This is a genomic window from Fibrella aquatica, from assembly GCF_041321135.1.
Classification (GTDB): domain Bacteria; phylum Bacteroidota; class Bacteroidia; order Cytophagales; family Spirosomataceae; genus Fibrella; species Fibrella aquatica.
Genome location: NZ_JBGGWF010000008.1, coordinates 173,014 through 256,110 on the forward strand (window position 1 = coordinate 173,014; position 83,097 = coordinate 256,110).

An 83,097-nucleotide genomic window follows, 5' to 3' on the forward strand; every position below is an offset into this window, starting at 1 on the left:
ACTGAAAGCCAGCCCGGTACGTGATTAAATCACGGTAACGGGTCGAGTTCGGTTTAGGCGTATACTCAACGCCAACGGCCGTATGAATACCGTCGCGAAGGTTGCCGGGCTGATCGGTGATGGTTCTGAACTTACTCCATGACTGCATACCGGCCTCAACACCAATAGCCAACTGGTTATTTTTCTCGAGCGTAATACCAAACTGCACGTGCTGTGGAAGCGGAACCTGACCGGCCGAATTAGATCGGAGGGTATCGCTGCCCGATACTTCACGTCCGGCCAGTAATTGCTGATACACATCGGTTTCGCTACCACTCAAATTCGATTTCGGAGCAAACGTAGCGCCGATGTTCAGCACATAATCTTTGCCGAGAGAAGGCCGCCAGGCAGCGCCCAGATTCCAGATAATGTCGTTGTAGTTGATCCGGTTTAGCCGCGACACCGTAATATCGGTGGTGGAGTTGATCAATACCTGCGAGTTAGAACTTGTGGCTACGTTTCCAAAAACGAACGAGGCATCGGCCCCCAGGTAAATATTCTTGCCTAACCGAACGCCATTGCTGATCGATGCCCGGTTGAGGGCTCCTTTACCACTGTAATCAAACTGAGTTTCGTAGATGGTACCCTCAATACGACCGAATGTACGGGTCTGATAATCAACGTAGCTGTAGGGGCGAAGGCTAATGGACGTGTTCCAGCGCGACGACAACGGAAATGCCAGCGCCAGATAATTTAGGTTTCCGCCAAAATCTCGCTGCGTAACTGGTTGATTCTGTACTAATTGGCTGAGCGTTTTTTGCTGCCCCAATAAGCCAATCTCAAAAATCGTGAAGCGGCTGCGGCGAGCCAGCAACGCCGGGTTTTGGCTGTTGAGATAAAATGGACTGGCGTAGCTCACGCCGACTCCACCCATGCCAATGTTGGCCACGTTGGTGGCGGGTAGTACTTCGCCGATGCCCAGGGCCGAATAAGGCGAGTTGCCGAGGCCCTGTGCCTGTACAGTATAGGTAGCCAGCAGGCTGAGGCCAGTGGCCAGAAGAATTAACTTTTTCACAAAAAAACTGGTCAGATGCCGGTTGGTTTTGGTCAGATGAGTAATAAAGGCGGCATTACGGTTGCATATGAGTCAACAGAATGCGGTTCAGGCCCTGCAATACCAACTCCGGTACTGCAAATATACCCGGTTTCAGGTGGTTTATGAACAATGGACCGTCGCCTCCGCAAACGATGACCCGAACTTTGGGGTGATGGTTGGTATAATCGGCAATGATGCCGGCCAGTTCCAGCGCCATTCCGTTCAGCGCACCGCTCAACATCGCCTCCTGCGTACTGCGCGCCGTGAGGGGAGGCCAGTGATCGGCATCTGGTAGATCATCAATCAGAGGGAGGCGCGCGGTGAACTGGTGCATCGCTTGTAAGCGCATCCGTAAACCGGGCGAAATCAACCCGCCCCGAAACGCTCCGTCGGCCGAGACAAAATCGGCGGTGATGCAGGTGCCCAGATCAAAAATCAGGCAATCCTGATTTGGAAATAGTCCTGATGCGCCCACCGCCGCCGCCAGCCGGTCGGCGCCTAGGGTGTGTGGCGTTCCGTACTCGTTTTGGATAGGAATAGGTAAATCAGGGTTCATTATAAGCCAGTTAGCGCCCCCATCGAAGGTATCGAGTAGTTGCCGTAATTCGGTAGCTGGTCGGCTGGTCGACGAGGCAATAACGTACCTGGGTGGTGTTCGCTGAACGGCCTCACGCAAGTCGGCAGCCGAGGTATACCGGGCGGTTTCAACCAGTGTATCACCCTTGAACCAGCCCGCTTTAATGCGTGTATTTCCCCAGTCAATGACTAGATTCATTACGTGTTTGAGATGGGTAGTAATCCAATATGATCCGGTAAACAGACCGGCCGAAGCAAGCGGTTGTCTACAGGTTTAAACGACAAACTTCCATCAGGTCAACAGTAAAGCCAAAAGCTTTAACAAACTTTGTGAAAACGTATGCCGACACTTTATCTGATTCCAACGCCGCTGGCTCCCGATACAGCCTCGCAGGTGCTAACTCCACCCATCGCCGAAGCCATCGCTCGCCTCGATTGTTTTTTTGTGGAAGAACTGCGCACCGCCCGCCGGTTCATCAGCGGCTTACGCACAGGGCGAGTTATCGACGAAACCACTTTTTTCGACCTTCATAAAGATACGCCCGAGGCCGACACCAAACAGCAACTGACCAGCCTGCTGACTCAGAATCGCGATGCCGGAGTGCTTTCGGAAGCGGGTTGCCCCGGTGTGGCTGATCCCGGCGCGGTAGCGGTACGGTTGGCGCATGAGTTGGGCTTTCGGGTCGAACCGCTGGTTGGTCCCTCGTCTATTCTGTTGGCCTTGATGGCATCGGGGATGAGCGGGCAGTCGTTCGTTTTTCATGGGTACCTGCCCATTGATCGGGCCGAACGGAGCCGGACCTTGAAGCAACTGGAAACAGAGGCCCGTAAGCGGCAACAAACGCAGATATTTATGGAAACCCCGTACCGAAACAATGCGTTGCTTACTGATTTACTCGCAACAGCATTGCCGGATACCCGACTGTGCATTGCTGCCAACATTACGGCCTCCGACGCCCTGATTCGGACCAGGACCGTGCAGCAGTGGAAATCAAGTCTACCTGATCTACATAAAAAGCCTACCATTTTTTTGCTATTTTGAGTCGATTTTGCTCTTTCCTTCACTACTCATGTTTCTTCGACTTTTACTGGTAGTTGGTTTGCTGTTCATAACGGCGGCGCTTCAGGCTCAAACAACGCATCAGGATTCGCTACGTGTGGTTGCCATTACCCATGATTCTACCCGGGTTATGCAGTGGACCAAGCTGGGGCTGGATATAATTTACGGACGTACGGGTAGTTACCGAGAGGCACTAACGTACCTGGAAAGAGCCGAAGCTGAAGCAAAGGAGACAGGGTATCCCCTGTTAGTCACCCATGTCATTCAGCAACGGGGCGAACTGGAATGGGTAGCCGGGCACTGGCCCGAAGCGATGGCGTTATTTCAGCAGGCCGAACGTAGCTATGCTGAGTTAGTAGCCGAAAAAAAACGTGGTTCAGCATCGATCCGGTATTTCGTGTTGCTCACTAAGCTTCGCATTGGTCAGGTTCAAACCGATAACAAGGACTTTGGGCCGGCTCGTAAATCCTTGATGGACGCTTTGCATTATGCCCGTGACCAACGGCTTCTGGGCACGAAAGAGCAACGTCTGGTGGCTAGTATTTACAACAGCTTGTCTATTCTGGAAGGAAAACTGAAGAACCAGGAGAAATCACTGGCCTATGCCGATACGGCGGCGTTACGTTCGCGGGCTGCAGGCGATGAAGACACCTATTTTGTGTCGCTGCTGAATACGGCAATTACGCGCAAAAACATGAAGCAGTATGCCACTGCCATTGAGCAATATGAAGCCTGTGCTGATTACTTTGCCCGGCAGAAAGACAATTTTGGCCTTGCAATGGTGTATGCCAATATGCCCCGCGCCCTGTTGGGGCTTAAGCGCTACGACGAAGGCATTGCCTACGCTAAAAAAGCAATTGCCATGGCCAATCAAACGGCCGACCGGGTAGCCATTCAGTCTGACGTACATCAGGCCCTGTCGGAATTATACGAAGCCCAGGGAAATATTCAGTTAGCATTTGAGGCGTTCAAACTATCGAAAGCACAGCAAGATACGCTGTTTACTAAAGATAAAGAACGGCAAATGCAGGAGCTGGAAGCAAAGTACGAGGCCGAGAAAAAAGAAGCCCAAATCCAGGAACTGCAAGTGAAAAGTGAGCAACGTACCTGGCAGTTAGCTGGTTTGGGCGGTGGTGCCGTGGTATTATCGCTTTTGCTGGGGTTGAGTTTGTATCAATCAAAAAGGCTGCGGGAGGGAAGTAAACGAATTGTGCGGCAAAAACAGCAGCTACAGTTGCTGATGAAAGAGTTGCATCATCGGGCCAAAAATAACCTGGCTATTGTGTCGGGTCTGCTGGAGCTACAAGCCAACCGTACCGAAGATAAGCACACGAAACAGGCCTTTCGGGAAGGGCAACAACGAATCAACGCCATGGCGCTGATTCATCAACGCCTGTATCAGGCTAACGAAATAACGGCCATCGATCTGCGGGAGTATATTAGCAATCTGGTGCAGTCGCTGATGAAAACGTATGGGCAAACAGCTAGTTCGCTCGATCTGAATCTGTCGCTGCAAGCCGATGCCGTAGAGGCCGACGTGGCTGTTCCTCTGGGTCTGATCATCAACGAAGTGCTGACGAATGCTTTCAAATATGCATTCAAGCAGGTATCCAGACCCTTTCTGAGCGTAACACTGGAAATTCAGGAAAACAGGCTCCTGCTACAGATTGCCGATAATGGCCCTGGTGTAGACCTGGCAGACTGGAATTCGCCGAAGGGTTCATTTGGCAAGCAACTTATCCGAAGCCTAAGCGATCAGTTGGATGCCGAACTCACCGTTATGAACATAAAAGGCACTTACGTGCGGCTCGACGTACCTATAGCTGCGCCAGTGGGCGAACTCGTGCCACAGTGAACCTTGTCGGGCTTACACTTTCGGTGGGTCCCCTCGTTCTGTTCATTCATGATAGCGGGCAATTTTGTACTTTTGCGCTCTCATTATGGTAAAGTCATTCGTATTCTCTCCGTTTCAGGAAAACACGTACGTTATCGCCGACGATAAAACGCGTGAGGCTGTTGTTATTGATCCGGGTTGTTACGACCAGGCTGAAAAAGAACAGTTGGCCGCCTTTATTGCCGATCAAAAACTGACGGTTCGTTACTTGCTACTGACCCATGCCCACCTCGATCACGTGTTTGGCGCTGCGTACATAAAGCGTAAGTATGGTGTTGAGATGTACCTTAATGAACAGGATTTGCCAATTCTGAACGACGTACCTACCCGGTGTCAATTGTATGGGCTACGCGGCTACGAACACGCCGAACGCGATCATAATCTGGTCGAAGGCGACACCATCCGTTTTGGCAGTGTGGTATTGTCGGTCATTGAAACACCGGGCCACGCCCCCGGTCATGTAGCCTTTATAAACCACGCCGACAGGTACGTTATTGGTGGCGATGTGTTGTTTCAGAATAGCGTTGGCCGCACAGATTTACCTTTTGGAAATCACGCTGTTTTGCTGGAAAGCATTCGGAGTAAGTTCTACACGCTTCCCGACGACTATGTGGTGTACGCCGGTCACATGGATTCTACCACAATAGGGCAGGAAAAACGGTTTAATCCATACACGAAAGAAAGTAAGAATTAACGAGTTGGCATGTGGTTGATATCAGTCAACGAAACCGCATTCTTAACGTATGCTTTATGCTCAAACACCTTCCCAATGCCATGACCTGTGGCAACCTGCTCTGCGGCTGTATCGGTATTCTGATGGCTATGGAAGGGGATCTCATTACAGCGTCGTGGCTCATTATTCTGGCCGGCATACTTGACTTTGGCGATGGGTTGGTGGCCCGTATGGTGGGCGTTTCGGGGCCATTTGGCAAAGAACTCGATTCGTTGGCCGATGTGGTCACGTTTGGTGTTCTGCCATCATTCATTCTGCTATCGTTGCTCAGATCCGACGGTGATTTACAGCTCGAATCATACTCCGCCTTTGCCATTGCCATCTGCGGTGCCCTGCGTTTGGCCCGCTTCAACATTGATACCCGTCAGTCTGACCAGTTTTTGGGGGTACCCATACCCGCCAATGCCCTTGTGGTTGCCTCGTTGCCACTAATGGCCGCCTCGGGCGGTGTGGTAAGTAAACCATTGGCCGACTTTTTCCTGTCGGTCGGTTTTATTGCGTTTTATATCGTGGTTATGTCGCTCCTGATGGTGTCGGAACTGCCATTGATGGCGTTTAAATTCAAAAACTATGGTTGGCAGCAAAACAGGATCAAGTACAGTTTTCTGATCGCTTCTATTCTGTTGCTTACCCTGCTTCAGTTTGCCGCCATTCCGCTTATAATTCTGTTGTATATTCTTCTTTCCATTTTAACAAAAGAGCGCAAAAGCGAAAACGTGAAAGCGTAACTGACGCCGCTCAGCTTACACGAGGCTGAGTCGCTCCTTTACCCGGTCACTTCTTCACTTATTTGCTCAATACCTGTATGACGTATCTCGCCGAAATTGACATCATGCCCCAGAAGGAAATTCTGGATCCCCAGGGCAAAGCCGTGAAACTGGGCCTGCACAACCTGAACATGGATACCATCGACAATGTGCGGATTGGTAAACACATTCGTCTGGAAGTACAAGCCGACACCGAAGAGCAGGCTCGCGAAACCGTTGATGCCGCTTGTCGTCAACTGCTTGCCAACCTGATTATGGAAGAGTACAGCATTACACTGAAGACGGCTTAATGGAAGTCCAAAGTCCAGAGTTCAATGTCTAAAGTTGCTTCGCCAGCAACAATTCTTAAACTTGGCGAAGCGACTTTAGACTTTGGACATTGAACCTTAGACTATTTTCTCCTCATGACATCAACGTACTCGAAAATTACTGGATTGGGTTTCTATGTACCCGACAATATTGTCACTAACGACGATTTGAAACAGTACATGGAAACTTCCGATACTTGGATTCAGGAACGGACAGGCATCAAACAGCGTCGGTATTTCACCTACGGCAAAGACACCAATGCCAGCATGGGTACTGCCGCTTGTCGAATGGCGCTCGATCAGGCTGGCGTTAGCCCTGCCCAAGTCGACCTTATTGTATACGCTACCATTACGCCTGACTATTATTTTCCGGGATCGGCCTTTCTGATGCAGCGTGAGTTGGGTCTGGAGGGTATCGCAGTTATAGATATTAGACAGCAATGCTCGGGGTTCGTTTATGCGCTGTCTATTGCCGATCAGTTTATTAAAGGCGGTATGTACAAGACCGTGCTGGTAGTAGGGTCAGAGATTCAGTCATCACTACTTAACAAATCGACGGAGGGACGAAACGTAGCCGTGATCTTTGGCGACGGTGCCGGTGCCGCTGTTGTGCAGGCAACCAGTGATCCCGAACACCGGATCTTAAGCACGCACCTGCACGCCGATGGCCGGTATGCTGAAGACCTGATGGTGAAAGACCCCGGCAGCAGCCGAGACGGGCGTTGGCTTACCGAACAAACCCTGGCCGCTGGTGATTATAACGTGGCCATGAATGGCAACGCGGTGTACAAGCACGCCGTTGTGCGTTTCATGGAAGTGATAAACGAAGCCCTTGAAGTGAACGGATGCACAGCAGCAGATCTGGATTTGCTGGTGCCGCATCAGGCCAATATTCGAATCTCCGAGTATGTTCGTCAACAGATGGATTTGCCGGAAGAGAAAGTCTATAACAACATTCACAAATATGGTAATACAACCGCCGCGTCAATTCCCATTGCCCTGACAGAAGCCTTCAATGAAGGCCGTATTCAATCGGGCAATCTGGTTTGCCTGGCAGCATTTGGTAGCGGGTTTACCTGGGCCTCTGCCCTGATTCGGTGGTAGACTAAAAGAAAGTCGGCAGATTCAGCATTACCAAAATCTGCCGGCTTTCGCTAATAATTGCCGATTGATAGCATCACTAGCGTGCATGCCTCAATTGGTTCTATTCCTTCCTGCTTCAGCTGGCTGGCCAATTCTGGGTTTTCTGCGCCGGGATTGAAAATAACTCGTCTGGGCTTCAGCGATTTTAAATACTCAACGTACCCAGCCTGATTGCGGGCGCCCACATACATGGTCACCGTATCTATGTCGCTGAGCTCAGGTAACCCTGTTTGAATAGGTTGCCCCTGAATGTCACCTGCGCGCAGGCCAATCAACTCAACATCGTGCCCGTAACTAAGCAAGCTTCGCGCGGCTCTGTTAGCATAGCGGGTCGTATTTTCTGTAGCGCCAATCACTAAGGTTTTCATATTCTTCTTCATGCAATGGTTACCTCCTATGTACAATAGGGGCGAACGTGTTGTTCGTGAATACTATCTACGCGCTGAAATTGGTCATAAAAACCGGTCGAAAACAACAGAAATGCGCGTCCTTAGTCGGGACTAAAAAAGTTAAGTATTTTCCTTAGTGGCTATATTGATAACTTTAAATATATCATAACCCGGAAAACCTATTTATTAATTGTTTGTTTAACTTTAGTTCCACAACATGAGTCGCCATAAACCCATAGTTCCATAAATAGTACTAACATGACGAGTAAGCTGCCCACAACATTCTGGAATGAACATTGGGTGTCCATTGTGTTTAAAGATATGGAAAACCCGCCTACTTATCAGGTGTCAGATTATGGGCGTCTACGCAGTTTCCAATCGGGAGCTGAAGGCGTTATCATAAAAGGATCGGTCATTCAGGGCTACCGGTCGCTTAATATTCGTAAGAAAGGAAAAACGTTTAACCGGTATGTTCACAAACTGGTTGCTGAGTATTTTCTGAATCCCGGTGATCCCGACCAGACCTATGTTCTCCATCTCGACCACGATAAGCTGAACAACAGGGTGCAGAACCTGCGTTGGGCTACACAAGCAGAAATGATTGAACACAATCGGACTAATCCGAATGTGCTAAACCGGCCATTACCGAAACGGACAAGCAATTACAAACTCACCGAGAGTAAGGTGAAGATGATTAAAAAGTTGCTGCGGAATGATAAGAACCGTCTGAAAACAATTGCCCGGCAGTTTGGCATTACACACACCCAACTGAACAGAATTAGATCGGGTGAAAACTGGAAGCACGTTCAATTGGACGATGAGCAATTGAAGCGTTCACCGCTGATGAATTACGCCAGCCGGAGCAACGGATAAATCACCGCTATTTTCCAGACAGGGCCTGAACCAGATTGTCGCTCGAGCGTGCCGGAGTTGATAGCGGCAGAGCGATGAAAAACGACGTACCCACGTCGAGAGTGGTTTCATACCAGATACTACCCCCTGCATGTTCAATACCCCGCTTCGATATAGCCAGACCAATGCCTGTACCGCCCTGCTTGGTGCTGAAGTTAGGCAGAAACACCTTCGACCGGATTGATTCTGAAATTCCTTGCCCGTTATCGTGTATCTCGATATTAGCGTTCCCATCTGTGGTAAACAACCGAAGATCGATGATGGGGCGCTGATCGGGCGGCACTGACTGAATGCCGTTTATGATCAGGTTGGTCATGATTCGCATCAGTAACTGACGGTCACCCATGATCCAAACCGGACCTACTTCGATCTGTCGGCGAATAGACACACGTTTGTCATCGGCGTATAGGTCTGCTGCCTTGTGCACAACCGAGGTTAGTTCAACGAGTTCGTTTTGCGGCATCGGCATATTGGCAAAATCAGAGAATGAAGTTGCAATGTCGCTGATGTTATCAATCTGATCGAGCAGTGAATCGAGCGTACGGCTCACGGCCCGGTCAGTAACGGGGTTGGTGCCGGGTAGGGTACGTTGAAGCTGTTGCAGAGTTAGCTTCATGGGCGTCAGCGGATTCTTAATTTCGTGCGCCACCTGCTTGGCCATCTCCCGCCAGGCCGATTGCTTCTCGCTTTGTGCCAGCGAGAATTTACTTTCTTCCAGCTTAGTCAGCATGCGGTTGTATTCTTTCACCAAGACCCCGATCTCATCGTCAGAATTCCACTCAATCGTCTGATTTAGTCGATCCAGATTGGTACGCCTGATCTTCTGAGTCATGATCCTGAGCGGTTTGGTAATGCTGCTCGAAGCCAGGTAAGACAAAATCAGAAATAACAGAAACAGAGAGGTAAACACACTCAATGCCGACGAAATAACTTCCAGCAATTGCCGATCAAGTTCGGGGCGGGCGTCGAAGTAGGGAACGCTCAAAATTCCCATTAATCGACCATCGAACGATTTTATGCCGGCATACGCAGTGCTGAACTGTTTGGTCCCCAACGATTCGCTAACCAACACCTGATTTTCTTTGTCTTCTGCAATATGCACGAAGGCCATCGGATTGATGTAGGGCGACAGGTGGCCACTTTCATACATCAATTTACGGGTTGTGCTCTTAAGGAGACCATTGGTATCGAAGAGGTTAATGTCAATGCCTGCATCGCGGGCAATGGTTTCCAACTCCTCTTCCAAAGCTTCTTTGCTGCGCTTCTTCTGTACAAATTCATCCAGATAAGTCTGAATGTTTGCCGCAATATTCTTGGTGTTGCTGATGTAATTGGCTTCCTGATTGTTGACATAGTTGCCACTGATTACGCCAAGAATAATGACCACCACCATCAACAGCGGTAGAAAAAAAGCCAGGTTCAGCAAGATCTGAATACGGGTCGAATAATTGAGATTGAAGCGCGAAAAACCATGCTGTAGGGCATACAGCACAATCACCACAATGACCGATAGCACCAGAATCAGGTAGAGAAACGAAAAATTGGCAAATACATTGGTAAACGGATACTCGGGCGACGAAACAACTAGTATGCGCCCATTAGAGCCACGAAGACCAAGGTGCAACTGTCCCGCTATAAGGAGTCCTGTTTTGTACAGTGCCGGGTTAATTAATGCCGTGTATGGCATCTTCCGCTCGTAGTTATACGTACCCACCATGTGAGTTCGGCGTGGCACGAGGTGGCCAGGCATTTGTTTGTAGATCGCATGACTATACTGTTGCATCTTCGGCGACTGCACCATTTTGTCATTGACCAGCAACTCGGTGTACCCCGCATTGGGCAGGCTTTTCCGTAGCTTAAGATCAAGCACTACGTAGCCGATAACGCTACTATCCTGATCATAAATGTTGATAAAATTGATGTACTGCTTGATGTACTCATTGCCCACTTCAATATTGAAGAAGAGGTTGTTATACTTCGTCTTGTACTTTGGTCGCTGAAATTTATTAATGTAACTGCTCAACGAGGCAGGGTGCTCACTAGCATCAAGCGGAGTGCCGCCAACATCGAAGGACGAAATTTCGGGGTCATATTTATCGAAATATTTGTCGAGATGAAGGCTTTTGATCCGTTTCTGAATCCGTTCGCGGCGTAAGGGTAATGTATCGGATATAAAAGCCCGGCGAATGTCGGGATCGCTGTTGATAAACCCCTGTGCTTTATGAAGGAGTAACTCACCATACTCATCGTTTTCGGCCAACAGATTTTTCCCTACATCTAATTTGGTAAGCAGGTCTTCCCGAATTTGCTGCCGATACACTACACTCGATGCCGTGAAAGCGCAGATAAAGCTTCCCAGGAAAAAGTAGAGCGATGTTTTATACCGGAATGTATACAGAAAACGTGGTAATCGACTCAGGTACAGCGCCACAAAGTAGCCGCTGTTGAGTAGATACAAGGGCTCGAGCCGGTAATCGTCAGCGAGCATGCAGAAGACAAAAACGAGCAGCGAGCCAACCAGAAATAACCCAAGGCCGGGCAACAGGCGCTGATTGAACCGGATGAACAGGCTAACCAGAATGTGCTGAGCCAGGAAATAGATGATTGAAAGGGTAATGAAGAAAACCAGGCTGGCAATTTTCAGAGGTGAAAATTCAATGCTCAGCGCCAGGTCGAGCATGTACTGAGACTTTTCGTAGAGCGCGTTTAATTGGTTAAGACAGGCTATGTATATCGAATAACTCAGCACCACCAGCACAACCGATAAAGCCGATAAGAGCCACATCGATTGGTGAATAAGCCAGAAATAGGTACGGGAACGATAAAAGTTATTAACGATGTAAAAAGCCACCAGCATCAGGGCTACACTATTGAGCATCAGGTCGCCCAGTGAAGGAGCCAACTCTGATGAAGCATAGTACTTGGCGCTGAAAAGATCATTTTCGATAAAAAGGTAGGGTACTCCTGCATACAGCATAGCTCCCCTGAGCAATAACAAATAGCCGGTAAGCCAAAGTAATCCCATTTCATAATGACGTACCTGCGAGCACCACCGCAAACGACGGGCTACGTACAACCCCAGAAACAGAACCCCGAGAATAACCAGAATAACTGTGTTGACGGGTGTGCTTCGATTTCGGTAGGGGTCAACTTTGGGCGGGATTACCGAGAAGAGAAAAACCGGCGTAGAATCGTATATATTTTGGTAAGCCGCCCCTTTAGTAGTTTTCAGCGCCAGCGGGTCCAGCGAAAACAAGCCCGTATCATAGCCCGATTGTAGAAATGGATTGGTAGTGGTGTATTGCCGGTACACCATCACCATCGAAATAACGTCGAGGGTATCTTTAGAGCGAAAGACGCGTTTGTGACTAATAATAAATCGCCCTTGATCAAAGTCGAGCAATTTGGGATAACGTACCTGAGCAACTTGTTGATAGTCAGGTATAAATCGATTGTCTGACCAGTATGCCAGTCGTTTATTCCGATAAATGAAGTAAGGGTACTTGGTATACTGCTTGAGCGACCGGAACGAGTAGTCGGGAACGTTTGACAGGTGCTGTGCGATCCGTTGCAGTTCGTCGGCGCTTATTTTAGTTTCAACTTTGACGCGATCCTGAATCGAGGAAACGTACTGTTCATCAGTAGCCCCAGGCGCGTTACTTTCCAGAAACGTGTAGCATAGAACCGATGCAAAAAAGGCGACGATTGCTAAGAGAAAAAATATATGTCGTTCGATGAAAACCACGGTGAGAGAGAGAGTCAGGCAGGTATCTAATTACTGGGCGTAGAGTCCTAAAATCGTGCCACTATTTCGAATCGCCAACCCGATCAACAACAAACCCCCTTCCTTCGTCGGTCTGCTCAAACCCAATTGTAGCATCCAGGACGTACAATAAGTGCCTTTTGTCGATAATCACCCGCACGCCGTCTACCGCATACACTTCGTCGCCGGGGCCGGGCAGATCGAAGCCCAGTAGCCACGACGAACCACAACCACCTCCCTTCACACCGACTCGCAGCCCATACTCAGCCGGAATTTTTTGCGTTGTAAGCGTGTCAATAATTTGGGCACGCGCTTCGGGGCGAATGTGTACAGGTGCAAGCAGCATAACTAACAGATCGGCGAGTAAATGACTCAGCCAGTTTACTAATAACGACTAAACTACAAAAAAATGGCCGTCCTTAGCGACCTTATCAAACTTCTTGTCCCGGCAGCACTGGTTCTGTACGGTATGTATCTTACGGTAAAACTGCTTTTGGAGCGGGAAGCAGACCGGCATCGAAACGAAGTAAAACAGCAGTACAGCGCCAATGTAATCCCGATTCGGCTACAGGCCTATGAACGGATGGTGCTGTTTTTGGAACGCATTAGCCCCAACAATCTACTGTTACGCCTGGGCGGTTCGGCCGATTCGGCGCTTGAACTGCAACAACTGCTGCTCAGAGACATTCGCGACGAATACAACCATAACCTCTCGCAACAGGTATATATGAGCCAGAACGCCTGGGACCAGGTGCAGAACGCCATGAACGACGTAACCACACTGATCAATCAGGCCGGTGGCGAAATTCACCCCGATGCCCCAGCCATCAACCTATCGAAACAAATTTTTGAGCGCATCATTCAACGCGATCGTCAACCTACGGCCGATGCCCTGCGGGTAGTGAAAGAAGAAATTCAGACCATGTTTATGTAGGTGCTGCCTACATGATTTCGCGCGAAATAGCAATTGCTTCCGCAAAGGCGGCCCGATCAAGGCCAGTTTTAATGCCCATTTCGTCTAGCGTTGCCAAAATCGCTTCGGTGGGTAAATTGCCTGTCAGTGAATCAGCGGCCATTGGGCAACCGCCCAAACCGCCAATAGCTCCGTCGAGGCGGCGCACACCAGCCTGCACGGCTGCCCGCACTTTCGCCGGCGCTTCGCCGGGTAAGGCGTGCAGGTGCGCACCAAAAGCCTGAAACGGAAACGCATCAGAAAGTAACGTAAACAACGTGTCAATCGCTTTGGGTGTGGCTGAGCCAACCGTGTCTGACGGAACGATATGGCGAATGGCAAGGTCAACAAGCCGGTGGGTAAAATCGAGTACTAACTCAGGGCTGTATAAATCGCCGTAGGGATTGCCGAAACCCATCGACAGGTAAACGACCAGTTCTTTATCCGCTTCCTGACAAAGCCGTTGCATGGCTGCCACATCGACGAGCGCATCGTGAATTGATTTGTTGGTATTCCGCTGCTGAAACGTTTCGGACACAGACAAGGGAAAACCAACGTACCTGATGGCCTCGTGGCTAACGGCCTGCTCGGCACCCCGCTGATTGGCCACAATGGCCAGCAATTTGGTTGACGTATTAGTCAGGTCGAGACCAGCCAGCACGTTGGCCGTATCTGCCATCTGCGGTACTGCTCTAGGAGACACGAACGACCCAAAATCGAGCGTATCGAAACCAACCCGAAGCAGCGTATTGAGGTAGCGAATCTTGTCGGACGTCGGAATAAATCGCGTCAAACCCTGCATCGCATCGCGCGGACATTCAGTCAGGAGCATGATTTATAAATGAGTAAAAGAATGAATGAAAGAGTGGCTACAATACTAGACAAAGCGGTTAGCTGCATAGGCATCCCGTCACTCTTTCATTCATTCTTTCACTCTTTGTTATTGGTTGAAACTTTTCATGATCCAGCCGCCGCCTACAACGTCGTCGCCTTCATAGAAAACGGCGGCTTGCCCCGGTGCAATAGCTGATACGCCTTCGTCGAAAAGCACCTCGATCTGATCAACTCCGGTCTGCACCACGGTGGCCGACGTACCCGGATCTTTGTACCGCACTTTGGTTACGGTCTTCAGAGGCTCGCTGATGCTGGCATATTTTTGCAGGTTCAGCTTGCTCACCATCATGCCGTTGCGGTACAGGTCTTTGTCGAGGCCCAGAATTACTTCGTTAGTATCTTTCCGTATCTCGGTCACAAATACGGGATGCCCCAGGGCAATGCCCAGCCCTTTCCGTTGACCGATGGTATAAAACGGATAACCTTCGTGTTTGCCTACAACCTTCCCTGTACTCTCCATAACAAAATTTCCGCCTGCTACTTCAGCTTCCAGCGTGGGCACCCGGCGCTTCAAGAAACCCCGATAGTCATTGTCGGGTACAAAGCAGATTTCATACGACTCCGATTTAGTAACCAGTTCCATGAAACCCCGGTCGGTGGCCATCTGCCGAATCTCTGATTTTTTCAGATTACCCAGTGGCAGCTTGGTCCGTGCCAGACTTTCCTGCGACACGCCCCAGAGTACATACGACTGATCTTTCAGCGTATCCACGCCTTTCGAGATAACGTACCTGCCTTGTGCTGGTCCTTCGGCCTCAACTTGCCGAATGTGAGCGTAGTGGCCCGTTGCAATATGTTCGCAGTCGAGGCGGTCGGCGCGGCGGAGCAGGGCGTCCCACTTAATGTGCGTATTACAAAGTACACAGGGATTGGGAGTCCGGCCTTCCAGATATTCGCCCGTGAAGTGGTCGATCACGGCATCACCAAACTCGTTGCGGATGTCCAGGATGTAGTGGGGAAAGCCGAGGCTCACCGAAATATTGCGGGCGTCATTGATAGAGTCGAGGCTACAGCAGCCCGTCTCTTTTTTGGTTCCGCCCGACGAGGCGTAGTCCCAGGTTTTCATGGTCATACCAATGACCTCATACCCTTCTTCGTGCAGCATGACCGCCGCCAGTGAAGAATCGATTCCGCCGCTCATGGCGACCAGAATCCGTCCGTGTTTGCTCATAATATCTGACCGGATTCAAAGTCCGGCGATAGTGTTGGTTTGTCTGTTAGTTACCAGATCTGTGCTAACTGGTGTGAAATTAGCTAACGAACGCCAACGCGTGAATAGTTTCGATCAATCAGGTAATGAGTATGTCGACGTTGAGTGAGACCTTTGCCAATGAACTCATTCTAGTGCCTCATCACTTTTTAGCCATGAAAATTTACCGCATACCAAACGGAATTATACTCGAATCAGATGGTCAGATCAAGCAGATTAGCCAGACAAACTGGGATGAGTACATCAACCGTGATGGGCTATTCGAGGCTGCATCTGCTGATTTCAACAGTAGTCAGGCTATAGTACAAACGGCCGAATGGCTGGCAGAACAGTCTATTTTGCCGCCCATTCAAAGTCAGGAAGTGTGGGCGTCGGGGGTAACGTACCTGCGTAGCCGCAATGCCCGGATGGACGAATCGAAAGTGGCCGGTGGCGATACGTTTTATGATAAAGTGTACGACGCCGAGCGCCCCGAACTCTTCTTCAAAGCCTCGGCCCAACGAACGGTTGGGACCAATGATTCAGTACGAATTCGGCGCGATTCAACCTGGGACGTACCCGAGCCGGAACTGACGTTATTTATTACGGCAACTGGTAATATCGTGGGCTACACCGCCGGTAACGACATGAGTTCTCGAAGCATCGAAGGCGAAAATCCGCTGTATTTGCCGCAGGCCAAAAGCTACGATCGTTGTGCCAGCCTCGGTCCCTGCCTCTACGTACCCGGTCAACCCATCGCGCCCGAAACGCTGATCAGCCTGACTATTGAACGGGCGGGTGAGGTAGCTTTTGCGCAGCAAATTCAAATCAACCAGATGAAACGTACCCACACCGAACTGGTGTCGTTTCTATTCAGGGAGTGCAGTTTCCCTGAGGGCGTTTTTCTAATGACCGGCACCGGCATTGTTCCGCCTAATACCTTTACGCTTCAATCGGCTGATCGGATCACCATTACCATCGAGGGAATTGGTTCGTTGGTGAATTGGGTTGAATAAAAAGAAACGTTACTACGCTTTGCTGTCATTGTTTGTCATTCATTGTCATTTACGGTTGAAAGCAACTAATGACAAAGAATGACAAATAATGACTATAAATGACTTTAAAACATATGCAACTTACTGGAAAACAATTGATTGGTGGCGATTGGTCACGCGAGGGGAACGAGTTTTTCCACGGCTATACGCCTCAAAATAATCAGCCTACCGAGACTGCGTTTTATGAAGCAACCGGGGCCGAGATAGATCAGGCGGTTAAACTGGCCGACGAAGCGTTCTGGACATACCGAAAAACAACGGGCCAACAGCGGGCGGCTTTTCTGGAAGCCATTGCCGACGAAATACTGGCCCTGGGTACGCAACTGATCGAGTCGGCGGCACAAGAGTCAGCTTTGCCCATGGCGCGTATCGAAGGTGAGCGGGGGCGTACGGTAGGTCAACTGCGTCTTTTTGCTGATTTCGTTCGTAACGATACCTGGATCAATGTAATCAGTAGTCCGTTACAGGCTGTAAAACAGGCAAATGGGGAATCGGCTTTGTTGCATCAGATGCAGATTGCGCTGGGGCCGGTGGCCGTATTCGGAGCCAGCAACTTTCCGTTGGCGTTCTCGGTAGCGGGTGGCGATACGGTTTCGGCGTTGGCGGCGGGCTGTCCGGTCGTGTTCAAAGCTCACCCGGCTCATCCCGCCACCTGCGAACTGGTGGGTAAAGCCATTAGTCTGGCCCTCGAGAAAACAGGTTTGCCTGCGGGTGTTTTTTCGCTGTTGCAGGGCGCCACACACCGCGTTGGCGAAGCGCTGGTTCAGCATCCGCTCATCAAAGCAGTTGGTTTTACGGGTTCTTTCCGGGGCGGTAAAGCGCTGTATGATCTGGCCGTACGTCGTCCTGAGCCCATTCCTGTTTATGCCGAAATGGGCAGTACAAATCCCGTTTTTTTCCTGCCCGGTGCGCTTGAACAGAATAAAACGGCATTGGCTACCGGTTTTGCGGCCTCCGTTACGCAGGGTGTAGGGCAGTTTTGTACCAATCCCGGCCTTTTTGTGGTCGGTAACGGACATACCGATTTTACGGATGAACTCGATCGTCAGCTGGCGGCTATTTCGTGCGGGGCAATGCTCACCGAAGGAATCAAAGAAGCTTATCAGCAGGGGATTGGCCGGTTACGGGCCATTGCCGATACCCAATCGTCGACCAACTGGACGGGCGAAGGTGTACAGGCTCACCTGCTGATGACCACCGCCCAAAATGCACTGGCTTATCCAGAACTGGCAGAAGAGGTGTTTGGTCCGTCGACAGTAGGTGTGGTTGCCGAGTCGAAAGAAGAAATGATGGCATTTGCCCGAAATTTGCATGGGCATCTCACCGCTACCATTCACGGTACCGAAGCCGATTTGGTCGAGTATGCTGACCTGATCGAGGTGCTAAGCACTAAGGTGGGTCGGTTAGTATTCAACGGCTTCCCAACCGGCGTTGAAGTAAACCATGCCATGGTGCACGGTGGACCGTTCCCGGCCACGACCGATAGCCGTAGCTCGTCGGTAGGTACGTCGGCCATTTATCGCTTTACACGCCCCGTTTGTTTTCAGGCTTTCCCGACCTCAGCCCTGCCAGGTACGTTGCAAAACGTGATTGGTCAATAGTTTGGTAGTTAGTCTGTTTTGCGTTTGGTTGCACTTATTTCTGCCCTACTGCTATGCGTATACCCGTTCTCTTCGTTCTTTCGTTGCTGACTTCAGTTGTCTATGCGCAACAGCCTGTTCATCTCATTCCACAACCTGTTTCCGTAGAGGTGCAGGCTGGTCATTTTGTGCTGAACAAAGCCACGGTTATTACGTATAGCAAGCCGGCATCGGCTACGGTGGCAGCTATGCTGAGTCAAGATCTGGCAAAGCAGACCAGTTTCACCCTGGTTGACAAAGCGGCTACTGTTGCGCCCGCCAATGCCATTGCCCTGGTGTTGACAACAACGCCCGATACCAGACTGGGCAATGAAGGCTACCGGCTCACCAGTGAGCCAAAAGGCGTTGTTATCACAGCCAACAAACCGGCGGGCCTGTTCTATGGCGCTCAAACGCTCCTGCAATTGCTTCCAGTTGAACGCACCGGCCAAACGGCGATGAACGTACCTGCGGTAAAGATTACGGATTATCCTCGTTTTGGCTGGCGCGGTGTCATGCTCGACGTGAGCCGGTCGTTCTTTCCGAAGGCAGACGTGATGCGCTACATCGATGAACTGGCTCACCTTAAGATTAACACCCTACACTGGCACCTGACCGATGATAATGGCTGGCGTATTGAAATAAAATCATTGCCCCGCCTCACCAGTGTTGGGGCCTGGCGCGTACCACGCGATGGTCACTTTGGCGAAAGGCCTGACCCCAAGCCGGGCGAAGCAGCTACCTACGGTGGCTTTTATACGCAGGATGATGTACGTGAGATTGTGCGATATGCACAGGCGCGCAACATAACTATTGTGCCCGAGATAGACATACCTGGTCACAGCATGGCCATTCTGGCGGCCTACCCCGAACTGTCGTGTACCAAAGACACATCGGTGCGGGTAAATCCGGGTACGCAATTTGCCGAATGGTTTGGTGACGGTACGTTTAAAATGCTGATCGATAATACCTTGAACCCTTCCGACGAAGCTGTTTATTCGTTTCTCGATAAGGTATTCACCGAAGTGGCCGCCTTGTTTCCGGGTCAGTATATTCATGCTGGTGGCGATGAATGCTACCACGGATACTGGGCAAAAGATCCCGGTTGTCAGGCGCTGATGAAGAAAGAAGGCATGCAAAAAGTAGAAGAACTGCAGGGCTATTTCATGAAACGGGTTGAAAAGATCATCAACGCCAAGGGTAAAAAATTCATGGGCTGGGACGAAATTCTGGAAGGTGGTGTATCGCCCAGCGCAACGGTGATGAGCTGGCGTGGTATGAAGGGAGGTATTGAGGCGGCCAAAAACGGGCACGATGTGGTGATGACACCCAGTACGTTTGCTTACATCGACTACATGCAGAGCGACCCCACGCTGGAACCCCGGATTTACGCCAGCCTCCGCCTGAAAACCTGCTACAATTTTGAGCCCGTCCCCGCTGGTGTTGACTCAGCCCGGATTCTGGGCGGGCAGGGTAACCTCTGGACCGAGCAGATTCCCACCATGAGCCATGCCGAATACATGTCGTTCCCACGGGTTTGGGCGTTGTCTGAAGTATTCTGGACACCCCGAAACCGCCGCGATTGGGCAGGATTTACGCCCCGGCTCGAAGCCCAAATGGAGCGCGCCGAACGAGCCAATATTAACTACTCCCGGGCTGTATACGATCCAATTGTGACCACTACTCTGGCCGACAACAAGTTGACCGTCATGCTCGATACAGAGTTACCCGACACTGAAATTTATTATTCGATTGACGACACGATGCCGGGTCGATACAGCCTGCGCTATACACAGCCACTACCTATTCCCGACGGCAATGTGACATTGCGCGTGATTACGTATCGCGGAGGTAAACCGGCTGGTCGGCAACTGACGCTCAAACGGGATGAACTGGTGAAACGGGCGGCTAAGTGAGGGGTGAATTGGAGAAGAGTGAAGGGTGAATTGGAGAGGGGTGGAAGGTGGGCCCAGCTTTATTATTTTTTTGGGCTAAACTGTGTTTGCTCGGCCATCGTGATGTCCTGAACTACTTTGGGCCGTAAGATGGCCCAGTGAAACCGGAGCTGGTCATTTTGGGCGGGTGTGCCTCCTTTCTGTTCGCTGAGGTGAACCAGCGGCATATCATTGTAAATAGGCCGGGTAATCGTAATCACTTCGTCCCAGTATCGTAGGGCTGCTTTCAAATGCTTAACAGATTGCTGTTTCATCGTCGCGTTGCCAGTGGTGCGATACGTTTGCAGTGCAACGGCCCCACGCAACTTTTCGGCGAGGTGTAAGCCCAGATTCGCCCAGGCTTTCACATCAGCTACTTCGTAGTGCAACGACCGATTGGCCGACGTGTTAATGGGTTTAACCAGTAAAAGAGCCTTGCGACAGTCTGTTTCGAGCAGGGTTGCCAATTTGAGAGGCGTGATTTTGGTTGGGCTGATGGGGCTGCCTGTTGTAGTTAACCGTACATAATCACTCACCGATACGTAGTTGGAATCGAGGGTGGGCTGCGTAATCTGCTGACTGACGGAAATGTACGACACGTTTTTCTCGGCGTCGTGGGCCATCATGCCTTCACTGTAAAGCGAAAAGTCCCAGGTAAAATCGAAGGCCGAAGCCAGCCGTAGGGGTGTAGCCGATGCCAGGGTGTAGGCTTCGAGCAGGTGGTTGGCCGATGGTCCGTACCGGCGTACAAATTCGTTTTGAAACACCACGTCCGACGTACCTGGATTGTAGAGCAGCCGGCCCCAAATCTTGTAAAACAGCCATTGCCGCTCAAACGCATACCGCCAGTCGACTGGGCCACCGGGCGTGGTGAAGTAATCTTTAGCCGGAATGTAGGTTTCAGACCCTAAAAAATAGCCGCCCACGTAAGCCTGACTATTGGCGGCAATGTGCGCTCTGACAAAACTGGGTACGCCCCACCGCAGGCAGAAAAAATCTTCGTTTCGGGCGGTCCAGGTGATTTTGTACGACGTTGGCGTAGGGTTAAAATAGGTGTCGTATAGCTTGCCTCCGTGTACTTTTACGAGTGTTGGTGTTGAGTGGGCGTGCGACCAGTTATATTTCAAATCTGCCCAGACCGGACCTTCAATAAACGGTAAATCGCCTTCGCGCTCCACCGATTTTCGGGTTAGTTTTTCCGTGTCGACACTGGTAACGCCGAGCGAACCGGTAGTGCTCGAAAAAGGAATCCGATGAACCAACTTCGTTTTTCGATTTGCCAGCCGCATGCCTTCTATGATCGTGGCGGTCATCCAGTCTTCGCGTTGTTGCGGCGTCATTCCTCCCATGCCTTCACCCAGGGTCAGCCCAAAGCCCGTGAGGTCGGGGTATTCGTTCAGCACCTGCGTGACGCATTCCCGCGTGTAACGCTTGACAATGGCGGAGGTATCGCCATCCACGAAATGCTTGTGGTCCAGGTTGTTCAGGGCTGGGTTGGGGTTATAGGCTTTCGAGAATTCGGGACTGGTGAAGATGTTGAATGGAATCAGGTACGTGTCGATGGAACGTTCTTTGGCCATTCGGAACAGGCTTTTGAATAGCGTTTGCCATTCCGCCAGTTGCTGGTTGTTGAAGGGTGTGGCCGCCGGAAAATTCGTTGGCCTGATCATGAAGGTGTACGGGTGTAAATTCCACAAGCTTAGGGCATTGAACCGGTTTTTGACCATCATGTCCAGAAAAGCCTCCCAGTAAAGCGTATCCCGGCAGGTATCATAATGGAGGTCCAGGGCATAACTGTGGCGATAGGTATCCCATGGAAGGTCGAATTTGATGGCGCGTAGTGCATTGTGTGGGCGTTCGTTTCGAGCCTTTACCTGCTGAAGTGGAATCTTGTTTTGCAGGTCTTCAACCACCGAAAGGCATCCATATAGCAAGCCACGTGCATCACCACCTGTAATGACAATCTGATTGTTTTGTCGTGTCAGCGTGAATGCTTCTGCCCCAAGCGTAGCCACCACAGGAGCCAATCGAACGATAAAATCGCTTTTTCCGGCAGGCCCGACAATGGTGTACCGTTGGCTGTTAAGTGCCTTCGTCAGTTCGTTGATGGCGTACTTATGCTGTAGGGATTGATCGGCTTTCTCAATCAGTACACGTTGCGCCATACCGGGAAGGCAGCAACAAAAAAGGAGGAAGAGTAAGCTCAGGCGTGTTATGGACATGAATAGGAGGGGTGGAACTGGTTGGCTGTGATTTTCCAGCTAAATTGAAAAGGCACTGGATTGGTAGGTCTCCTGTATCTTTCCCGCCAAATAGTCCGCAGCTGACCATATCCTGTTTACCAGACACAAAATGGTTAGTAGCTTGTTGTTTGTATTGGCAATCTCCTCATTCTTATGCTCGAGTTACTCATTATAACCTCCGTGGTTGGCTATATCGTCTATTTACGCTACTATGCTGATCAGAAAAATAGCGCCGAGAAGCAAATGGAGCAACTCCATGAAGGAATTGAGCTTTACAAAAAAGATCAGTTTGCCGCGTCGCTGAGCTATTTTAACAAAGCGTTGAAAGAGCAGCCTAATCTGAGCGTCGCGTACCTGTATCGCGGCCGCATTTACTGTGCGCTCGACGATAAAGAAGCCGCGCTGAAAAGTCTGGAAGAAGGTAAAAGTTATGATAATACGATTGCCGATATTCATCTGGAAATTGGTCAGATACGCTACGACTATGGCGATTATCAAACGGCTTTTCAGGATTTCGATCAGGCCGTTTTTCATGGATCATCAGCCGAGGCGTATCATTGGCGGGGGGTAGCCCGGCAACAGATTAATCAGCCCGACGAAGCCGCCCTGGATTTTGCCAAAGCCGATGCTGTGCTAAAGGCACAAACAGAGCGGGGCAGACAAAAACCTGTTGTCGAAACGGCTTTTGTTAACCTAACGCTCCTGATCAATGGTGCATTTACGATAGCTAATGCGCTGTTGTTACTGTTTTTTATCAAGCAGGTGTCGGGCATTCACGGGCCTTTTTTGCAGGCGGCCTTTTCGGCAGGAGCGATTGGCTTCGCTGAGCCCCGTAAGGGCTGGATATTAGCGATTCTACAATCGGTCATACTGCTCGTAGGTTATTATGTGGTAGTTGGTCCGGCTGAGTCGAGTGTCGATCGTGAGATGGAAACATTTGGTATTTACGGTGCTGTGGCGCTCACGTTTATAGGCAGTTTCATGGGTGGCTATTTGAAGAGGGTACAGAAACGAGTCTGATTTTTTTAACCGGTTCTTGTTGATGGGGACGGAAGAACAGCCGAACTGTACTACTTTCGCCCCTCCCAAATCAACTACTCCAGGTACGTATGGCCCTTCTGACAACCGTTAAAATATCAAACGTGACTAACCTCAGCGATGCTCGCTATTGCGCGGGTATGGGCGTCGACTTACTGGGCTTTTCAATGGATAGTGCTAGCCCTGACTACGTTGACCCTGCCCGCTTTGCCGAAATGCGGGGTTGGGTAGCAGGTGTACAGATTGTCGGGGAAACAAGCAGTGCAGATCCCGAAGAAATTGAGCAACTCCTCGCCGATTACCAGCCCGATGTGTTACAGGTTGATGAAGTGGCCTGCTTGCCCTACCTCAGCACATTGGGTAAACCCCTCATACTTCGTGTCGATCTGGCAAGTGTGACGCTGGAACAACTCGATGCCGTTGCTGGCACGTCCCTGCCCGGTATTGATTACCTGTTGCTCGAAAATCAGTCGATCATTCATATCGATGAAGACCTCAAAGCTGCTCTGACGCAGGTGGCAACCCGTCATGTGGTGTTACTTGGTATTGGCTTCGAGGCACAAAACATTCAGGCGTTACTGGCCGAATTACCCATAGCCGGTATTGCGCTGACGGGTGGAAATGAAGAACGCCCCGGAAGTCGTGACTTCGGGGCGCTGATGGATATTCTGGAGATTATTGAAGTGGACTAAGAGTCTGGATAGTCGTTGAAATAAATAGCACTACTCTTTTCAACGACTTCCCAGACTTTTCTACACAATCACGATATCGTTTTTGCCTGCATCCCAGATAACACGTTTTCCAGTATGCAATGCCTTAGTAGCCATGATGTTAGCTACTGAGTGGTTAAAGCCTACGCGGGCGGGAGCATTGGGCTCTTTCCGGCTGCGCACACAGTCCATCCAGTTTTTCATGTGCATCGACGTCATCGGATCACCACCGGTATTGGCGCTGGTTTCAATCTTCGGGCCGGTGGCGAGTGTTTGCGAGGCGAGCAGGTTAGGCTGCATACCCATATCGCGGGCGTGATTGGCTTGTAAACCTCCTTCCGAGGTGATCTTGTTGGTGTCGAGGTTGATCATGCCACCGTTCGAGTAATAGTATTCTTTGGTGCCGCCTGCTTCGTTGTGCATCCGTGACGAGTACATCACCTGGAAACCTTTGGTTTTATCATTGTCGGGGCCGTAATCAAACACTGCCGTGAACGTATCGGCGTTTACACGACCATCTTTCCAGACATATACACCGCCGTTGGCCACTACCGACCGGGGGTGATCGAAGCCGCTGAACCAGTGAACCGTATCAATCTGGTGCGACATCCACTGACCGGGAATACCTGACGAATAGGGGTAAAAAAGACGGTATTCCAGGTATTTACGCGGATCCCAGGCTTCGGCGGGTCTGTTCAGTAAAAAGCGCTTCCAGTCGGTGTCTTCCTGACGAATCTCTGACACCAACTTGGGGCGGCGCCAGCGACCGGGCTGATTGACGTTCCAGGTCATTTCAACCATCGATACATCGCCGAATTTACCCGAGCGGATATAGTCATTTGCCGCGTGGTAGTTGGGAGCTGAACGACGCTGTGAACCTACCTGAACAATTTTCTTCGATTTTTCAACGGCTTTCAACGCTTTGCGCGCATCCTCCATCGACTCGGCAAATGGCTTTTCAACGTACACGTCCCGCCCCGACTCTACGGCATCGGCGCAGTGAATGGCGTGCTGGAAATCGGCGGTACTGATAATTACCGCGTCGATGTCTTTCCGGTCAAGGAGTTCGTCATTGTTGCGGCACATGGCGAAGTTGTTGGCGTCGGCCCAGCCTTTGCCGGTCAGAAATGATTTGGCTTCGTCGCGGCGGCGGTTCCAGAGATCAGATACTCCTACGAACGAGAAGTTCATTTCTTTGGAATGGTCCATGAATGCCGGCGCCAGCGACTGACGGAACCGGTCTGAGAAACCAATTACGCCGACCCGAACCCGCTCATTCGAGCCCAGAATTCGCCCGTAGCTGCTGGCCGAGAAGCTCATGCCTAAGCCAGCTAAAGCCGATGTTTTCAAAAAGTCACGTCTGTTATGCATAAGTTATTCCTTGTTTAAAGCGGAAACTTCAGGGTTTGAGTAATGTAATCTTTGTTGGTTTGGGCGCATTGCAGTGCGGTACGCCCCGGATCAGGTACGCCGTCTAACTCGACAATTCCCCATCCATTGAACTTAATGGTTTTCAGAGCCTTAAATACAGCAGGTACGTTCACGTTTCCCCGACCAAGTTCCACAAACTTGTAGGCGTTGCCCGGCCGGTCGGGTACAGGCGACATGGTGTCTTTCAGGTGCAGTGAATGAATGATATCGCTGTATTGCACTACGGCTTTTTCGGGTTGGCCGCCGCCTTGCTGAAAATGAGCAATGTCGAGTAGTAACCGTACGGCTTTGGGGTTCATGGCCTGCACAATAACGTCTACTTCGGCTGGTGTTTCGCCCAACTGATGCATGTGGTTGTGATAGACTGCCTGCACGCCTAAATCAGCGGTTTGCTTGCCTATTTCGTTCATTACTGTAGCCAGCCGTTTCAACTCCTCGGTGGTTGGAAGCCGATCTTTGGGCCGGGCCGAGTTGGTTAGTTGAATGGCCGAACCACCGAGGGCTTTCACGAAACTGGCGTGCGCCACATGCTGATCAACGGTGCTTTGGAATTTTGCCGGATCGATCTCCACATTCCCGCTCGAAAACATAGCTAGCTGCAAGCCATTCTGATCGAGTAGCGCTTTCAGTTCAGAGGGTTTAGCCCGATAAGGACCAAATGCATTGGCCCGTAGTTGAATACCCTTGAAGCCGGTTGAGGAAATATCGGTAATAGCCTGAGCATCGTTACCGCCCCAGGTAATAGCCGAGTAAGCAATACGAAGTCCTGATTTAGGCGGAGAGCCGGCCAGGCTGGCAGAGCCGGTAGCCAGAACCAGTGCCGATGCACCGGCCGCCTGTAGAAACTGTCGACGGCTGAGGCTAACCTGCTCGTCGGTGTCAGAAAGAACCAGACGCTCACGTGTATGAGCGCCCTGACGGGTTAGCAGTGAATGGAATAGCTGATGCTTCATGTAGAGCCAAAGTAGCAATACAAGGCTTTCTACTAAACAGCTTTGAATTCGACAGAAAACAAAAAGCCCGCTCACCAGTAGCAGTAAGCGGGCTTTAAAGAAGGTGAATCGTTACTTGGTTATCACCTTGATATTGATCTTTTTCTGGGGTTGTTTGCCAAGCTCTCCCACTTTCACGCCGGTGCCTAACCCGATGGCATCGACGCGCAGGTAGTTGATACCAGACCCAACCAACTGTTGCTTAATCGCATTGACGCGCTTGAAAGAAAGCATTTTATTGGTGAGCCCAGCCGCTGGGCCAGGAGCATCGTTGGCGTATCCCTGTAACTGGATTTGTAGAGTAGGTCGGGCCTTCAGCAGGGCGATCAGTTCGTTTATTTGCCCCTGCGAAGTAGGAGTCATGCTTAGTGATGCGGGCTGAAACGTAACGCTCGTGAGTCCAAAGACACGCCCTTTAGGCTGTGCAGGATCGTTCAGGTACGTTGTCATTGCGGTGTTGAATGCCGCATCTGTTGTGGTGGGGGTGCCAATGCCGGTGGCTGTGGTGGCCGATGAAGCCGTGGCTGGCGCAGGCCGGTTTATGACGGTATCGACTGGTACAGCCAGTGATCGGGCTACCGTGTCAGACTGGGCCGAATCGCCGAGAACGGATGAACTCTCGCCGGTTGAAGAGGATGAATCAGACGAGAAATAATTCTTGCTGTTTTGCCAGATCAGATAGCCTCCAAAACCAATGACGGCTACGATAACCGCACCAATCAGCCATTTGCCAGCCGATCCTTCCGATTCTGTATCGGGGACTGGCTCAAAGGATACTGTTGATGTAGGAACAGGCCTGATGGGTGATCCGCTGCTGCTTCGGGGGGGAAGCGATTGGGCTGTACGTTTGGCGGGGGCGGCTACGCCAGCTACTATCTGCTGAATGCCTACTTTTTCGACCAGTTGCGGAAACAGTTTTTCTGGTACGGCATTGATAAACGCTTCACGCTGGTCAAAAAGTGAAGCGGCCAGCCCGTCGGCGTCTAGCTTTTTTTCTTTTACCTGCCGTCCCAGCACGTCGAGCACAACACCGGCGGTGAGACCAAGCAACGAGATAGCCGACGAATTTCTAATGCCGGCATAGCTGGAGATCATACCGGCAATAGAGCTTTTCATAGCAGGCAGTAATCGGCTTATCGCTTCATTGCCGGTCGTGATCACCGCATGGGTCTGCGTCGCATCTTTCAGAACGCTGTTCAAATTGGCGGTGAGTGAACCATCGTAGCCACTTTTCTGGAGTTGGCTAAAAAGTTGATTAACACCAATTTCGGTAGTGGTCCGTTTTAAGAGGCCACCAAAAACAGTATGCACCAAGCCTTCGACGGCCTTTGTGGTTTTTTCCGCAGGCTCATCCTCGTACAAGGCAATCTTGGCCAGTACCTCAGGGGTAAGCACTTCGTTAAACGCACCAAATAATGTCATGATGATAGGTCAGTATACAGTGACTATACGAAGGCCCACTTGCCAGGGCTATTTCGTTAGTTTTGTTGATGTCGGTGGATGGGTTACTGCTGAATGTAAGGGCATGATTAGCGGACTTGGAAGTCCTGAATATTACACGCCACTCCATACATCTTGTCCCAAAATTAAACACACTTTTCCAATGCTTACCACTCAATCATTTATAAATGTTGGGTTACTGCCTTTTCTGCAACTGAATCAGGGCTTGTTGATAGTCGTCGTCTACCGCTCGGAGCCGCTGTTGACAAAAAGCGATCAGTTCAGTAGCCTGCCGAATCCGGCCTGGTAATTCGTCGAGTGGTACAGCTTCGTTCTCTATCTCGTCAACGAGCGAAGTCAGTTGTTCGTATGCTTCCTGGTATGTCATTTCAGTTGTCAGTTAGTAGTGATCAATGAACAATTATCAGTTATCAGTTATCAGCGCTGCCTGGGTACGCTATGCTATACGCGGGAGAGGTTCCTGAGCGGAGCCATTGTTCATTGTTCATTGTTCATTGTTCATTGATAACTGATAACTGAACAGTTCCGTCGGCAAATTGGGCTTGTACCTCGTCGCCCGGGTTGAAGGCATCGGCACGGGTCAGGATCTGCCCGTTTCGGCTGAGCATGGCGTAGCCACGGCGTAGTACGTTGACAGGGTCGAGGTGGCGGACCGTGGTGGTTTTTTCGGTAAGCTCGGTATGTCGGTTGCGCAGGTACGTCTGAGTGCCATATCGAAACCGGTCGGTCAGCATATCTACCTCTTCGCGGGCGTTCTGCATGGCTACCCGACTGGCCTCTGCCACGCGGTACGCCATTTGCAGGCAGTTTTCTTCAAACAATCGGTTGTGTTCGATCAGAAAAACGGCGGCTTTGGTGGGTGTTTTTACGCTCTGGTGACACAGCATATCGGTGATGCTGACGTTGCGGTCGTGGCCAATACCGGCCAGAATGGGGTAGGGGCAACTGGCAACGGCAACCCCCATACGTAGCGTGTCGAACGCGCCGAAATCGAGCTGCGAACCGCCACCCCGCACAATCACAACGGCATCGTAGGGCACCTCGCACCGAATAATCTCGTCTAGTTGCGCGCAAATGGCCTTATCCGCGCCCTGCCCCTGAACCTGGGTTAGGTATTCGTCGACAAAGAAGTGATAGCCCCAGGGGTTGTTGGCCAGTTCCTGCCGAAAGTCGCGCCAACCGTCGGAATTTGGGGCGGTGATCAGGGCAATGCGCTGCATAACCGAAGGCCGGTCGAGCATCTGGTTGCTGGTGATATACTGCCCCTGATCCATCCAGACGTACTGCGAATGTTCCCGAACGAGCGTGTCGAGCACTGCCTGCCGCTCGCGTTCGATGTTCCCCAGCGTGTAGGCATGGTCGATCTGGTGAATCTCCAGCCGCATGCCATAAACGGGGCTGTAGGTAACCGATACCAGCATCAGCAGTTGAATGTTGCGGGCAAAGGCAACGCCGGTAGCCGACTCAAACGCGCGAAGAATGGGGTAATTCTTTCGCCAGATAACGGCGTCGAGCTTGGCTACGGTCTGGTTGCCTTCCCGTTCTACCAGACCCAAAAAGCAATACTGCCGGTCGGGGTAGTTTTTGATATCGCTGGTTTCGGCCAAAACCCACATGGCTTTGCCGCCGAAATTTTCTTCCAGCACAGCCTCAATCGTGTAGGCAAGGTCAGATAAGCGAATGGGAGACATAGGAAGTGAGTATTACGCTTCGTTGTCATTTGCCTACGGCGTCATTAGGTGGTCATTCATTCTCAATCGTCGTATTAATACAATGAATGGCCACCTAATGTCGCCGTAGGCAAATGACAGCGAAACAAAATGACTTTTACATCAGCAGCATCCGCCGCCGTCGTAAAAGTACGTCGAGGGAGAGATGAAAATATCATCGCGGCCCAATGCAGCTAAAGCGCCTGCTGTTTTATCGCAAACGGCCAATGGTTGATTAGGCAACAGCACGTGACCTTTGTGATCATCGAAATGGTCATTATCGCCGTAATAAATGGCGGTGCGGCCGGTGAAAATACACGGTCCGTCGGCGGGCATCGGGTCTTTGATGGCGCACACTTCCACGCTTTCGATGTAGATCAGTTCGTCGGTAGCATACTGGTTTGGCGATAATACGCGGTAAGCCCGTTTGGCACGTACCTCAACCGTACCGAAGCCTACGCTGGTGATTACGTCCAGATAATCTTTCAGCGGTAATGAACCCGTGAGACAAAGCGCACGCAGCCGGTCATCGTTGCGCAGGGCTTCCGACATGGGTTGCTCGCAGGTAGGGTCTGACATCACCAGCCGACCATGCGGTTTCAATACCCGGTACACTTCTTCGAGGGCAACGCGCAGGTCGTCGGCTTTGAAAATATTGAACAGGCAATTCTGCGCCGCCACGTCTACGCTGCTATCGTCGACGGGTAAGGCCAGAGCGCTGCCTTTGCGAATGTCCATAAACTCGCGGCGGAACCAGTCATTTTGAGCCTCGGCCTCCAGCAGGTTATCCTGGCAGGCAACCAGCATCTCATCAACGATATCAACGCCGATAATAGCCCCCGGCCGACGGCTGAAGTAGGCGAATTGGAGTAATTCCATGCCGCCCCCGATGCCGACGTATAACACGGTTGGCTCGTTGACCAGATCGCGCGGGTTCACGGTGCTGCCACAGCCGTAGTTCATCTCGAGCATGCGCTTCGGAATGCTTAGGCCGGGTAACTGCCAAACAGGATTGGTGGTGCAACATAGGCCAACATCAGGTGTTTCAGCAGCCTGTTTATACACGTCAACGGTAGCGTTGAGGTAGGACATTATAAAAGTTTGTGGTTTGTGGTTCGTAGTTTGTTGTTGCTCTGCTAAGGGACGAATCGTGGATCAGCAGCGCAACAATTAACTACAAACCACAAACCACAAACTCAACTGGCCGTCGCTCCTCCACAACTCGACCCGGCTCCGGCGGTGCAGGCGTAGCAGTGTTCATTGATAATGATGCTTCGCTGGTTGAGTGCTTCGGCGTCGAAATCGCGGATGTGGGTGATTGGACTGGCTACGTTGAGGTCGAGCATCTGGTTGAAGTCGCAATCGTAGAGTTGACCGTCCCAGCCGATCGAAATGGTGTTGCGGCACATCACGCCCGCCGCCGCCGATGGGTTGAACGCATTGACCAGCTTTTCCATATAGCCTTCGTAGTTACCCGACGAAATCAGGTAATCCAGGTAGCGGCTCACAGGTACGTTGGTGATGGCGTAGAGGTCGTTGAAAACCAGGCCAAATTCATCGGCCAGAACGCGCTTGAACTGGCGTTTCAAACCTGCCTGATCGCCGGGTAAAAAGGCACCGTTGGGGTTGTAGACCAGATTCAGCAAAAGCCCTGACCCTTCCTGCCCGTAGCCTACATCGTTGAGCATTTTCATGGCCCGGATCGAATCGGCGAATACCCCTTTTCCGCGTTGACGATCAGTTTTGTCGGCGTTATAAAAAGGCAGCGAACTCACGACTTCGATCTGGTTTGCCCGGAAAAACTCGGGCAGGTCGTGGTATTTTGGGTTGGCAACGATAATGGTCAGGTTGCAACGCACAATCACGTGTCGGCCCAGTTTGGTCAGTTCTTCGACAAACCACCGAAAATCGGGATTCATCTCTGGTGCACCACCCGTCAGGTCAACCGTTGGAATGGTCGTTTTTGCCAGCGCGTCGAGGCATTGCTGCATCGTTTCGCGGGTCATGATCTCCTTCCGATCCGGCCCGGCATCAACGTGGCAATGGCGGCAAACCTGATTGCACATCTTGCCCACGTTCACCTGAAAAATCTCGATTTGAGTCGGTTTCAGAGGGAACAGGCCAATGGTGTCGAGTTTGTGGTGAAACGGAGAGAGGCCCAGCTTACTGAACGTGTCGTTCTCAATAAAGTCGAGTTGAGCCGCTGAACTGGCCAGCACATGCCCGGAGGCTTTTAATGATTTCATAGGGAAGAAAAACGGGTTCAACTAAAGACGTTGAGCGGTTAAACCCCATGCCTCACATACTCAATTCTTTAGCTTTGTTCATCATCTGAACGCCATGAACGAGTGTTGCGCCACCCCGAATAGCGGCGGCTACGTGTACGGCTTCCATCATTTCCTGCTCAGAACAGCCCTTCTCGAGTGTATCGCTTGTGTAGGCATCAATGCAGTAGGGACATTGAACCGTATGCGAAACGGCCAAGGCGATCAATGATTTTTCACGGGCGGTTAGGGCTCCTTCGGCGAAAACGGCACCGTAATAGGCAAAAAACTTGTCGGCAAATTCCTTTTGAAACTCGCCAATCTGGCCAAACTTCTTAAGATCGGCGGGGTCGTAATACGTCTGCATGGTCAGGTTTTTAAGAATATACGTGAGAAAGCTACTTTGTAGATGTAACGTATGAGTTAACGAATGTAGCCTTACTTGAATTGTTAACACGTAGCGCCCATTCGTTAATTCATTCCATCAAAGCCCTTCGAATTGCCGGAGGAAACGGACGTCATTTTCAAAGTACAGGCGCAGGTCACGTACCTGGTATTTCAGCATTGTGATGCGTTCGATGCCCATACCGAAGGCAAAACCAGTGTACTCATTGGGGTCTATGCCGCAGTTTTCGAGCACGTTGGGGTCAACCATGCCTGACCCCGCAATCTCGACCCAACCGGTGTGTTTGCAGACGTTGCAACCGCTGCCGCCGCAGATCTGGCACGAAATGTCGATCTCGGCGCTGGGTTCGGTAAACGGGAAATACGACGGACGGAAACGGATCTTGGTGTCTTTCGTAAACAGCTCTTTCACAAAGTGATACAGCGTGTCTTTTAGGTCTTTGAAGCCAACATTCCGGTCAATGTAAATACCTTCAACCTGATGAAACTGGCAGTGTGCCCGCGCCGAAATAGCTTCGTTACGATACACCCGCCCCGGCATGATTGACCGGATAGGTTGAAATTGACCGCCATTGATGGTGCGCACGTGCTCCATTAACCGAATCTGCACGTTCGAGGTGTGGGTACGTAGCAGCATATCGTCGGCCACAGCCCCGCCTGATTTCTGCACGAAAAACGTATCCTGCATTTCACGGGCCGGGTGGTTATCGGCGAAGTTCAGCGCCCCAAAATTGTACCAGTCCGATTCGATTTCCGGGCCGTCGGACACGTTGAAACCGATGCGCTCGAAGATCTGGATGATGCGTTGGCGAACTATGCTCAGTGGGTGTTGCGTGCCGGTCAGGTTCGGAATAACGGGCAGTGTGAGGTCAACGGCGGGTTGTGATCCTGCCTGTTGCTGTTGGGCCTCCACCTGCTCCTGAAAAGCGGTAAAACGCTCCTGAGCCAGGTTCTTGAGACCATTTAGCTGTTGTCCCAATGCCCGACGCTCATCGGCCGCGGCCGTTTTTAGTCCGTCGAAGAGTTCGGTTACCGCTCCTTTTTTGCTCAGGAAGCGCAGCCTGTACTGCTCGAGTTCATCTTTAGTCGTTACGGTCGCCTGTTCAATTTCGGCGTATAGCTGGGCAATGTGTTCGGTCATGGAAGAAAGAAGTTCAATGTTCAAGGTTTAACGTCTAGGCGACCCCGTCTAAAGTTGCGCCGACTTCGGCGTACCAGAGCAGAGTAACTTTAGACGGGGTCGCCTAGACGTTGAACCTTAAACATTGAACGTTAATTTAACAACAAAGATAACCCCTACGGATAAAGCAAATACGTTTTGCGAAGCTGTTTATAGCTGGTAAGGGCGGGTTCCCACGATTGACGGATGGCTTTTTCGGAAACGCCCGCCGTGATCTGTTTACGAATTTGGTCAGTGCCGGCTAGTTTGTCGATGAAGTTTCCCGCCAGGAAGAACTTGCTTTTGTCGGGCGTTTTCTTGTAAAAATCGAGCAGGTACGTGAGTGAAAAACCCAGTTTTTGAGCGTCGATTTTGGTCAGGTCTAGTCCGTAGCACAACTTGCCCTCGTTGGGTGGGTTCATGGCACCCGGCTTATCAACGGGCGTAAATGTGTATGTTTTGCCCGAAGTGGCTCCCAGGTACGTTGGTGAGCCAATCACCTGAAATTGGTTGTCGGTACCACGCCCAACGCTTACTATGGTGCCCTCAAAAAAGCAGAGCGACGGGTACAGCAAAATCGACTGACGGTTGGGCAGGTTTGGCGAGGGGGCAATGGGTAGCGTGTAGGGCGTCTGGTGCGTGTAGTTCTTCACCGGTACCACAGTCAGCGTGCAGGTACGTCCCCCGGCCAGCCATTTTTCGCCGTTGATCATCCGGGCCAATTCGCCAACGGTCAGGCCGTGCACAATCGGAATCGGGTGCATGCCTACGAACGATTTAAACGCCGGGTCGAGCACGGGGCCGTCGATGTAGTGACCGTTGGGGTTTGGGCGGTCGAGCACAATCAGCGTTTTTTTTGCTTCGGCGCAGGCTTCCATCACATAATGCAGCGTGCTGATGTAGGTGTAAAAGCGGGTGCCCACATCCTGAATATCGAAGATCAGTACGTCCAGCGAGTCGAGCATGGCCTGACTGGGCTTGTAATCTTTTCCGTAGAGCGACACAATGCTGATGCCTGTCTTGGGGTCTTTCGCATTACTGATTTTTTCGCCCGCGCTCGCTGTTCCCCGAAAACCGTGCTCGGGCGCAAAAATGGTGCGAATGTCTACGCCCAGCGCCTTCAGGCTATCCACCACGTGTGTCTTGCGGATGGTCGATGTCTGGTTAACGATCATGCCCACCCGTTTGCCGGTCAATGAGCCCAGATAAAGTTGGGTTTGCTCAGCCCCCGGTTGTAACGGCTTTTTCTGCGCCAGAACGGGCAGTGAGAGGAACAGGAAAAAGAGGATGTATTTCATATGGGGAAAAGTTTGTGGTTTGTAGTCCGTTGTTTGTGGTTGTGCGTTGCTACTCCACGATTCACTCCTCAGCAGCGCAACCACAAACCACAAACCACAGACTACAAACTACAAACCCTACACTGGTAATCGAATGATAAATGTGGTTTGTTCGCCGGGGGTGGTTTCTACGTCGAGCGTGCCGCCATGGCCTTTGGTAATGATGTCGAAGCTGAGGCTGAGGCCTAGACCGGTGCCTTCGCCGGTGGGTTTTGTGGTGAAAAACGGCTGGAATATTTTGCGTTGTAACTCCTCCGGAATGCCGTTGCCGTTGTCCTGAATGCGTAGTTCAATGCCATCGGCATGCTGTTTGGTTACGAACCAGACCGTGGGGAAATAACCCGTGGGATTTGCCTTTGCTTTTTCGCGAACGGCATAGAAGGCGTTATTGAACAGGTTCAGTAATACCCGCCCTACATCCTGACTAACCACCATGACCGGTTCGAGCAGCGGGTCGAGGCTAGTGTGGAGGGTGGCGTTGAAGGCTTTGTCTTTGGCGCGCAGACCGTGGTAGCTCAGCCGCAGGTATTCATCGCCGAGGGCGTTTAGGTCGGTTTGTTCTTTGTCTCCGTTGGTAGCGCGTGAATGTTGCAGCATACCCTTCACAATGCTGGCTGCCCGTTGCCCGTGGTGGCTTATTTTGCTGACGTTCTGGTGTACGTCGCCCAGGAGTTCGGCTTCCAGTTCAAGGTCACGCTCCTCGTTGGGGCGAGCCTGTTCCTGCTTCAGTTCGTCGAGCAGTTCGGTAGACACTTCGGCGAAATTATTGACGAAGTTGAGTGGGTTCTGAATCTCGTGGGCAATACCAGCCGTTAGTTCGCCCAGTGAAGCCATTTTTTCGCGCTGAACCAACTGCGTTTGGGTTTCGCGCAGGTTCTGCAGCGACTGATTCAGCTTGGCTGTACGCCGCGCTACCTGCTGTTCCAGCAACTCTTTTTGTTGCGTTAGGATGCTTTCTTTCTCCGTAGAAAGTTTTTCAACTTCGGCTAGTCTGCTCTGGAGGGCGTCGTTTGTCTGATCGTGTTCTTTCGCCAGCAGAATAGCCAGCACCGTTGGGATCGAAATAGACATGATAGTGCCAAAAATCAGGAGGATATTTCCGTCGGGAATAATCTTCTTCATCGAGAGGATACCCACGATACCGAAACCAACAATAAGCACCACGATTAAAACAGAAACGCTGATCAGGACCAAAACGGCATTATATCGTTTATCCCGAATAGCAATCAGGGTAATTCTGAACCCGTCGAGGAAGAGTAAGAACGAGGCACTGCCCCGTATAAACCCAAGCGCTACGGTAACCCAGCGGATTTGCATGGGTACGTAGGTAATCAGGGCTGTGAACAGCGCGAAGCCCGCCAGTAAGCCGAAAATGAGCCCTCGTTTTTGTTGCAGGTAGCTGTAATAGGTGGCCAGCAGCATCACGGCGAAACCGGTACTGAGCAAGGTGCCCAGGTAGTCTGCCCAACTGGCCAGGGTTAGGCTATATACATAGTTAGGCAGGTCATTGGCAATGGTTCCCAAACAGAACAGGAACATGGTTGTGCCAAAAATGAGGTTGATCGATTGGCGGCGGTAGATATAGTAGAGGAAATGAATGGCAGCCAGCATCAAAAACATGCCCAGCGTCAGGTAAGCCTGTAATGAACTGCTATGTATGTTGTCGGCAATAGAAACGGCGAAACCCGTGGGCGACTCGAATTCGATACTGAATACGGGTTGTTTTTCGATGTACTGGGGCACGTACCATGGGTTTGGGTACGTGGCAAAACGCACGGCCAGTACATGAGGGCCAGCGGGTAAGGCGGGGAAAGTGTACATTTCGCCCCGTACCCGCTTGTGTTTCACCGTATTTTTGGCCGACGTGCCCACTACCCCCAGTTTAGTAAAGGGTTTCCCGTCGATGTACAATTCGGCTGCTCCGTTCTGGAAAACGAATAACGGCAGCGGTCTATTCGCCACCGATGAATCGAGGTCGATAGTGAGTCGAAACCAACTGATACCGGCCTTGGCAACCTGAGGCAATCGGTCAATAGATCGGGTGGTTTTTACGGTATCCCAGCGGCTGTCATCAAAGGTTGGGGCAGCCCAGGCCGGATTGTCGCCCGCGTGCCAGCGGAAAGCTACCCTTGGCGTGAGTGACCCGGTGGGTACGCTGTCTATCCTAAATCGCCCCGGCTGAGCTAATCCTGAATAGTTCAGGGCAACAAGTAGTACTAGAAGTAGAGCAATGCGCATAGGGATAGCCGTGGTGGTGTTCGACCGCAAATTACACCAGTACACCAAGTTTTGAAATGGTCTCCTCAAACAACATTACATCGTCGTCGGTCAGGTCCAGGTGCGTTACGAAGCGGACTAACTGGGGGCCGAACGTGACAGCCAGTATGCCATGCTCTTTCAGTTTGGCCACATAGTCGGTGTTGGTTATGCCATCGGCAAGCCGCACAATGACGATGTTGGTTTCAACGGGCAGTAATTCGGCTACTTCGGGTTGATTGACCAGAATCTGCCCAATCTGCCGGGCGCGCGAATGATCAATTTTCAGTCGTTCCACATGATGATCGAGGGCGTATATACCGGCGGCGGCCAAAAAGCCAGCCTGTCGCCAGCCGCCGCCCATCAGTTTGCGAAATCGCCTTGCCTGCGCAATGAACGTACCTGACCCCAGTAACAATGATCCCACCGGACACCCCAGCCCTTTCGACAGGCAGATGCTGATGGAATCGAACAGGCGGCCGTAGGCTTCGGGGGCGTCACCGGTTTCGACCAGCGCGTTGAATAACCGGGCACCGTCGAGGTGAAGGGCTAAACCGTGTTCCTGGCAAAGCTGCTGAATAGCGGCTAGTTCAGGCAGGGTATAATAGCAACCACCGCCTTTGTTGATCGTGTTTTCGAGCGTCACCAGTCGCGACACGGGTCGATGTACATCGGTGGGGTTATTAATGGCCGGGAGGATCAGTTCGGGTGTCAGCTTGCCGCGTTTTCCCGGTAGTAGCGCCACCGAAGCCATGGCGTTTACCGCAATGCCACCACCTTCATACAGATACACGTGCGAAATCTGGTCGCAAATGACCTCGTCGCCGGGCCGAACATGGGTACGTATGGCCAGTTGGTTGGTCATCGTGCCCGATGGGCAGAAAAGGGCCGCTTCCATGCCGAAGTGATGCGCCGCTTTCTGTTCGAGGGCATTCACGGTGGGGTCTTCACCAAACACATCATCGCCAACCGGAGCAGCCATCATGGCAGCCAGCATAGCGGGAGTGGGGCGGGTAACGGTATCGCTGCGGAGATCAATCATAAACGTTTTCTAGAACGGGTTAAAGACAGAATAGGGTGTCTGGAATTTACCGGGCGGCTTCCATCATCGACACCACCAATTGGGCTGAGTTACGGGCGGCAATGCCCAGAAACGTGCGCATATCGGCGCGGGCCGAACTGTTGGCCTTATCGCTGAGGCTACGAATAACCAGACAGGGAATGCCTTGTTGATAGCAGATCTGAGCCACAGAGGCGCCTTCCATTTCGGTAGCATCGGCCTGATGGTCGGTTCTCAGTTGGTCTACCCGTTGTTGCGAATTCACAAACTCGTCGCCAGTGACAATGCGGCCGGCCACGGCAATCGGGCCGCGCGGAAGGCCCGGAATAGCCTCGAACCGGCTGGCCTTGGCCGTTTTCAGCGCCAGTGTAAACAGGGTTGAGTCACCGGGGAAATAGCTGGGGTTCAACTCGCCGGTCAGCAGGTTTCGGGTTTGGTTGGTTGGCTTGCTCTCAAACGTGGTCCAGCGGTAATCATGGTAACCCGTTTCGCGCCCAACTACCAGGTCGCCGGGTTGCAGGTCGGGACTTACGCCGCCCGCTATGCCCGTGAAAATAACCTGTTTGGGTTTGAAGTAGGCCAGCGTGAAGGCCGTTGTCATGGAGGCGTTTGTTTTGCCAATTCCGGTCAGGGCTACTACTACCTGCTGCGTACCGAGGCGACCCGTAACAAAGCGAATCCCGTTTTTCGTGATCACAACCGGGTTCTGCAGCTTTTTTTCAACCAACTCCACTTCGGGTCCAAACGCCCCCAACAAAGCGGTTATCGGCTCGGGTTGATACGCCTGTGCCCAACTGATCTGGGTGGTGAAAAAGAAAGCAATGGCAAAGAAGAGACGCATTGTGTGTGTATTAAACGTTGACTGAAGTGGTTAAAGAGGAGCCCCGTGAAGGCTGTTTAGTTGACACCGACGAAGCTTTCGAAGTTATCGCGATGAACAATGTCCATGCGTGCAGGTGAATAGGTTTCCTGGAAAGGTTTGGCAAATCGGACTTTCGCATTGGGGTTCCACTTAAATTCCCAGGCACTGATCGCCCCATCTTGTTCTTCAAGGTAATCTATTTCCTGTTGTTGATGGGTACGCCAAAAGTAAGTGCGCGCCCACTGTCCATGATAATGCAACACTTTTTGCCGTTCACTGATCAGAAAGTTTTCCCACAATGCGCCTATGTCCGTGCGTAAGGCCAACGGTTTAAAATCGGCCAGGATGGCGTTTCGGATCCCGTTGTCGTAAAAATATATCTTTCGACTGCTGCTGATCTCATGCCGAAGGTTGCGGCTGAATGGTTGTAAGCGGAAGATAATGAAGGCCTTTTCGAGCAGGTTAATATAACTCTCAACGGTAGCCCGGTCGATTTGAATGGTGCGGGCCAGCTCGTTATACGATACTTCAGAGCCTACCTGTAACGCCAGAGCAACCAGTAGTTTGTCCAGTAATTCAGGGCGTCTGATGCCGCCAAATGTTAGTAAGTCTTTGTAGAGATAGCTGCTGCTTAGCTGTTGCAAAATGATACGCTCATCGCCAACGCTAGTGACCACATCTGGATAAAAGCCATACAACAACCGGGTTTCCAGTTGCTGACGAGCTGCCAGGAAGCCTACATGACCAACTAGTTCCTGCCAGGAAATAGGGTAGAGGTGAAAGTCAAATTTTCGTCCCGTGAGGGGTTCGTTTATTTCGCTGGCCAGGTCAAGCGCCGATGATCCGCTGACAAGCAGACGTACCTCTGGTAATTGATCGGTTATGAGTTTTAGTGTCAAACCAACATTTTTGATCCGCTGCGCTTCGTCGACAAACACCGTTTTGTGCGCGCCAATGAGTTGCCGTAACCGAGTCAGGCTGGTATTTTCGAGCAAAGCCCGAACTTCAGCTTCATCGGCGTTGAGCAGTAGATAGTTGCCCTCTTCAGAACATAGCTTGTGCAGTAAGGTTGTTTTGCCTACCTGACGTGGTCCGGTTACCACTAGTGCTTTGCCCGAGTGCCAGCGCGCGCGAAGCTGTTTCTCCAGTACCCGCTTTATCATATCTATAATTTGGGGATCGTAATCTACGAATTTACTATAATTTGTTGATTACGATCCCCAAATTATGGGCTTTCGTCTTTTCTAATCGAAAAGTAGCCAGTCGACGCCGAAGCCGAAGCCACGCTGTAGTTGCAGAAAACCGGGCGAGACAAAGTAACCGGGCTGGAACAGGCCCTGATTGACGTGGCTGAATTTCAGGAAGAAACGTACCCGGTTCACGCGCATGTTGGCAAAAGCATCGGCTAGAAGCGCTCCCTCTACCAGTTGTCTGTCCTGCAAATAATACTGCTGACTAACGGGTGAATAGGCATCGCCATAAAACGCCGATTTATAGTGCAATTCAAGCCCGGTTTGAATGTGCAGCACTTTGGCGTAAATGAAATCGTATTGAATTCGGCCATTGGCAAAAAAAGTCGGAATCCGTAAAACGTCATCCCCGGCGTTGAGTGGGGTATAATAAAGTTGTGTACTAGCCCTGAAACGGGCGCGGGTGTATGTTGCATTCAGGCCAACGCGGAACATGGTAAACGCCGTGGATAACTGAGCGGGTTCGGCCTGCTGGTTGAAATACACGTAGTTGTTGAGTAACCACAAATCGGCACCGGGCGAAACCGTCCAGTCTTTGTATTTTACGTTCAGCGTACCGTACGCGTGTTGGGTGCCGCGCAAGCCAAACTGATTCAGGTTATTCCATTGGTAATGATTGCTGTTGAACCGCTGTGAAATCAGGGTAGGCTGAGCCAGCATGGTGGTGAAGCCGGCGGTAAACAAACGACTTTCGAGCTGGGCGTTGAGCCGGAATGCGCCGGTGCCCACCAGGTATTCGGCCTCGCCGGTAAGGCGCGACAGGCTGTCGGGGAAGTAATAGCCCAGCCAGCCACCTACGTAGTTTTCAAAACCCGACGAATTATACTGATTAAGGTTTCTCTGACCCTCGCCACTGATCGCGGTTGTCGATGTCAGGTTGAAATCGGTTTGTTGACTGAAGATCCGTTGTCGGTAAAAAAGCCGGTAATTGTAGGCCGATTTCCCCCGGTTATAAATGCCTTTTACACCAAACGTATTGTCGATAGACCGCCAATACACGTCTTGCTGGGTACGTGACGAATCGTTGAGAATACGCGGGTAAAAGTTGGAAAACTGCTGATTAGCCAGTAGTGCTTCGTCTTCGAAATTATTGATATTAGTTTGATAATCAAGCTTATGGAAGAACTGTATGCCGTCGGCAGGTACGTATTGATGATACACATGAACGTTGGTGCGGCGTTCCCAGCCCAAGGTACTGGCCAGGCGGGCCTGCCCTTCGTAATCAATAGCCAGGGTATCGCCATTGACGAGGCTGAACACGTTACCACCCTGCTCGGGCAGGCTGTGGTTCATGTGATTAACGTGGGCCAGCAGGGTGTACCGGTCGTCTTTTGTACGATAGTTGCCATGCAACAACAGGCCCCAGTTCTGAGCTAGTAAGCGTTCGGTTTGGGTGCGGGCCGCGCTTAAGCCGAATTGCCTTTCTGAGGTGAAGCGCTGCACGTTGAATCCGACGTTGAGGCGCGGATTTATATTTTGGTTGAAGTCGAAATTAAGCACGTTCTGACTGCGGGGGCCCAGCACCAGATACATGTTGGTAAATGGCGATTTGGTGTCATAGTAACGTACCTGACTGGTCTGATAGCCATAGGGCGAAAACACGTAATAGCCCTGCTGTTCACCAATCTGGTTAGGCGTCTCATAGAAAACCGGCCGTAGCGGCGACCCAAGGTTACCGAGGTCGGTGTAGCGGTTATCGTTTCGTTTGGTAAACTCAAATTGATGAGAGCCGATCAGAGAAGTGTCGGTCAGATACAGTCTTTTCCGGTTGTTGAATACGTCGCTTTCCAGAAAAAATTTAGCGGTAGTTGGCCCGTAAATCACCTTCGTCGAATCATCGATGCCAACGCCCGCGCCCGACCCACCGGGCCGACCCGCTCCATTGGGGCTATTGGTGCCGTTTGTAGTAGGGAACGTACCTGCGCCGCCCGGAAATTGCTGCGCCCGCCCAATGGTGGATAGACAAAGAAAAGAGGCCAGAAAAAGAAGTGCCGAAAACTGCATATGCAAAAATAGGCCAAAAGCTGCGCCGCGCCGCGTTGGGAACTGTAGTTAACGATTTTTAAGTGCCGGGCCGCGTAGGCAATCAATGACCAACTGGTCCAGTGTTTCGGCGTCTTTGCGTTCAAAGAAAGTCATACCAACGGGCAGGTAAGCGACCCGACGGGTTTGCCGCTCCAATTCGGTCAGTAAAGGCGATAACTTCACTTCATCTTTTTGGGTTGTCAACAGCCAGGTATCGGTAGGTGTGGTGTTCAATAATCGGGTCACATTATCGCGCGTGTAAGGGTGGTGATCCCCGAAATCGTCGTGTTTTGTCAGTCCCCAGGTATCGGTAACGTACCTGACCAACGGCTCCGCGTTGGCCAGCCCCGACACCAATCGCACCGGTCCATTCATGTGTGCGACGGTCTGGTTGGTTATCGAGCGGGGCTGTTCGTAGGTTAAACCGGCAAACAGAACAGGCACCGTGTTTTCGGACTGCGCAGATCGGGTGTATCGGCGAATTTGCTGTTCAATGGCAACTCGTTCCTCGGGGGGCAGTTCGTATGGGCATTTGGTAACAATGACGGCATCGGCCCGTCGGGCACCTTTTCTTGATTCGCGCAATCGCCCACCCGGAAACGGGTCATCTGTATAAAAAGGCCGGTTATAGTCGGTCAGTAATAGATTCAGGTGGGGTTGTACCGCCCGGTGCTGATAGGCGTCGTCGAGCACCACGGTTTTAATGTCGGGTCTGTTAATGGCCAGTTCCCGAAGGGCATCGGCCCGGCGCTCGCCCACGGTGATTGAAATGGCGGGGGCAAAATTTCGAAAAAGCTGAAGTGGTTCGTCGCCAATGGTGTCGGCATTATCGGTGTTTGTGGCCACACGGAAACCCCGCGTTTTTCGACCATAACCCCGGCTTAGCGTGGCTATATTGCCCGTTAGTTGTGAATCCAGCGTGAGCAGTAGGCGCAAGAGGTATTCTACGGCTGGGGTTTTACCGGTGCCGCCAACCGTGAGGTTACCCACCGAAATGCACCGTTGAGTAGGAATGTAAGTGGTGACAAACTGATTGTCATAAAGCGCATTACGAAGCGATAAGACGCCTCCGTAGGCCATAGACAGCGGTTTTAATAGGTTTTTGTAAGTCACATTTCCGGTAATAATTTCGTAATATGTTTTTGCAGGTGGGGTCAAAAGTAGTAGTTTTAGCGGTTTGTTCCCCTCCGCCACCGTATCCAATGAGTCTCCGGGTCACCTACCTGAAATACACGCTTAATTTCACATTCGAGGCTGGCACCTCGCGGGGAACGCTTACCCAAAAAGACTCATTCTTCCTGCGGTTGGTCGATTCAGACCAGCCCGACGTAATCGGATACGGTGAATGTGGCCCATTGGTTGGCCTTAGTCTCGATGATATTCCTGACTTTGAAGACCGCCTTTCTGATTATTGCGACTACTTCAATCAGCTTGATCTTCAATTGTTTGACTGGAATGTGACGGTCATCTTAAATCAACTGATCAGTCAGCAGCACCCCAGCATTTTGTTCGGTTTTGAAACGGCCATGCACGACTTCCTGTCGGGCGGTAACCGGCTGATTCGCGATACCGAATTTGCCCACGGGCGACGAGCGATTCCCATCAATGGACTAGTCTGGATGGGGTCGCAGGATGCCATGCGGGAGCAAATCGACCAGAAGATTGCGGCGGGCTATACTACCATCAAGCTTAAAATAGGGGCAATTGATTTTGAACGCGAGTGCGCGTTACTCGCATACATCCGGGAACGATACACGGCCGAACAGATTACTCTGCGCGTAGATGCCAACGGAGCGTTTCATCCTGATGAAGCGCTGGCGAAACTGAAACGGCTGGCCCAATATCAGCTGCATTCAATCGAACAGCCCATAGCTGCCGGTCAGCATGACCTGATGGCCGAACTGTGCCGCCAGACACCATTACCCATCGCCCTCGATGAAGAGTTGATCGGGCACATGGAGTACGTCGACAAATTCCGGTTACTCAAGAAGATTCATCCTCAGTTTATTATTCTAAAACCCACGTTACTGGGGGGAATGCGCCACTGCGATGAGTGGATCGAATTGGCCAACCGCCTGTCTATCGGCTGGTGGATTACGTCGGCGCTCGAATCTAATATTGGCCTGAATGCCATTGCGCAATATGCCTCGCAGTTCAAAAATCTGATGCCGCAGGGATTGGGTACCGGGCAGTTATACCACAACAATATCAGTAGCCCGCTCCGTATCGATGCAGGTACGTTGCAGTATGATCCCACCACCGCCTGGCACCTCAACGGCCTGCGTCCGTAAGTTTTACAGTACACGAATCTCTGCTTCATACTCATGTCATTGACTGCCCTCTTCCGCCCAACAGCTGGTTTGCTGGTGTTGTGTTTACTTGCTATCTGCCTGCCTGGTTTTGGTCAACTGTTAGCCGAAAAACCAGCCTACACCCGCGCCGATACCCTTCGTGGTACTATGACGCCCGAACGAAGCTGGTGGGACTTGAACCATTACCATCTGCAGGTACGTGTCTCGCCCGACGATAGCACCTTTGCCGGGCAGAATACCATCCGGTATCGGGTACTGAAAGCCAGTCAGGTGATGCAGATCGACCTGCAAGCGCCTATGAAGCTGATTCGGGCCGAGCAGGATGGGCAACCACTGACAGTCCGTACCGACGGAAACGCGCACTTCATTACGCTGACCAAACCGCAACGCCCCGGCAAAACCGAAACCATCACGGTCGAATACGGTGGTAAGCCACGCCGGGCCCGCAACGCCCCCTGGGATGGTGGCGTGTCGTGGGCGCGCGACACCGATTCGACCAAAAGCTGGTTTGTGGCCACCTCGTGTCAGGGGCTGGGAGCCAGCGTTTGGTGGCCCTGCAAAGACCATATGGCCGACGAACCTGACTCGATGCTGATCAGCGTAACGGTGCCCGAACCCTATGTCGATGTGTCGAACGGACAGCTTCGGCGGGTGGTCACCAACGCCGACAAGACACGTACCTACGATTGGGCGGTGGTGAATCCGATCAATAACTACGGGGTCAACATCAACATGGCGAAGTACGTTAGCTGGAAAGAAACCTATCAGGGTGAGGCGGGGCCGCTGGCGTTATCGTATTATGTGTTGCCTCAGTATGAAGCCGCCGCCCGAAAACAATTCGAGCAGGTGAAAACCATGTTGCGGGTATTCGAAAACTGGTTTGGCCCTTACCCGTTCTATCAGGACGGCTATAAACTCGTACATGTACCGTATCTGGGCATGGAGCATCAAAGCTCGGTCACCTACGGAAACCGGTTCCGAAACGGCTATCTGGGTCGCGATCTGTCGGCAACGGGTTGGGGCCTCCGTTGGGATTTTATCATCATCCACGAATCGGGTCACGAGTGGTTTGCCAACAACATCACGTATAAAGACATCGCCGACATGTGGATTCACGAGAGCTTCACCGCCTACTCGGAGAATCTGTATACTGAAGCCCTGTTCGGGAAAAATGCCGGCGCGCAATACGTGATCGGTACCCGCATTGGCATCAGAAATGACCGCCCAATCATCGGTGATTACAACGTGAACAGCGAAGGGTCGGGCGATATGTATTATAAAGGGGCCAACATGCTGCACATGATTCGGCAGTGGGTATCGAATGACGAGAAGTGGCGGCAGGTTTTGCGGGGGCTGAACAAAACGTTCTACCACCAAACTGTAACCACGCAACAGATCGAAACGTACCTGATCAAAAAGACCGGTTTGCCACTCCAACCAATGCTCAACCAATACCTGCGCGACGCCCGCGTACCTACGCTGGAGTACAAAATCACGCCGGATGGGGTGGCTTATCGCTTCGCCAATTGCCAGAAAGGCTTCACCATGCCCGTGCGCCTTTGCCTCAACGATGCCGGTCCGCGCCGCCTTGTCACGCCCACAATCACCTGGCAAACGCTAAAGCAACCCAACGTAAAAGAAGTCAATATCGACGCCGATTACTACCTGCTGACCAAGATGGTTGATATGTAGGGGCGACCCATCGTGGTCGCCCGCTTTCGGACGCGACAGCGACCGCGAAAGTTTTTACGTGAACATTCCATGTACGCGCCCTTTGGGCGGTCACGTCCGTTTTTTGTGCGGGTATCCATCAGGCGGTCGCTGTCGCGCCCGAAAGCGGGTAGCCACGATGGGCTACCCCTACATATCAACCACACCAACCATGTGAACGTCCGTTTTCGGATTACACCCAGTCGACGCCTTTTCGTAGCCAGGCCAGCGTTTCTGCTTCAGGTGAGTTGGATTCCGGGTGGTAATCGTAAATCCAGTTGGCTTGCGGGGGCATGCTCATCAGAATAGACTCGGTTCGTCCGTTGGTTTCCAGTCCGAATTTGGTGCCCCGGTCCCAGGCCAGGTTGAACTCAACGTACCTGCCCCGGCGTAGTCCCTGCCAGTGCGTTTCGTGGGGCGAGTAGGGGAGGTCGTGATTCTGCTGCATGAAGTGCGTGTAGATCGGCGCAAACGATTCGCCCACCGCTCGGTGAAAAGCGAACAAATCGGCTTTGGTCACCGTATCGCTCTCTTTCAGGTAATCGAAGAAAATACCACCTACGCCGCGGGTTTCCTGCCGGTGCGGAATGTAGAAATAATCGTCGGCCCAGGTTTTGAATGTTGGATAATAAGTCGGGTCGTGCTGATCGCAAACGTTTTTTAGCTGCTGATGAAACCAGTGCGCATCGTCGGGCACTACGTAATGCGGGGTGAGGTCAATGCCGCCGCCAAACCAGTAGGTGCCGTTGCTCAACTCAAAATAACGAACGTTCATGTGAATGATCGGCACGCGGGGATTGCGCGGATGAATCACGATCGATACGCCTGTAGCGTAGAAATCAGCGGGTTCGGTGAGGTTCAGTTGCCGTAACGTAGCTGCTGATGCTTCGCCCTCAACGGCCGAAAAACCTACGCCCCCTTTTTCGATGATTGCCCCGTCGGCCATCACGCGCGACCGGCCACCACCGCCGCCCGGCCGTTGCCAGTGATCTTCGCGGAACGTACCTCCGGCGGCGGCACCAGGCCGCTTTTCACCCAAACTATCGGCTTGTTCGAGGGCGGTACATATTTGATCCTGAAGGTCTTGCAGGTACGTTGTGATTTCTTGTCTGTCGGGTTGTTGCATACTGGAAAGCCTCCGGTCGGGAAGCCTGGAATAGCCACGAAGAAGCCACGTCTTCGCTGGTTAGCTGATTTGTTGAGAAAGGGCTTTGTTGGTCCCCCAAAGGTAATTCATTCTCTTCGATGCTCCTGTCGGGCTAATTCAGACGTGTTCAGGGTAAGTTGCTTTGACACTAGCCGATTGCCAGCAGAAGCACATAATCGGGATCGAAGTTGAAGAGTGTTAGCAAACCCAACCTGATGGTGTTGGGCAGGTAACCAAAATGTTTTTTGAAAGCGGCGGTGAAATGAGTGGCGTGTTTATAGCCCAGCGCGTGGGCTACCTCGGCAATTTTCGGTTCGCCATCGGTTAGCAGATCCTTTGCCTTTTCCATTTTCAATCGATTCAGGTAGCCAAAAACGGTGGTATTGAATACCTGCTTGAACTGAACTTTCAGCGTATACTCGTTTGTGCCCACCATCCGGGCCAGATTGCGCAGTGTAAACGGCTGGGCTAGATCGGCCACCATAATGTTATGGACTTCCTGCATTCTGGCCCGAACCTCGTCTTTAACCGGTATTTTTCCCGTTTCGTCGAGCTGCTGAAGGTACTGGTCGAGTTGCAACGCAATCAATTCCAGCACTTTAGCGTCGATGAACAGGGGTTTGAAACAACTGGCGAGTTGGCAGCGCACCAACTGATAAAGCACAGCACTGATTTCGGGGGTAATGGGCAGACTTGAGTTGCTGAGTCGGGCAGGGTTGTTTCGGGTAACAAGGGTGCGAAAAGACATCAAAGAAGGAATGTCGCTGGGTACGTACCTGGACAGCAACGTAGGGTGAATGCTGATGACGAGCAATTCGAGTGTACCCGCTGAGTCGGGCTCGACGCGCACTGACTGTGCCGGATAAAACAGACTGTTGTGCTGTTGGGCCAATACCGGAAAGGGTTCCTCGCCCTCGGCAGACTGAAACGTACAACCGGCCGAGATGGCGAATAGAATAAGCACTGATGGTCGGTTACTGATAAGGTTGACCGTGGCTGTAGTGTTGGCAGGTTGGTGAACGTAGGCGATGTGTACGCCGTTCAACCGCCATTCGTGGTAAAGGCCATCATCGGTAAAATCAGAAAGATCTTGTTTCGATTCTGTATAACTCTCTGTCTTTGAGTCTACTAAGTCGGGGCTTAGTTTTATCACTAGTTCTCTAGGCTGGCCAGACGCCTCATCTTCTCCCTTTAACGTTCCCATTTCTCCCTTATGCGTCATTATCCTGAAAACTGGCCTTGTACATTTGCAATCGACAAAAATAATTAGACTTAGTCTAAATAAAGGAATTTGGAAGGGCTTATTTGGGCCTTTGTCAAAAATCACGCGATGAAATCAATCATTACTTTCTTTTTAGTCTTGCTCGCTGCAAGGGCTTTTGCCCAGGATCGACCCATCTCCGGCAGCGTCATTGAACAAGCCACCGGACAACCCCTTGCCGGTGCAACTATACTCGTGAAGGGAACCAACACCGGTGCTACTACCGATGCAAACGGTACGTTTACTATTCAGGCTAATTCGGGAAATGTGCTTGTCGTTTCGTTTATCAGCTACGAAACCCAGCAAATTCCGGTCAATTCGGCCACAAAAACGGTTGTTGTTAGTCTGAAAGAAGATTTTCAGCAGCTTTCTGAAGTGGTTGTTACTGGCGCGTTAGGCATTAAACGGGCGGCGCGTGAGTTTGGCGGTGGAGCACAGGTAATCGATAACGACTACCTGAATCAGGGAAAGGCGATTAACCCACTGACCGGCCTGACCAGTAAAGTGGCCGGTCTCCGCATCAACATGTATGATAGTAAGGTAGACCCGCAGGTGCAGATTACGATGCGGGGAAGCCGTTCGCTGAACCGGGCTAAAAACGCGCCTATCTATGTGGTCGATGGCGTACCTGTACCCGAAATCTCCCGCCTGAACCCTAATGACATCGAAGATATCACGGTGCTGAAAGGTGCCAATGCTGCGGCCCTGTACGGGTCGGAAGGGGTGAACGGCGCGTTGATGATCACGACCAAAAACGGAAGCCGGGGCAAAGGGATGGTCCGGTTCAGCAACACAACTACGTTCTCGAACGTGTTTATGTTGCCACCCGCTCAAACACAGTTTGGCCAGGGCGCCAACGGCGTGTATGACCCGACACAGGCTGAATCGTGGGGACCCGCGTTCGACGGTACGATGAAAGACATTGGGCCGGTACTGCCCGGTGGTACCCGCCATCAGGTGCTCTATGCCGCGCCTGACCGTGACAACCGCCTTGACCTTTTCCAGACGGGCGTGAACCTGCAGAACGATCTGTCTTTTTCGGGTGGTGACGAAAAAACGACCTATTTCTTCTCAGTGCAGGATGTGGCGATTAAAGGCATCATTCCCAGTGACGAAAGTCGCCGGACGGGGGCCCGCTTCAACGGGTCGCGGCGGTTTGGTAAACTGAGTACATTGTATAACCTTAATTACGTCTATTTTAATAAAAATACCACGCCTGACGGTCCCTGGATAACGGCCTATCAGCTACCGGCCAACTTCGATTTCAACTCGATGAAAAACTGGCAGGATCCGGCTTCCTATGCCAACCCGCGCTATTTCTTTACCGACCTGCAAAAGAACCCGTACCACCAGATCGACAACATCCGCGATGCCAGTAAACAGCAAACTATTAACGGAAAGGTTGAACTAAATTATGACGTAACACCCTGGTTCAGCGCGCTGTATCGGGCTGGATTATTCAGCACCGCTACCGAAACCCGGAGTACGACCGGTAAGTTTGAAGCCACTGGTCGCCGGAATGTGAACGGCGCGGTGACCGACGGTAGCTCGAATTTCCAGCGGATCAACAGTGATCTGATTCTGAACTTTCATCAGAACATCGGTAAGTTCTCGACTCGGTTACTGTTGGGCCAGAACCTACGTTCCGACAATACGAAAGCAACGTCGATCGGCTCCAGCAATTTGCTCCTGCCTGACCTGTTCAATCCGGGTAGCCGCATTGGCGAGTTAACGGGCAGCGCGTCGATTACCGAATACCGGTCGATGGCGGCGTATGGTGAATTTACGGGTGGCTATAACAATTACCTGTTCCTGACCTTAACGGGACGCAACGAATGGGTGTCGGTGTTGAGCCGGGAAAATCGGTCTTATTTCTATCCCGGCGTAAGCACGTCGTTTGTGTTCAGTGAAGCCATCAACGGCTTAAAAGACAGTCGTTTTCTGTCTTTCGGTAAGGTGTTTGCCTCATGGAACCGGACCGGTAACGTAACCCTCGACCCGTATTCGCTAAATAATCCGTACAGCCAGATAAACGGGTTTCCGTTCGGAAGCGTGGTTGGATTCACCCCCAGTAGCCGGTATCCCAACCCAAACATTCAACCCGAATTTGTAACCTCGATGGAGGCCGGGGCTCAGTTGAGTTTCCTGAACAACCGACTGAATGTGGAGGGGAGCTACGTGTTCTCAGACTCGAAAGGGCAGATTTTCAACGCCACCACGTCGAGGGCAACGGGCTACAGCAGCGCTATTGTCAACGCGGGCCGGTTGACCAACAACATTATCGAACTAAGTGTCAATGGGGATGTGGTACGCCGGAATGGGCTGAAATGGAACGTGGGGGTCAACTTCACGCATATCGACAACCAGGTGCGGGAGTTGTACGAAGGCCTGACATCATTCAATATTTTCCGGCAGTCGTACGCCAATATTGGTCAGCAATATCCCAGTCTGCTGGTCAGCGATTACAAACGGGATCCAGAGGGTCGGGTGATCATCAACGCCCAAACTGGCGAGCCGCTCATTGCGACCGATCCCGTTCACCTCGGCACCATGGTTCCACCCTTCCAGATGGGGCTGAGCACCGTGGTGCAATACAAAGGTCTCAGTGTAGCGGCTCAGTTCGATGGGCGCATGGGGGGCTGGCTTTATTCAGAAATCGTGCCCCGGATGTACACCGCCGGTACCGACCCACGTACGGCCGAGTTTAACCGGCAGCCGTTCATCTTCCCGAACTCAGTACTTCAGCAGCCCGACGGTACCTACGTACCCAACACAACGGTGTTATCGAAAGGTGACAAGGCGTACTGGAGCAAGCAGGGCGAAGTGCAGTCGAATACGGCGGCCAAGTCTGATTACCTTAAACTTCGCGAGCTGAACATCAGCTATGCACTGCCTGCGTCGCTGCTGAGTAAGCAAAAGTTTGTGCGGGAAGCCAGTATTGGCTTTGTAGGTACCAACCTGTTCATTATTCGCAATAAGGAAAACCAATATGGCGATCCTGAATACCTCTACAACAGCACCGACGGTTACCTCAGCTTCCGTCAGGTACCCCCTTACCGGACCTATGGGTTCAACGTAAATGTCAGTTTTTAATCGAATAACAATGAAAAATAGTCTGCTGCGATTCGCCTTTCTTGGCCTGATAGGCTTGTCGCTTAGTGCCTGTAATGAGTTTCTGGAGGTAAATAGTAACCCCAATGCGCCGGTCAGTGAAAACTTGCCGCTGAGTGCCAAATTGCCCGCTGCCCTGGTCAGTACCGTAAACCTGGAAACAGGGCAATTCAATCAGGTAGGCGCTTTTTGGGGTGGTTATTGGGGCACAACCAGCGAAGGCGTGAACCTGTTTGTTGACCTAAAAACCTATAACGGCCCCGCCATTCGCCATCAGCGCGACGGTATTCCGCTTTGGGAAAACAGTTATACCACGTTGCTTTATTATCAACTGCTGAAAGAGCAGGCTATGACCGAAGGCAACCCATTCTACACGGGTGTGGCCAAGGTCATGCAGGGCTGGCATTTCCTGCGGCTGGTAGATCTCTACAACAACCTGCCCTTCGACGATGCCTTGCAGGGAACTGTCAGGCCAACGCCCCGTTACGAAGATGGAAAAACAGTGTATCAGAAAGCCATTAACCTGATCACGGATGGCATTGGCGACATCAAAAATGCCCCGGCGGGTACCGAAGCTGCTACCGATGATATTCTGTTCAAAGGCAGCAAAACGTTGTGGGCCAAGTTTGGCAATACCGTAAAGCTACGGGCGCTGATTCGGCAAAGCGAAGTAGCCGACGCGGCCTTTATTTCGTCGGAGATCCAGAAGATTCAGCAGGAGGGAAGCGGTTTCCTCGGTGTGGGTGAGAACGCGTATGTGCAGCCTGGCTACCTGAATACGGCGGGTAAACTTAATCCGTTTTGGGAAACCAACTACCGTACTGTGCAGGGCGTCAGTACCGGTAATCACCAGGATCTACGCCCAACGGTTTTTGCTGTGAACCAGTACAAACAACGCAATGATCCCCGGCTGGCAACGCTTTATGTGGCGGTTGGAGCAGACTACAACGGGGTGCTGTTTGGCAACCCAAATGCTACCGCCACCTATAACCGGGCCAGTACATCAGCGTTTAAAGGCCCTCAGGAAAACAGCAACCGACCGGCGGCGTTGTTCAAGAGTGCTACGCAGCCTTCGGTGTTGATGGGTTCTTTTGAAAGTTTGTTCCTACAAGCCGAAGCGGCCCAACGCGGTTGGTTGAGCGGATCGGCCAAAGACTTGTACGAAAAAGGCATCAGCGAATCGTTTAAGTACATGGAAGTACCAGCCACCGAATTGGCTGTATACAATGCGCAGGCAACGGTGAATCTGGATCAGGCGACTGACAAAATTGCCCGGATTGTGGAGCAGAAGTGGTTGGCCCTGAACAGTATTAGTAGCCTCGAAGCCTGGAATGATTACCGCCGACTGGGTGTTCCGGCCATTCCAAACTCGTTACAGGCCCCCGCCCCAACAGCCTGGCCATTACGCCTGATGTACCCCGAAACCGAGCGGATGACCAACAACAGCGAAGCGTCTAAACAGGGCTCTGATGATGTAATCAGTGACAAAATCTGGTGGGATAAATAGGCATAAATCAGGTACGTTCCGGTGTATTATGCAGCAACCGAGAGGTTGGTAAGGGCGCTAACTGGCTGAATGATACGGCTAATGGCTAGTTTAAGGGGGGTAGCGCTAAACAATGTGTTCCGGTTGGTTGTAGCTATATAGATTGACTTCGTCTAATGAATCGGGTTTGATTGTTAACCCGAATGCATGAAGTCAACCTCAACGCTATGCAAACCATACTGATTGTTGAAGATGACCGCCGCATTGCGCAAAACATCAGCCGTAGCCTGCGCGATGAAGGCTACCTCACCGAGGTGGCGTACGAAGGAGTAGTAGGACGTCAGTTAGCGGTCGAAAAAGCTATTGATCTGTTAATTCTTGATATTAACCTTCCAGGCCTGAACGGATTTGAAATATGTCGAAGCGTTCGCGCCCGAAAGCCTGATTTGCCCATTATTTTGCTTACCGCTCTGGGCGAAATTGAGGATAAAGTAGAAGGGCTATCGCTGGGGGCCGATGATTATCTGGTAAAGCCCTTCGACCTGCGCGAGCTCAGCGCCCGTATTGCGGCACACCTGCGCCGGTCAACACGGCAACGCAACACGGCCCAGGATGAGGTATTACGGTCGGCCAATCTGACGGTCAATTTGTCGACCAAGGTAGTCAGTCGGGGCAACGTACCTATTGAACTGACGGCCCGTGAGTTTACGCTACTCGAATACCTGTTGCGTAATCAGGGGCGTGTTGTGTCGAGGGCTGATCTGAGCGAACAGGTATGGGGCCTTTACATCGACTCGGGTACCAACGTGGTGGAGGTGTATATCAATTATCTGCGCCGGAAAATTGATAAAGATTTTACACCGAAACTGATTCACACCCGTCCCGGATTTGGGTACGTGCTGAAAAACGAATAGGTGGCCATGACTATTCGTAACCGGATTGCGCTCCAGTTTTCGCTCATAGTGGCCGGTATCTTAATCGTGTTCTCACTGGTAACGTACCTGCGTTCCGAGCAGTACCGGCAGCGGGAATTCTACAGTCGCCTTGAACAACGAGCGCGAACAACCGTGCGTTTTCTGACCGAGGTAAAAGAGTTGGATGAGAACCTGTTGCGCGTTATTGACCGTAACACGCTGATAACGCTCTACAATCAGAAAGTACTGGTCTACAACGCCACCAATGAACTACTGTATTCCAGCATTGATGACGATTCGGTAGCGGTGCCCCTATCACTACTGACCGACATTCGTGAGCAGGGAGTGGTGCGTACCGAAATAGACGACCGGCAGGTTTTTGGCTTGTACGCACCCGAAGCCAGTCAAAAACTTACGGTGGTAGCCTCGGCTTATGACCTTTCGGGTAAAGCCGAACTAGCTGAATTGCGGCGAACACTAAGTTGGAGCTGGCTATTTGGCATTGGCCTCACGGTGGGGTTGGGGATTCTGTTTGCCGGTCAGTCGCTTCGGCCAATTAGTCGAATAAATCAGCAGGTGAGCAGCATCAACGCCGGCAATCTGCAGCAGCGGCTCGACGAAGGGAATCGGCAGGACGAGGTGGCACAACTGGCCATAAATTTCAATCGAGTGCTGGGACGATTGCAGCAGGCTTTTGAGCAACAGCGCACGTTTATTTCACACGCCTCCCATGAGCTTCGGTCGCCACTGACCGCTTTAAAATCTGAACTGCAGCTTGGTTTGCGCCATACCCTGACGGGGCAGCAATACCGGGCCATTCTGGGCGAACTTTCTGCTGACACCGACAGAATCATTAACCTGACCAACAGCTTGCTGTTGTTGGCCCGTACACTCGACGCACCTGCCAAACAATTGTTTGATTTGGTTTTGATTGATGATGTTATTTTCTCGGCTCTCGATGAGTTGTTGAAGGCTTGTCCGCAGTATCGGGTCGATGTAAATTTCGATTCTGTAGCACAGTTTGAAGAGCATCCGCAGGTACGTGGCGACGAAGCGTTGTTGCACAGAATGGTACTCAATTTGCTCGATAACGCCTGTAAATACAGTGCCGATCAGCGCGCAAACATTCGGATTGCGACCGATGAACGTACCTGCCAAATCAGCATCAGCGATCGCGGAATTGGGATACCGGTTCATCAGCTTACCCACATTTTCGATCCGTTTTACCGAGCTGATAATGCCCGTACGCACGACGGTTTTGGGCTTGGTTTGTCTATTTGTCGTCGTATTGCCGAGCTTCATCAGGGTCGAATCGATGTGATTAGCGAAGCGGGGGTGGGGAGCACGTTCACAATTGTATTACCACTAAGGCCGTGAGTTAGTAGCCACTAATTTTTTTCTAACCGATTCGCAAGTTTATTCTAATTAGCCTGTAAGCCCCTCCTAATATCACTGTTCTATATTTGCTGGTCAACAAATACTCACGAACATGAAACAACTTGCCAGCTTACAGCACAAAGAGTCAGGTACCATTTTAGGTACTATTCGTCTTATAAAGGACAGTCTGTCAGTTAGTTAAAACAACAGTACTGTGCTATTTACGAATAACCGACTGATAGCTCCGTTTGCGTTGTGGGCGGTTCTGCTCGTCTTTTTTTCATTGTCAGCAAGTGGACAAGTAACTCAGGACGAAGAACGACAACAGGCTAGAGAACGCCTCGACAGCTTGTATATCAATGAGGTAGAAGACCAGCAAAAGCCTGTCAAAGTGCTTCACGCTGAGCCGCTCTACATTGATCTCATCCGTGATCTGGGGGCCCGAAAAGGAGAAAAAGAATGGAACGTCGGCCTGGGGCTAACCGACAACCTGCGCTACGACGCCTATCAGGCACTTGTTGAATACGAATGGGCACCCGCCGATCGTATTGGTCTGGAAGTAGAACTGCCGTTCTCGTTCTACACGCGTAACGAACCCAACGGAACCCGGCCGGTGAACCAACTGGATGGGATTAAAACGGCCATTCAGTGGTCGTTCTTTGTCTCAGAGAGGTTACAAACATCACTGGCGGTGGGCTACATCAACGAACTGGAACTCAGGAATTTCGATGAACTTCGGGGAGGGAGCTGGCTGAAAGGCAACACGTTCAACCCGTTTCTGATCGCTGCCAAACGTTGGGGGACCAATTTCCATACCCTCGTTTATGCGGGGCCGCAGATAGAGCGGTCGTTTTATTCGCCGGGTTGGAAAACGGTGATGCAAATCAATTCCAGCCTTCATTACATGATTCCCGGCAGCCGAAATTTCCTCGGCATTGAAGCCAACAAAGAGATAGTCGATCAGAAAATGAGTATGGTCATGCGGCCACAACTACGCGTTAGTGTAGCTGATAATCTGCTGGTTGGTATTGTTACCGGTATTCCGATCGATAAACAGAATCAGCGGCTCAGTTCATTCCTACGGCTCATTTACGAACCTGGTCATCGCAATAACTCGTCTGTTACCCCCATTCGGCCTGGCCGAATCATGGGTGATCGGGCCATAACACATTAACTCATATGCTCCTTGATAAACCTATTCCGCTCATCTTCTTTTTTAGAAAGATTCGCCGGGAAGCGTTATACATTTTTCTGTTCGCCAATCTGGTTGTGTTCCTCAAACACTTTTTTGGTCTTCGGTTCCTGACCATTCCTATTGCCGTGCCCGCCCTGATTGGCACCTGTATTTCATTACTGCTTGCCTTTCGCACCAATCAATCGTATGACCGCTGGTGGGAGGCCCGCATTGCCTGGGGAGCCATTGTCAACGACAGTCGTTCGTTTATCCGGCAATTGCAAATGTTTGTTCCTCAGGGGCCAGATCGTGATTCGATCATTCGCTCGTTTGTGCAGCGTCAATGTGCGTGGTGCTATGTCCTGGGCGATTCATTGCGGGGAATGGACGTTGGCGATCACCTGCGCAATTTTCTGCCACCGGCTAATGCCCGCTATATCATGTCGTTCGACAACAAACCCAATGCCCTGCTGTTGGAGCATGGGCTGGCTGTTCGGCAACTGTATGATGAAGGGCAACTAACCGATTATCAGATGGTGAGTTTGGGAGAATTACTGACTAAGCTAACCGATTCGATGGGGCGGTGCGAACGAATCAAGAATACAGTTTTTCCACGCACCTACACGTTCAACATGCAGGTGTTTATTTATCTGTTCGCGGCCATTTTGCCGTTCTGTTTTGAAGCCGATCTCGATTTACTCGATGTACCGCTGGTTACGGTGATTGCCTCTGCTTTTCTGCTCATCGATAAGAGCGCCATTCAGCTCCAGGACCCCTTCGAGAATAAGCCTACCGACACGCCCATGACCACCATCGCCCAAACGATTGAGATCAACCTGAAGACAATGGCCAATTATGAAGCCATTCCCGACAAGGCGGTTGCTGAGGGCTATTACTCGCTGTAGCTAGTTGCCGTCTACCAAAGCAGGTGCGTTCTGTTAACCTGATTGCTGGATTCGGCCTTTATGGTGTCTTCCGTTCAATCTGATTTGGGAACCAGCCCGTTGCGGGGAGCCTTATACAGATGAATGCAACGAAAAATGAACACAAATCGAAGGGCGAGATGGCGTGTGCCCTTCGTATTTCAGGGGATAACTGGCCTGTTTCTGCTGGCGTTGTTCGCAGCCAGTGCTTCTGCTCCACGTACCCGGACCGTTCAGTTTGGCTATAAGTCGATGGTCGGCAAGCTACCGCCGTCAACCCGGACCATCGATGTATGGATTCCCATTCCGCACGACAGTCCTTATCAGCAGATCACCGATCTGACTATCAGCTCCCCCTTTCCGTACCAGCTCGATTCGGCTGAATATGGTAACCGGTTGTTGCACGTCAAAGTAAATAACCCGCCGGATGAGGGCTTTGCGGTTGATGTGCAATTCAGGGCCACGCGAAAGGAACACAGGCGGCCACTGACTCCGGTAGGGCTTAACGCCAACCACCCTGCTGATGAACCGGTTGATCCGCGTTGGTTACAATCCGATCGGCTGGTGCCTATCGATCCAACCATCAGGCGATGGGCCAAAGCTGTGGTCGACTCAGTGGGCGCTACTACGGACCTTGAGCAGGCGCGGGCTATTTACAATCATGTGATTGCCACCGTGAAGTATGACAAAACGGGCACCGGTTGGGGCCGTGGCGATATCTACTACGCCTGTGATGCCCGGCGCGGCAACTGCACCGATTTTCATGCCATCTTCATTGGTTACTGTCGGGCGCTGGGTATTCCGGCTCGATTTGCGATTGGTTTTTCGTTACCGCCCGACCGATTGGGCGGGCAATTGAGTGGTTATCATTGCTGGGCTGAGTTCTACAGCAAATCGCTGGGCTGGATCCCGATCGATGCTTCTGAGGCGGCTAAAAACCCGTCGCGGCGAACCTATTTTTTCGGTGCCCACGATGAAAATCGCATCGAATTTAGTCGGGGCCGTGATTTGATGTTGCACCCTAGCCAACAGCAGCCGCTCAACTATTTTGTTTACCCCTATGCCGAGGCTGATGGCATCGCGTTAACCACTGTTGAACAGGTGATCACTTATCGTGACCTGAACAAATAAACCGAGACAGTTGATTGTTTCGGCTAGTGAATGGCGTACGAAAAAGCCCTGACTACGTTAGTAATCAGGGCTTTCGAAACGACCGTTTACAATGCCGTTGTGACCACGGGGAGACTCGAACTCCCACATCTTGCGAAACCACCCCCTCAAAGTGGCGTGTCTACCAATTTCACCACGTGGCCGTGTTTTATTGTGGATGCAAAAGTAGGTGAACAAGGGGATAATGTCAATGGAATCGCTGAAAATCGGCCAAAATTTCGTAATTTAGGGGTATGAACCGGTGGATACAGAAACCCTGCTACAGCAGAACAAGCTGTATCTGACTGGCTTTCCAAACCGAATCAATTAAGTATATGGCACTTGAATTAGTGGGCAAGCTGATAAAAACGCTGCCGGAAGTGACGGGTCAGGGCAAGAATGGCACCTGGCAGAAGCAGGAATTTGTGGTAGAAACTACCGATCAGTTTCCCAAAAAAGTATGCGTGTCGCTTTGGGGCGATAAGGTCAATGATCTGAAGCAATATGCTCCCGGCGATATGCTGAAACTGAGCCTCAATCTGGAGTCGCGGGAGTACAACGAACGCTGGTATACCGAAGCCCGCGTCTGGCGTATTGAAGCGGCCGACGGGGCAGAAGGAAGCACAGGTGGTCAGGGCCAATCGGCTCCAGCGGCCAGCAAGCCACGCGCTGCCCAGCCTACCGCCGTACCGTTCAATTCATCGTTCGATGATGACAACAGCGGAGATTTACCGTTTTAATTTTGTTCAAAGTTTAAAGTTCAATGTTGCTTCGCTAATTCCCAAATGCGTGGGTTAGCAAAGCAACATTGAACATTAGACTTTAAACCTTGAACAACAAAAAGAGGGCTGGTAGCGCAATGCTACCAGCCCTCTTTTTGTTACTCGTGATCCGGCTGGGATTCGAACCCAGGACCCATACATTAAAAGTGTATTGCTCTACCAGCTGAGCTACCAGATCGGGCAATTTCAGCAGCAGATTAAATGACCGTTTCCTGAATCGCGATGCAAAATTATTGCGTAATTTGGCCCAATGCAAGCCTTCCTCGTAAAAATATTCCTATTTCTGGGGGTTTTGCGGGCATTGTTCTGGCCCTCAGCCCTATTTGCTCAGACAGTACCCAAAGAGAACCTCATTGCTCTGGCCGATTCGCTGTACCGCGTGGGAAACTGGGCCGAAGCATCGCGATACTATGAGTCGGCGATGGTGGATGGCCAGCCAGCTACCGATCCCATGTTGCTCAAACTGGCACGTACCTACGAACAGCAGGGCGACGTGGCTAAAGTGCTTTATTTCCTGCAAGTGTACTTCAAGCGCCATCCCGACGGAGCCGTTCTTCGGAAAATGAATGACTTTGCGCGTGCCAACAACCTCACCGGTTACGAAACCAGCGACCTGAATTATTTTTATCTCTTCTACCGTCAATACGGCGTGTACCTGTTGCTGGTCATGCTCTTGCTGGGGGCCTACGTATTCAGCGTGTTGCTCATCAAGTCTATGCGTAACGAGCCCACCTCAGCGCAATTGAAAACGCTTATTCTGGTTTATTTCGTAGCGCTGCTCATTTTCATCAACTTGCCAGAAGGTTATGATGCCGGTATTACAAACGCCCCACAGGTTTTTTTACGAACCGATCCGTCGGCAGCCGCACCGGTCGAAGTAACGCTGGGCCGGGGCAATAAGGTGAATATTGTGGGTAGCACCGACATCTGGTGGCGCGTATTCTGGAATAATAAGCTTTATTACGTTCGAAAAGACACACTCTGGCTCATCTGATACTTTTGTAATGAAAAATAATCCCCGCGTCATTCGCGCCTGGACACTCTACGACTGGGCCAATTCGGTTCATTCGCTGGTTATTGTATCCAGCATCTTCCCGGTCTATTTCTCGGCGACGGCTTTGAATGAGGCAGGTGGGCCAGTGATTAATTTCCTGGGATTAAACATCAAGAACTCGGTGCTGTTCTCCTACACGGTTTCGGCCGCGATGCTATTTGTGGCGATTATCAGCCCCTTCACCACCGCCCTGGCCGATTATAGCGGCAAGAAAAAGGCGTTCATGAAGTTCTTCTGTTACACCGGTTCCATTGCCTGTGCGTTACTATACTTTTTCACCAAAGAGACCACTACATTCGCCATCTTTTGCTTTGCCTGGAGTCTTGTTGGGTGGAGTGGCAGTATCGTTTTCTACAACTCCTACCTGCCCGATATTGCCACCGAAGACCAGTTTGACCGGGTCAGTGCGCGCGGCTTTTCAATGGGTTATATCGGTAGTGTGGCGTTGATGATTTTCAACCTCATGATGATTTTAAAGCCAGAATGGTTTGGCGGTATATCGAGCGGATTAGCCTCGCGGATCTCATTTCTGACCGTAGGACTATGGTGGTTTGGTTTCGCCCAGATTCCGTTCCGGGTTTTGCCCGACGGGGTCAGAAAAGCCAGCAGCGAAAGCGGCGGCAACTGGCTATTCAACGGTTTCCACGAGTTACGAAAAGTGTTCAACCAATTGAAAGAACAGACACTGACTCAACGATTTTTGATCGCCTTTTTTGTGTATAATATGGCCGTACAAACGGTGATGTATGTGGCCACACTGTTCGGTTCCAACGAGTTGAAGATGGAAGGGAGCGCCCTGATTATCACTATTCTGCTGATTCAACTGGTGGCTATTCCCGGCGCTTACGGCTTTGCGCGACTATCGGAAAAAATTGGTAATACATACGCCATCATGGGGGCCGTGGTGATCTGGATCGGCATCTGCGTGGCGGCCTATTTTGTAACCACGCAAATGCAGTTCTTCATTGTGGCCGGCGTTGTGGGTCTGGTTATGGGCGGCATACAGTCACTCTCGCGGTCAACCTATTCCAAGCTACTGCCCCCTACCACCGACACGGCCTCATATTTCAGCTTCTATGATGTATGCGAAAAGCTATCGATTGTGGTGGGTACGTTCATTTATGGGTACGTTGAGCAGGTAACGGGCAGCATGCGCAATAGTATTCTGGCATTGTTGGTGCTGTTTATCATTGGGTTAGCGTTATTGGCTCGTATCCCGTCACAAAAAGTGTACGGCGTTCGTTTGAAAAAACCTGAAGTTGCGTAAATTTGCACTCCCGTTCGGCAGCTAGTGTAGCCAGACGGATACAGGATGTTAGCTCAGTTGGTTCAGAGCGCCGCCTTGACAGGGCGGAGGTCAGCGGTTCGAGCCCGCTACGTCCTACCAAGATTTCTTCAAAAACCCGCAAATCAAGCTGATCTGCGGGTTTTTCTGTGTTAAGCAAAACACAGATAAGAAATAGTTAAATGTTGGCAAGGAGGTAGTGTGATCTACGTTTGTACGAAACAGATAAAAGTAAAATGGACTGATATCCAGTTATTGTAAGAAAAATCAGGTCTATGCGTTCCATATTAAACGCACAAATCTGCTTCTCCATGACCCGTTTTAGCCTGCTCTTCTTATGTGGTGTACTGTTGGCAAATAGCTGGGCAAGTGCTCAGGCCTCTAGTCAAAGCTCGAAAGTGCGTACCCCTGTATTCCGCGTTAAATTCTACGTCGATGGAAACTTGATTGATCCAAAACTGGGAATGCCCGCGTCAACCAACGACTTTAGAATTGATATTGAGTCGCCAGACCCTGCCCGCGAAAAGATAGTGCTAAAAAAAGCTGTCGTTACACTGGTCAGCGGGACTCGCAGAGTTGCTACTTCCCACTACTACCCAAGTTCAAAAACTCCATCTGGAACAGGTTGGAAGGCTACTGCTGGGGATAGAGTTGTAGTTGAATTGTCTGATCTACTTGTTGAAAGACCGGGAGAGAATCCAACTACATTAGCTACTCGAACTGTTTATGCACTGCCTCTACACTAATACTAATCGAAAAAGACACTTATAGGTCACCAGCTTCATCAGAAGTCAGGTTGACGCGAATTATTATACTTAAGGCAGTATGCCAGCGGCCGAGGTTAATTACTGCCTTCTTCCAAAAGCACGAAGTTGTGAGCCACCTGAGCCACACCCAATTTCGCTTTACTTCTCTACCGATTGCGCTTCGTTGAGGCAGGCAAATACCTCCCGATAAAATTCGGGGTGTGATTGCCAGGTCTGGCCCGTGACTATGTTTTTGTCACGTACGGCTTGTTGGGTCGAATACGTGCCACCGCCCATCTCAATTTCTGTGCGGACATGCTCATAAGCTGTCAACGTGCGGTTAGTGGCTAAACCAGCCGTGACCAAAATCTGAATTCCGTGGCAGATCGCAAAGACCCATTTCCCCTGCCGGTCAAACTCGCGGACGACATCCAGCAGAACGGCATGGTTACGCAGGTATTCGGGGGCGCGGCCACCCAGCAACAAAATGGCATCATACTCCTCCACAACCACGTCTTGTATGGTCAGATCAGAAGCCAGACAATAGCCGGGCCGCTCGATATAGGTATCCCAGCCCAGTTCGAAATCGTGCATCACCAGGTTGAGTCGCCGTTTGCTAGGGGCAGCAATACGGACTGAATCACCCTCTTCCTGAAAACGGTGTACGGCATAGAGGGTTTCGTAACTTTCGCCACCATCGCCGGTAACGATCAAAATATTGCGATTCATAGAAGAAGACGTTAGGAGAAAGGCTGGAAAGATAGGCATTATCCCGAACAACTGTCAATCTGGGAGCGCCTGAAAGAGCCGATCAATCATGTATTTATCGCGGCCGTAGATAAATCGTAGGCGATTACCTGAACCACAACAGCCGGCATCGTTGAAACTAGTGTATGACCGTATAGTCATGGTTGGGGTAGCGCCCACGTCTGGTTACCAACAACTTCGTTTTGGCACAGTTATCTCTATGACGAAAGGCTTCGACTGCCGATGAGGTGGGGGAGACCTATGCACTCGTCACCATTAAGATGACTACTCAACAGGAAAACAATAATACGGAAAAGGGCTTTTTCGCAAACGCATGGATTGTACTACGTGATAGCGGCAATAGCTTCATGGACGATCGTGGGCTGAAACTAAGCGCCGCTTTAGCCTACTACACCATCTTTTCACTGGCTCCGCTTCTGGTGCTGATAATGTCTTTAGCCAGCATATTTCTAGGGGAAGAAGCGATTCAGGGCCAGATTTTTAAGCAGATAAACGGACTGGTCGGCAACGAAGCCGCTAAGCAGATTCAGGACATGATCAAAAATGTGGGGCTGTCGGGTAAAACAAACAGCGCGCTGATCATCAGTATAGGTACGTTGCTGATTGGTGCTACCACTATTTTTGTTGAGATTCAGGATTCGATCAACCTGATCTGGCGCGTGAAAGCAAAGCCTGAAAAAGGATGGCTTAAGCTTGTTAAAGACAGACTGCTCTCTTCTTCCCTTGTGGTCAGTCTTGGGTTTCTTCTATTGGTTTCATTGGTTATCAATGGCCTCATTCTGGCGTTGGGCGACCGATTGGGACGCCTGTTGCCAGGACTTAGCATATATGTGGTGAGCGGTATCAATTTCCTAATCAGTACGGCCGTTATCTCGCTCTTGTTTGGGGTTATCTTCAAAGTGCTGCCCGATGCTAAAATTGGCTGGAAAGATGTGCGTTGGGGTGCTCTGTTTACGGCTCTGCTGTTCATGCTGGGTCGCTACGTAATTGGCATCTATATTGATACCACCGGAACAAGTTCATCGTATGGGGCGGCGGGCTCGTTGATTGTAGTGCTGACCTGGATCTACTACACAGCGGCCATTCTGTATTTCGGCGCCGAGTTCACGCAGGTATATGCCAACCATTTTGGTATTAGAATTGAACCTGCCGATCACGCCGTTTATGTGGAACAAACGGAAAGGGAGCGCGATGTGAAGGTGATTCCGATCGACGAGAAAGTAGAGCAGAGCAAGTCGTAATTGTTGCCGACGAATGGGCGGGGTGGTTGGCATTTACTGTACATTCGTGCTATGCCACTGTCAGATAAAACCGTAAAAGTAGGCGTTGTTCAGGCAACCCCCGCCCTTTTTGATCTTGAAAAAAGTATCGATCTGGTCATAGGCTGGATCGAAAAAGGGGTGCAACAAGGCTGTCAACTGTTGCTCTTTCCCGAAACGTTTATTCCCTGTTATCCTCGTGGGCTTCGGTTCGATGCCGTGATTGGTCGACGGTCTGAAGAGGGAAGGGCTATGTGGCTCGATTACTGGACAAACAGCATTGAGATTGGATCGCCACAAATGCAGCGGGTCAGCGAGGCCATTCGTGCCGCCGGTATGTTCGTTGGTTTGGGTGTCACCGAGCGGGAGCCAATTGGCGGATCGTTGCATTGTAGCCTGCTTTATTTTGGGCGTGACGGAAGCCTGTTGGGCAAACACCGAAAGCTGAAACCCACGGGCCTCGAACGGTTTATCTGGGGGCAAAGTGACGGCGATTCGCTGGTCAGTTTCGATACTGAACTCGGCATCATTGGCGGGTTGATTTGCTGGGAAAATTACATGCCACTGGCCCGAACAGCTATGTATCAGAAAGGCGTTCAGATTTATCTGGCCCCAACGGCCGATGCCCGGCCGGCCTGGCAATCGACCATGCAACATATTGCCCTGGAGGGTAGGTGCTTCGTGCTGGCCAGCAATCAATACGTGACCAAAGCTGATTATCCGGAACGGTATCAGCAGGAAATTGCCGACGAACCCGATATATTGAGTCGGGGTGGTAGTGTTATTATCTCACCCATGGGCGACATTCTGGCTGGTCCGCTCTGGGATCAGGAAGGCTTGTTGACGGCTGATCTGGATTTTTCGGAACTCATTAAAAGCAAGCTGGATTTCGATTGCGTAGGTCACTACGCCCGGCCCGATGTTTTTCAACTGTCGGTGGTGAATCAGCCCGAAACCCGCAAAGTGTGACAGAGCGGCTAACGAACGAGTTGGCTAGCCAATTGCACAGGTACGTTGCTATGTTTACCTTGCAGGGGTCAACGTAAATAAACTCATGAATCGTTTTGCCCTGCCGTTTCTCTCCGCCTGTCTGTGTCTGACAATGGCTGTATCTACGCCGTCGTATGGCTGGAATAAAGCCACGCATATGGCAACCGGGGCAATCGCCTATCGTGATATGCAGGTACGTTCACCCCAGGCACTTGCCAGGGTTGTAGCCATTTTACGTCAGCATCCTGAATATCAGCAACGGTGGGCCGGTAAACTCAACGACGCCAGTCTTTCGGAAGATGACCGTAACCAGTATCTGTTTATGCTCGCCGCCCGCTGGGCCGACGATATTCGAGGCAACGCCTACGACCATCCTACCTGGCATTACATCAACTACGTGTATGCCCCCGAGCAGGGTATGGCCCGAACCGATACGACACTGGCCACGGGAGAAAATATTCTCCAGGCTTTCGAGCAAAATCGGCAGGTACTGGCCAGTAACGCACCCGACAGTTCCAAAGCCATTGCTATTTGCTGGCTATTCCATCTCACCGGCGATATTCATCAGCCACTACACGCCACCGCCCTGGTTGGTAAGCAGTTTCCGGACGGAGACAGGGGCGGCAACCTATTCAAGATTAAGGTGATGATGAGTAGCAGAACCATTAACCTGCATTCTTTCTGGGACGGGATGTTGCTGGGTGAAGACGACTTTCAGGCTGCCCGAAACCTAGCTGTTCTGACTCGTCAGGCAGTAAGTCGTGAACAATTGCCGCAGTTGGGTAAATCAGATATTGCCAGCTGGTCGAAGGAGAGTTTTCAACTCGCGCAGGACAACGCGTATCGGAGTAATACCCTGATGCCGGGAACCGATGAGGAAGGAACCGTTCTCCCGCCCGACTACGTGGCAACGGTGAAGCCCATTGCGCAGCGTCAGGTGGCTTTGGCGGGCTATCGACTGGCCGATGAACTGATGGCTGATCTGGGTAAGTAAAGGCTACGTCGCCGATCTGTTCATTTTCGCTTTTTTTTACGGACAACCAGTTCGCGGTAGCTAAATGTGGGATCAGGCTCGCGGGTGTATAGCAGGTCTGGCAGGATGCCAATGACGATTTCAGCCGTAGTGTAAATTTTGTTGCCCGGCATTAAGTGCCCGCCCAGCGTACGGCCTGTCGAGTCAGAAACGGATAAATGCACGTGACTGCCTTTGAGCGATAACGTACCTACAAGCGACACAATCTCGAAGTGGCCCGTGTACGTTGTTGCTTTCTCCTGATTAGCCAATCGTAACGAGGCATCGGTCAAACTCCCCACGCAGGTGAGTATCAACCCTGCTTCTATGCGTTCTTCGCGCACCACTCTATCCAGTTCTTCTTTCAGGTCCTGACCGGGTTTCATCCGGAAAGAAAAGGTAACCATCGGCGATTTTTGACCGATAGGAGGGTTGGTTTGGGCAGTAGCTTCGGGCATAGTCAGGAATTGGCTGAAGAGCGAAAACAATAAAAGAAAGCGCATCCGGGTTATTAGTTGTGTGATTGACTTGAGGTATGCGAAAATACACCCTTCCCGCCATTGTTGCCGCTTTCCTGTTAGCTGGCACTACGGCATTGACTCCCAGAACAATACCGAATTCGGTTTCTGTAACCACCCTTGCGCCCAATGAATATGAGGCGATTGACACCTATGCCCGGAGAACGCCGGAGGCTCATGCAAAAGATTTAAAAACGCTCAGCGCCTATTTAACAGCCCCTGCCCGGTCTGATCTGGCCAAAGCCCGGTCTGTTTACGCCTGGATTTTATCGCACGTGAAATACGATCTGGCGGTTTATTCAGGAAGCCATTACTCGTCTGAAACATACTATGCCAGTCGGATCTTGCAAAGTCGGCGGGCGGTTTGTTCTGGTTTTGCCATGTTGTATAAGCACCTGCTTAATCAGGCAGGGGTAGAGGTAACTACCGTGAAAGGCTATGCCCGCTACACCGATGCGCAGGCTGGCTATCCCACCGGCGGCATCGACCATGAATGGAATGCGGTGAAGCTTGATGGTGACTGGTATCTGATCGACCTGACCTGGGCAAGCACCACGGCGCAGAAAGGCGTGCCCAACGATTTCTACTTTCTGACAGACCCGCAAGCCTTCATCTCGCAGCATCTACCACTCGACTCACGTTGGCAGCTGCTTTCACGAGCGGTTACTAAAGCAGATTTTGACCGGTTTCCAAAGTACTACGATGCCTATTTCAATCTGGGATTTACTCCGTATTTCCCAAAACAGGGCATAATCAGAGGAGCAGATAACGTAACGCTTGATTTGGCCAACGAAGGCAATGTTGAATTTTGGTGCGCTGTTGGTCCAAGAGGTGGGCGAACCCATGCACAGGTCAAGCATTCGGTGACCCGATCGGGCGGTAATTATCAGCTAAACGTAAATGTACCGCGTCGTGGCGCGCAGACTCTGTACATATTTGCTAAGCAGAAAGCTAGTAAAACAGAGCGGTACAAACAGTATGCAGCCATTGCCTCCTTCACGGTATTGTAAATAAATTGACTATTTACTTTATCACTTAAACGCAGAAAGCCGGATCGTTTGATCCGGCTTTCTGCATTCTGAACTTAATCGATTACTCTACCGACGACGTCTTGCTGGTGCAGGAGGCGTGATAAGTTTCTGATACTGCTGAGCGTTCAGCGGCTTCAGATCGGTGATCGAATACGTGTTGTCGCTGATGATGGTGTTGAACTGACCAACAACGCGCTCTGGCTGACCGTTGCATGGGAGTTGCGTTACACTAAATACAGCGCGGAAGTACTGTACTTGCGGACGTACCCGACGGTTTTTGAAGCGAATTGCACGACCACTTTCGATCTGCGTCTTCTCTTGTTGCAGTGTACGTGCCAGGTCACCAGGCAGTTCACGGATGTCAAGAATCAGGGCAGTAGTATCGAATTCGAATGGTTGTGAAGCCAGTTTACGGTTCAGCGTACGGTAGCGCAGACGAGTAGTAGTATCACCAACCGACGTAATCTGACCGTTACAGTAACATACATTGGCTACTTCACGCGTATACGGGTTGCGGTAATATACTTCCAGACGCTCCAGCTTGTGACGGAACTCGCATGGACCACTTGGCGGAGTCAGCGGACCTGTTGGGCCACCCAGGATAGCAAAGCTTGTAGTGGCAACTTCGCTCATACAATCGCCACAGGCGGCTGTTTGATGGTTATGCACCGTTACGTAGTAGAAACCACGGCTTGGCTTACCATTCTGCAGGTACTGCGATGGGAAAGTCAGTGTAGTGTCGCGTGTGTCAACAACCTGAGCGATTACCTGATCACCAGCGGCTGAAGTGCTGCTAACTGTGTCTGGACGGTAGTACAGACGAGCCGTGAAGGTTTCGTTGCGAGGATTGATCGTCGTGCTTCTCCAGCTGATCGTTGGCGCCGATACGTTGTCTGGAATGCTGTCAGAAACGAGCGTCAGGCCGTTAAGCGGCGTGTTGCGGAAATTGACGGCCAGGGCTGGAATCGAATCGCAGGTTGGGCAGAACGTTGGTGCTTTCGGGATCAGGCGTTTCTGAATGAAGCTCTTGCGAACGGCAACACCCGCGGTGAATCCACCGTGCAAACGCTGAAATTCGTATACGCTGTTGGTTACGTTTTGCGAACCACCATCGAAGATCATGTAATTAAGCTTCGTGTAATAACCCTGCGCCTGCAAACCAAGGTGCCAGTTGTTGCGCAATGGGAAGAAGATACCCAATGAGGCATTACCGCCCAGATGCAACAACTTGTTACTTGGAGCAACTACCCGAACAAGCTGTTCGCCTGTTAGTGGGTTCCCTGTTGGTACAGTGGCACCCAGGAATGCCGATTCTGTACGGTAGAGACCACCACGAATGGCGGCTTCAATAAACGTGCCTGTAGAGATCGGCGTTCTGCGGCGACCAATTTCCCACGAGAGAACAGGACCGATTGTCAGGAAAAAGTCTTCCTGAGGCTTGTTACGCAGAAATACGTTGGCTGCCGGAATACCACGACCACTAGCAAGAGCAAGAAAATCATCTTTCCATACATTACGTGTATAGAAGTTTTGGTAACCCAATGCTGCACTCAACCCTAGCTTAAGCTTGCGCTCGGGACGAGAGAAGAAATAGTCAGCATTAAATGTTGTGTTGATCCCTGTACCATTATACAGAGAGTTGTCGCGCCGGTTAGGGCCAAATGTAGCGTCGAAGCTACCGCAGTAAGCGAAAGCAGGTCCGATAAAGGCACCAACCCGCCAAGGGGAGATACGACGTACAAGAGCAAATGTTTGAAGAGTGGTGTCGCAATCTTCTAACTCAGTCAAAGTTGGATACTGAGACTTAAAGCTGGCCCGTTGGACAGTGTCTGTGTACCCTTTTTTTCCGAGGTCGAAAATTCGTTCACGGGGTGCATAGCGGTCTGCGGCCTGATTACGGCGCACAGTGTCGGCTTGCTGTGCATAGGTGGACGCCGTACCCGCATAGAGGAACGCAACGCCCGCCATAAGTCGGATAAGTCTGTGCATACGTACAGTTTATTTTTGTTTCGATGGCAAAATACAACTACAGTAACTGAAATCAAGGGTTACTCCATGAAAGATTTTAGGCAACGGTCTGACTCTTAAGTCTATTTTGATGTGTAATTAGCTTCATAAGGCTCTGTAAATGGGCTGTATACGTTGTTAAATATAGGACATTATATATTTTTAACACTTACCAAAACACTAGCCATCTGAAAATGGATTATTGATCATTTTCGCAAATTCAAAAAAACACACCTGATTCCGGGTTCTCCCTAAATATAGCGGCCTCATAGTCTCTGATGACCTAAATATATTGAGCGTTAAGTCTACTAATTACATATGAAAACTCGCTAGTACTCAACTTTGTCAGACCATAGACAAGAGACAGACTTGCGCAAAAGCGGTTTAGCTACGTATAGTAAGGATTCTGCTGATGCGTAAACAATTAGATGGCTATCGGTTATACAGAGGTACACGCTGAAGCCAAACAAAAACAAAACTCCGGAATTTTCAGGTAGTAAACCCTGTTGACCATCTAATTTGCAACGTGCAATTATTGCTCACAACGTTATGAAAATCAGTTCGTTTGTATTTTTTTCAGGATTACTTGTCTTATTTAATGTCGGATGCTTTGGGCAAAACGCGCCCGACTTGCAAGGGAAACAAGCCTACCTGACCGACTGCGTTCAGTATGCACTCGCCAACAACCCAGTTATTCGCCAGCGACTGATTGATCAGGAAATAGCAGACCGGTCGGTGCGTAGTGCGTTGGCGGCCTGGTATCCGCAGATTAACAGTAGCTATAATCTGGTTCATTTCCTGAAACTCCCGGTTACGCTAATTCCCGATGCAACCACTGGCGAACGAAGGCCGGTAGCCCTTGGCGCCCAGAACACATCGACCGTTTCGTTTTCGCTGACACAAAGCATCTTTAACCGTGACGTGTTGCTTGCCAGTCGAACCGCCGATACATATAGACTACAGGCGGCTCAAGTGACGGCCAATGACAAGATCGAGGTGACGGTGAATGTGAGCAAGGCGTTTTACGATGTCATACTGACCCAGCGGCAAATCGAGATTCTGAACGAGGACATTCTTCGATTGCAGCGTAGTCTGCAAGATGCCAATAACCAGTATGAAAGTGGTGTAGTGGACAAAACGGATCCACAACGGGCTAAAATTGCGCTCAATAATACCCTGGCTCAGCGTAAACAATATCAGGAACTGGTGGGAGCGAAGGCACAGGCCTTGAAGCAATTGATGGGATACCCACCCACCTCACCACTGGCATTAACGTATGACACGCTTCAACTGGCTAACGAAATCACGATGGATACCACCTTGCTGGTTAATCCAAAGTCGCGGATTGAGTATCAATTGCTGCAAACGCAGGGCCAACTCCTTGACGCCAATGTTCGCTATAATCGCTGGTCGTTTCTGCCCACCGTAAACGCCAACGCCAACTACAACCTGCTCTATCAGAACAACGTTTTTCCGCAGCTATACAATCAGACGTTTCCTAACTCACTCATCGGTCTGTCGGTGATCTTTCCCATTTTTCAGGGTGGCAGGCGAACTCAGCAGACCCGCATAGCCGAACTTCAATCGAGGCGACTGCAATGGGATCTGACGGCGTTGACCAGTTCGGTCGATGCCGAATACGCACAGGCACTGGCCACCTATAAAGGGAATCTGGCCAGTTATGAGGCGTTGCGCGAAAATCAGGCCCTGGCCCAGGATGTTTACCGAATCGTGGATCTGCAATACCGTTCCGGCATTCGAACGTACTTGGACGTAACGATTGCGCAGGCTGATCTGCAAACCGCACGACTCAACGTGTTCAACGCCCTCTATGCCGTTATCATCAGTAAACTAGACGTACAGCGTGCGCTTGGTCTCATCACTTATTAATGCCCGACAAATTCAACGCGATGAAAAAGAGTATAACCATTTTTATAGTAGTGGCAACGGCAGGGCTGCTGGTTGCCTGTGGTGACAAAAAAGACGAGCAACAGCAAGCTCCACCACCACCCACACCCGTCACGGCTATAAAAGCAATGAAAGGCAATGCTACCTATTATGAGGAGTATCCGGCCACAGTAACGGCTCTGCGCGAAGTAGAGATTCAGCCGCAGGTAGCCGGCAACATCACGGGAATTTTCTTTCAGGATGGTCAGATTGTCCGTAAAGGGCAAAAATTGTACACGATTGACGCGCAACAATATCGCGCTGGTTATGATCAGGCCGTGGCTAATCTGAATGTGCAGAAGGCTAACCTGAACCGTGCTCAGAAAGATGCCAATCGATATAATACGCTGGCTCAGCAAGATGCTATTGCCCGGCAGGTAGTTGATAATGCCTCGGCAACGCTCGAAGCCGCCCAAATGCAGGTAGCAGCGGCCGAAGCCAACATTCGCCAGGTAGCTACTAACCTGAAATATACGACCATTTACTCGCCGCTCGATGGTACCATCGGTATTTCACAGGTACGTTTGGGGGCTGCGGTTGCACCCGGTGCTGTTCCGCTTAATACGGTTTCGGCTGATAATCCGATCGCCGTTGACATCCAGGCTGATGATTCGATGATTGCCCGCTTTTCGGCTCTGCAAAAACAGCCCAATGCCGTCCGCGACTCGATGCTGCTGTTTGTGCTGACCGACGGTACCGTTTACAAATACCCAGGAACGGTACAAATCATAGACCGTGCCGTTGATCCACAGACAGGTACGTTACGTGTTCGCGTCTCGTTCCCGAATCCGGGTCGGCAGCTTAAAGTAGGTATCAACGGAAATATTCGGGTGAAAAATGCTACCCGTGAGCCGCAACTTATGATACCGTATCAGGCTGTGACCGAGCAAATGAGTGAATACTTCGCCTATGTGGTCGGCGATAGCAGTAAGGTGACTCAGAAAAAACTGACACTTGGTGCCCGGGTCAATGATCAGGTAATTGTGAAAGGGGGTTTGAATGAAGGTGAAATCGTTGTTACGGAAGGTACCCAGAAACTCCGTGAAGGAACAAGGGTGAAAGCCACGGTGAAATAATTGACACCATTACACCAGGTTTTACCCGGTGTGAGAAAACAAGTAGTGCACACCGGTCAACGTTCGGTGAAACAGGAAAAATATGTTCGCAGAAATTTTTATAAATCGGCCGGTGATGGCCATTGTAACATCCATCGTGATTGTGGCGCTGGGTGTGCTGGCTTTACTGAATTTGCCGGTCAGTCAATATCCCGATATCACGCCTCCGGTGGTGCAGGTGACAGGTACGTATACCGGTGCTGATGCGCAAACGGTGGAGCAAACCGTGGCTACGCCGATTGAAACGCAGGTGAACGGAACTCCCGGGATGGACTATGTGCAGACCAATGCAACCAACGATGGTCGCATGAGCATGAACGTGACCTTTAAAGTAGGTACCGACGTAAACATTGCCGCGCTCGACGTGCAGAACCGCGTAGGTATTGCGCAGCCGCAACTACCGCAGGAGGTAACCCGGCTCGGCGTAGTGGTTCGGAAACGGAATCCGTCGCTGTTCATGCTGGTAGCTATGTACTCGCCCAAAGGCACACACAACGTTTCCTTCCTGGATAATTATACCAATATATATATACGGGATGCTTTGTTAAGGGTACCAGGTGTAGGCGACATTTTTAGCCGCGCTGATGATTTTTCCATGCGAATCTGGCTTAAGCCCGACCGGCTGGCGCAATTGGGACTAACGCCCGATCAGGTAGTAGCCGCTTTGCAGGAGCAGAACTTACAGGTGGCTGGCGGCTCGGTGGGCGCACCTCCTCAACCCGGTTCGCAGGCGTTCGAGTATTCGGTGTTTACCAATAGTCGTCTCAGCAAAGAAGACGAGTTTCGCAAAATCATCGTTCGTAGTGATCCGGCAACGGGTTCGCTGGTTCGTCTGGAAGATGTAGCGCGTATTCAACTGGGTAAGTTTTCGTATGCCAGTAACTCGTTCGTTGATGGCAAACGGGCCTCGTACCTGCTAGTGTATCAGTTGCCGGGAAGTAACGCGCTGGCCACCGCCAAAGGCGTGTACGAAGCGATGGACAACCTGAAAAAGACGTTCCCGAAAGACATTGAGTATGTGGTGCCTTTTGAGTCGGTATCCGTTATCGACGTGTCTATCGAAGAAGTAGTGAAAACGCTGCTTGAAGCGCTGGTGCTGGTGATTCTGGTGGTGTTCCTGTTTCTGCAAAGCTGGCGCGCCACGCTAATCACGCTGTTAGCTATTCCGGTGTCTATCATAGGTACGTTCGCGCTATTCATTCCACTTGGATTCACTATCAATACACTAACGCTCTTTGCCTTCGTATTGGCCATCGGTATTGTGGTCGATGATGCCATTGTGGTGGTGGAAGCTGTGCAGGTAAACCTCGACAAAGGCCAGTCGCCCAGAGAGGCGACTATGGAGGCAATGCGTGAAATATCGGCTCCGGTTATTGCCATCGCCCTGATTCTGGCCGCGGTATTCGTGCCGGTAGGCTTCATTCCTGGTATTGTGGGGCGGCTCTATCAGCAGTTTGCCATCACCATTGCCGCTTCGGTACTGATCTCGGCTTTCGTGGCCCTGACGCTGACACCAGCACTCTGTACGCTGATGCTCAAACCCATGCACATCGACGAAAATTCGACGGGGTTGAACAAGTTTTTCTACAAGTTTAACCAGTGGTTCGAGAAGGTAACCAACGCCTATTCAAACAGCGTAAACCGGCTGATCAAAGCTACACCGCTGGTTATTGTGGGACTGGTGGTGCTTTATATTGGAACGGGCCTGCTTTTCCGGGCCAAACCCACCGGCTTTATTCCAACGGAAGATGAAGGTCGGTTGATCGTTACCTACGAAATACCGGAAGCTGCCTCGACAACGCGAAGTCTGGAGGTGCTCAATCAGATCATGGATATTCTGAAAAAGCAACCTTACGTAAATCACTTCGCGGCGTTGGGTGGATTGAACGCTGTTACGTTCGCTTCCAAATCGAACAGCGGTACGGTTTTCATGCAGCTTAAACCGTGGGCCGAACGAAAGGAGCGAAACATGCAAGCTGATTCGATTGTGGTCAAACTACAACAGGCGCTTTCCGGATTGAATGATGCCCGGCCACAGGTACTTCAGCCGCCGGCCATTCCGGGGCTGGGGCAATCATCGGGTTTTACGTTTGTCATTCAGCAGCGCGAAACCAACGATGATGTCAGGGCTTTCGATGGGGTCGTGCAGAATTTCCTGGCCGAAGCTTCTAAACGCCCGGAAATTGGGCGCGCGTTCACCTATTTTACGGCCAAATCGCCCGCTTACCGAGTGGACGTAGACCGCGAGAAATGCAAAAAGCTGGGTATTTCGGTTAGTTCAGTGTATACCACTATGCAAACGTTTCTGGGTAGCCAGTACGTGAATGACTTCATTATCTATGGTCGTAAATTCCGGGTGGTGGCGCAGGCAGATACCATGTACCGTACCGATGTGAAAAACCTGGGGCAGTATTATGTCAGAAATCAGGGCGGTCAGTTGGTGCCTCTCAGTGCGGTTATAAAAACGAGCGTCATCGAAAACGCGCCGCTGATTTCGCACTTTAACCTGTTTCGATCAGTGGAAATTAACGGGGCTGCCAAACCGGGTTTCAGTAGCAGTCAGGCCAACGATGCCCTGCGCGAGGTAGCAGCCCAGGTATTGCCGGCGGGTTATTCTTACGACTTCTCGGGCCTGAGCCGCGAAGAGATCAATGCGGGTAATAGCTCCGTATTCATTTTCATGCTGTCGATCGCGTTTGTGTTCCTGTTTCTGGCGGCGCTATACGAAAGCTGGTCGGTTCCGTTCTCGGTGTTGTTGTCGGTGCCGATTGGTGCCCTTGGGGCTATTTTGGCCCTAACGCTGTTCCCGTATCTGACCAACAACATCTACGCGCAAATCGGGTTAATTACGCTGATTGGTCTGGCAGCAAAAAACGCCATTCTGATTGTTGAATTTGCCAAAGAGCGTGTAGATAAAGGCGAAGACCTGCTCGAATCAACGATTGAAGCCGTACGGTTGCGGTTACGCCCTATTCTGATGACGTCGCTGGCGTTTATTTTGGGCGTGGTGCCGCTCGCTATCGCTACCGGCGCTGGTGGTGTAGCCCGAGCTACTATTGGCCGCACTGTGCTGGGTGGTATGCTGGCCGCTACGTCACTGGCCATCTTTGTGGTTCCTGTATTATACGTGGCCATTACGAAGCTGGCCTACGGTAAAAAAGGGCTGGAAGAATTGAGAAAGAAGAAGGAAAACAAAGACGAAACGTCAGGCGATAACCCACAGATCGCCAGCGCATAAAACGAACGTACCCAGAATGGCAATGCCCAATCCTGTTTTATCAGTGATTGGGCATTGCCATTCTGGGTACGTGACGAATGTCGACGCTATTATTTAGCGTAGCCAACCACCACCACTTCTTCCAATATTTTTCTGTCTTTCAACGACGTAAGAAAATCGCTGTTTTCATCTCTGGCCTGAATGGTCTTCTGTTCAGTTTCGAGTTGAAATTGAATCGGAATCACATAACTACCTGCATCTGATTGGCTCTGAGCCGGGAGTTTGGTCAACACCCGTTTAATTTCTTCGGAAAACGGGCTATCCACATTCGTCGAATTCAAGACAACGACATCAGCAATAGATCCCTGCTCGTTGATGTTGAACCCTACGTAAGCCTTGGCCACGCTGTTGGCTCTGCTAGAGGCGCTTGGATAACGAACATTTTTGCCGATGGCCTGGTAAAATTCGCTGGATTTGCTGAGCAGTTGTTTCTTAGCTTGCCCGAGTGAGGCAGACATTGTGCCTACTAATAGCACTAATGCAATTGATAGCGTTTTCATAGCAGATCAGAGTATGATTTAGTTAGTTGTGATGTGATGCGATTCTGGGTAAGAATTCATAAATGTTGGTGATATTTTTATCGTGGAAATCAACAACTCAGTAAGGAAACGTACCTGAAGAAACTTAGAAACCTATCGGGTCAACAAATCATTATAGGCCTATGATGACGAACGCGCAAAAGATCAAAGCAAAAGCACTCGAACTGGGTTTTGACTTCTGCGGCGTTGCCCGGGCTGATTTTCTGGCCGAAGAAGCCCCCCGGTTGGAGGCGTGGCTGACGCGTAACATGCACGGGCAAATGGGCTACATGGCCAACCACTTCGATAAGCGGCTGGATCCCCGGTTGCTGGTGGAAGGGGCCAAGTCTGTGGTATCGGTACTGCTGAACTATTACCCCGGCGAAGAACCCGACCATCGACTTCCTGAGAGCAACGAAGACTATAAACTTTCTAAGTACGCCTACGGCACCGATTATCATTTTGTTCTGAAAGACAAATTAACCGATCTGTTACAGTTCATTCGAGACGAGATTGGGGAGGTGGGAGGACGGGCCTTTGTTGATTCGGCACCGGTGATGGACAAAGCCTGGGCGGCTAAATCGGGGTTGGGGTGGGTGGGTAAAAACGCTAATCTGCTGAACCAGAAAATGGGCAGCTTCTTCTTCATCGGCGAACTGATTCTGGATCTTGACCTGGAACCCGACGGCCCCACTACCGATCACTGCGGCACCTGTACCCGTTGCATCGACGCGTGCCCTACCGATGCTATCGTGGCCCCGTATGTGGTTGACGGAAGCCGTTGCATATCCTACTTTACCATTGAATTGAAAGAGGCTATTCCGCAGGAAGTAGCCGGAAAATTCGAGAACTGGATCTTCGGATGCGACATCTGCCAGGACGTTTGTCCGTGGAACAAATTCGCCAAACCACACCAGACACCAGCCTTTAATCTATCGCCGGAATTGGCGGCGATGACCAAAAATGATTGGGAAGAAATTACGGAAGATGTGTTCCGTGAATTATTCAAACGGTCGCCCATAAAGCGGACAAAATGGGAGGGTTTGACTAAAAACGTCCGCTTTATAAACCATTCGTAGTTTGTGTTCACTTAATCGTTATGTTTAGCCGGTGATTTTGCTGATTTCGAAATAAACCTAAATCAGTGAGCCATTGGCTTTACCAATATGACGCGTGATAGAGTACAGACTGAGCAACGATTAATTGATGCAGTCCACGAATTACTGACCGAGGGCGGATTTGAACAGGTACGCATTAATCGGGTCGCCCAGAAAGCCAAGGTTAATAAGATTCTGATCTATCGCTATTTTGGAGGGTTGGATGGGCTTGTTAGGGCTTATTATGAAAAATATCAGCCTATAGTCACGGCTCCTCCCATTGATCTTGAAAAGCTCCGTGGCGCACCTATTGACGTGTTTTTTGAGGCTTGCTGCGATTTTATTCTCACCGAATTCAGGTTGCTACGGGCCAATCCGCAAGCGCAGGGATTTTTACGGAATGATTTGCTTAACGGGCAAAACGGCGCACCCAACCCGGTTGCATTCCAGAAAGAAGAAAAACTCCGCATCATGATTGAGCAATTGGGCGAGTTAATTCAGAGTAAATACGGACGCCCGTTTGCAGCCATCATCATCAGCGGCATGACGATGCTGACCTTCATGGCGCACGATAAACGAACGATTATGGGTGTCGACGTAGGAAGCGACGAAGGTTGGGCGGAAATTGAAGAGGCAATCCGGCGGATCTTCTATGGTGTTTCGCTTTCGGCCAAGGAGCGGCTTGGCAACAACGTACCTGAACACCTGCCTTCAGCCAATAGTGAGCAAACGTTGTAGCGCGTTGCCCACCTGCCAAACTTCCTCAAATGTGTTGTAGAGCGCTGTAGGTGCCAGACGTATGCAGTTGGGTTCGCGCCAGTCGCCAATGATACCTTCTTCGGTAAGTTGCCCGAAAACGGTTTTTCCGTTGGCAGGAATCAGTAACGAGAGCTGACAGCCACGCTGCGTGGGGTCGGTAGGGGTAAGCACCTGTACTAGATCGGCAACCAGAAAATGCAGGTACGCCGTGAGCCGTTCGCTTTTACGGCGTAGGTTGGCCATGCCTGCTTCTGCAGTAAGTTGCACAGCGGCGTTATGTACGGCCATAGCCAGTACGGTTGGCGTGCTGACCTGCCAGCCATCGGCCCCCGGCATAGGAACAAAACCCTTGGTCATTTCGAATCGCCGCGCCTGATCGTAACCCCACCAGCCCGCCAGCCGGGGTACGTTGGTGTTGGCGTGGTGTTTATTATGTACGAAAATGCCCGACACGCCCCCCGGCCCGGCGTTCAGGTATTTGTAGGAGCACCAAAACGCAAAATCTACGCCCCAGTCGTGCAAATGCAGCGGAATGTTGCCCACCGCGTGGGCCAGATCGAAACCCACAGGTACGTTGTACTTCCCGGCGAGCCGGGAGATTGCCGCCATGTCGAAGGCCTGGCCAGTGTAGTAATGCACACCACTGAGTAAGATCAGCGCCAGTTCATCGGCGTGCTCTTCTATAGCCGTGAGTATATCAGCCATTCGCCACGTTTCCTCCCCGGCGCGCGGGCTTACCTCAATCAAGACCTCGGCAGGGTCGAGTCCACGGCTGCTGATGTGCGTTTCCAGCGCATACTGGTCAGACGGGAAATCACCGCTGATGGTTAGAATCCGGGCTCGTTGCGGCGTTGGCTGGTAAAAAGAGGCGAGGAGCAGGTGCATGTTGACCGTGAGGTTGTTCATGGCGCACACCTCAGCTTCTGTACCTCCTACAATATGGGCCATTGCCGGCTTACTTTGCTCGTGAATAGCCAGCCAGGGCGTATGCTGAAGCGTTTCGTCGTGCTCGAACCAGCCTTCGACGGCCAGATTCTGCCAAACGGCTAATTCGCGCTCCAGCGCGGCGCGGGCGGTTTTGGGCTGGAGGCCCAGTGAGTTGCCACAGAAATAAATGAGTGGCTGTCCGTTTCGGTGCGGGATATGAAACTGATCCCGGTATATGCTGAGTGGATCTGCCTGATCGAGTTGACGGGCAAAATCGCGGTTGTTAATGAAGTTCATGTCGGAAAGTTAACGCAGAAATCAGGTTGATCTTTGTAATTTGGCCCATTAACTCCATCCTTCACTCATGTATAAAGCGCTAGCGTTACAACTTACCTGCCAAACCGTTAATAGGGCCACGACCCGTGAGGAAGCCGAAACAATTATGCTGGCTTCCATTGATCGGATTGATAAGCAGATCGAAGCATCGATCAATTTCGCCGGTCGCGATACGTTGCTGATTGTGGTTCCCGAATATTTTCTGACGGGATTTCCGATGGGCGAAAGCCTGGTGGAATGGCGCGATAAGGCAGCGCTGGAACTTGACGGACGCATCTACGAAGCGTTGGGGGCGATGGTACAAAGGCATAAAATTTACTTTTCAGGCAATGCCTACGAACAAGACCCCTTCTTTCCTGATCTTTATTTCCAGACCAGTTTCATCATTGGCCCCGGTGGCGATGTGATCTTGCGCTACCGTCGCCTGAACTCGCTGTACAGTCCAACTCCGCATGATGTTTGGGCTTACTACCTGGAGGCATACGGCTACGATTCAATTTTTCCGGTGGCCAAAACAAACATCGGAAACCTGGCGTGCATTGCTTCCGACGAGATTTTGTATCCCGAAGTGGCCCGCTGTTTGGCTATGCGTGGTGCCGAGATATTCCTGCACTCTACCTCCGAGATTGGCAGCCCCATGCTAACCCAGAAAAACGTGGGCAAAATGGCCCGCGCCATTGAAAACATGGGATACGTGGTCTCGGCCAATTCTGCTGGTATGTCGGGCGTATCCATTCCGTTTGGCTCAACTGATGCGGGTTCCAAAGTAGTCGATTACAAAGGATTAGTGCTAGCCGAAGCAGGCTATGGCGAAAGTATGGTAGCCAATGCCGATATAGATCTAAGCGCGCTACGGCAATACCGCCAGCGGACGGGGGTTGCCAATCTACTCTCGCGGCAACGATTTGAGCTGTATGCCGAAAGCTACACCCAACACAGTTATTACCCACCCAATACCCTCCTGGCCGAATCGCCCGACCGGGGCATATTCACCAAAAACCAGCAAGACGTCATCCGTCGGTTGTTTGACGGGAAGTGACAAGTTTGTGGTTTGTCGTGTGAGGTTTGTGGTTGCGCTGCTAAGTCATAATCAAGTTGAGTTAGCAGCGCAACCACAAACCTCACACGACAAACCACAAACTATCTCCTCCCCCTCGGGTGGAAGTCCACTAGCGTTTGCTTCAGGTAGTCGCGGTCGAGGTGGGTGTAGATTTCGGTGGTGGTGATGGATTCGTGGCCTAGCATCTGCTGAACGGCGCGCAGGTCGGCACCACCTTCGATGAGGTGCGTGGCAAACGAATGCCGGAACGTGTGCGGGCTGATCGTTTTCGTGATACCCGCCGTTGCTGCCAGCGTTTTGATTGTCGTGAAGATCGTGATGCGCGATAGTTTGGTGCCGCGCCTGTTCAGAAACAGCGTGTCTTCGTCGCCCTTTTGAATGTCAATCTGGCTACGGGTGTGCTCCACGTACATGGTCGTGTACTTGATGGCATCGCCACCGATGGGCACTAGCCGCGCTTTGTTTCCCTTTCCCATGACCCGAACAAAACCCGAATCGAAATAGCAGTCGGTTAACTTAAGGTCGAGCAGTTCGGATACACGAAGGCCGGAACTGTAGAGTACTTCAAGCGCCGCCCGGTCACGAGGCCCGGCGGGTGAGGAAAGATCGATGGCCGCCAGTAACTGTTCTATCTCGGGAAAACTGAGCGTATCGGGCAACTTGCGACCCAATTTCGGGCCTTCGATGCGATGGGCCGGGTCGTGCTGAATCAGGTTTTCGAGCAACAGGTATTTGAAAAAAGCCTTCACGCCCGACAGCATTCGGGCCTGACTGTGCGCCACCAGCCCCAATTCACCCACGTATTGAAGAAAACCGGAAATATGGCCTTCGTGGACCTGCAATGGCCCAATCTCCGGGTGCGACAGTTGAATGTACTCGTGCAGCCGCGCCACATCGTGCAGGTAGGCATCGATGGAATTTTCGGACAGCGACCGTTCCAGCCGCATGTAATTTTTAAAGGCGTTACTATATCGTTCCCACATGGTGTCGCAAAAGTCGGGAGCAGTGCCGAAACAACCGCCTGTTGATAAATAATCGGCGCGGGGCCTGTTACTTTGCGGTGGTGTAACGCACAAGATCATGACCTCTATTCTTATTATCAACGGCCCTAACCTGAATTTGCTGGGTAAACGTGAACCGCACATCTACGGCAGTCAAACGTTTCTCGACTACCTGAAAACGGTTGAAGCGCTTTTCCCCGATGTGCAACTGCGCTATTTCCAGTCGAATCACGAAGGCGAACTGATCGATAAAATTCACGAACTCGGTTTCACCATCGACGGTATTGTGATCAATGCAGGTGCTTACACCCACACGTCTATCGCCCTTGCCGATGCGCTGTCGGCCGTTACGGCCCCGGCCATCGAGGTTCACATCAGTAACGTCCACGCCCGTGAATCATACCGTCACCACAGTTACCTGTCGGCCAAATGCAAAGGCGTCATTGTGGGGCTAGGGTTGCAAGGCTATGAGTTGGCGATTAGAGCGCTGATTGAATTAAGAATTAAGAATTAAGCCGGTCCGCCGTTGCGGTGGCTCTGCTAATAGATACGTTGGTTGTTTAGCAGAGCCACCGCAAC

69 protein-coding genes and 3 tRNA genes (1 of these 72 only partly in view) are annotated in these 83,097 nt (G+C 51.2%); 38 read left to right on the forward strand and 34 right to left on the reverse strand.

Translation table 11 applies throughout. From position 1 onward, the window contains the following. Both bamG and ACAW87_RS18210 read right to left on the reverse strand, forming a co-directional pair. Positions 1-1,054 carry the 5' portion of a BamG family beta-barrel-assembly machinery protein gene (bamG, locus tag ACAW87_RS18205; protein WP_370725067.1) on the reverse strand. It extends 227 nt beyond the left edge of the window, so only the first 1,054 of its 1,281 coding nucleotides appear in the window; the start codon lies at positions 1,052-1,054; its stop codon lies beyond the left edge, outside the window. Positions 1,055-1,109: 55 nt separating this feature from the next. After that, a complete protein-coding gene (locus tag ACAW87_RS18210; RefSeq protein ID WP_370725068.1) occupies positions 1,110-1,850 on the reverse strand; it encodes a type III pantothenate kinase in 741 nt (246 codons plus the stop codon). Positions 1,851-1,991: 141 nt separating this feature from the next. Here ACAW87_RS18210 and ACAW87_RS18215 point away from each other — a divergent pair, with 141 nt between their 5' ends. The 6 genes from ACAW87_RS18215 to ACAW87_RS18240 all read left to right on the forward strand — a co-directional run bounded on the left by ACAW87_RS18215 (position 1,992) and on the right by ACAW87_RS18240 (position 7,517). After that, the gene (locus tag ACAW87_RS18215) at positions 1,992-2,693 is read left to right on the forward strand and encodes an SAM-dependent methyltransferase (RefSeq protein WP_370725069.1); all 702 of its coding nucleotides are present in this window, start codon (positions 1,992-1,994) and stop codon (positions 2,691-2,693) included. A 28-nt stretch (positions 2,694-2,721) separates the two neighbouring features. Then, positions 2,722-4,566 carry a sensor histidine kinase gene (locus tag ACAW87_RS18220; RefSeq protein WP_370725070.1) on the forward strand — a complete coding sequence of 615 codons (1,845 nt, stop codon included), beginning with the start codon at positions 2,722-2,724 and terminating at the stop codon, positions 4,564-4,566. A gap of 85 nt (positions 4,567-4,651) precedes the next feature. After that, complete coding sequence (locus tag ACAW87_RS18225) at positions 4,652-5,299, forward strand: MBL fold metallo-hydrolase (RefSeq protein WP_370725071.1); 648 nt, start codon at positions 4,652-4,654, stop codon at positions 5,297-5,299. Between the two features lie 56 nt (positions 5,300-5,355). Continuing rightward, positions 5,356-6,066 (forward strand): CDP-diacylglycerol--serine O-phosphatidyltransferase, encoded by a 711-nt coding sequence (pssA, locus tag ACAW87_RS18230; protein WP_370725072.1) that lies wholly within the window; start codon positions 5,356-5,358, stop codon positions 6,064-6,066. A 77-nt stretch (positions 6,067-6,143) separates the two neighbouring features. Further along, a complete protein-coding gene (gene purS, locus ACAW87_RS18235; protein ID WP_370725073.1) occupies positions 6,144-6,395 on the forward strand; it encodes a phosphoribosylformylglycinamidine synthase subunit PurS in 252 nt (83 codons plus the stop codon). A 114-nt stretch (positions 6,396-6,509) separates the two neighbouring features. Further along, the gene (locus tag ACAW87_RS18240; RefSeq protein ID WP_370725074.1) at positions 6,510-7,517 is read left to right on the forward strand and encodes a 3-oxoacyl-ACP synthase III family protein; all 1,008 of its coding nucleotides are present in this window, start codon (positions 6,510-6,512) and stop codon (positions 7,515-7,517) included. A 50-nt stretch (positions 7,518-7,567) separates the two neighbouring features. Here the strand turns inward: ACAW87_RS18240 and ACAW87_RS18245 are convergent, their stop codons facing one another. Beyond that, positions 7,568-7,936 (reverse strand): CoA-binding protein, encoded by a 369-nt coding sequence (locus ACAW87_RS18245; protein WP_370725075.1) that lies wholly within the window; start codon positions 7,934-7,936, stop codon positions 7,568-7,570. A gap of 267 nt (positions 7,937-8,203) precedes the next feature. Here ACAW87_RS18245 and ACAW87_RS18250 point away from each other — a divergent pair, with 267 nt between their 5' ends. Continuing rightward, positions 8,204-8,818 (forward strand): HNH endonuclease, encoded by a 615-nt coding sequence (locus tag ACAW87_RS18250; protein ID WP_370725076.1) that lies wholly within the window; start codon positions 8,204-8,206, stop codon positions 8,816-8,818. 7 nt (positions 8,819-8,825) lie between these two features. Here the strand turns inward: ACAW87_RS18250 and ACAW87_RS18255 are convergent, their stop codons facing one another. Together ACAW87_RS18255 and ACAW87_RS18260 are read right to left on the reverse strand one after the other, a co-directional pair. Next, positions 8,826-12,602, reverse strand: a complete 3,777-nt coding sequence (locus ACAW87_RS18255) for an ATP-binding protein (protein WP_370725077.1) — start codon at positions 12,600-12,602, stop codon at positions 8,826-8,828. A gap of 61 nt (positions 12,603-12,663) precedes the next feature. After that, positions 12,664-12,966 (reverse strand): HesB/IscA family protein, encoded by a 303-nt coding sequence (locus tag ACAW87_RS18260; RefSeq protein ID WP_370725078.1) that lies wholly within the window; start codon positions 12,964-12,966, stop codon positions 12,664-12,666. A gap of 63 nt (positions 12,967-13,029) precedes the next feature. On the opposite strand from ACAW87_RS18260, the gene ACAW87_RS18265 reads away from it, so the two are divergent. Continuing rightward, positions 13,030-13,554 carry a DUF7935 family protein gene (locus tag ACAW87_RS18265; RefSeq protein WP_370725079.1) on the forward strand — a complete coding sequence of 175 codons (525 nt, stop codon included), beginning with the start codon at positions 13,030-13,032 and terminating at the stop codon, positions 13,552-13,554. Positions 13,555-13,561: 7 nt separating this feature from the next. Here ACAW87_RS18265 and ACAW87_RS18270 read toward each other — a convergent pair whose 3' ends face one another. After that, entirely contained in the window at positions 13,562-14,404 is an 843-nt protein-coding gene (locus tag ACAW87_RS18270) for a hydroxymethylglutaryl-CoA lyase (protein ID WP_370725080.1), read from the reverse strand. A gap of 108 nt (positions 14,405-14,512) precedes the next feature. Then, positions 14,513-15,637 carry a tRNA 2-thiouridine(34) synthase MnmA gene (mnmA, locus tag ACAW87_RS18275; protein WP_370725081.1) on the reverse strand — a complete coding sequence of 375 codons (1,125 nt, stop codon included), beginning with the start codon at positions 15,635-15,637 and terminating at the stop codon, positions 14,513-14,515. A gap of 194 nt (positions 15,638-15,831) precedes the next feature. Between mnmA and ACAW87_RS18280 the strand changes: the two genes are divergently transcribed. The 3 genes from ACAW87_RS18280 (at position 15,832) to ACAW87_RS18290 (ending at position 20,245) form a co-directional block, all read left to right on the forward strand. Continuing rightward, positions 15,832-16,671, forward strand: a complete 840-nt coding sequence (locus ACAW87_RS18280; RefSeq protein ID WP_370725082.1) for a fumarylacetoacetate hydrolase family protein — start codon at positions 15,832-15,834, stop codon at positions 16,669-16,671. A gap of 113 nt (positions 16,672-16,784) precedes the next feature. Beyond that, a complete protein-coding gene (locus tag ACAW87_RS18285; protein WP_370725083.1) occupies positions 16,785-18,311 on the forward strand; it encodes an aldehyde dehydrogenase (NADP(+)) in 1,527 nt (508 codons plus the stop codon). Between the two features lie 53 nt (positions 18,312-18,364). Further along, positions 18,365-20,245 carry a beta-N-acetylhexosaminidase gene (locus tag ACAW87_RS18290; protein ID WP_370725084.1) on the forward strand — a complete coding sequence of 627 codons (1,881 nt, stop codon included), beginning with the start codon at positions 18,365-18,367 and terminating at the stop codon, positions 20,243-20,245. Positions 20,246-20,307: 62 nt separating this feature from the next. Here the strand turns inward: ACAW87_RS18290 and ACAW87_RS18295 are convergent, their stop codons facing one another. After that, complete coding sequence (locus tag ACAW87_RS18295) at positions 20,308-22,485, reverse strand: beta-N-acetylhexosaminidase family protein (RefSeq protein ID WP_370725085.1); 2,178 nt, start codon at positions 22,483-22,485, stop codon at positions 20,308-20,310. A 174-nt stretch (positions 22,486-22,659) separates the two neighbouring features. Here ACAW87_RS18295 and ACAW87_RS18300 point away from each other — a divergent pair, with 174 nt between their 5' ends. Next, positions 22,660-23,526: a tetratricopeptide repeat protein gene (locus ACAW87_RS18300; RefSeq protein ID WP_370725086.1), complete on the forward strand. Its 867-nt coding sequence runs from the start codon at positions 22,660-22,662 to the stop codon at positions 23,524-23,526. An 89-nt stretch (positions 23,527-23,615) separates the two neighbouring features. Beyond that, a complete protein-coding gene (locus tag ACAW87_RS18305; RefSeq protein WP_370725087.1) occupies positions 23,616-24,236 on the forward strand; it encodes a beta/alpha barrel domain-containing protein in 621 nt (206 codons plus the stop codon). Positions 24,237-24,296: 60 nt separating this feature from the next. Here the strand turns inward: ACAW87_RS18305 and ACAW87_RS18310 are convergent, their stop codons facing one another. The 16 genes from ACAW87_RS18310 to lpxK form a co-directional block, all read right to left on the reverse strand. Then, a complete protein-coding gene (locus ACAW87_RS18310) occupies positions 24,297-25,625 on the reverse strand; it encodes a Gfo/Idh/MocA family protein (protein ID WP_370725088.1) in 1,329 nt (442 codons plus the stop codon). A gap of 14 nt (positions 25,626-25,639) precedes the next feature. After that, the gene (locus tag ACAW87_RS18315) at positions 25,640-26,638 is read right to left on the reverse strand and encodes a sugar phosphate isomerase/epimerase family protein (protein ID WP_370725089.1); all 999 of its coding nucleotides are present in this window, start codon (positions 26,636-26,638) and stop codon (positions 25,640-25,642) included. Positions 26,639-26,749: 111 nt separating this feature from the next. After that, a complete protein-coding gene (locus ACAW87_RS18320) occupies positions 26,750-28,099 on the reverse strand; it encodes a DUF937 domain-containing protein (RefSeq protein ID WP_370725090.1) in 1,350 nt (449 codons plus the stop codon). A gap of 214 nt (positions 28,100-28,313) precedes the next feature. Beyond that, entirely contained in the window at positions 28,314-28,505 is a 192-nt protein-coding gene (xseB, locus tag ACAW87_RS18325; protein WP_370725091.1) for an exodeoxyribonuclease VII small subunit, read from the reverse strand. Positions 28,506-28,629: 124 nt separating this feature from the next. Further along, entirely contained in the window at positions 28,630-29,829 is a 1,200-nt protein-coding gene (locus ACAW87_RS18330; protein ID WP_370725092.1) for an exodeoxyribonuclease VII large subunit, read from the reverse strand. 141 nt (positions 29,830-29,970) lie between these two features. Continuing rightward, entirely contained in the window at positions 29,971-30,939 is a 969-nt protein-coding gene (gene arsM / locus ACAW87_RS18335; RefSeq protein ID WP_370725093.1) for an arsenosugar biosynthesis arsenite methyltransferase ArsM, read from the reverse strand. Between the two features lie 104 nt (positions 30,940-31,043). Next, positions 31,044-32,093, reverse strand: coding sequence for an arsenosugar biosynthesis radical SAM (seleno)protein ArsS (gene arsS / locus ACAW87_RS18340; protein ID WP_370725094.1), 1,050 nt, complete (start codon positions 32,091-32,093; stop codon positions 31,044-31,046). Between the two features lie 52 nt (positions 32,094-32,145). After that, a complete protein-coding gene (locus tag ACAW87_RS18345) occupies positions 32,146-32,478 on the reverse strand; it encodes an arsenosugar biosynthesis-associated peroxidase-like protein (RefSeq protein WP_207329058.1) in 333 nt (110 codons plus the stop codon). 117 nt (positions 32,479-32,595) lie between these two features. After that, positions 32,596-33,657, reverse strand: a complete 1,062-nt coding sequence (pheS, locus tag ACAW87_RS18350; protein ID WP_370725095.1) for a phenylalanine--tRNA ligase subunit alpha — start codon at positions 33,655-33,657, stop codon at positions 32,596-32,598. A 155-nt stretch (positions 33,658-33,812) separates the two neighbouring features. Then, positions 33,813-34,973 carry an exo-beta-N-acetylmuramidase NamZ family protein gene (locus tag ACAW87_RS18355; RefSeq protein WP_370725096.1) on the reverse strand — a complete coding sequence of 387 codons (1,161 nt, stop codon included), beginning with the start codon at positions 34,971-34,973 and terminating at the stop codon, positions 33,813-33,815. A gap of 117 nt (positions 34,974-35,090) precedes the next feature. Continuing rightward, complete coding sequence (locus ACAW87_RS18360) at positions 35,091-37,250, reverse strand: ATP-binding protein (RefSeq protein ID WP_370725097.1); 2,160 nt, start codon at positions 37,248-37,250, stop codon at positions 35,091-35,093. A gap of 31 nt (positions 37,251-37,281) precedes the next feature. After that, positions 37,282-38,310 (reverse strand): threonine aldolase family protein, encoded by a 1,029-nt coding sequence (locus tag ACAW87_RS18365; RefSeq protein WP_370725098.1) that lies wholly within the window; start codon positions 38,308-38,310, stop codon positions 37,282-37,284. 46 nt (positions 38,311-38,356) lie between these two features. Beyond that, a complete protein-coding gene (locus ACAW87_RS18370; protein WP_370725099.1) occupies positions 38,357-39,169 on the reverse strand; it encodes a 5'-methylthioadenosine/adenosylhomocysteine nucleosidase in 813 nt (270 codons plus the stop codon). 56 nt (positions 39,170-39,225) lie between these two features. After that, positions 39,226-40,353 carry an ATP-binding protein gene (locus tag ACAW87_RS18375; protein WP_370725100.1) on the reverse strand — a complete coding sequence of 376 codons (1,128 nt, stop codon included), beginning with the start codon at positions 40,351-40,353 and terminating at the stop codon, positions 39,226-39,228. Positions 40,354-40,434: 81 nt separating this feature from the next. Beyond that, positions 40,435-42,444: a putative porin gene (locus ACAW87_RS18380; RefSeq protein WP_370725101.1), complete on the reverse strand. Its 2,010-nt coding sequence runs from the start codon at positions 42,442-42,444 to the stop codon at positions 40,435-40,437. Between the two features lie 48 nt (positions 42,445-42,492). Then, positions 42,493-43,578 (reverse strand): tetraacyldisaccharide 4'-kinase, encoded by a 1,086-nt coding sequence (gene lpxK / locus ACAW87_RS18385; protein WP_370725138.1) that lies wholly within the window; start codon positions 43,576-43,578, stop codon positions 42,493-42,495. 89 nt (positions 43,579-43,667) lie between these two features. On the opposite strand from lpxK, the gene menC reads away from it, so the two are divergent. Beyond that, complete coding sequence (menC, locus tag ACAW87_RS18390) at positions 43,668-44,756, forward strand: o-succinylbenzoate synthase (RefSeq protein ID WP_370725102.1); 1,089 nt, start codon at positions 43,668-43,670, stop codon at positions 44,754-44,756. 33 nt (positions 44,757-44,789) lie between these two features. Then, positions 44,790-46,469, forward strand: coding sequence for a M1 family metallopeptidase (locus ACAW87_RS18395; RefSeq protein ID WP_370725103.1), 1,680 nt, complete (start codon positions 44,790-44,792; stop codon positions 46,467-46,469). A 211-nt stretch (positions 46,470-46,680) separates the two neighbouring features. Here the strand turns inward: ACAW87_RS18395 and hemF are convergent, their stop codons facing one another. Together hemF and ACAW87_RS18405 are read right to left on the reverse strand one after the other, a co-directional pair. Then, positions 46,681-47,613 carry an oxygen-dependent coproporphyrinogen oxidase gene (hemF, locus tag ACAW87_RS18400; protein WP_370725104.1) on the reverse strand — a complete coding sequence of 311 codons (933 nt, stop codon included), beginning with the start codon at positions 47,611-47,613 and terminating at the stop codon, positions 46,681-46,683. 169 nt (positions 47,614-47,782) lie between these two features. After that, a complete protein-coding gene (locus tag ACAW87_RS18405) occupies positions 47,783-48,787 on the reverse strand; it encodes a helix-turn-helix transcriptional regulator (protein ID WP_370725105.1) in 1,005 nt (334 codons plus the stop codon). A 177-nt stretch (positions 48,788-48,964) separates the two neighbouring features. On the opposite strand from ACAW87_RS18405, the gene ACAW87_RS18410 reads away from it, so the two are divergent. The 7 genes from ACAW87_RS18410 to ACAW87_RS18440 all read left to right on the forward strand — a co-directional run bounded on the left by ACAW87_RS18410 (position 48,965) and on the right by ACAW87_RS18440 (position 59,011). Then, positions 48,965-51,988 carry a SusC/RagA family TonB-linked outer membrane protein gene (locus ACAW87_RS18410; protein ID WP_370725106.1) on the forward strand — a complete coding sequence of 1,008 codons (3,024 nt, stop codon included), beginning with the start codon at positions 48,965-48,967 and terminating at the stop codon, positions 51,986-51,988. A 10-nt stretch (positions 51,989-51,998) separates the two neighbouring features. After that, on the forward strand, positions 51,999-53,513 hold the full coding sequence (locus tag ACAW87_RS18415) for a SusD/RagB family nutrient-binding outer membrane lipoprotein (RefSeq protein ID WP_370725107.1): 1,515 nt from the start codon (positions 51,999-52,001) through the stop codon (positions 53,511-53,513). Positions 53,514-53,719: 206 nt separating this feature from the next. Next, positions 53,720-54,406, forward strand: coding sequence for a response regulator transcription factor (locus tag ACAW87_RS18420; RefSeq protein WP_370725108.1), 687 nt, complete (start codon positions 53,720-53,722; stop codon positions 54,404-54,406). A 6-nt stretch (positions 54,407-54,412) separates the two neighbouring features. Continuing rightward, positions 54,413-55,783 (forward strand): sensor histidine kinase, encoded by a 1,371-nt coding sequence (locus ACAW87_RS18425; protein WP_370725109.1) that lies wholly within the window; start codon positions 54,413-54,415, stop codon positions 55,781-55,783. Positions 55,784-55,997: 214 nt separating this feature from the next. After that, positions 55,998-56,957, forward strand: coding sequence for an HAEPLYID family protein (locus tag ACAW87_RS18430; protein WP_370725110.1), 960 nt, complete (start codon positions 55,998-56,000; stop codon positions 56,955-56,957). Between the two features lie 5 nt (positions 56,958-56,962). After that, positions 56,963-57,862, forward strand: a complete 900-nt coding sequence (locus ACAW87_RS18435) for a bestrophin family protein (RefSeq protein ID WP_370725111.1) — start codon at positions 56,963-56,965, stop codon at positions 57,860-57,862. Positions 57,863-58,027: 165 nt separating this feature from the next. After that, complete coding sequence (locus ACAW87_RS18440; protein WP_370725112.1) at positions 58,028-59,011, forward strand: transglutaminase-like domain-containing protein; 984 nt, start codon at positions 58,028-58,030, stop codon at positions 59,009-59,011. Positions 59,012-59,111: 100 nt separating this feature from the next. Here the strand turns inward: ACAW87_RS18440 and ACAW87_RS18445 are convergent. Next, positions 59,112-59,193 (reverse strand) — tRNA-Leu (locus tag ACAW87_RS18445). Between the two features lie 171 nt (positions 59,194-59,364). Between ACAW87_RS18445 and ACAW87_RS18450 the strand changes: the two genes are divergently transcribed. Next, a complete protein-coding gene (locus ACAW87_RS18450; protein WP_370725113.1) occupies positions 59,365-59,769 on the forward strand; it encodes a DUF3127 domain-containing protein in 405 nt (134 codons plus the stop codon). 147 nt (positions 59,770-59,916) lie between these two features. On the opposite strand, the gene ACAW87_RS18455 is transcribed toward ACAW87_RS18450, so the two are convergent. Beyond that, positions 59,917-59,989: transfer RNA gene (locus tag ACAW87_RS18455), tRNA-Lys, on the reverse strand. 72 nt (positions 59,990-60,061) lie between these two features. Between ACAW87_RS18455 and ACAW87_RS18460 the strand changes: the two genes are divergently transcribed. From ACAW87_RS18460 to ACAW87_RS18475, 4 genes are all read left to right on the forward strand, one after another. Next, on the forward strand, positions 60,062-60,805 hold the full coding sequence (locus tag ACAW87_RS18460) for a hypothetical protein (RefSeq protein WP_370725114.1): 744 nt from the start codon (positions 60,062-60,064) through the stop codon (positions 60,803-60,805). A gap of 10 nt (positions 60,806-60,815) precedes the next feature. Further along, positions 60,816-62,132 (forward strand): MFS transporter, encoded by a 1,317-nt coding sequence (locus ACAW87_RS18465; RefSeq protein ID WP_370725115.1) that lies wholly within the window; start codon positions 60,816-60,818, stop codon positions 62,130-62,132. A 42-nt stretch (positions 62,133-62,174) separates the two neighbouring features. Further along, positions 62,175-62,252 (forward strand) — tRNA-Val (locus tag ACAW87_RS18470). A gap of 173 nt (positions 62,253-62,425) precedes the next feature. Then, a complete protein-coding gene (locus ACAW87_RS18475; RefSeq protein ID WP_370725116.1) occupies positions 62,426-62,896 on the forward strand; it encodes a hypothetical protein in 471 nt (156 codons plus the stop codon). Between the two features lie 159 nt (positions 62,897-63,055). On the opposite strand, the gene ACAW87_RS18480 is transcribed toward ACAW87_RS18475, so the two are convergent. Next, complete coding sequence (locus ACAW87_RS18480; RefSeq protein ID WP_370725117.1) at positions 63,056-63,625, reverse strand: DJ-1/PfpI family protein; 570 nt, start codon at positions 63,623-63,625, stop codon at positions 63,056-63,058. Positions 63,626-63,924: 299 nt separating this feature from the next. Between ACAW87_RS18480 and ACAW87_RS18485 the strand changes: the two genes are divergently transcribed. The 3 genes from ACAW87_RS18485 to ACAW87_RS18495 all read left to right on the forward strand — a co-directional run bounded on the left by ACAW87_RS18485 (position 63,925) and on the right by ACAW87_RS18495 (position 66,907). Continuing rightward, positions 63,925-64,905, forward strand: coding sequence for a YihY/virulence factor BrkB family protein (locus ACAW87_RS18485; RefSeq protein WP_370725118.1), 981 nt, complete (start codon positions 63,925-63,927; stop codon positions 64,903-64,905). Positions 64,906-64,956: 51 nt separating this feature from the next. Further along, a complete protein-coding gene (locus ACAW87_RS18490) occupies positions 64,957-65,892 on the forward strand; it encodes a carbon-nitrogen hydrolase family protein (RefSeq protein WP_370725119.1) in 936 nt (311 codons plus the stop codon). An 85-nt stretch (positions 65,893-65,977) separates the two neighbouring features. After that, positions 65,978-66,907 carry a S1/P1 nuclease gene (locus ACAW87_RS18495; protein WP_370725120.1) on the forward strand — a complete coding sequence of 310 codons (930 nt, stop codon included), beginning with the start codon at positions 65,978-65,980 and terminating at the stop codon, positions 66,905-66,907. Positions 66,908-66,927: 20 nt separating this feature from the next. On the opposite strand, the gene ACAW87_RS18500 is transcribed toward ACAW87_RS18495, so the two are convergent. Continuing rightward, complete coding sequence (locus tag ACAW87_RS18500) at positions 66,928-67,428, reverse strand: PPC domain-containing DNA-binding protein (RefSeq protein WP_370725121.1); 501 nt, start codon at positions 67,426-67,428, stop codon at positions 66,928-66,930. Between the two features lie 32 nt (positions 67,429-67,460). Between ACAW87_RS18500 and ACAW87_RS18505 the strand changes: the two genes are divergently transcribed. Then, positions 67,461-68,453, forward strand: coding sequence for a transglutaminase domain-containing protein (locus ACAW87_RS18505; protein ID WP_370725122.1), 993 nt, complete (start codon positions 67,461-67,463; stop codon positions 68,451-68,453). An 87-nt stretch (positions 68,454-68,540) separates the two neighbouring features. Here the strand turns inward: ACAW87_RS18505 and ACAW87_RS18510 are convergent, their stop codons facing one another. Then, positions 68,541-70,463 carry a hypothetical protein gene (locus ACAW87_RS18510; RefSeq protein WP_370725123.1) on the reverse strand — a complete coding sequence of 641 codons (1,923 nt, stop codon included), beginning with the start codon at positions 70,461-70,463 and terminating at the stop codon, positions 68,541-68,543. Positions 70,464-71,030: 567 nt separating this feature from the next. Between ACAW87_RS18510 and ACAW87_RS18515 the strand changes: the two genes are divergently transcribed. The 3 genes from ACAW87_RS18515 to ACAW87_RS18525 all read left to right on the forward strand — a co-directional run bounded on the left by ACAW87_RS18515 (position 71,031) and on the right by ACAW87_RS18525 (position 76,781). Then, the gene (locus tag ACAW87_RS18515; RefSeq protein WP_370725124.1) at positions 71,031-72,371 is read left to right on the forward strand and encodes a TolC family protein; all 1,341 of its coding nucleotides are present in this window, start codon (positions 71,031-71,033) and stop codon (positions 72,369-72,371) included. Between the two features lie 20 nt (positions 72,372-72,391). After that, entirely contained in the window at positions 72,392-73,504 is a 1,113-nt protein-coding gene (locus tag ACAW87_RS18520; RefSeq protein WP_370725125.1) for an efflux RND transporter periplasmic adaptor subunit, read from the forward strand. Positions 73,505-73,586: 82 nt separating this feature from the next. After that, a complete protein-coding gene (locus tag ACAW87_RS18525) occupies positions 73,587-76,781 on the forward strand; it encodes an efflux RND transporter permease subunit (protein ID WP_370725126.1) in 3,195 nt (1,064 codons plus the stop codon). Positions 76,782-76,870: 89 nt separating this feature from the next. Here ACAW87_RS18525 and ACAW87_RS18530 read toward each other — a convergent pair whose 3' ends face one another. Continuing rightward, positions 76,871-77,320 (reverse strand): TonB family protein, encoded by a 450-nt coding sequence (locus ACAW87_RS18530; RefSeq protein ID WP_370725127.1) that lies wholly within the window; start codon positions 77,318-77,320, stop codon positions 76,871-76,873. A 161-nt stretch (positions 77,321-77,481) separates the two neighbouring features. Between ACAW87_RS18530 and queG the strand changes: the two genes are divergently transcribed. Then, complete coding sequence (gene queG, locus ACAW87_RS18535; RefSeq protein ID WP_370725128.1) at positions 77,482-78,417, forward strand: tRNA epoxyqueuosine(34) reductase QueG; 936 nt, start codon at positions 77,482-77,484, stop codon at positions 78,415-78,417. Positions 78,418-78,504: 87 nt separating this feature from the next. Beyond that, on the forward strand, positions 78,505-79,173 hold the full coding sequence (locus tag ACAW87_RS18540; protein WP_370725129.1) for a TetR/AcrR family transcriptional regulator: 669 nt from the start codon (positions 78,505-78,507) through the stop codon (positions 79,171-79,173). On the opposite strand, the gene kynU is transcribed toward ACAW87_RS18540, so the two are convergent. After that, positions 79,147-80,418 (reverse strand): kynureninase, encoded by a 1,272-nt coding sequence (gene kynU, locus ACAW87_RS18545; protein WP_370725130.1) that lies wholly within the window; start codon positions 80,416-80,418, stop codon positions 79,147-79,149. The two genes, ACAW87_RS18540 and kynU, sit on opposite strands and share 27 nt — an antisense overlap. A 67-nt stretch (positions 80,419-80,485) precedes the next feature. Between kynU and ACAW87_RS18550 the strand changes: the two genes are divergently transcribed. Continuing rightward, positions 80,486-81,496, forward strand: a complete 1,011-nt coding sequence (locus tag ACAW87_RS18550) for a nitrilase-related carbon-nitrogen hydrolase (RefSeq protein ID WP_370725131.1) — start codon at positions 80,486-80,488, stop codon at positions 81,494-81,496. 101 nt (positions 81,497-81,597) lie between these two features. Here the strand turns inward: ACAW87_RS18550 and xerD are convergent, their stop codons facing one another. Beyond that, positions 81,598-82,500: a site-specific tyrosine recombinase XerD gene (gene xerD, locus ACAW87_RS18555; protein ID WP_370725139.1), complete on the reverse strand. Its 903-nt coding sequence runs from the start codon at positions 82,498-82,500 to the stop codon at positions 81,598-81,600. Between the two features lie 97 nt (positions 82,501-82,597). Here xerD and aroQ point away from each other — a divergent pair, with 97 nt between their 5' ends. After that, entirely contained in the window at positions 82,598-83,032 is a 435-nt protein-coding gene (gene aroQ / locus ACAW87_RS18560) for a type II 3-dehydroquinate dehydratase (protein WP_370725132.1), read from the forward strand. The last annotated feature ends 65 nt before the right edge of the window (positions 83,033-83,097 follow it).

Excerpts from the sequence above, each read along its gene's own strand:
- ACAW87_RS18310 (WP_370725088.1), bottom strand. The coding sequence starts at position 25,625 with ATGCATAACAGACGTGACTTTTTGAAAACATCGGCTTTAGCTGGCTTA.
- ACAW87_RS18450 (WP_370725113.1), top strand. The coding sequence starts at position 59,365 with ATGGCACTTGAATTAGTGGGCAAGCTGATAAAAACGCTGCCGGAAGTG.
- ACAW87_RS18475 (WP_370725116.1), top strand. The coding sequence starts at position 62,426 with ATGCGTTCCATATTAAACGCACAAATCTGCTTCTCCATGACCCGTTTT.
- ACAW87_RS18515 (WP_370725124.1), top strand. The coding sequence starts at position 71,031 with ATGAAAATCAGTTCGTTTGTATTTTTTTCAGGATTACTTGTCTTATTT.
- aroQ (WP_370725132.1), top strand. The coding sequence starts at position 82,598 with ATGACCTCTATTCTTATTATCAACGGCCCTAACCTGAATTTGCTGGGT.
- xerD (WP_370725139.1), bottom strand. The coding sequence starts at position 82,500 with ATGTGGGAACGATATAGTAACGCCTTTAAAAATTACATGCGGCTGGAA.
- ACAW87_RS18375 (WP_370725100.1), bottom strand. The coding sequence starts at position 40,353 with ATGATAAAGCGGGTACTGGAGAAACAGCTTCGCGCGCGCTGGCACTCG.
- ACAW87_RS18210 (WP_370725068.1), bottom strand. The coding sequence starts at position 1,850 with ATGAATCTAGTCATTGACTGGGGAAATACACGCATTAAAGCGGGCTGG.
- ACAW87_RS18510 (WP_370725123.1), bottom strand. The coding sequence starts at position 70,463 with ATGCACAGACTTATCCGACTTATGGCGGGCGTTGCGTTCCTCTATGCG.
- ACAW87_RS18465 (WP_370725115.1), top strand. The coding sequence starts at position 60,816 with ATGAAAAATAATCCCCGCGTCATTCGCGCCTGGACACTCTACGACTGG.
- ACAW87_RS18295 (WP_370725085.1), bottom strand. The coding sequence starts at position 22,485 with ATGTCCATAACACGCCTGAGCTTACTCTTCCTCCTTTTTTGTTGCTGC.
- ACAW87_RS18220 (WP_370725070.1), top strand. The coding sequence starts at position 2,722 with ATGTTTCTTCGACTTTTACTGGTAGTTGGTTTGCTGTTCATAACGGCG.
- ACAW87_RS18225 (WP_370725071.1), top strand. The coding sequence starts at position 4,652 with ATGGTAAAGTCATTCGTATTCTCTCCGTTTCAGGAAAACACGTACGTT.
- ACAW87_RS18380 (WP_370725101.1), bottom strand. The coding sequence starts at position 42,444 with ATGCAGTTTTCGGCACTTCTTTTTCTGGCCTCTTTTCTTTGTCTATCC.
- ACAW87_RS18250 (WP_370725076.1), top strand. The coding sequence starts at position 8,204 with ATGACGAGTAAGCTGCCCACAACATTCTGGAATGAACATTGGGTGTCC.
- ACAW87_RS18215 (WP_370725069.1), top strand. The coding sequence starts at position 1,992 with ATGCCGACACTTTATCTGATTCCAACGCCGCTGGCTCCCGATACAGCC.
- ACAW87_RS18505 (WP_370725122.1), top strand. The coding sequence starts at position 67,461 with ATGCGAAAATACACCCTTCCCGCCATTGTTGCCGCTTTCCTGTTAGCT.
- pheS (WP_370725095.1), bottom strand. The coding sequence starts at position 33,657 with ATGACCGAACACATTGCCCAGCTATACGCCGAAATTGAACAGGCGACC.
- mnmA (WP_370725081.1), bottom strand. The coding sequence starts at position 15,637 with ATGAGCAAACACGGACGGATTCTGGTCGCCATGAGCGGCGGAATCGAT.
- ACAW87_RS18490 (WP_370725119.1), top strand. The coding sequence starts at position 64,957 with ATGCCACTGTCAGATAAAACCGTAAAAGTAGGCGTTGTTCAGGCAACC.
- ACAW87_RS18240 (WP_370725074.1), top strand. The coding sequence starts at position 6,510 with ATGACATCAACGTACTCGAAAATTACTGGATTGGGTTTCTATGTACCC.
- queG (WP_370725128.1), top strand. The coding sequence starts at position 77,482 with ATGATGACGAACGCGCAAAAGATCAAAGCAAAAGCACTCGAACTGGGT.
- ACAW87_RS18540 (WP_370725129.1), top strand. The coding sequence starts at position 78,505 with ATGACGCGTGATAGAGTACAGACTGAGCAACGATTAATTGATGCAGTC.
- ACAW87_RS18265 (WP_370725079.1), top strand. The coding sequence starts at position 13,030 with ATGGCCGTCCTTAGCGACCTTATCAAACTTCTTGTCCCGGCAGCACTG.
- ACAW87_RS18330 (WP_370725092.1), bottom strand. The coding sequence starts at position 29,829 with ATGTCTCCCATTCGCTTATCTGACCTTGCCTACACGATTGAGGCTGTG.
- ACAW87_RS18530 (WP_370725127.1), bottom strand. The coding sequence starts at position 77,320 with ATGAAAACGCTATCAATTGCATTAGTGCTATTAGTAGGCACAATGTCT.
- ACAW87_RS18500 (WP_370725121.1), bottom strand. The coding sequence starts at position 67,428 with ATGCGCTTTCTTTTATTGTTTTCGCTCTTCAGCCAATTCCTGACTATG.
- ACAW87_RS18345 (WP_207329058.1), bottom strand. The coding sequence starts at position 32,478 with ATGCAGACGTATTACGACCCCGCCGATCTTAAGAAGTTTGGCCAGATT.
- ACAW87_RS18270 (WP_370725080.1), bottom strand. The coding sequence starts at position 14,404 with ATGCTCCTGACTGAATGTCCGCGCGATGCGATGCAGGGTTTGACGCGA.
- pssA (WP_370725072.1), top strand. The coding sequence starts at position 5,356 with ATGCTCAAACACCTTCCCAATGCCATGACCTGTGGCAACCTGCTCTGC.
- ACAW87_RS18280 (WP_370725082.1), top strand. The coding sequence starts at position 15,832 with ATGAAAATTTACCGCATACCAAACGGAATTATACTCGAATCAGATGGT.
- ACAW87_RS18315 (WP_370725089.1), bottom strand. The coding sequence starts at position 26,638 with ATGAAGCATCAGCTATTCCATTCACTGCTAACCCGTCAGGGCGCTCAT.
- ACAW87_RS18285 (WP_370725083.1), top strand. The coding sequence starts at position 16,785 with ATGCAACTTACTGGAAAACAATTGATTGGTGGCGATTGGTCACGCGAG.
- arsM (WP_370725093.1), bottom strand. The coding sequence starts at position 30,939 with ATGTCCTACCTCAACGCTACCGTTGACGTGTATAAACAGGCTGCTGAA.
- ACAW87_RS18395 (WP_370725103.1), top strand. The coding sequence starts at position 44,790 with ATGTCATTGACTGCCCTCTTCCGCCCAACAGCTGGTTTGCTGGTGTTG.
- ACAW87_RS18460 (WP_370725114.1), top strand. The coding sequence starts at position 60,062 with ATGCAAGCCTTCCTCGTAAAAATATTCCTATTTCTGGGGGTTTTGCGG.
- ACAW87_RS18320 (WP_370725090.1), bottom strand. The coding sequence starts at position 28,099 with ATGACATTATTTGGTGCGTTTAACGAAGTGCTTACCCCTGAGGTACTG.
- ACAW87_RS18355 (WP_370725096.1), bottom strand. The coding sequence starts at position 34,973 with ATGAAATACATCCTCTTTTTCCTGTTCCTCTCACTGCCCGTTCTGGCG.
- ACAW87_RS18360 (WP_370725097.1), bottom strand. The coding sequence starts at position 37,250 with ATGCGCATTGCTCTACTTCTAGTACTACTTGTTGCCCTGAACTATTCA.
- ACAW87_RS18305 (WP_370725087.1), top strand. The coding sequence starts at position 23,616 with ATGGCCCTTCTGACAACCGTTAAAATATCAAACGTGACTAACCTCAGC.
- ACAW87_RS18480 (WP_370725117.1), bottom strand. The coding sequence starts at position 63,625 with ATGAATCGCAATATTTTGATCGTTACCGGCGATGGTGGCGAAAGTTAC.
- ACAW87_RS18260 (WP_370725078.1), bottom strand. The coding sequence starts at position 12,966 with ATGCTGCTTGCACCTGTACACATTCGCCCCGAAGCGCGTGCCCAAATT.
- ACAW87_RS18245 (WP_370725075.1), bottom strand. The coding sequence starts at position 7,936 with ATGAAGAAGAATATGAAAACCTTAGTGATTGGCGCTACAGAAAATACG.
- arsS (WP_370725094.1), bottom strand. The coding sequence starts at position 32,093 with ATGAAATCATTAAAAGCCTCCGGGCATGTGCTGGCCAGTTCAGCGGCT.
- ACAW87_RS18365 (WP_370725098.1), bottom strand. The coding sequence starts at position 38,310 with ATGATTGATCTCCGCAGCGATACCGTTACCCGCCCCACTCCCGCTATG.
- ACAW87_RS18425 (WP_370725109.1), top strand. The coding sequence starts at position 54,413 with ATGACTATTCGTAACCGGATTGCGCTCCAGTTTTCGCTCATAGTGGCC.
- ACAW87_RS18290 (WP_370725084.1), top strand. The coding sequence starts at position 18,365 with ATGCGTATACCCGTTCTCTTCGTTCTTTCGTTGCTGACTTCAGTTGTC.
- ACAW87_RS18415 (WP_370725107.1), top strand. The coding sequence starts at position 51,999 with ATGAAAAATAGTCTGCTGCGATTCGCCTTTCTTGGCCTGATAGGCTTG.
- ACAW87_RS18435 (WP_370725111.1), top strand. The coding sequence starts at position 56,963 with ATGCTCCTTGATAAACCTATTCCGCTCATCTTCTTTTTTAGAAAGATT.
- hemF (WP_370725104.1), bottom strand. The coding sequence starts at position 47,613 with ATGCAACAACCCGACAGACAAGAAATCACAACGTACCTGCAAGACCTT.
- ACAW87_RS18410 (WP_370725106.1), top strand. The coding sequence starts at position 48,965 with ATGAAATCAATCATTACTTTCTTTTTAGTCTTGCTCGCTGCAAGGGCT.
- ACAW87_RS18525 (WP_370725126.1), top strand. The coding sequence starts at position 73,587 with ATGTTCGCAGAAATTTTTATAAATCGGCCGGTGATGGCCATTGTAACA.
- kynU (WP_370725130.1), bottom strand. The coding sequence starts at position 80,418 with ATGAACTTCATTAACAACCGCGATTTTGCCCGTCAACTCGATCAGGCA.
- ACAW87_RS18420 (WP_370725108.1), top strand. The coding sequence starts at position 53,720 with ATGCAAACCATACTGATTGTTGAAGATGACCGCCGCATTGCGCAAAAC.
- ACAW87_RS18300 (WP_370725086.1), top strand. The coding sequence starts at position 22,660 with ATGCTCGAGTTACTCATTATAACCTCCGTGGTTGGCTATATCGTCTAT.
- ACAW87_RS18485 (WP_370725118.1), top strand. The coding sequence starts at position 63,925 with ATGACTACTCAACAGGAAAACAATAATACGGAAAAGGGCTTTTTCGCA.
- menC (WP_370725102.1), top strand. The coding sequence starts at position 43,668 with ATGAGTCTCCGGGTCACCTACCTGAAATACACGCTTAATTTCACATTC.
- ACAW87_RS18370 (WP_370725099.1), bottom strand. The coding sequence starts at position 39,169 with ATGCGTCTCTTCTTTGCCATTGCTTTCTTTTTCACCACCCAGATCAGT.
- purS (WP_370725073.1), top strand. The coding sequence starts at position 6,144 with ATGACGTATCTCGCCGAAATTGACATCATGCCCCAGAAGGAAATTCTG.
- ACAW87_RS18550 (WP_370725131.1), top strand. The coding sequence starts at position 80,486 with ATGTATAAAGCGCTAGCGTTACAACTTACCTGCCAAACCGTTAATAGG.
- ACAW87_RS18495 (WP_370725120.1), top strand. The coding sequence starts at position 65,978 with ATGAATCGTTTTGCCCTGCCGTTTCTCTCCGCCTGTCTGTGTCTGACA.
- ACAW87_RS18520 (WP_370725125.1), top strand. The coding sequence starts at position 72,392 with ATGAAAAAGAGTATAACCATTTTTATAGTAGTGGCAACGGCAGGGCTG.
- xseB (WP_370725091.1), bottom strand. The coding sequence starts at position 28,505 with ATGACATACCAGGAAGCATACGAACAACTGACTTCGCTCGTTGACGAG.